The organism is Geodermatophilus sp. SYSU D00779, assembly GCF_054050595.1.
The window spans coordinates 1-97,002 of record NZ_JBJGZQ010000022.1; the positions used below are offsets into that span (position 1 = coordinate 1).

Genomic DNA, 97,002 nt, shown 5'->3' on the forward strand with positions numbered 1-97,002 from the left:
ACGGACCCAGGGACGCGACCCCGGCGCCCCCCGTCCGGACCCCACCGGTCCGGACGGCGGGCGCCGTCGTGTGCCGTCAGGTCAGGGGGACGCCGACGCGGGAGAGGTCGTCGGCGAGGTGCGCGGTGTCGTTGAACCGGCGGACGCTGCAGCGGTCCCCGGCGAGGACCACCTGCGACAGCGAGGCGTTGCGACCGGTCAGGAAGGCGAACGGCGGCGCGCCCGTGGCCAGGGCGAGGGCCTGGGCGACGACCCCGCCGTGCGTGAAGACGGCGACCCGCTCGCCCGGGTGCGCGGCTCCGATCCGCTGCAGCGCGGCGCGGACCCGGGCGGTGAGGGACGCCGCCGGCTCCGCGCCGGGGATGAGGTCCCAGCGCTGCTCGGCCACGACCCGCGCGGCCACCGGGTCCCCCTGGGCCAGGCGCTGCAGGACCAGCCCGTCCTCCCACTCGCCGAGGTGCAGCTCGCGCAGGTCGGGCTCGACCCGGGGCAGGAGGCCGGTGGCCTCGAGCAGCGGCTGCGCGGTCTCCAGCGTGCGGCGCAGCGTCGACACGTAGACGGCGTCGACGCCGACGTCGCGCAGCCGCCGTCCCACCGCCTCCGCCTGCGTGCGGCCGAGCGGCGACAGCGGCGGGTCGCCCTGCCCGTCCTCGAGCCGCGCGTGGGGGTGGTCGGGGTGCGCGGGCACGACCTCGCCGTGGCGGACGAGGAGCACGTCGGTGCTGGGGTCGCGGTGCTCTGCGGGCACCGGGTCATCCTGCCCGGACGGCCGCACCGGCGCTCCTCGATTCCCCCGACACCGGACGGCCACCCCTCCTCCCACGCCGGGCCTGCCAGGCGTGGGAGGAGGGGTGGTCCTCCCTCACGGGGCGCTGGCGTGCCGCTCGGCCTGGGCGGTCAGCTCGGCGCCCAGCGCCACGGGGGACCAGTCCTCCTGCAGCGCCCGCCAGACCAGCTCGGCCTGCGTCTCGGGGGCCAGGCCGCCGATCGGCTGGTCGCGGTCGAGGTTGGTCGGGAAGGCGTAGCCCTCGGCCGAGGCGGCGACGACGTTGCGCAGGGTCCGCTCGTTCCCGCCGGCCGCCTTCCAGGCGCGCAGCACCGGGTGGAGCGCGCGGCACATCGCCGTCCGGTCGACGGACTCCATCGCCCGGCCGAACGCCGAGGAGACCTGCAGCAGGTTGGCCATGCGCCGCACGTCGGCCGACCGGTTGGTGCCCGCGCCGTGGAACAGCGCCGGGTTGAAGAACGCCGCGTCGCCCTTGCGCAGCGGCAGCTGGACGAAGTGCGCGTCGAAGTACGCGGTGAACTCCGGCCGGTGGAAGGCGACGTACCCGGGGGCGTACTTCTGCGAGTGCGGCAGGTACATCGTCGGCCCGGTCTCCACCGGCATGTCGCAGTGGGCGACCGCCCCCTGCAGGGTCATGACGGGGGAGAGCCGGTGCACGTGGGCGGGGTAGGCCAGCGCCTGCTCCTCGGACATGAAGCCGAGGTGGTAGTCGCGGTGGGCGACCTGGGCCCTGCCGCCGGGGTTGACCACGTTGACCTGGCTCGTGAGCTGGTAGCCCCGACCCAGCCAGGCCTCGGAGACCAGGGCGATCACGTCGTTGGCGTAGTAGGCGGCGAAGGCCTCCGGGTCGCGGACGGCGAACTTGTCCAGCGCGCCCCACACCCGGTCGTTGGCGCCGGGCGTGGCGAAGTGGTCGCCGCCGACGACGCCGGCCGCCTTCTGCTCGTCGATCATCGCCTGGAAGACGGCGGTGGCCCGGTCGACCACGGAGGTGTCGGGGAAGGCGCCGGCGAAGACGACGATCCCCGGGCCGTTCGCGAGCGCGCGGGCCAGCTCGGCCTGCACGTCCCGGCGTCCCTCGGGGGTGGTGACGGAGTCGCGCAGCCGCGACCCGTAGACCAGGACGTTCTCCCGGACCTCGTCGGCGTGCGGGTAGTCGGCCAGGTCGGTGGTCGTCTCGACCACCGCGCGGAAGTCCTCGAGGCGGCAGTCCTCCGCGGTGAACCAGCCGGGAGCGGTGCGGGCGGTGGCCGGTGCGGCCATGGCGTCGTCCTTCCTGTGCGGGGTGGGGATGCCGTCGAGCGTGACGGGCCGGTGCGGGGCCCACAAGGCCGCCGATCCCTCAAGAACCCCTCACCCGGCGGGCCTCAGAACTCCTCCCAGACGTCGGGGTACTGCCCGTTGACCCGGGTGCCGTCGGCGAGCGCGGCGATGCCGGCCAGGTCCTCGTCGGACAGCGCGAAGCCGAAGACGTCGAGGTTCTCGACCAGCCGGCCGCGGGAGGACGCCTTGGGGAAGGTCACCAGCCCCTGCTGCACGTGCCAGCGCAGCACCACCTGCGCCGGGGTCCGCCCGTGCCGGCGGCCGATCTCGGCGAGCACCGGCTGCCGCAGCAGCTCCCCACCGTTGGCCAGCGGCGACCAGGACTCGGTGACGATCCCGCGACGGGCGTCGTCGGCGCGCTGCGCGAGCTGCGGCTCCCGCGGGTGGCACTCGATCTGGTTGACCGCCGGCACCGTCGAGGAGGCGGCGGCGAGCCGGTCGAGGTGCTCGGGCAGGAAGTTGGACACCCCGATGGCCCGGGTCAACCCCTCGGCCAGCAGCTCCTCCATCGCCAGCCACGACTCGACGTAGCGGTCGAGCCGGGGGAGCGGCCAGTGGATGAGGTAGAGGTCGACGTGGTCGAGCCCGAGCCGGTCCAGGCTCGACCGCAGCGCCTGCTTCGCCGAGTCGTGCCCCTGCTCCCGGCCGCGCAGCTTGGTGGAGACGAACACCTCCTCGCGCGGGAGGCCCGAGTCGGCGATGGCCTGCCCGACCCCGCGCTCGTTCTCGTAGCTGGCGGCGGTGTCGACGAAGCGGTAGCCGACCTCCAGCGCCTCGCCGACGATCCGCCGCGTCTCCTCGTCGGGGAGCCGGGCGGTGCCCAGCCCCAGCTGGGGGATCGCGACACCGTTGTTCAGCAGGACGTCCGGGACCGTGGCCATGCCGCCAGCCTCGTGAGCGGCCGAGCGTCGCGTCAACCCCTCGCAGATCCCTCAAGGACCCCTCACACTGTCGCCGTGCCGCACCCCTACCCGATCCGCGAGATCGCCCGTCAGGCCGGTCTGTCCGAGGCGACCGTCGACCGCGTCCTCAACCGGCGCGGCGGGGTGCGGCAGAGCACCGTGCAGGAGGTGCACCGCGCCATCGCCGACCTGGACCGGCAGCGCTCGCAGGTGCGGCTGACCGGGCGGACGTTCTTCCTCGACCTGGTGGTCGACGCGCCCGACCGGTTCTCCGCCGCGGTCCGGGCGGCCCTGGAGTCGCAGCTGCCGCTGGTCCGGCCGGCGACGTTCCGGGCGCGGTTCCACCTGGCCGACGCCCCTCCCGTTCCCCAGCTGGCGGCCACGCTCGACGGGATCGCGCGGCGCGGGTCGCAGGGCGTCGTCCTGAAGGCCCCCGACTCCCCGCTGGTCGTCGGTGCGGTCGAGCGGCTGGCCGAGGCCGGGATCCCCGTGGTCACGCTGGTCACCGACCTGCCGACCAGCCGCCGGGTCGCCTACGTCGGCCTGGACAACCGGGCGGCGGGGGCCACCGCGGCGTACCTGCTGGACCAGTGGCTGCCCGACGACGCCGCCGTCCTCGTCACCCGCGGGACCGGCACCTTCCGCGGCGAGGACGACCGGGAGATGGGCTTCCGGGCGACCACCCGGTCGCTGCGCCCCGGCCGGCGACAGGTCGACCTGGTGGACGCGACCGGGGAGGACGACGTGCTGCGCGGGCTGGTCCGGGACGCCCTCGCCGCCGACCCGGGCATCGCCGGCGTCTACTCGATGTACGCCGCCGGCGGCAACGCCGCGACCGTCGCGGCCTTCGCCGACGCCGGGCGGGCCTGCCGCGCGTTCGTCGCCCACGACCTGGACGCCGAGAACCTCGCGCTGCTGCGGGCGGGGCGGCTGTCCGCGGTGCTGCACCACGACCTCGCCCTGGACCTGCGCCGCGCCTGCCACGTGGTCATGCAGGCCCACGGCGCGCTGCCGGGCACCCCGCGGTCCTGGCACTCGGGGGTCCAGGTGGTCACGCCGTACAACGTCCCCGCCGAGGCCCTGAGGGCTTCTTGAGGGCCCTCCGTCGTTGACCTGCCCCTCGCGGAGCCCGGAACCTGGACCGACGCGGACCGGACGGGGCGCAGCGGAGTGGAGGAGGGCGTCGTGGGGCTGGACGTCGGGGTCATCGGGGTCGGCATGATCGGCCAGGAGCACGTCCGCCGGCTCGACGGCGGCCCCGGGGCCAGCCGGGTGGTGGCGGTGGCCGACGCGGACGCCGAGCGCGCCGCGGCCGTGGCCGCGCAGCTGCCGGCCGCCAAGGCCCTGCCCAGCGGCGAGGAGCTGATCGCGTCCGACGCGGTCGACGCCGTCGTCGTCACCTCCTGGGGGCCGACCCACGAGCCGTACGTGCTGGCCTCCATCGCCGCCGGCAAGCCGGTGTTCTGCGAGAAGCCGCTGGCTCCCACGCAGGAGGCCTGCCGGCGGATCGTGGAGGCGGAGGTCGCTGCCGGCCGCCGCCTGGTCCAGGTCGGCTTCAACCGCCGCTACGACCCCGCGCACCGGGCCCTCAAGCGGGCCGTGGACGACGGCGCGATCGGCGCGCCGCTGCTCGTGCACTGCGCGCACCGCAACGCCTCGGTGCCGCCGCACTACACCCGCGACATGTCGATCGCCGACACCGCGATCCACGAGATCGACGAGCTGCGCTGGCTGCTCGGGACCGAGATCGCCGCCGTGCAGGTCCTGACGCCGCGCAAGAGCAGTCGCGGCGGCGAGCTGCAGGACCCGCTGCTGGTGCTGTTCGAGATGGCCGACGGCGTGCTCGTCGACGTCGAGGTGTCGGTCAACGTCCACTACGGCTACGAGATCCGCTGCGAGGTGTCCGGGGAGACCGGCACCGTCGAGCTGGCCGAGCCCGCGCCGGTGACCATCCGCCGCGAGGGCACGGTCGCCGGGCTGGTCCCGGGCGACTGGCGGGAGCGCTTCGCCCTCTCCTACGACGTCGAGCTGCGCGAGTGGGTCGACGCCGTCGCCGGCGGGCGGCCGCCGCAGGGGCCCAGCGCCTGGGACGGCCACGTCGCGCAGGTCGTCTCCGATGCGGCGCTGCAGTCCCTGCGCACCGGGAGCCGCGTGGCGGTGGAGCTCCCCGAGCAGCCGGCCCTGTACCGGTGACGACGGACGCGACCGGGCCGCTGCGGATCGGGGTGCTCGGGGCCGCCCGCATCGCCGAGCGGGCCATCGCCGCCCCCGCGCGGGCCACCGGCAACCGGCTGGTCGCGATCGCCGCCCGGGACCGCACCCGGGCCGAGGAGTTCGCCCGCACGCACGGCGTCGAGCGCGTGCTGCCCTCGTACGCGGACGTCCTCGCCGACCCGGAGGTGGAGGTCGTCTACGACCCGCTGCCCAACGCGCTGCACGGCCCGTGGAACCTGGCCGCGATCGAGGCCGGCAAGCACGTGCTGTCCGAGAAGCCGTTCGCCTCCAACGCGGAGGAGGCCGTCGACGTCCGCGACGCCGCCCGGCGCGCGGGCGTCACGGTCGTGGAGGGGTTCCACCACCTCCACCACCCGGTGATGCGCCGCATGCTGGAGCTGGTGGACACCGGGGAGCTCGGCGACGTCGTCGCCGTCGAGGCCACCATCGCCATGCTCCCGCCGGACGACGGCGACCCCCGCTGGTCGCTCGAGCTCGCCGGCGGCGCGCTCATGGACCTCGGCTGCTACGGCCTGCACGCCCTGCGCAGCCTGGCGCCGTGGACCGGCGGGGAACCGGAGCCGGACGCCGCGCGGGCCGGCGAGCGCGCCGGGGCCCCGGGCGTCGACGAGTGGCTCGACGCCGACCTGCACTTCCCATCCGGGGCGACCGCGACGGTGCGCTGCAGCATGGTGCACCCGGAGCGGGACTTCTCGCTGCGCATCGTCGGCACCCGCGGGGAGGCGACGGCGCCGGCGTTCGTCGAGCCGCACCGGGACGACCGCGTGCTCGTGCGCACCCCCGCCGGAGAGCGAACCGAGCACCTGGGCACCCGGTCGTCGTACACCTACCAGCTGGAGGCGTTCGCGGCCGCGTTGCGGGGCGGCCCACCGGTCCTGACCGGTCCCGACGACGCGGTCGCGACCATGACGCTGATCGACCGGTGCTACCGGCTGGCCGGGCTGCCGCCTCGGCCCCGCGCGGCGGGTGAGCCGCACCGGGCCGGGGTGTGACCCGCCGCTACAGCTTGTCGGCGGCGGCCTGCAGGTTCTCGGCGGCGAGGGTCAGGCCCTCCAGGCGGTCGTACGCGGCGTCCTCGTGCTCGATGTTGACCGCCATGTCCGGGTCGACCTCGGCCAGCGCGCGCAGGAACTCGGTCCACCAGTCGACGTCGTGGCCCACACCGACGGCGACGAACCGCCACGCCGGGTCCTCCGGCCACGCGCTGCACCAGGAGCCGTAGCCGGTCGGGACCCTGCCCGGGGCGTCGGCGGGTACCCGCGTGAACGAGGTGTCGAGGACGCCGCGGATGCCGACCCCCGGGGTGATCATCGCGTCCTTGGCCGCCGCGTGGAACACCAGCGGACCGAGGTCGCGGATGCAGGCGACGACGTCCATGCCCTGCCACATGAGGTGCGAGGGGTCCATCTCGGCGCCGACGTTGGTCGCACCGATGGTGTCGACCAGTCGGCGCAGGGTCACCGGCGAGAACACCAGGTTGTGCGGGTGCATCTCGATGGCCACCCGGACGTCGTGGGCGCGGGCGAGGGCGTCGATCTCCGTCCAGAACTCCGCGGCCACGCCCCACTGGTAGTCCAGGACGTCCAGGTAGACGCCGTCCCACGGGTTGACCACCCAGGACGGGTACCTCGCGCCGGGGTCCGAGCCGGGCGTGCCCGACATCGTCACGACGTTGCGCACGCCCAGCAGCCCGGCGAGCTCGATGGTGCGGCGCAGGTCGTCGGCGTGCTTGGGGCCGACGCCGGGCAGCGGGTTGAGCGGGTTGCCGTTGCAGTTGAGCCCGGTCAGCTCCATCCCGCGGGCGGCGAAGGTCTCCAGGTAGTCCCGCCGGGCCCGCTCGGAGGACAGCAGCAGGTCGACGTGGCAGTGCGGTGAGGGGATGAAGCCGCCGGTGTTGACCTCGACGGAGGTCAGGCCGTCGGCCTGGAGCACGTCGAGGGCCTCGGCCAGCGGACGGTCGTGCAGGCAGGCGGTGTAGGCGCCCAGCTTGAGGGACATCGGGGATCGGCCTCCGGTCGGCGGGGTCAGTGGGTGGGGATGCCGACAGCGGCGCCGTCGGACCGCACGACGGCCCGGAGGCCCTCACCGAGGACGGTGTCCACCTGGCGGTACGCGGCGGCGGAGCTGCGGCCGGCCATCTCGGGGCCGACCACCGCCACGGACAGGGGCTGCTGGGACATGGCCGTCCTCCCGGGACACGGAGCTCGATGGGGCGGGGGATCCCCGCCGGCGTGGCACGCTGCGCGCGGTGGTCGGCTCGCCCGACGGCGCTTGAAGCGCTTCAATAATGGATGGCGTCGATCACAGCAGCGGACCGTGGTGGTGTCAAGGGAGCGGGGTGGTCCGACCTGAGCAGCGAGGAGCAGGTGCGTCGTCCCCGGCTGCAGGACGTCGCCACCGAGGCGGGGGTCTCGCCGGCGACGGTGTCCCTCGTGCTGCGCGGCTCCCCGGGGCCGAGCAGCGGAACCCGCGAGCGCGTGCTGGACGCCGCGGCCCGGCTGGGGTACCGGCCCGACCGCGCCGCGAGCCTGCTGGCCCGCAGGCGCAGCCGGCTGATCGGCGTCGTGATGGACGTCCGCAGCACGTTCCACGCCCGACTGGTCGAGGACGTCCACGAGGCGGCCGAGGAGCACGGGTACGACCTGGTCCTGAGCACGGTCACCCGCACCCGGGACGAGGGACGGGCAGTGGAGACGCTGCTCGACTCGCGGTGCGAGGCCCTGGTCCTGCTGGGGCCGAACGCGCCCGCCGCCCGGCTGAGCGCGCTGGCCCGGCAGCTGCCGGTGGTCGCCGTCGGGCGCCCGGTGTCGGCCGACGGCGTCGACGTCGTCCGGGCTGCCGACGACGAGGGTGTGGCGCAGGCCGTGGAGCACCTGGCCGGTCTCGGGCACCGGCGCATCGCCCACGTCGACGGCGGTCGCGGACCGATCGCCACCGCGCGGCGGCGCGGCTACGAGCGGGCGATGCGCCGCCGGGGACTGGGGGAGCACCTGCAGGTCGTGGGCGGGGACCCGGGGGAGGAGTCGGGCGCCCGCGCGGCGCGCACCCTGCTCGGGTCGGACGTCCGCCCGACGGCGGTGGTCACCTACAACGACGCCTCCGCGGTGGGCCTGCTCGACGCCCTGCTGCGCCGCGGGGTCGACGTGCCGGGGGAGGTCTCCGTCGTCGGCTACGACGACAGCCCGCTCTCCCGGCTGGCCCACATCGACCTGACCACCGTCAGCCAGGACTCCGCGCAGCTGACCCGGCTGGCGGTCGCGGCGGTGGTCGAGCGGCTGGACGGGGGTCGCACGGAGCAGCGCGAGGTGGTCGTCCCCCCGCACCTCGTCGTCCGGGGGACGACGGGTCCGCCGACCTCGTCCTGACCGCCCCTTGACGGTGACGCGCACCACCCGTCACCCTGGCGTTTGAAGCGCTTCAAAGCGCCCGGCGCGCCGGCACCGTCGCGCCGTCCTGGCCACCTCACGCGACCGCGGAGACCGACATGACCACCGCCCCGACCGCGATGGAGTACGACCCCTTCAGCCCGGAGTTCCAGGCCGACCCGTACCCCGTGTACCGGTGGATGCGGGAGGAGGCGCCGGTCTTCTACAGCGAGAAGTGGAACTGGTGGGCGCTGTCCCGGTTCGAGGACGTCCGGGCTGCCGCCACCGATGCGGACACCTTCCTCAGCTACGAGGGCATCGACATCGACGACACCGCCAAGGACCAGAGCGGCCCCGGGTTCCTGCCCGACATCGACAACCCCCGCCACGACCAGGTGCGTGCGGTCATCCAGCCGCACTTCCTGCCGCGTCGCATCGCCGAGAAGGAGGGAGCCGTCCGCGACGTCGTCCGCCGGCTCGTGGCGCGGTGGCGGGACCGGGGCGCGGTCGACCTCGCCCAGGAGCTGGCCTGGCCGATGCCCAACGAGGTCTTCTTCACCGTGCTCGGGCTGCCGAGTGCGGAGGAGGAGGGCCGCGCACAGCTCGACCGCTGGGTGCACGAGCTCAAGGACCGCCGTCCCGACGACCCCCGGCTCACCCCGGTCGCCCGGGCCGCCACCGAGGGCATCCAGCGCTACTTCGTCGGCCTGCTCGAGGACCGGCGCGCGCACCCGCGGGACGACGTCGTCAGCGCCCTCGTGCGGGCGGAGATCGACGGCCGGCCGTTCGCCGACGAACACCTCACGCCGGCGTCGGAGGTCCTCGGACTGATGATGGTGCTCTTCCTCGGCGGGGTGGAGAGCACCGCGGGGCTGACCGGCTCCCTGTTCAAGCTGCTCGCCGAGAACCCCGACCAGCGGGAGCTGCTCCGCCGGGACCCGTCGCTGATCCCGGACGCCGTCGAGGAGACCATCCGCCACTCGAGCCCGCTGCAGCTGGTCGGCCGGACCACCTCGCGGGAGGTCACCCTGCACGGGGTGACCATCCCCGAGGGTGGCCGGGTGGTGTTGGTCTACGGCGCGGCCAACCGCGACGAGCGCCAGTTCCCCGACCCCGACCGCTTCGGCGTGACCCGGGGGCGGATGCGGCACCTCGGCTTCGGAGAGGGCCGGCACGGGTGCCTCGGCGCTCCGCTCGCCCGGCTCGAGGCCAAGGTCGCCCTGGAGGAGGCGCTCCCGGTGCTGGGCGACTACACGCTCGCCGGGTCGCCGAGGCGCTACAAGACCACGCCGAACATGTACGTCTGGGACCGCCTGCCGCTGTCCTTCGCCGTCTCCCCGGGGGCCCGGCGGGGGAACGGCCACCCGGCGCACGTGGAGACCGTGCAGCACCGGACGACGTCGGTGACGGTGGTGGCCAGCGAGTTCGAGGCCGACGTCCGCGTCGAGGACAAGCGCCAGGTGGCCGACGGAGTGGTCACCCTGGCGCTGAGACGGCTCGACGACACCCCCCTGCCGCCGTGGGAGCCGGGCGCGCACGTCGACCTGCTGCTCGACGACCCCGCACTGGAGGGGGCCCCCACCCGGCAGTACTCGCTGTGCGGGGACCCGGCCGACCACCACGTGTGGCGGGTGGGCGTCCTGCGGGAACCGGAGAGCCGGGGCACCTCCTCCCACGTCCACGAGCGGCTGCGGCCCGGGGACGTGGTGCGGGTGCGCGGGCCGCGCAACAACTTCCCGCTGGTCGACTCGCCCCGCTACCTGTTCATCGCCGGCGGCATCGGCATCACGCCGATCCTGCCGATGATCCGCGCCGCGGAGGCCGCCGGCGCGGACTGGCGGCTCGTCTACGGCGGCCGGCGGCGGGCCTCGATGGCCTTCCTCGACGAGCTGGCGGAGTACGGCGACCGGGTGACCGTCCGCCCGCAGGACGAGACCGGGTTGCTCGACCTCGACGGGCTGCTGGGCACGCCGCAGGCGGGCACCCGCGTGTACTGCTGCGGCCCGGAGCCGCTGCTGGCCGCCGTCGAGCAGCGGTGCGCCGCCTGGCCGGCCGGTGCGTTGCACGTCGAGCGGTTCGCGGCCAGGCCGTTGACCGAGCCGGTGCGGTCGGAGGCGTTCGAGGTCGTCCTCGAGCAGAGCGAGCTGACCCTCACCGTGCCGCCGGACCGCTCGATCCTGTCGGTCGTCGAGGAGGCCGGGATCGGGGTGCTGTCCTCCTGCACGGAGGGCACGTGCGGCACCTGCGAGACCGCCGTCCTCGCAGGCAGGCCCGACCACCGGGACTCGGTCCTCAGCGACGAGGAGAGGGAGGCGAACGACTGCATGATGATCTGCGTCTCCCGCGCCCGGGACGACCGCCTGGTCCTGGATCTGTAGTCGGCCCTGTCACCGCCCAGCGCGGCCACTTCCGCGGGGACGGCCGCTTCAGCGAGGCGGGGCGGTGGTGCTCCGGACGACGAGCCGGGGCGGGACCACGAGCTCGCGCTGCGCGACGGGGACCCCGTCCAGCCGGTCGAGGGCCCGCCGCACGGCGAGCGCGGTCAGCCGCTCGACGTCCTGGGCGACGGAGGTGAGGTCGACGGACGACAGCCGGGCGATCCGGCTGTCGTCGTACCCGACCACGCTCACGTCCCCGGGCACGGTGCGCCCCGCCCGGCGGAGGACGTCGAGCAGGCCCAGGGCACACCGGTCGTTGAAGACCGTGACCGCACCGGGCAGGGGCCCGGCCAGGAGGGTGCGCGCCGCGGCGGCGCCGTCGTCCTCGGTGAGCCCGCCGGGCAGGACGCGTGGGGTGAGGCCGTGCCGGCGGACTGCCTCGCGGTAGCCCCGCCGACGCTCGGCGGCGCCCGGTGCCCGACCGCCGTCGACGTGCACCACGTTCCGGTGGCCGAGCCCGACCAGGTGGTCCAGCGCCAGGTGCAGGCCCTCGTCGTCGGCGGTCCGGACGACGTCGACCGCGGCGGACCGCACGGACCGGGCGACGACCACCACGGGCAGGCGGGTGGCGAGGTCGGTCAGGTGCGCGGTGGGCGACGAGGGCCCGAGCAGCACCAGCGCCTCGCAGCGGTCCCGCAGCAGGCTGTCCACCGCTCGCTGCTCGCCGCGTCCCGGCGTGACGGCGCTCAGCGCCAGCTCGTACCCGGCCTTCTCGGCGACGTCGTAGAGCCCGGCCAGCAGGTCGCCGTGGAAGGCGTGCTGGACCCCGAAGACGACGCCGAGCAGCCGGCTGCGCGAGCTGCGCAGCAGGCGGGCGCGGCTGTCGGGTCGGTAGCCGATCGCGTCCGCGGCCCGGCGCACCCGCTCCCGCGTCGCGGCGCTTGCTCCGGGTGCGTCGCGCATGACGATCGACACGAGGGCGGTGGAGACGCCGGCGCGGGCGGCGACGTCGGCCAGTGTCGGCCTCCGGTCGGGGCCCGTCTGCGTCACCGGTCGAGCGTAGCCCGACGGCTAGAACGTTATAGCCGCCTTCCCTTGACGGGGCAGGATGACCGGCAGCACCCTGATGTCGGCCTAGAACGTTCTAGAGAAGGAGTCGGCATGACGAACGGGACCGTGGGGGTGGCCCTGGTCGGGTCGGGCCGGATGGGCGCCTTCCACGCGGAGACGCTCGCCCTGCGGCTCCCGCACGCGCGCCTGGCCGCCGTGGCCGACCCCGCACCGGGTGCCGCTGAACGGCTGACCGGCGCGCTCGGTGCCGGCCGGGCGTACACCGACGTGGCGCAGCTGTGGGACGACCCCGACGTCGACGCGGTCGTCATCGCCGCGCCGGCCCGGTCGCACGCCGACCTGGTGGTGGCCGCCGCGGGCGCCGGGAGGCACGTCTTCTGCGAGAAGCCGATGGCGGTCACCCTCCCGGACGCCGACCGCGCGATCGACGCGGCCCGCGCCGCGGGCGTGGTCCTGCAGGTCGGGTTCAACCGCCGGTTCGCCGCCGACTGGCGGGGCGCCCGCGCGCTGCTGGACGCCGGCACGCTGGGCACCCCGCGGCTGCTGCGTTCGCTCACCCGCGACCCCGGCGGCTTCGACCCCGCGCGCGTGCTGCCGGACACGATCTTCCTCGAGACGCTCATCCACGACTTCGACACCCTGCGCTTCCTGCACCCCGGCGCCGAGGCGGTCGAGGTGTACGCCGCGGCCGACGCGCTGGTCGAACCGGGCTGGCGGGACCGCGGCCTGCTGGACACCGCGGTGGTCACGGTCCGCTTCGACGACGGCGCGATGGCGGTGGCCGAGGCGTGCTTCGAGGCGTCCTACGGCTACGACGTCCGCGGCGAGGTGCTCGGCTCCGGCGGCATGGCGACCATGGGCGACGGGAGGCGCACCGGCCTGGCCTTCTCCGGGCCCGCCGGCCGGCTGGTCGAGACGGTCCGGGGCGACCAGGAGCTGTTCCCCGGCGCGTACACCGCCGAGCTGGCCGCCTTCGTCGAGGCCGTCCGCGCCGGTACCCCGGCCCCGGTGACCGGGGAGGACGCCCGCGCCGCGCTGGCCATCGCGCTCGCGGCCGCGGAGTCGGTGCGCACCGGCCGCCCGGTGCGGATCGACGAGGTGCAGAAGTGACGTACCGCCTGGCCGCCTCGGCGGAGATGCTCTTCCTCGACCTGCCGTTCGCCGAGCGGGTGCGGCGGATCGCCGACCTCGGCTTCGAGGTCGAGATCTGGGACTGGACGGCGAAGGACGTCGACGGGCTGGCCGCCAGCGGCGCGACCTTCTCCTCGATGACCGGCTACGTCACCGGCACCCTGGCCGACCCCGACGGCGCCGCGGAGCTGCTGCGCACGGCCGAGCAGTCCCTCGCCGTCGCCGAGCGGCTGGACTGCCCGCGGCTGAACGTGCACGGGACCGGCCTCGACGGCCGGGGCCTGCCCGTCGTCCCCACCGAGGTGGTGACCCCGGCGATGTGGCTCGCCGCCGCCCGCACGCTGGAGCGGCTGGCCGCGCTGGGGGAGCGGGCCGGGCGGGTCTTCACCCTGGAGAACCTCAACACCGCCGTCGACCACCCGGGCACGCCGTTCGCCCGCGCCGCCGACACGATCGCGCTGGTGGAGGCGGTGGGCAGCCCGCACCTGCGGCTCAACCTCGACCTGTACCACGCCCAGATCGGCGAGGGGAACCTGGTCGAGCTGGTGCAGCGGGCGCTGCCGCTGGTGGGGGAGGTCCAGGTGGCCGACGTCCCCGGCCGGTGCGAGCCGGGCACGGGCGAGATCTCCCACTCGGCGGTCGCCGCCGCCCTGGCGCGGCTCGGCTACGACGGCGTCGTCGCCCTGGAGGGCTGGGCGTCGGGCGACTCGGCCGTGGCGCTCGACCGCTTCCGCGCCGCGTACACCCCGGCCACCGCTACCCCGGCCGCCTGACCCCGCCGCCTTCGGCCCCGGTCAGGCGCTGCCGGCCTCTCGCGGGGTGCTGGGGATGGCCGCCTCTGCAGCTGGTGCAGGGGGAGCGGCCGGAGGCGTGTCCCGGGGCAGGATCGCCGGCGGTCGCACCGGGACGGTGCGGTCGGCGTCCGCCTCCTGCCGCGCCGTGTCGAGGGCGATGATCCGGTTGCCGCGGTTGTGGGACAGCCACAGCGCGCGGGCCCACGTGTAGATGGCGCCGAGCCGGTTGCCCCAGCCGACCAGGTACAGCACGTGGATGAAGATCCACATGACGTAGGCCGGGAAGCCGGTCACCTTCACCCCGAAGGCGTCGGCGACCGCCGAGCGGTAGCCGATCGTGGCCATGGTGCCCTTGTCGAAGTACGTGAACGGCGGCGTCTGCCGGCCGGCGAGCCGGTCCTTGATGACCCGGGCGACGTACTTGCCCTCCTGGATGGCCGGCTGGGCCACCCCGGGGAGCTTGTCGAGCGAGGCCATGTCGCCGATCGCGAAGACCTCGGGATGGCCGGGCACGGTGCAGTCGGGACCCACCGGGATCCGGCCGGCCCGGTCGGTCTCGACGCCGGCCTCCTCGGCGAGCAGCCGGGCCAGCGGGGACGCCTGGACCCCGGCGGCCCAGATGCGGGTGCGCGTGCGGATCGTCTCCCGCCCGTCCGGTCCCTCGACCGTGATGGACTCGTGGTCCATGTCGACGGCCAGGGTGTTCAGCCGCACCTCCACACCCATCTCCTCCAGGCGCCGCTGGGTGTAGGCCTGGAGCTTGGGCGCGAAGGGGGGCAGGACGGCCCCGGCCCCCTCCAGCAGGATGATCCGCGCCTGGCGCGTGTCCGCGGAGCGGTAGTCCCGCGGCAGGACCGTGTGGGCCAGCTCCGCGATCTGCCCGACGAGCTCGACGCCCGTCGGCCCGGCCCCGACCACCACGAACGTCAGCCACTCCGCCCGCTCGGCGGGGTCGGTGGCGATCTCGGCCATCTCGAACTTGGCCAGGATCCCGTCGCGCAGGTACCGGGCGTCCTCGATGGTCTTCATGCCCGGCGCGTACTCGGCGAGCTGGTCCTTGCCGAAGTAGGAGTGCGTCGCCCCGGCCGCGACGACGAGGGTGTCGTACGGCAGGTCGAGCTCCCGTCCGTCCGGTGCCCGCGCGACGACCACCCGGCGGTCCAGGTCGAGGTCCTGCACGTCGGCCAGCAGCACGCGGGCGTTGCGCTCCCGCTTGACCACGCTGCGCAGCGCCGGCGCGATGAGCCCCGGGGGCAGGATGCCCGTCGCCACCTGGTACAGCAGCGGTTGGAAGAGGTGGTGGTTGGCCCGGTCGACCAGTGTCACGTCGACGTCGGCGCCGTCGAGCGCGCGGGTGACGTTGAGCCCGGCGAAGCCGCCCCCCACGACGACGACCCGGTGCCTCCCGGTCGTGTGTGCTCCCATGGCGCCACCCCCTCGTGCCGGGCCGGTGGGGGCCTCGGGACCCTCCTCGGCCGCCGGCTCGTCGTGTCCCGCGGTGGACCCCGGCGGGTGTTCCCCCCGGCGGCGGACCGGCCCGGAGTCTAGGGCGTCGGCCCCCCGGCCAGCACCCGGCGGCGACCGGAGCCTCCAGGCGCGCGCGGACCGCGCGGTCCGGATCGCCTCTCGACTAAGTCCTAATGTCCTGACATAGTCGTGGTGACGTTCGCCACGGACGTTCGCCACGGACGTCCGCCACGCCGGCTCACCTGCCACCCACGGAGGGTCCGCCATGCCGCTGGTCCGCATCGACGTCGTCGAGGGACGCCGCACCGCCGCTGAGCTGCGCCTCCTCGCCGACACCGTCCAGGAGGTCGTGCTGGACGCCTTCGCCGCGCCGCCCGGGGACCGCTACCAGGTGGTCACCGAGCACCGTCCAGGACAGCTCATCTGCGAGGACACCGGACTGGGCATCGAGCGCACCGACGACCTCGTGGTCCTGCAGGTGTTCCAGCAGGGGCGCTCCGAGGAGCAGAAGCGGGCCCTGTACGCGGGCCTGGCGCGGCGGCTCGAGGAGGCCACCGGACTGGCGCCCAGCGACCTGGTCGTCTCCGTCGCCACGAACACCCGCGAGGACTGGTCCTTCGGTCTGGGACGGGCCCAGTTCCTCGAGGGCGACCTCTGACAGAGGACCCCGTCCTCCCCACCCCTCGCAGGCTCGCGGCGGTGCCCCGCCGGGGGCCGCCCTCCCGTTCCCGCCGTCCCGTCCCCTCGGAGGAGCACGTGTCTGCACGGACGCCGTCGAGCGCGCCGACGTCCGGCACCGTCCCCGGGGGCGGCGTCCGCTCAGCCGACGTCCCCCCGGGACAGCGGCCCGGCGCCCTGTCCGGCCGGCGACCGCCGGGCGATGCGCAGGCGCTGTCCCGCCGTCACGGCGGCGCGCCGCGCCCGGGAGGGGTCGGCGGCCCGCCGCACCGGCGACCGGTCGACCGCGCCGATCTCGTCCACCATCCGGTCGATGGTCGCCAGCAGGGTCGAGTTGAGCTCCCAGAGACCGGAGTGGCTGCGCGGGTCGCCGATCAGCAGGTCCTGCATCAGCGCCCGTCCGCTGCGCAGCGCCTCCAGGGCCCCGGCCAGCCGGTCGGCTCCGGTGCCGTCCCGGACTGCTCCGCCGTCCCGGGCACCCTCGGCGTCGTCGCGCGCCTCGGTGACCAGCACGCGACCGAACTCGCGGACCACGGTGCCCATGCGTTCGAGGAGGCTCGCCACGGTGCGGCGGACGATGTCGGCGTACCCGGGGTCCTCCTCGACGCCGGTGCGTTCCCGCGTGGCGTCGTCGATCGCCCGGAACAGGGTGCGCAGCGACACGGAGGCGTGCTCGAGGGCGTCCAGGCCGGTCCGCGTCCCCCCGCCCACCGGTGGGACCCGCAGAGCGCGGACGTTGAGCCGGCGGCTCTCCTCGGCGTGGGCCAGCGCCCGGTCGACCCGCGGGGCGTGCCGGTTGAGCCGGCGGGCGTCCTCCAGCCAGCGGGTCGACTGCTCCGGCGTCACGGGGCCGGCGCGCAGAGTCGACGCCGCGTCGTGCAGGAGGCGCGCGATCTCGTCGGCGAACCTCTCCAGGGCCTGCGTCGCGTACCGGGTCTGCACCGCCGGCGGGAAGACCACGTTGACCAGCACGCCGACGGCCGCCCCGATGAGCGTCTCGACCACGCGGCCGGCGCCGACGGACTCCGTGCCCGACGCGCCGAGCACCAGCATGGCGCTGATCGGGACCTCCACCAGGTGCGGACCCAGGCGGAGCAGCTGACCGACCAGGATCGACGCCGCGACCAGCGCCGCCAGGCTCCACCAGGTCAGCCCGACGACGGCGGCGAACAGCACCGCCAGGGCCACTCCGGACACGACGCTCAGCACCCGCTGGACACCGTTGACCAGGGTGCTGCTCAGCGTGGCCTGCACCACCAGCAGGGCGGTGAGCGCGGCGATCAGGGGCGGCGGGGTGTGCAGCCCGGCCGCCTGTGCGACGAGGAAGGCGGCGACCGTCGCCCCCGTCATGCGGGCCGCACGGAAGGCGGCCGTGCGGCCCCGCCCGCGGACCAGGAGGACCAGTGCGGCGGCGCGGCCTCGGACGGGTCGCCCGACCCGTCGGCGCCAGGGAGTCACCGGTCCATCCTCGGTGGTGCAGGGGGCTGCGGCGCCCCGGCTCGCCGCGGGGGAACCGCGCCGCACGGGCAGCCGGGGGTCGGGCCGTGACCGCCCCGGGACCGCGCCGCGGGGCGCCCGACCGGCGGGCCTGGATCCTGACCACGCTGCGGACCGTCGGCTTCCTGTCCGTCGCCGACCTGGCCCGGCAGCTCAGGGTCTCCCAGATGACGATCCGGCGGGACCTGCACGACCTGCAGACGACCGGCCGCGTGCGGCTGGTCCACGGCGGGGCCAGCCTCGCTCCGCGCGAACTGCGGCGGGCCGCGTTCCCGGAGGCCGAGCACACCGAGGACCAGGAGCGGGTCGCGCAGCACGCCGCCGGCCTGGTCGGCAGCCGGGACACCGTCGCCGTCGACGCTGGCCCGATGGGCGTGGCGATCGCCCGGGCCCTGCCGGGGCCCTTCACCGGCTGCGTGATCACCCACTCGATGCCCGCGCTGGCGTTCCTCACCCGGGAGCGCGCGGGGCGGGTGGTCGCGCTGGGCGGCGAGTACCTCCCGGCCCGTTCGGCCTTCGTGGGGCCGACGACGGAGACCGCGCTCGCCCAGCTGCGGGCACGGACCTTCTTCGTGTCGCCGGCCGCCGTCGACTCCCGCGGCCTGTACGCGCAGTCGCCGGCGGAGGCCAGCGTGCAGCGCCGGCTCATGGAGATCGCCGACGACGTCGTCCTCGTCGTCACCCACGAGGTGTTCGGGACCTCCGCGCCGGCACTCACCGGGGCGCTGGACCGGCTGACGGCGGTGGTCTGCGACCGCCGGCCACCCGCCGGGCTCGAGGCCGCGCTGGAACGGGTGGGGGTGGTCGCTCATGTCGTCGGCTCCTGAGCGCTCGGGCCCGACCACCACTCGTCGCCGGGTCCTCTTCCGGCGTCGCGCGCCCTGAACCGGGATGTGCGACATGCACCCGCGAATGTGCGATCCCGAACACGCACGCGTCTTGCAACCCGCCATTCTGCCCGCTTAGCGTCGCCGATCGAAGAACGGCGGGAACTGGGCGTGCCACCGCTCTGTCAGTCATTCCGCATCCCAGGCCGTATCCGGCCTGATCCCGAGAAGAGGCGCCAATGTCGGCGATGCACTCCTCCCACGGCGGCCACTCCGGCGGGACGTCCGCCGGTGCGCAGCGCTCACCTGCGAACAACCGTTTCCTCATCAAGCTGACCGTCATCTCCACGCTCGGCGGCCTGCTGTTCGGCTACGACACCGGGGTCATCTCCGGTGCCCTGCTGTACATGGGCGAGGACCTGAACCTGACCCCGCTCAGCGAGGCGGTCGTGGTCAGCTCCCTGCTGTTCCCGGGGGCCGCGTTCGGTGCCCTCCTCGGCGGCAAGCTCGCCGACGCCCTCGGCCGCAAGGGCAGCCTGCTGGTCTGCGCGGGGCTGTTCCTGTTCGGTGCGCTGATCTGCGCGATCGCGCCCAACGTGGTGGTCATGACCATCGGCCGGATCCTGCTCGGCTTCGGCGTCGGTGCCGCCGCGGTGACCTGCCCGCTCTACCTGGCCGAGATGGCGCCCGTCGACCGGCGGGGGCGCATGGTGACGATCAACGAGCTGATGATCGTGACCGGCCAGTTCCTCGCCTTCGCCATGAACGCGCTGCTGGACGCGATCATCCACGACCCGCACGTCTGGCGGTGGATGCTCGGCGTCGCGACGGTCCCCGCGGTGGCCCTGTTCGTCGGGATGTTCTTCCTCCCGGACTCGCCCCGCTGGTACGCCGTGCGCGGGCGGCTCGACCAGAGCCGGCGCGTCCTCGAGCTCGGCCGTGCCCCGGCGGAGGCGGCCGAGGAGTACACCATCATCGCCTCGCACGCCCAGCGTGACGTCAGCGAGGACAAGGGCGCGGCCATGCGCGACCTGCGGGCCTACCCGTGGATGCGCCGGATCCTGTGGATCGGCTGCGGCCTGGCCACCATCCAGCAGGCGACCGGCATCAACACGGTGAACTACTACGCGCCGACCATCCTCGAGTCGACCGGCCTCGGGGCGAGCGCATCGCTGATCCTGACCATCACCGTCGGGGTCGTGGCGATCATCGGGACCATCCTGGGCATCGTCCTCATCGGGCGGCACAACCGCCGACCGCTGCTGCTCACCGGGTTCACGGGGGTCGCGGCCGGGCACGCCGTCCTCGCCCTGTCGTTCCTGCTCCCCGAGTCGGCGTTCCGGAGCTATCTGATCCTGGCGGCGATGCTGCTGGTCGTCTTCTTCGTGCAAACGTTCATCGGCACGCTGGTGTGGCTGCTGCTCTCCGAGATCTTCCCGATGACGATCCGGGGCTTCGCGATGGGGATCGCGGTGTTCGTGCTCTGGACGGTGAACGCGGCGATCTCCTTCGCGTTCCCGCCGCTGGTCGCCGCGCTGGGCGCGACCCCGACCTTCGGGCTCTTCGCGCTGATCAACGTCGGTTCGTGGCTCTTCGCCAAGAAGTTCGCCCCCGAGACCCGCGGCCGCACGCTCGAGGAGCTCGAGGACGACTTCCGGACGCACGACGCCGCGCACCTCGTCCACGAGGCCCCGGCCGGCGTCCGGGGCGGCTGAGCACCCCGGCCCCGCCGGCGCCCGCCACCCCCGGTCCTCCCCGGGGGTGGCGGGCGCCGGCGCGTCCGGGGCCGGTCAGACCACCCGGGGGAAGGGGCGGACGACGAGCCGCTCCTCCACCGACCGGCCGTCGAGCACCAGCCGCGCGCGCCAGACGCCGGAGCTCTGCAGCGGCGTGACGGGGTCGCCGGCCACCATCCGCCGGAAGGCCTCCCTGGCCTCCTCGGGTGTCGGGTGGGCCTCCCACCGCGGCGTCCGCTGCAGCGGGCCCAGGCACTCGATGCGGTGCGGGTGCCGGGCGTCGTCCGGAGGCGGCACCGGCTCCTCCGGGACGACGGCGGACAGCCGTGGCCGTCCCAGGACGTACTTGCCGTTGCGCCGGACGCCGAGCCAGTCGTAGGTGCCGGTGGCCAGCTCGGCCCACAGCACCTCCGGCTTCCGGCACTGCTCGAGGACCGGGTACAGCTGCTGGCCGAGCTCCACCTGGGGGTGCGACCGCTGGTCCGCCATGGCTCTCCCTCCAGACACGATCATGGCGCGGTGACCACCCCGGGAGCCCGGACGGTGGTCACCGCGCCATGATCGCGGTGCGGTGCGTGGACTAGGCGTTCTGCGGGAAGCCGAGGTTCAGGCCGCCGTGGCTGGGGTCGAGCCAGCGGCTGGTGATGACCTTGCCCCGGGTGAAGAAGTGCACGCCCTCGGCCCCGTGGGCGTGCGTGTCGCCGAAGAGGCTGTTCTTCCAGCCGCCGAAGGAGTAGTAGGCCATCGGCACCGGGATGGGCACGTTGATGCCGATCATCCCGACCTGCACCTCGTGCTGGAACCGCCGGGCGGCGCCGCCGTCGTTGGTGAAGATGGCGGTGCCGTTGCCGTACTCGTTGCGGTTGATCAACTCGACGGCGTGCTCGTAGGTGTCCACCCGCAGCACCGAGAGCACCGGGCCGAAGATCTCGTCCCGGTAGACGCTCATGCCCGGTTCGACGTGGTCGATCAGGGTCGGACCGAGCCAGAACCCGTCCTCGGCACCGTCGGGCTGCACCCGGCGGCCGTCGACGACGAGCTTGGCGCCCTCCTCCTCACCGGCGGCGACGTAGGACTCGACCCGGTCGCGGTGCCGCTTGCTGATCAGCGGGCCCATGTCGCAGCCCTTGCGACCGTCGCCGGTGCGCAGGGTGTGGGTCCGCTCGGCGATGCGGGCGACCAGGTCGTCGCCCACCCCGCCGACGGCGACCACCGCGCTGATCGCCATGCACCGCTCGCCGGCCGAGCCGAACCCGGAGTTCACCGCGGCGTCGGCGGCGAGGTCCAGGTCGGCGTCGGGCAGCACGACCATGTGGTTCTTCGCCCCGCCCAGGGCCTGCACCCGCTTGCCGGCCCTCGTGCCGGTCTCGTAGACGTACTGGGCGATCGCGGTGGACCCGACGAAGGACACCGACTGGATGTCGGGGTGCTCCAGCAGCCGGTCGACGGCGACCTTGTCGCCCTGGACGACGTTGAAGACGCCGTCGGGCAGCCCGGCCTCCTTCCACAGCTCGGCCATCCACAGCGACGCCGAGGGGTCCTGCTCGCTGGGCTTGAGGACGACGGTGTTGCCGGTGGCGATCGCGATGGGGAAGAACCACATCGGCACCATCGCCGGGAAGTTGAACGGGCTGATGATCGCGACCGGCCCGAGCGGCTGGCGCACCGAGTGCACGTCGACGTTGGTCGAGGCGTTCTCGGTGAACCCGCCGCGGACCAGCGAGGGCACGCCGCAGGCGTACTCCACGACCTCCTGGCCGCGGGAGACCTCGCCGAGGGCGTCGTCGAGGACCTTGCCGTGCTCGGCGGTGATGATCGCGGCCAGCTCGGGCTTGCGGGCGTTGAGCAGCTCGCGGAAGCGGAACAGCACCGCGGTGCGCTTGGCCAGCGAGGTGTCGCGCCAGCCCGGGAAGGCGGCCGAGGCGGCGGCGACCGCGGTGTCGACCTCCTCGACGCTGGCCAGCGCGACCTCGCCGATGACCTCACCGGTCGCCGAGTCGGTCACCTCTCCGGTGCGGCCACTGGCGCCCTCGCGGCGGGCGCCCTCGATCCAGTGCGGGATGTGCGGGGGCATGGTGGGCCTCTCTCAGGGGGCGGTGTCGTCGGGCACCGGGGTCTGCGGGAAGTTCGGCCGCGAGGTGCCGGCGTCGGGTCCGGCCGCGTCGGCGTCGGGGAGCGTCCCGGCGGGGAAGTGCTTGCCGACGAGCCGGCGGATCGCGTCGAGCATGCGGATGCCGGACTCGCGGGCCTGGTCGTCCCAGCCGAAGACGCAGGTGGTCAGGACGCCGTCGAAGCCGATCCCCGCCAGCGCCGCGAACGTCGCGTCGGCGTCCACGTCGCCGCGCCCGAGCTCCATGTGCTGGTGGACGCGGGTGGTGTTGCCCGGCGGGTTGGTGATGTAGCGGAGCCCGTCGGAGGCCCGGTGGTCCATCGAGTCGGCCACGTGCACGTGGGTGAGCAGCTCGCCGGCGTCCGCGATGATCCCGGCCGCGTCGTCGCCCTGGTGGAACGTGTGCGGCATGCAGTACAGGAAGGACACGCACGGGGAGTCGATGCCGCGGATCATGTCGAGCGCCGGCAGGCCGAGCTCGATGAAGTCGTCCGGGTGCGGTTCGAGCGCGAGCTTGACGCCCTCCCGCTCGAACACCGGCAGCAGTTCCTCCATCGACCGCCAGAACATCGCCTCGGCGAGCTCCGGTGCCTCGGGGCGGCCGTTGAACTCGGAGTTCATCGTGTCCACGCCGAGCTCGACGCAGATCTCGATCGCCCGCTTCCAGTACCGGACGGCGGCCTGGCGCTCCACCTCGCCCGGGCCCGACCAGCGCATGACCGGCAGCAGCGAGGTGACGCCCACGCCGGCGTCGGCCAGCCGGGACCTGAACGCCCGGACGGTGGCGGTGTCCACCCGCGGGTGCTTGAAGAACGGGATGAAGTCCTCGCGGGGCGAGAGCTCGATCCACTCGTAACCCATGCCGGCGACGACGTCGGGCAGCTCCAGCAGCGGGACGGTGCGCAGCATCTGCGGGTCGAGGGCGATCCTCATGACCGCGTACCCCCGCGCTCCTCCAGCCGGACCTCGGTGCGCCGGCCGGAGCGCAGCGCCTCCACGCCGGCGGCGCACACCGCCTGGGCGGCGTACCCGTCCCAGGCGCCCGGGCCGTCGACCTCGCCGCGGCGGGCGGCGTCCACCCAGCGCTGCAGCTCGATGTCGTAGGCCCGGCCGAAGCGCTGCCGGAAGTCCGGGGCGATGCCGGTCGACCGGGTCGCCCCCGCCTGCCCGCCGGACGTGCGCACCAGCCCGGCGTCCAGGCCGATCATCGCGCTGCCGTCCTCGCCGACCACCTCGGTGCGCACCTCGTAGCCCACGCCGGTGCTGACGAAGCACTCGACGTCGACCATCCGGCCGCCGGTGGTCTCGAACAGCACCAGCAGCGGGTCGGACTGGCCGGCCACGGCGTGCCGGGTCGCCCGCGGCCGCAGCACGGTCACCGCGGTGATCTCCTCGTCGAGGAGGAACCGGGCGACGTCGACCTCGTGCACCACCGAGTCGTTGACCATCATCTCGCTGGTGAAGTGCGGCGGGACGGCGGCGTTGCGGTGGGCGCAGTGCACGACCAGCGGCTCGCCGAGACCGCCGGCGTCGATCAGCGCCTTGAGCTCCGCGTACTCGGGGTCGAAGCGGCGCATGAAGCCGACCTGGACCAGCCGGCGGCCGGTGCGGGCGGTGTACTCGTCCTCGGCCCGCACGACGGCGAGCGAGCTGGCCGCCTCCATGGTCAGCGGCTTCTCGCACAGCACCGGCTTGCCCCGCTCGATGCAGGCGAGCACCTGCTCCTCGTGGAACTGGCCGGGAGTGGCGATCAGGACGGCGTCGACGTCGTCGTCGGCGATGGCGGCCAGCGGGTCGCCGATCACCCGGCAGCCGGGCACGGTGGCGGCCACGTGCTCGGCCTTCTCCGTGTAGGCGTCGCTGACCGCGACGACCTGCCCGCCGGAGATGCGGCTGTGAAGGCGGGCGACGTGGTCGGCGCCCATCATCCCGACGCCCAGGACGGCGACCCGCAGGTCGCGGGCGGGGACGTCGGCGAGGTCCGGGAGCGCCCCGGCGCGGGTCTCGGCGGTGGTCACGCCCGGTCCTCCTCAGGGGTGGCGGTCTTGGGGGCACCGATCTGCAGCGACGGGAAACCGCAGCTGCCGATGTAGCGGTGGGTGCGCTGGGCGATGGGGAAGGGCACGTCCGGCGGGCACGGGTACAGGTCGTGCTCGACGATCGCGAAGACGTCGAGCCCGTGCGCCTCGATCGCCTCGAACAGCGGCGGGTAGGCCGGGACGCCGTTCGGCGGCTCGGTCATCGCGCCCATCGGCACCGCGGCCGCCCAGGTGATGTCCTCGGCCAGGACGCGGTCGATGACGGCCGGGTCGACCTGCTTGAGGTGCAGGTAGCCGATCCGCTCGGGGTACTTGTCGATCAGCTCGAGGTTGTCGCCGCGGTAGTAGCTGACGTGCCCGGTGTCCAGGCACAGCGGCACGTACTGCGGGTCGGTGTCGGCCAGGAACCGCTCGATGTCGCGCTGCCAGCCCACGTGCGTCTCCGCGTGCGGGTGGAAGGCGATCGACAGGCCGTACTCCTCCTGCACCGCCCGGCCCAGCCGGGTCACCCCCGTCGTCTTGGCCTCCCACTGCTCGGGGGTGAGGTCGCGGGACTCGACGTCGGCGCCGGTCTTCTGGTCGCGGAAGGTGTCGGGGATGACCACCACGTGGGTGCCGCCCATGGCCTGGGTCAGCGCGGCGACGTCCTTGACCTGGCTCCACACCGCGTCCCAGGAGTCGGGGCGGTGCAGGTGCTCGAACACGGTGCCGGCGGACACCTGCAGGCCCCGGGCGGCCAGCTCGTCGGACAGCCGTGCTGCGTCGGTGGGCAGGTAGCCGTAGGGGCCGAGCTCGATCCACTCGTAGCCGCAGGCGCTGACCTCGTCGAGGAACCGCTGCCACGGCACCTGGGCCGGGTCGTCGGGGAACCAGACGCCCCAGGAGTCGGGTGCCGACCCGACCCTGATCCGGCTGGGCTGCCGGCTGGTCTGGTCGGCAGCCGCGGCGTTCTGCACGGTCATCTCTTCTCTCTTCCGGAGGGGGGCGGGCGGATCAGGACGGGGAGGTGCCGCGCTCGGACGGCGCGAGGTAGGCGGGCCGCTGGACGGCCTTCCAGCGGTCGTAGACCGCGCGGGCGTCCTGGGTGCTCTGCAGCGTGGACACCTCGCCGACCGGCACGTCCCACCAGGACTCGCTGGAGGGGGCGTCGACCAGCGGGTCGGTCTCGACGTGCACGACCGTCGTCCGGTCGCTGGCCTTGGCCTTGCGCAGCGCGGCCTCGAAGCTCGGCCCGTCCTGGGCGACGAGTACGTCGACGCCGAGGCTGGCGGCGTTGGCGGCGAGGTCGACCGGCAGCACGTCGCCGTCGAGCCGGCCGGACGCCGAGCGGTAGCGGTAGCGGGTGCCGAAGCGCTGGGACCCCAGCTGCTCGGACAGCGCGCCGATCGAGGCGAAGCCGTGGTTCTGCACCAGGACGACGACGATCTTGACGCCCTCCTGGACGGCGGTGACCAGCTCGGTCGGCATCATCAGGTAGGAGCCGTCGCCGATCATCACGAAGACGTCGCGGTCGGGGCTGGCCATCCGGATGCCGATGCCGCCGGGGATCTCGTAGCCCATGCAGGAGTAGCCGTACTCGACGTGGTAGCCCTTGCGGTCGCGGACCCGCCACATCTTGTGCAGGTCGCCGGGCATCGACCCGGCGGCGCAGACGACGACGTCCCGCGGGGCGGAGACCTCGTTGACGATGCCGATGACCTCGTTCTGCGTGAGCCGGCCGCCCTCGCCGGCGCTGGGCACCTCGGGGTGGTAGGCGGCCTCGACGGTGGCCTCCCACGCCGCGGCGAGCTCCGCGGTGCGGCTGCGGTACGCGTCGTCGACCGACCAGCCGGCCAGCGCCTCGGTCAGCGCGGTCAGCGTCTCCCGGGCGTCGGCCTGGATGCCGACGCCGGCGTGCTTGACGGCGTCCAGCGAGCCGATGTTGACGTTGACGAACCGCACCCCGGGGTCGTTGAAGGCGGTGTGCGAGGCGGTGGTGAAGTCCTGGTAGCGGGTGCCGATCCCGATGACGACGTCGGCCTCGCGGGCCAGGGCGTTGGCCGCCGTCGTCCCGGTGGAGCCGATGGCGCCCACCGACTGCGGGTGGTCGTAGGGCAGGGCGCCCTTGCCGGCCTGGGTCTGCCCGACCGGGATGCCGGTGGCGCTGACGAACGCGTCCAGCGCCGAGGAAGCCTGCGAGTAGATGACCCCGCCGCCGGCGACGACCAGCGGGCGGCGCGCGGAGCGGATCACCTCGACGGCCCGCTCCAGGGCGGCCCGCTCGGGCAGCGGCCGCCCCACGTGCCAGGTGCGCTCGGCGAACAGCTCGACCGGCCAGTCGAAGGCCTCGGCCTGCACGTCCTGCGGGAAGCAGAGGGTGACCGCGCCGGTCTCGGCCGGGTCGGTGAGCACCCGCATCGCGCCGAGCAGCGCGCCGGGCAGCTGCTCGGGCCGCCAGATGCGGTCGAAGTAGCGCGACACCGGCCGGAAGGCGTCGTTGACGGTCACGTCGCCGCTGTCGGGCCGTTCCAGCTCCTGCAGCAGCGGGCCGGCCGAGCGGGTCGCGAAGGTGTCGGCCGGCAGCAGCAGCACCGGCAGCCGGTTGATGGTCGCCAGCGCGGCGCCGGTGAGCATGTTGGTCGAGCCGGGGCCGACGCTCGTGGAGACCGCCCAGGTCTGCAGCCGGTCCCTGGCCCGGGCGTAGGCGACGGCGGTGTGCACGACGGCCTGCTCGTTGCGGCCCAGCACGTAGGGGAGGGCACCGGGCTCGTCGATCTCGGCCTGCAGCAGCGCCTGGCCCAGCCCGGCGACGTTGCCGTGCCCGAAGATGCCGAAGCAGCCGGCGAACAGCCGCTGCCGCTGCCCGTCGCGCTCGGTGTACTGCTGCGCCAGGAAGCGGACGACGGCCTGGGAGACGGTCAGCCGCACGGTCTCGGTGCGTGCCGGGGGCGGGTACTCGCTCACGGTCGGGGGGCTCCGTTCTCGTCGGTGCCGGTGGGGGCGTGCAGGGGGAGGCGGGGGTCGACCGGCTCGTCGGCCCAGGTGCCGCGGATCCAGGTGTGCGCGGGGTCGTCGACGATCCGCCAGGCGCGCTCGTCCCCGGGGCCGGCCATGACGTTGAGGTAGTAGAGGTCGTGACCCGGGGCGGCGATCGACGGGCCGTGCCAGCCGTGGGGGATGAGCACCACGTCACCGTCGCGCACCTCGGCCAGCACGTCGATCGGGCGGTCGGGGGTGCCGTAGACCCGCTGGTAGGCCAGGCCCGGCTGGCCCTCCGGCCCGGGGGCGACCTCGAAGTAGTAGATCTCCTCGAGCTCGCTCTCCACCTCGCTCGTCTCGTCGTGCTTGTGCGGGGGGTAGGACGACCAGTTGCCGCCCGGGGTGATCACCTCGCAGGCGATGATCGAGTCGGCCTCGAAGACACCGGCCGTGGCGAAGTTGTTGACCTGCCGGCTGCACCGGCCGGCGCCGCGCAGCTCGACCGGCACGTCGGCGGCCGGGCCGTAGCGCACCGGCAGCCGCCGGCGGGCGCGGGCGCCGCACAGGGCGAACCGCCCCCCACCGCGGCTGGACAGGGTCGCCGAGGCCCCGAGCGGGAGGTAGGCGAAGTCGGTCGGCCCGGCGAAGACGCCGCTGCGCCCGGCGAGGGTGAGCACCTCGTCGTCGCAGGTCACGGTCAGGCCGCCCTCCAGCGGGACGACGAGGACCTCGTCGGGGCCGGTGTCCAGGTCGTGGCTGCCGCCGGCGGGCAGCTCGAGCACCCGGAGGCTCGAGTGCCCCCACCCGGCGGACTCCGGGGTCACCTCGAGGGCGTACGGGCCCGCAGCGGCGGTACCGGCGGGCAGGTGCTGCGACGCAGTGGTCGCGGTCATCAGCTGCTCCTGGTGAGAGGCGCGGGTGGCCCTCCTGCAGGGGCCCGCCGCGAGCCTGCGAGCGGTGGGGGCAGGAGGGCCCTTCTTCAGTGGACGAGGGACACCGCGGTGTCCACGGCGGAGGCGACGTCGTCGTCCGGCGGGTAGAGGAGGGTGCGGCCGACGACCAGGCCGCGCACCGCCGGCAGGGCGAGGGCGGCGCGCCACTGCGCGTAGGTCTCCTCGGGCCGGCGGGAGGGGTCCCCGCCGAGCAGCAGCGTGGGCAGGGTCGTGGCGTCCATGACCCGCTCCATCTCCGCGACGACCGGCAGCTTGAGCCAGGTGTAGGCCGAGGTGGCGCCCAGGCCCTGCGCGATGTGCACCGACTTGATGACCGCGTCCGGGCTCAGGTCGTTGGTGACCCGGCCGTCCACCCGCCGGGACAGGAACGGCTCGAGCATCGCGACGACGCCGGCGCGGGCCAGGTCGGTGACCGCGCGTCCGGCGGTCTCGAGCATCCGCACCGTGCCGGGGTCGTCGAGGTCGATCCGGTTGAGCATCTTGGCGGCGTCGAAGCGGGCCTCGACCACGCCGGCGACGTCGTAGCCGGTCATCCGGTCGTCGAGCTCGAAGCTGGCGCCGGCCAGGCCGCCGCGGTTCATCGAGGCCACGACGACCTTGTCCTCGAGCGCGCCGAGCAGCAGCAGGTCCTCGGCGATGTCGGCGGTGGCCAGCAGGCCGTCCACGCCCGGGCGGGCCAGTGCGGTGCGCAGCCGGTCGAGCATCTCGGTGCGGCTGTTCATCGCCGAGGGCCGGCCCTGGGCCGACAGTGCCCCGCGGGCCGGGTGGTCGGCGGCGACCAGCATGAGCCGGCCGTCCTCGGGCAGGAAGGCCGGCCGCCGGCGGCGGGCGGCCAGCGCCCGGCGGATGGCCTGCGGGTCCCGGCTGCGCAGCTCGGTGACCTCGGCGTAGGTGGTGCACACCGGGCGGGGACCGCGGGTGTCGGGGGCGGGGGCCTCGGTGGGGGACAGTGCGGTGTCAGACACGGGTGCCCTCCAGGGACGCGGTGACGTGCTGCTCGATCTCGGCGGCGGTGGGCATCGCGGTGGAGCACTCCAGCCGGGAGGCGACGATCGCCCCGGCGGCGTTGGCGTTGCGCAGCAGCTGCTCCAGCGGCAGCCCGGCGAGCAGGCCGTGCGCGAGCGAGCCGCCGAACGCGTCGCCCGCGCCGAGGCCGTTGACCACCTCGACCGGGGTGGGCGGGACGACGACCCGCTCCGTGCGCGTCCTGCCGAGGACGCCGCGCGGGCCCTGCTTGACGATGGCGAGCTCCACCCCGGCGTCGAGCAGCGCGTCGGCGGCGCGGTCGGGGTCGGTCTCGCCGACGGCGACCTCGCACTCCTCGCGGTTGCCGACGGCGACGGTCACGTGGGGGAGGGCCGCCCGTACCTCGGCGGTGGCCTCCTCCGGCGAGGCCCAGAACATCGGCCGGTAGTCGAGGTCGAGCACGGTGTGCCGGCGGCGACCCCGGGCCTCCCACGCCGCGTGGTGGGCCGACCGGCTGGGCTCCTCGGACAGCCCGGTGACCGTCGTCCAGAACAGCCCGGCGTCGCGGATGGCCCCGAGGTCGAGGTCCTCCGGGCGGATCTGCAGGTCCGGCGCGACGGGCCGGCGGTAGAAGTACAGCGGGAAGTCGTCCGGCGGGAAGATCTCGCAGAAGGTGACCGGCGTGGGGTGCGCGGGGTCGACCACCACGAACCGGTCGTCGACGCCGAGGTCGCGCAGCGCCCGGCGGACGAAACGGCCGAACGGGTCGTCGCCCACCCCGGTCACGAGGGCGCTGGAGTGGCCGAGCCGGGCCGCGGCGACCGCGACGTTCGCCGCGCTGCCCCCGAGGAACTTCCCGAACGTCTCGACGTCCTCCAGCCCGACGCCGACCTGCAGCGGGTAGACATCCACCCCGCTGCGGCCCATCACCACCATCTCCAGGGTGTCTGCCACGGTGCTCCGTCCCCCTGCTCGTCGTCCGCCTGCCCCTGGGACTGTGCTCCGCGACACAGCAACGTGTCAAGACTTTGTAAGGACATAAAGCCAACAGGACGTCCGGTTGTCGGTCGCCCCCCGATGAGGTGAGGACAACAGGACGTGCAGAGGTGCGATCATCGGTCCGCGGAGCTGCCGAGTCGCCGGCCGAGCCCCGTGGCGCCGCACCGGAGGAGGGCCCCGTGCTGATGGTCGACCTGGACCGATCCAGTCCCACGCCGCTGTACTTCCAGCTGGCCCAGGCCATCGAGGGCGCCATCGCGGGGGGCGACCTGCCGGCCGGCTCCCGCCTGGAGAACGAGGTCCTGCTGGCCCAGCGCTACGGGTTGTCGCGGCCCACCGTGCGACGGGCGGTGCAGGAGCTGGTCGACAAGGGGCTCGTGGTCCGCAAGCGCGGGGTGGGCACCCAGGTGATCCAGCCGCACGTGCGCCGCTCCGTGGAGCTGACCAGCCTCTACGACGACCTCTCCCGGTCCGGGGAGGCGCCGACCACGGAGGTGCTGTCCCTGGAGCGGATCGCGGCCCCGGCCGACGTGGCCGAGGAGCTCGACGTGGCCGAGGGCGACGAGATCGTCGTCGTGCGGCGGCTGCGCCGTTCGCGCGGGGAGCCGCTGGCGCTGCTCGCCAACCACCTGCCGGGCCGGTTCGAGCCGACCGTCGAGGAGCTGACCGAGCGCGGGCTCTACCAGTACCTGCGGGCCCAGGGCGTGCACCTGCGGGTGGCCCACCAGCGCATCGGCGCGCGGCTGGCCCGGGCCGAGGAGGCCCGGCTGCTCGAGGAGCCGCCGCGGTCGGCGCTGCTGACCATGCAGCGCACCGCCTTCGACGACCAGGGCGTGGCCGTCGAGTACGGCCGGCACGTCTACCGCGCCTCGCGCTACGACTTCGAGACCACGCTCGTCGGCCGCTGACGCGACCCTGCCCGTGCAGCGGCGTTTCGGCACGACCTGTGCCGCGATGGCGCCGGGGGGAGCCGTGGTGACGGCCACATCTGCCGACTCGTGGTGGGGACACTCACAGCGGAGCGGCGAGAATTGCCAAGGCATCCGGCCGACCATGGGAGAGGAGACACCCACCGATCCCACGGAGACCGTCATGCAGGGCACCGCCTTCGCCATCGCCGCCACCACGCCGGACCTCGGGTTCCTGGCCTCGCTGCGCCGCCGCCGGGACGAGCGGCGCGCTCGCCGCGCCCTGGAGCGCGAGCTCGCCGACTACGCCACCGTCAGCGACCGGGACGACCTCGCCGCCCTGATCGCCGGCCGCGGGGACGCCGACAGCGCCACCGCCGACGTCCTCGTCCGCCAGGCCCGGCGCGACCTCTTCCGCGCCTCCTGAAGCCCGGCCCCCTCCCGGAGGGGGCCCTCCCTCAGCTGAAGGGGTTCTCGCCGGCCTCGATGCGGGCGGCGAACTCACGCAGCGCCGCCGGGTCCGGGGTTCCGCCCGCCTCCCGGATGGCGGCGTCCAGCGCGGCGAGGACCTCGTCCGCCGCCCGGCCGGCCATCGCGTCGCCGATGCCGGCCAGCGTGGGCGCCACCCGCTCGCTGAGCAGCTCCCTGCGCCGGGGCACGGGTGGCTGCAGGTGGTGGAGCAGCTCCTCCTGGAGGCCGCGTCTCGCCCGCCGCGTCACGTCCGGTCTCCTCCGCACACAGGGGGAGCCCGCCCGGTGGGGCCCGGGGCGGGCCGCCGTCAGTGCACACCGGTCCGACCGGCGCAGGCAACCCCGCGCCGGCTCGTCCGGACCCCCGCCACGCCGCCGGGTCGGCCGGTGACGAACGCCCGTCCGTGCGCCGGCGCCCGTCGTCCACCGACCGGTCCGGCCCCGGGACGACGAGCCAGGACCGCCCACCGGCGTGACACCATCGACCGTTATCCCCAACTCACCGGCTGACCTCGCCGGATCCGGAGGAGCCGCACCGGCGCAGGGGGAGGGTCAGCTCGCCGCGAGTCGGGCGCACTCCGGGCAGGGCGACGCCGAGCCCAGACCGCGCCGCCCCGCCCAGCTGCCCTGGACGACGGCGACCGGGGCCCCGCAGACGGCCACCCACGGCGGTGGCCCGTCGGCGGCCGCCCGCGGGACGGCGTGGGCGAGCTCGCTCTCCTGGTCCCGGCCGGCCGCGTGCTGGGGGCTCGTCATGCGTCCAGCATGGGCGCCGGCCCCGCAACGCGGTCGACGGGGGCCGGGCGCCCGCGCCAGGCTGCTGTCCGTGCAGCACCGCATCCCCGTGGCGCCGGGCGTCGAGCTGTGGGCCGAGGAGCGCGGCGACCCGGCCGCTCCGCCGCTGCTGCTCGTGATGGGCGCCAACGCCAGCGGCCTGGTCTGGCCCGAGGCGCTGGTCGACCGCCTGGCGCGGCAGCACCGGGTGGTCCGGTACGACCACCGCGACACCGGCCGCTCCACCCGCGCGTACGCGGTCGCGCCGTACGCGGTCCGGGACCTCGCCACCGACGCCGTCCGCCTGCTCGACGGGCTCGGCATCGACCGGGCGCACGTCGTCGGCATGTCGATGGGCGGCACGCTCGTGCAGCTGCTGCTGCTGGACCACCCCGACCGGCTGCGCAGCGCCACCGTCCTCGCCACGTCCGCGCTCGGCAGCGGACTGGCCGACGTGGCGGGGGACAGCGACCTGCCCGGCCCCGCTCCGCACGTCCTCGGGTACTGGGCCTCGATGGGGGAGGAGCGCGACCCCGAGGCCGAGCTCGCCTGGCGGGTGGAGCACTGGCGGCTGCTCAACGGGGACGGCGTCCCCTTCGACCCCGCCGAGTTCCGCGCGCTCGAGGAGCGCGTGGTCGCGCACAGCGGCAGCGCCCGCAGCCCCGTCGCGCACGCCCTCGCCGACCCGGCCGGGCTCGACCGCGGGGCCGAGCTGGCCGCCGTCCGGGTGCCCACCCTGGTCGTCGAGGCGCCCGAGGACCCGGTCAACCCGCCGCCGCATGCCGCCCACCTGGCCGCGGTCATCGGCTCGGCGCGCCTGGTGACGATCCCCGGGATGGGCCACGCGCTGCCCGCCGCGGTGGTGGAGCCGCTGGCCGGTGCGATCGCCGCCCACACTGCCGCCGTCGACGCGCAGGACGGGCCGCGACTCCCTTGATCGGCCCCGTCCCCGGGAGCAGGCTGTGAGCCACACCACACAGGAACGGGACAGCCGCCAGGAGGTCGTCGTGGAAGCACGCGTCGGGGACCGGATCGTCGTCCACTCCACCCACCAGGGAGAGCCCGAGCGCACCGGCAGGGTGCTCGAGGTCCGCGGGGAGGGGGGAGGGCCGCCCTACGTCGTCCGGTGGGACCCCGACGGGCACACCGGCGTCTTCTACCCGGCGGGCACCTGCGCCGTCGTCCCCGAGCCGGCGAACGGCTGAGCGGCGTGGCCAAGGAGACCGTCGCCGCACCCGGCCCGCGGCCGGCCGACAAGGTCCGGAACGTGGCCCTGGTGGGCCACGCGGCCGCGGGCAAGACAACTCTCGCCGAGGCGCTGCTGGTCGCCAGCGGCGCGCTGACCCGTGCCGGCCGGGTCGAGGACGGCACCGCCTGCCTCGACAGCGAGGAGGTGGAGGTCCGCCAGCAGCGCTCGGTGTCGCTCGGCGTGGCCACCGTCGAGCACGACGGGCACCGCATCACCCTGCTGGACACCCCCGGCTCCCCGGACTTCGTCGGGGAGCTGCGGGCCGGGCTGCGCGCGGCCGACGCCGCGCTGTTCGTCGTCTCCGCGGTGAACGGCGTCGACGCGGGCACCGTGCAGCTGTGGGAGGAGTGCGCGGCGGTCGGCATGCCGCGCGCGGTGGTCGTCACCCAGCTGGACCGCGCCCGCGCCGACGTCGAGGAGACCGTCCGGCTGTGCCAGACGATGCTCGGCGCGGGGGTCTACCCGGTCCACCTCGTCGACCGCGGTCCGGACGGCAGCGTCTCCGGGCTGGTCAACCTGCTGCAACCCGGTGCCGAGGCCCCGGACGCCGACCGTCTGCGCAGCGAGCTGATCGAGGGCATCATCGGCGAGAGCGAGGACGAGGCGCTGATGGAGCGCTACCTCGCCGGCGACGAGCTGGTCCAGGGCGACCTGATGAACGACCTGGAGACCGCGGTCGCGCGCGGCCACTTCCACCCCGTGCTCTGCGCGGCCCCGCTGCAGGGCATCGGCATGGACTCGCTGCTCTACCTGCTGGTCAACGGCTTCCCGTGCCCGATGGAGCACGGCTGCCCGCCGGTGACCCGCCCCGACGGCTCGCCGGCGCCCCCGCTGTCCTGCGACCCCGACGGCCCGCTGGTCGCCGAGGTGGTCAAGACGACGACCGACCCCTACCTCGGCCGGGTCTCCCTGGTCCGCGTCTTCTCCGGCACCCTGCGCCCGGACACCGCGGTGCACGTCTCCGGGCACGGCATGGCCGACCGCGGGCACCCCGACCACGACGTGGACGAGCGGATCGGCGCGGTGAGCTCGCCGCTGGGCGCGACCCTCCGCCCGGTCGCCGCCTGCCCGGCCGGCGACATCTGCGCCGTCGCCCGGCTCACCGCGGCCGAGACCGGGGACACCCTCTCCTCGCCCGAGGACCCGCGCCTGGTCCCCGCGTGGGACCTGCCCACGCCCCAGCTGCCGGTCGCCGTCGAGGCGGCGTCCCGGGCCGACGAGGACCGGCTGGCCACCGCCCTGGCCCGGCTGGTCGCCGAGGACCCGACGGTCCGCCTCGAGCGCCGTCCCGACACCGGGCAGCTGCTGCTGTGGTGCGTCGGGGAGGCGCACGCGGAGGTGCTGCTGGAACGGCTGCGCACCCGGCACGGCGTCGCGGTGAACACCGTCCCGGTGCGGGTGCCGATGGTGGAGACCCTGGCCGGGTCGGCGCGGGTCACCGGCCGGCTGGTCAAGCAGTCCGGCGGGCACGGCCAGTACGCCATCGTGGTCGTCGAGGCGGAGCCGGGCGAGCCGGGCACCGGCATCGTGTTCGAGCAGCGCATCGTCGGCGGCACGGTGCCCAGCCAGTACCACGGCAGCGTGGAGAAGGGCGTCCGCGCGCAGGCGGAGAAGGGCGTCAACGGCGACCGGCCGATCGTCGACGCCCGCTTCACCCTCGTCGACGGCAAGGCGCACTCCGTGGACTCCTCGGACGCGGCGTTCCAGGCCGCCGGCGCGCTCGCCGTCCGCGAGGCCGCGGCCGCCGCGGGCACCCGGGTGCTCGAGCCCTGGTGCGAGGTGGAGGTCGTGGTGCCCGGGGAGTACGTCGGTGCGGTGATGAGCGACCTGTCCGGACGGCGGGCGCGGGTCACCGGCAGCGACGCCGACCCCGAGCGCGACCGGACGACGGTGCGCGCCGAGATCCCCGAGGTCGAGCTGCTCGGCTACGCGGGGGCGCTGCGCTCGGTCTCCCACGGCACCGGCAGCTTCGCCCGGCGTCCGCTGGGGTACGAGCCGGCGCCCGCGTCGCTCACCGCCGTGCCCGCCTAGCGGCCCCCGTCCGGAGGCTCGCCGCGAGCCTGCGAGCGGGGCAGGGGACGGGGGTCCTTCGACTAGCCTCGGGGGCCGGTGTCCAGCGGGTGCGGAGGTGTCGTGACGTCGTCGAACGGGCCGTCGGCCGCCGCCTCGGCCCGGACGGGGGCGAGCGTGCCGGCCCTGCCCGACCGCAACGTGCTGCCCGACCGGGTGTGGACGGTGCCCAACGCGCTGTCGGTGCTGCGGCTGCTCGGCGTCCCGCTGTTCCTCTGGCTGCTGCTGGGGCCGCACGCCGACGGCTGGGCCGTGGTCGTGCTCATGGTCGCCGGCGCCACCGACTGGCTCGACGGCAAGCTGGCCCGCTCCCTCGGGCAGTCCAGCCGGCTGGGCGCGCTGCTCGACCCGGCCGCCGACCGGCTCTACATCGTCGCCACGCTGGTCGCCTTCGTGCTGCGCGACGTCGTCCCGCTGTGGGTGGTCGCCGTCCTGGTCGGCCGCGAGCTGGTGCTGGGGCTGGCGCTGCTGCTGCTGCGCGCCCACGGCTACCCGCCGCTGCAGGTGCACTACCTGGGCAAGGCGGCCACCTTCATCCTGCTCTACGCCTTCCCGCTGCTGCTGCTCGCCGACGGCGAGGGCCCGGTCGCGGCCGTGCTCCAGCCGGTCGCCTGGGCGCTGACCGTGTGGGGCGGGGCGCTGTACGTGCTGGCCGGCGTCTTCTACGTCGTCCAGGTCGCCGGGCTGGTCCGCGCCGAGCGGGCGGCCCCGTGACGACGGTGCAGCGCGGCGGCGGGCCGCGCTCGCTGGGCGCCTCGCTGCTCGACCAGGTGCTGGCCGAGACCCTGGACCCCGCCTACGCCCGGGCCGCGCGGGCCCGCGAGGCCCACGCCGCGGGGGAGGAGGTCCCGCCGTCCCGGCGGCGCCGCGGGCAGCTCGCCGTCGCCCTCGTGCTGGCCCTCGCCGGGCTGCTGGCCGCGGTCACCTTCGAGCAGGCCGCCGCCGGCGCGCAGGGCCGCGAGGAGGTGCGCTCGGCGCTGGTCTCCGAGATCGAGGGGGAGTCCGAGACCACCGACCGGCTCGCCGCCGACCTCGAGTCGCTGCGCGTCGACGTCGCCGCCGCCCGGGACGACGCGCTGGCCGCCACCGCCGTCGGGCAGCGGGTCCGCGACCGGGTCCAGGACGCCGAGCTGGCCGCCGGGGCGCTGCCGGTCAGCGGCCCCGGCCTGCGGGTCACCCTCGCCGACGCCGGGCCCGACGCCGACGAGGACCCGGTCGGCGGGACGACGGAGGCCGACCCCCGCGGCCAGGTGCGCGACGGCGACCTGCAACTGGTGGTCAACGCGCTGTGGGCGTCCGGCGCCGAGGCGGTCGGCATCAACGGCCAGCGGCTGGGCCCGACGACGGCGATCCGCTTCGCCGGCGAGGCGGTCCTGGTCGACTTCCGGCCGGTCACCAACCCCTACCTGGTCAGCGCCGTCGGCGACCCCGCGACCCTGCGCAGCCGCTTCCTGGCCAGCCCCGAGGTCAACGCCCTGGCCGTCATCTCCGAGACCTACGGTCTGCGCTTCGAGTTCGCCCAGGAGGACGAGCTGTCCCTTCCCGCCGGGAGCCCGCCCGAGCTCCGTTCCGCCGTCCCGGTGTCCGAGGTGCCGCCCGCCGTGCCCACCGACGACGCGGCGCCCGAGCCCACGCCGGGGGGCTGACCGTGATCCCGATCCTCGGCCTGGCCGTCGGCATCGTGCTCGGCCTGGTGTTCGACCCCACCGTGCCGCTGTGGCTGCAGCCCTACCTGCCGATCGCCGTGGTCGCCGCCCTCGACGCGGTCTTCGGGGGCTTCCGCGCCCGCCTCGACGGGATCTTCGACGCCAAGGTGTTCGTCATCTCGTTCGTGTCCAACGTCGTGGTCGCCGCGCTCGTGGTGTTCCTCGGCGACCAGCTCGGCGTGGGCGCGCAGCTGTCCACCGCGGTGGTCGTCGTCCTCGGCATCCGCATCTTCGGCAACGCCGCGGCCATCCGCCGGCACGTGTTCCGGGCATGAGCGACCAGCCGCGCCCCGAGCCCGACCGGCGTCCGGAGGACGACGTCCACCCCGGGGACGACGCCCCCGACCTGGACGCCGACCTGGACACCTCCGAGCAGGACGCCCCCGTGCAGGACGCCCCCGCGCCCGCCGCGGACGCCGGCGACCGGCCCGCGCCGCCCCCGGAGCTGGCGCAGCAGCGCCCCGGGAGGCCGCGGCGCCGGCGGGACCCGCTGGCCGCGGCGCTCATCGGGGTCCTCACCCTGCTGCTCGGCTTCGCCTTCGCCGTCCAGGTGCGCACCACGGGGACGGGGGAGGACTACTCGACCCTCCGCGAGGAGGACCTCGTCCGCATCCTCGACGACCTCGACGCCCGCGAGGACCGGCTGCGCGAGCAGATCGCCGACCAGCGCACGGCGCTGCGGGAGCTCACCAACGACGACAGCCAGTCCGAGGCCGCCCTGCAGGAGGCCCAGGAGCGCGCCGAGGCCCTCGGCATCCTCAACGGCACCGTCGCCGCCCAGGGCCCGGGACTGGTCATGACCATCCGGGACCCCGAGGGCCGGGTGCGGGTCGCCGACCTGCTCGACGCCGTCCAGGAGCTGCGCGGCGCCGGCGCGGAGACGATGCAGATCGACGGCGTCCGCGTCGGGGTGTCGACGGCGGTCACCGGCGAGCCCGGCGCGCTGCGGATCGACGGCGTCGAGGTCGACAGCCCCTACGAGATCCGGGTCATCGGCTCGGCGCAGGACCTGGAGACGGCGATGAACATCCCCGGCGGCGTCGTCGACCGGGTCGGCCGGCAGGGCGGCAGCGTCGACATCGAGCAGTCCGGGACCGTCGTCGTGGACGCGTTGCGGCAGCTCGACCGCCCTCAATACGCTCGCCCCGACACCGACGACGGCGGATGACGCCGCGCCGCCCGCACCACCGCACCCGACCTCACCGACGAGGAGCCGCCGCATGACCACGCCCGACGACCGCCGCTACACCGAGCAGCACGAGTGGGCGCTGCTGCAGCCGGGTGGGGGCGAGGGCGCCGTCGTGCGGGTCGGCATCACCGACCACGCCCAGGACGCCCTGGGTGACATCGTCTTCGTGCAGCTGCCCGAGGTCGGCGCCGAGGTCGCGCCCGGCGCCCCCATGGGCGAGGTGGAGTCGACCAAGTCGGTCTCCGACGTCTACGCGCCGGTCACCGGCGTCGTGACCGCGGTCAACGAGGCCCTCACCAGCGCCCCCGAGACCATCAACGCCGACCCCTACGGGGCCGGCTGGCTCGTCGAGATCAGCGTCGCCGGGGACGGCGGCGACCCCACCGCGGACCTGATGGACGCCGCCGCCTACCAGGCGCTGGTCGAGGCGAGCTGACCGGCGCTCCGGGCCACGGCAGCGGTCCCCCCGGCCCCGGCGGCGATCACTATGCTGCCGATCGGGGCGCCGCGGAGGCCGCTGAGCGACCGCTGAGCCTCACCCTGTACGTTCGGTTGACCCTCGGGTCGGCCGCTGGTTCCATGACCCACGGCCCGCCGTGCTCGACGCGGCGACCGACCCGCGACGGGCTGTCCGGCCCGTCGTCCGCCGGCCGCCCGCGGCCAGACCCCAGGTCCGCGGCGGTGCCACCCCTGCACCGGAGGAGACAGACGTGCACTGCACTCGTTGTGGCCACAACAACCCCGAGGGCAGTCGCTTCTGCGCGCAGTGCGGCGCGGCGCTGTCCCAGGAGCGGATCGGCGAGTCCACCAGCGTCATCCCCAAGGTGGGTGGCGAGGACTCCGCGGAGACCCCCGAGGTCACCGAGGCCGACGCCCACGCCGGCGCGGTCGAGTCGCTGCCCGCGGGCTCGGCGCTGCTGGTCGTCAAGCGCGGCCCGAACGCCGGCAGCCGCTTCCTGCTCGACCAGGACGTCACCACCGCGGGCCGGCACCCCGACAGCGACATCTTCCTCGACGACGTCACCGTCAGCCGCCGGCACGTGGAGTTCCACCGTGAGGGCGGCGGCTTCTCGGTGCACGACGTCGGCAGCCTCAACGGCACCTACGTCAACCGCGAGCCGGTCGACGTCGCGACGCTGGCCGGGGGCGACGAGGTGCAGATCGGCAAGTTCCGCCTCGTCTACCTGACCGGTCCGCGCACGGGCGAGCCCGCCGGCGCGTGACCGGGCTCGCGAGGTCACGCATGTGCGCAGCACCACCGGGCACGAGCGCGACGAGCGCCGGCGAGGAGCGCTCGTGACCCGGCGCGCAGCCGGGGGGACGGCGCCGACGGCACGGACGGCGGCGTGACCGCGGTGCCCTCGCGTGCCGACGCATCCGGGGAGCCCGACGGCCGGCACACGCCGCGCCTCACCATCGGCGAGGTGCTGACCGTCCTCCGGGAGGACTTCCCCGACGTCACGATCAGCAAGATCCGCTACCTCGAGTCCGAGGACCTGGTGCACCCGCAGCGCACGCCGTCGGGCTACCGGAAGTTCTCCTCGGCCGACGTGGCCCGGCTGCGGTACGTGCTGGCCGCCCAGCGCGACCAGTACCTGCCGCTGCGGGTCATCAAGGAGCACCTCGCGGCGCTCGACCGGGGCGAGCCGCTGCCCGGCAGCGCGCCGCCGGCCGCGCCGCCGCCGGAGGAGGAGGCGGACACCAGCAGCCTGACCAGCGAGCAGTTCGCCCGGGCGTCCGGCCTGGAGGCCGGGCAGCTGGCCGACTGCGTGCAGTTCGGGCTGCTGACCCCCGACGCCGACGGCCGGCACCCGGCGACCGACCTGCCGATCGCGCGGGCGGCGGCGGGGCTGGCCCGGCACGGCATCGAGCCGCGGCACCTGCGCGTCTACCAGAACGGCGCCGAGCGGGAGGCCGGGCTGGTCGAGCAGCTGGTCGCGCCGGTGCTGCGGGCGCGCTCCGAGGAGGCCCGCAACCGGGCCACCGAGAAGCTGCGGGAGCTGGCCGCCCTCTCCGCGCAGCTGCACGGTGCGCTGCTGGAGGCGCGCCTGCGGGATCTCCTGCGCCCCTGACTCGGGCGTACCGTGGTCGGGGTCGGGACCCGAGTCCACGGCCCCGGCGCCGCACCGTCGTCCACCAGCCGCCCGTACCGATCCACCGCCCGTCCTCGGGCCGCAGCTGAGGGAGCCCCACCGTGCAGGAACTCAGAGTCGTCGGTGTCCGGGTCGAGCTGCCCGGGAACCAGCCGATCCTGCTGCTCAAGGAGACGCAGGGCGAGCGGTACCTGCCCATCTGGATCGGTGCGGTCGAGGCGGCGGCGATCGCCTTCGAGCAGCAGGGTGTGCGCCCGGCCCGGCCGATGACGCACGACCTGCTCAAGGACGTCGTCCGCGCGCTCGGTGCGACGCTCGAGGCGGTCAACATCACCGAGATGCGCGACGGCATCTACATCGCCGAGCTGGTCTTCGGCGACGACCGGGTGGTCAGCGCCCGCCCGTCGGACGCCGTCGCCCTCGCCGTCCGCACCGGCGCCCCGATCTACGGCGCCGAGGACCTGCTCGACGAGGTCGGGATCGAGATCCCCGACGAGCAGGAGGACGAGGTCGAGAAGTTCCGCGAGTTCCTCGACCAGATCTCCCCGGAGGACTTCGGCGCCGGTTCCGGCTCGGGCGGCAGCGGCCCCGCCTGAACGAGGGTTCCCTCGCCCCACCGCTCGCCGGCTCGCGGGGGGGCCCTGCGACGTGGCCGGCGGGACCGGGGCGTGTGACTGCTGTGACGGCCGGGGCACGTGCGGTGAGTTCCCGCGGTCGGAGGCGTGCCCGGGGTCAAGGAACGGCTCCGGTGCGCCGATACCCCTCCGATGGGTGAGTGGCGCGACACGCCGCCCCCCTCAGTTGACCCGCCCCAGGGCCCGGCTTACGGTCGGCGAACAACAGCGGTGTGACACCGGCAACCCGACGCGGCAGCCGATTGCAGCGACCCGAGTGACGGTCAGCACCGCGGGGGACCGCGGCGTCAGCTGCGGGAGCAGAGGAGGACGCTGACGTGAGCGACCAGAGCAAGGGCTCCCAGGGTCAGCTCTTCAGCGACGCTGCCGTGGGCGCGCCGTCCTACGACGAGGTCGACAGCGACCTCGTGGGGTACCGCGGCCCGACGGCGTGTGCCGCTGCCGGCATCACCTACAGGCAGCTCGACTACTGGGCCCGTACCGGCCTGGTCGCCCCGTCGGTGCGCAGCGCCACCGGCTCGGGCACCCAGCGGCTGTACTCCTTCCGCGACATCCTGGTGCTCAAGGTGGTCAAGCGGCTGCTGGACACCGGCGTCTCGCTGCAGAACATCCGCAAGGCCGTCGACCACCTGCGCAACCGCGGCATCAAGGACCTCGCCAACGTCACGCTGTTCTCCGACGGCGCCACCGTCTACGAGTGCACCTCCGCCGAGGAGGTCGTCGACCTGCTCGCCGGCGGCCAGGGCGTCTTCGGCATCGCCGTCTCCGGTGCGCTGCGCGAGCTCTCCGGCGAGCTGGCCGAGCTGCCCGCCGAGCGCATCGACGGCGCTCCGCTGCACGCTGCGGACGACGAGCTCGCCGCCCGCCGCCGCCGCCGCGCCGCGGTGTAGGGGCGAGCAGCCCTCGCGCACCTCCGGACGACACCGGGGTATCGCCGGAACCCGGTCACCCGGGCGGGTGGGGTCGGCGATCTCGCTGCCTCCTCTCCCGCTGGTAGCGTCGTGGTAATGGCGGACCGTGCCCCTGAGCCCCTGCCCGCACTCGCCGCGCTGGACCCCGCCGGGTCCTTCGCCGCCCGGCACATCGGCCCGCGCCCCGACGAGACGCAGGCGATGCTCGCTGCTGTCGGTCACCCGACGCTGGAGTCCCTCGTCGACGCCTGCGTGCCCGAGGGGGTCCGCGACCGGACGCCGCTGGACCTGCCGCCGGCCGCCGACGAGGCGACCGTGCTGCGGCTGCTGCGCGAACGCGCCGAGGCCAACGACGTCTACACCTCGATGATCGGTCTGGGCTACTCCGGCACGGTCACCCCGGCGGTCATCCAGCGGACCATCCTGGAAAACCCGGCCTGGTACACCGCCTACACGCCCTACCAGCCCGAGATCAGCCAGGGCCGGCTCGAGGCGCTGATCAACTTCCAGACGGTGGTCGCCGACCTCACCGGTCTGCCGGTGGCCGGTGCCTCCATGCTCGACGAGGCGACCGCCGCCGCCGAGGCGATGACCCTCGTCCGCCGTGCCGGCCGGGCCAGGGCCGACGCGGTGTTCGTCGTCGACGAGGACACCCTGCCGCAGACCCTGGCCGTCCTGCGCACCCGCGCCGAGCCGCTCGGCATCCACCTGCACGTCGCCGACCTCTCCGCCGGCTGGCCCACCGACCTGCCCGGGGCCGGGGCGTTCGGGGTGCTGCTGTCCTACCCGGGGGCCAGCGGTGCCGTCCGCGACCACCGGGCGCTGGCCGCGGCCGCGCACGAGGCCGGCGCCGCGGTCGTCGTCGCCGCCGACCTGCTGGCGCTGACGCTGCTGGAGGCGCCGGGGGAGTGGGGCGCCGACGTCGCCTGCGGCAGCTCGCAGCGCTTCGGCGTCCCCATGGGGTACGGCGGGCCGCACGCCGGCTACCTCTCCGTGCGCGAGGGCCTGGCCCGGCAGCTGCCCGGCCGGCTGGTCGGCGTCTCGGTCGACGCCGACGGCGACGTCGCCTACCGGCTGGCCCTGCAGACCCGCGAGCAGCACATCCGCCGGGAGAAGGCCACCAGCAACATCTGCACCGCGCAGGTGCTGCTCGCCGTCATGGCCGGCGCCTACGCCGTCTACCACGGCGCGGAGGGCCTGACCGCGATCGCCGCCCGCGTGCACCGCAGCGCGCAGACCCTGGCCGGCTGGCTGCGCGCCGGGGGCGTGGACGTCGTCCACGACCGCTTCTTCGACACCGTGCACGCCCGGGTGCCCGGCCGGGCCGCCGAGGTCGTCGCCGCCGCGGCCGAGCGGCGGGTCAACCTGCGGCTGGTGGACGCCGACACCGTCGGCGTCGCCTGCGACGAGACGACCACCGTGGGGATCCTGCGCGCGGTCGCCGAGGCCTTCGGGGTGCCGGCGGACAGCACCGGCGAGGGCAGGGCGGTGCTGACCGACGGCGGCGCCGACGCGCTGCCGGCCGAGCTGCGCCGCCGCACCCCGTTCCTCACCCACCCGGTCTTCTCCGCGCACCGCTCGGAGACCGCGCTGCTGCGCTACCTGCGTTCGCTGGCGGACAAGGACCTCGCGCTGGACCGCACGATGATCCCGCTGGGGTCCTGCACGATGAAGCTCAACTCCGCGGTGGAGATGGCCGCGATCACCTGGCCGGAGTTCGCCCAGCTGCACCCGTTCGCCCCGGCCGAGCAGGCCCGCGGCTACCGGCAGCTGATCGACGAGCTGTGCACCGCGCTGGCCGAGGTCACCGGTTACGCCGCGGTCAGCGTGCAGCCCAACGCCGGCTCGCAGGGTGAGTTCGCCGGGCTGCTGGCCATCCGCGGCTACCACGCCTCCCGCGGCGAGGCGCACCGCGACGTCTGCCTCATCCCGTCCTCGGCGCACGGCACCAACGCCGCCAGCGCCGTCATGGCCGGCATGCGGGTCGTCGTCGTGGCCTGCGACGAGGCCGGGAACGTCGACGTCGCCGACCTGCACGCGAAGGTCGACCAGCACGCCGAGCGGCTGGCCGCGATCATGATCACCTACCCGTCGACGCACGGGGTGTTCGAGGCCGACATCCAGGAGATCTGCGGCGCGGTGCACGACGCCGGCGGGCAGGTCTACGTCGACGGCGCCAACCTCAACGCGATGGTCGGCCTGGCCAAGCCCGGCCGGTTCGGCTCCGACGTCAGCCACCTCAACCTGCACAAGACCTTCTGCATCCCGCACGGCGGCGGCGGCCCCGGCGTCGGGCCGATCGGCGTCCGGGAGCACCTGGTGCCGTTCCTGCCCGGCCACCCGCTGGTCGACACGGGCACGCAGGGCCCGGCGGTCTCGGCCGCGCCGTGGGGGTCGGCCGGCATCCTGCCGATCTCCTGGGCCTACCTGCGGCTGATGGGCCCCGACGGGCTGCTGCGGGCCACCGAGCACGCCGTCCTGGCCGCGAACTACGTCGCCGCGCGGCTGCGGGAGCACTACCCGGTGCTCTACACCGGCGCCGACGGGCTGGTCGCGCACGAGTGCATCCTCGACATCCGGCCGCTGACCAAGGCCACCGGCATCACCAACGACGACATCGCCAAGCGGCTCATCGACTTCGGCTTCCACGCCCCGACGATGAGCTTCCCCGTCGCCGGCACGCTGATGGTCGAGCCGACCGAGAGCGAGGACAAGGGCGAGCTCGACCGCTTCGTCGACGCGATGGTCGCCATCCGCGCCGAGATCGGGAAGGTCGCCACCGGCCAGTACGACCGCTCCGACAACCCGCTGCGCAACGCCCCGCACACCCTCGCGATGGTGGCGGGGGAGTGGGATCGGCCGTACCCGCGCGAGACCGCCGTCTACCCGGTGCCGGGGCTGCGCGGCCGCGGCTACCTCGCCCCGGTGCGGCGGATCGACCAGGCCTACGGCGACCGCAACCTGGTCTGCTCCTGCCCCTCGCCGGAGGCCTTCGCCGAGCCCGAGCCGGCGCCGGGGCCGGCGGCCCGCGTCCCCGACCGCAGCCAGGGCGCACCGGACGACCTGGGGACGGCGGCCGATGCCGTCCCCGCCGGCGCCCAGGCCTGACGACGGCTGTTCCCGCGAGGGGATCGCAGCGCGTCCGGCGAGCGAGGAGCGGACCGGAGCGCAGAGCCAGGCCCTGGAGGGGTCCTGACGGTCCCACGCCGCGGGGGGGGGGGGCGCCCCCCCCCCCCCCGCCCCCCCCCCCCCCCCCCCCCCCCCCCCCCCCCGCCGCCGTGGCTCCAGCGCAGAGGCCGACGAGGCGGCCGCGGAGAGCGACGACGACCGTCCCGAGCGGGCCGGCCGCAACGGACGCACCACCAGCGACGACGACGTCAAGGGCGTCACCGGGTCCACCCGGCTCGAGGCCAAGCGCCAGCGCCGCCGCGACGGCCGGGACAACGGCCGCCGCCGGGCGCCGATCCTCACCGAGGCCGAGTTCCTCGCCCGCCGCGAGGCCGTCGACCGCAAGATGGTCATCCGCCAGCGCGGCGAGCGCACGCAGATCGCCGTCCTCGAGGACGACGTGCTCGTCGAGCACTACGTGACCCAGGCGCAGGCGACGTCCTTCGCCGGCAACGTCTACCTCGGCCGGGTGCAGAACGTGCTGCCCAGCATGGAGGCGGCGTTCGTCGACATCGGCAAGGGCCGCAACGCCGTCCTGTACGCCGGTGAGGTCAACTGGGACGCCGCCGGGCTGACCGGCAAGCAGCGCTCCATCGAGCAGGCGCTGAAGTCCGGCGACAAGGTGCTGGTGCAGGTCACCAAGGACCCGATCGGCCACAAGGGCGCCCGGCTCACCCAGCAGGTCAACCTGCCCGGCCGGTTCCTGGTCTACGTGCCCGGTGGCTCGATGACCGGCATCAGCCGCAAGCTGCCCGACACCGAGCGGCAGCGGCTCAAGGACGTCCTCAAGAAGATCGTCCCCGAGGACGCCGGCGTGATCATCCGCACCGCCGCCGAGGGGGCCTCGGAGGAGGAGCTCACCCGCGACGTCGCCCGGCTGCAGGCGCAGTGGGAGGTCATCCAGACCAAGGCGTCCTCGTCGAACAACGCGCCGACGCTGCTCTACGGCGAGCCCGACCTGGCCATCCGGGTCATCCGCGACGTCTTCAACGAGGACTTCAAGGAGCTCGTCGTCCAGGGCGACGACGCCTGGGACACCGTCGAGGCCTACGTCGCGCACGTCTCCCCGGAGCTGACCGGCCGGCTGACCCGCTTCACCGGCGAGGGCGACGTCTTCCGCGACCTGCGCATCGACGAGCAGCTGGCCAAGGCGCTCGACCGCAAGGTCTGGCTGCCCTCCGGCGGCTCGCTGGTCATCGACCGCACCGAGGCGATGACCGTGGTCGACGTCAACACCGGCAAGTTCACCGGCTCCGGCGGCAACCTCGAGCAGACCGTCACGCGCAACAACATGGAGGCGGCCGAGGAGATCGTCCGCCAGCTCCGGCTGCGCGACATCGGCGGCATCATCGTCATCGACTTCATCGACATGGTCCTCGAGAGCAACCGCGACCTGGTGCTGCGGCGGCTCACCGAGTGCCTGGGCCGCGACCGCACCAAGCACCAGGTCGCCGAGGTCACCTCGCTGGGCCTGGTGCAGATGACCCGCAAGCGGGTCGGGCAGGGCCTGCTCGAGGTCTTCTCGGAGCCGTGCGAGCACTGCCGCGGCCGGGGCGTCATCGTCAGCACCGACCCGGTGGACGACAAGCGCCGCAGCGGCGGGAGCGCCGGTGGCGGCAACGGCCGGCGGGACCAGCAGCGCGGTGGCGGCAGGGACAACGGTGCCCGCGACGACGCCAAGGACGCCGCGCCGGCCGAGACCGTGGCCGTCGGCGCCGAGGCGCCGGCCGCGGGCGGCCCGGACGGCGACGGCGAGGGTCAGCGCTCCGGCGGCGGCCGGCGCAACCGCGGCCGCCGCAACCGCAGCCAGTCCGGTGAGGAGCGCGCGGCCGAGGACGCCGCGGTGCTCACCGCCGCAGGCGGGCCCGCCGAGGACGCTGTGGGCGCCGACGCCGGGACACCGGACGCCGGGACACCGGACGCCGAGGCCCCGGACGACGCGGTGGCCGCGGTCGAGCCGGACCAGCCCGACGCCGTGACCCCGGAGGCGGCGCCCGGGCCCGTCGCCGAGGAGCCGGCCGCGCAGCCCGCTGCGGGGTCGGCCGCCGAGGGGATCGCGCAGCCCGTTGCCGAGCCGGCCCCGGTGGAGTCCGCTCGGGCACCGGCGCCCGCGGACCAGGCGCTCGCCGAGCCGTCGCCGGCCGAGCCGGAGGACCGGACCGGGGCGGAGGGGGCCGACGACGAGGCCGTGCCCGCCGGCGCCGGCCCGGACGACCCCGGCCCGATGGACGCCGAGCCCCCCGCGGAGCCGGCGCCCGCCGGCACGCCGTCGTCCGCGGGCACGGCGGGGGAGTCCCAGCCGCCGGTGGCCGACGACGGCAGCGGGACCGCCACGCCGGTCACCCGTCCGCGCCGCCGCCGGGCGGCCAGCCGCCCGGCCGGCCCGCCGGCCTCCTGAGGTCCCTGCGGGCCCGCCGGGGCGGCTGAGGGCGAGGGGGTCCTCCCCCTTCCCCCGTTCGACCGGGCCGTCGCGGCTCGGGTACGCTGGTCGGGTTGCACCGCCCCGGCGGGGCACCGCACGGTGCCGCCTGGGAGGCGGGCAACCCGTCCAGCACCCGGCGCCCGACGTCCGGGCGCACGCAGGACACGACAGAGGCGATCGAGGAGTTCAGTGGTGTACGCAGTCGTGAAGGCCGGTGGCCGGCAGCACAAGGTGGCCGTGGGCGACCGGTTCACGGTCAACCGTCTCGTGGGTGAGGCGGGCGACACCGTCACCCTCCCGGCCCTGCTCCTGGTCGACGGCGACACCGTCACCAGCGACGCGGAGACGCTGGCCGGGGTGACCGTGACCGGCGAGATCGTCGGCCACGGCAAGGGCCCGAAGATCCGCATCCACAAGTTCAAGAACAAGACCGGCTACCACAAGCGTCAGGGGCACCGTCAGCCCCTCACCGACGTCGTGGTCCGCGACATCACGAAGGGCTGACGCCGACATGGCACACAAGAAGGGCGCCTCGTCCTCCCGCAACGGCCGCGACTCGAACGCGCAGCGCCTCGGCGTCAAGCGCTTCGGGGGTCAGGTCGTGAAGGCAGGCGAGATCATCGTGCGCCAGCGCGGTACCCACTTCCACCCGGGCCTGGGCGTCGGCCGCGGCGGCGACGACACGCTGTTCGCGCTGCAGCCCGGTGCCGTGACCTTCGGCACGCGGCGGGGACGCAAGGTCGTCTCCATCTCCGCGGTCGAGGCCTGAGCACTCGAACGATCCGCTTCACGAGCGCACGGGCCGCGGCCCGTGCGCTCGTGGCGTCTCGGGACAGCTGACACATGGCCGCTTTCGTCGACCGCGTGGTCGTGCACGTCGCCGCCGGCAACGGCGGGCACGGCGTCGCCTCGATCCACCGCGAGAAGTTCAAGCCGCTCGGCGGCCCCGACGGGGGCAACGGCGGCAACGGCGGGGACGTCGTCCTCGAGGTCGACCCCAACGTGCACACGCTGCTGGACTTCCACCACCACCCGCACCAGAAGGCCGGCAACGGCCGCCCGGGTGCGGGCAGCAACCGACACGGCGCCCGCGGCGAGGACCGCGTGCTGCGGGTCCCCCCGGGCACCGTGGTGAGCACCCCCGACGGCCGGGTCGTCGCCGACCTGGTCGGCGCCGGCACCCGCGTCGTCCTCGCCCACGGCGGCAAGGGCGGCCTCGGCAACGCCGCGCTGGCCAACCCCCGGCGCAAGGCCCCCGGCTTCGCGCTGCTCGGCGAGCCGGGGGAGACCCTCGACGCCGTCATCGAGCTCAAGAGCATCGCCGACGTCGGCCTGGTCGGCTTCCCGTCGGCAGGCAAGTCCTCGCTGATCGCGGCCATGTCCGCCGCGCGACCCAAGATCGCCGACTACCCCTTCACCACGCTGGTGCCCAACCTCGGCGTGGTCCGGGCCGGCGACACCGTCTTCACGATGGCCGACGTGCCCGGGCTGATCCCCGGTGCCTCCGAGGGCCGCGGGCTGGGCCTGGAGTTCCTCCGGCACATCGAGCGCTGCGCGGTGCTGGTGCACGTCGTCGACATGGCCACGATGGAGCCCGGCCGCGATCCGGAGAGCGACATCGAGGCGCTGCGGCACGAGCTGGCGCAGTACCGGGAGGACCTCGTCGACCGGCTGCGGGTCGCCGTCCTCAACAAGATCGACGTGCCCGACGCGCGGGAGCTGGTCGACCTGGTCCGCGAGCCGCTGGAGGCGCGCGGCCTGGAGGTCTTCCCGGTGAGCGCGGCGACCGGCGAGGGGCTGCGCGAGCTCGGCTTCGCCCTGGCCCGCGCGGTCGAGGAGCACCGCGCCGCGCTGCCCGAGCCCGAGCCGGTGCGGGTGACCCTCACCCCGCGGGCGGTGGACGACAGCGGCTTCAGCGTCGAGCGCGACCCGGACGACGAGGGCGCGTTCACCGTGCGCGGCGTCAAGCCCGAGCGCTGGGTGCGCCAGACCGACTTCACCAACGACGAGGCCGTGGGCTTCCTCGCCGACCGCCTCAACCGGCTCGGCGTCGAGGACGCCCTGCAGGAGGCCGGCGCGCAGGAGGGCGACACCATCGTCATCGGCGACGTCGCCTTCGACTTCGTGCCGACGCTGCCGGCCGGCACGCTGAGCGCCGAGGAGACCGCGGGGCTCGGCGGGCGGGGCACCGACTCCCGCATCGACGCGCCGCACCGGGTGCGCGCCGAGGAGCGACTGGCGGCCAAGCGGGCCCGCCGGGTGCCCTACGAGCTCACCGAGACCTGGACCGACGACGACCTGCCCGAGGACGACGAGTGAACCTGCGCGCGGAGATCGCCGGTGCGCGGCGGGTCGTGGTCAAGGTCGGCTCCTCGTCGCTGACCAGCCTGCCCGGTGGGCTGGACGAGCAGCGGCTGACCGCCCTGGTCGACGTCCTCGGCGCGGTGCACGCGCAGGGCCGCGAGGTCGTCCTCGTCTCCTCGGGGGCCATCGCCGCCGGCCTCGCCCCGCTCGGGGTCGTCGGCCGGCCGCGGGACCTCGCCACCGCGCAGGCCGCCGCCAGCGTCGGCCAGCTGCGGCTGGTGCAGACCTACGCCGACGCCTTCGCCCGGCACGACGTCACCGTCGGCCAGGTGCTGCTGACCGCCGACGACCTCACCCGGCGCAGCCACTACCGCAACGCCCAGCGCACGCTGGAGCGGCTGCTGACGCTCGGCGTGCTGCCGATCGTCAACGAGAACGACACGGTGGCCACCGAGGAGATCCGGTTCGGCGACAACGACCGGCTGGCCGCGCTCGTCGCGCACGTCGCCCGGGCCGACGCGCTGCTGCTGTTCAGCGACGTCGACGGCGTCTACGACGGCGACCCGCGGCAGGGCCCGGCGCAGCTGATCGACACCGTGCGCGACCCCGCGGACCTCGGCGAGGTCACCCTCGGCACCGCCCGCCGCAACGGTGTGGGCACCGGGGGGATGGCCACCAAGGTCGAGGCCGCGCTGATCGCCGCGCACGCCGGCGTCCCCGTCGTCGTCACCTCGACCGCCCAGGCCGCCGCCGCGCTGGCCGGGGAGGCGGTGGGCACCCGCTTCGCCGTCATGGGGCCGCGGCCCCGCGCCCGCCAGTTCTGGCTGCGCTTCGCCACCCGCCCGCGCGGCCGGCTGCACCTCGACGCGGGTGCGGTCCGGGCGCTCCGCGAGCGCGGCGCCTCGCTGCTGCCGGCCGGCATCACCGACGTGGCGGGGGAGTTCCTCGCCGACGACCCCGTGGAGCTGGTCGGCCCCGACGGCGTCGTGGTGGCCCGCGGCCTGGTCGCCTACGACGCCCGGGAGCTGCCGCCGCTGCTGGGCCGCAAGACCAGCGAGCTGGACCCGGAGTACCAGCGGGAGATCGTGCACCGCGACGAGATGGTGCTGGTGAGGCGCCCGTCCCTGGGCTGAGAGACTGGCCTGCGTGACGATCCGTCCCATCCGCGAGCTCGGTGACCCGGTCCTCCGCACACCCGCCGACGAGGTGCGCAGCTTCGACAAGGAGCTGGCCGCGCTCGTGCGCGACCTGGAGGACACCGTCGCCGACCCCGGCCGTGCCGGTGTCGCCGCGCCGCAGATCGGCGTCGGGCTGCGCGCCTTCTCCTACAACGTCGACGGACGCATCGGGCACGTGGTCAACCCGCGGATCGTCGAGCTGTCCGAGGAGACCCAGGACGGCGACGAGGGCTGCCTGTCCATCCCCGGCCTGTGGGCGCCCACGGTGCGGGCGATGCACGCCGTCGTCGAGGGGTTCGACGTGCACGGCGAGCCGATCCGGCTGGAGGGCACCGGTCTCATGGCCCGCGCGCTGCAGCACGAGGTCGACCACCTCGACGGCAAGGTCTTCCTCGACCGGCTCACCGGAGAGGCGCGCAAGGCCGCGCTCCGGGCGCTGCGCGACCGCGGCTGACCTGGCCGTACGGTGGCCGCCGTGACCGACCTCGCCACCCGCGCCCGCACCCTCCTCGACCTGCACACCGCCCCGGAGATCCTGGTCCTCGCCAACGTGTGGGACGTCGTCTCCGCCCAGGTGGTGGCCGCCACCGACGGCGTGCGTGCCCTGGCCACCGCCAGCCACGGCATCGCCGCGACGTTCGGCTACGAGGACGGCGAGAACATCCCGCTCGACCTGCACCTGGACATGGTCGGCCGGATCACCGCCGCCGTGGACCTGCCGGTGAGCATGGACATGGAGGCCGGCTACGGGGACCCCGGCGAGACCGCGCGCCGCGCCATCGGGCTCGGCGTCGTCGGCGGCAACCTCGAGGACCAGATGAAGCCGCTGGACGAGGCCGTCGCCGCCGTCGAGGCGGTGCTGCGGGCCGGCCGGGACGCCGGGATCGACTTCGTCCTCAACGCCCGCACCGACACCTTCGTCCGCGCCGCCGAGGGCGCCGACCGCGGCGAGCTCGTCGCCGAGGCGATCCGCCGCGGCCGCGCCTACCTCGAGGCCGGCGCGCCGGTCGTCTTCGTCCCGCGCCTGGTCGACCGCGACGAGATCGCCGCCGTCGTCGAGGGCCTCGGCCGCAACAAGCTGACGCTGATCAGCGTGCCCGGCGCCTCGCTGCCGGCCCGCGAGATGCAGGAGCTCGGCGTGGCCCGCGTCTCCACCGGCCCCTTCACCCAGCGGGTCGCGCTGACCGCGCTGCAGGACGCCGCGGCCGAGATGGTCGCGGGCGGCACGCTCCCCGCGGGCACCCGCGCGCTGAACTGAGCCTCACGTAAGCTTGGCCAAGCAGACCTGGCCAAGCTGATCGGCCTGCTCTACCGTGGGGGCATGACCCACGTCAACGTGCAGGAGGCCAAGACGCGGCTGTCCCAGCTGCTCGCGGCCGCCGAGCGTGGCGAGGAGGTCGTCATCGCACGGGGCGGCCGGCCGGTGGCACGTCTCGTGCCGGTCGACGAGCCTGCACCCCGCCCCGTCGGCTTCGTGGCGGGTTCTGTCCCCGAGACCTTCTTCGAGCCGCTGTCGGACGACGAACTGGCCCGGTGGGAGTGACCACGCTCCTGCTCGACACCCACGCCCTGCTGTGGGTCCTGCTGGATCCGGTACGCATCCCCGCGCAGACCCTCGCGACCGTACGGGCGCCGGACACCACCGTGTACGTCTCCGCGGCCAGTGCCTGGGAGATCGCCACGAAGCACAGGCTGGGCAAGCTGCAGGGCGCTGCCGCGGTGGTCAGCGGTTACCGGGAGCACCTCACCAGGCTGCGGGCGGAGGAGTTGCCGATCACCGGGCACCACGCGCTCACCGCCGGCACCTTCCAGTGGTCCCACCGCGACCCGTTCGACCGGGTGATCGTCGCTCAGGCGCTGCTGGAGTCCCTGACCGTCGTCACGAGTGACGCTGCGCTCACGGAGTTCCCCGCCATCCGCACTCTCTGGTGAGCCGGGGGGTGCGACCCGGAGCATCGGTCCCAGGCTGGCCGCCGGTCATGCCGGATTCCTCGGCGAGCCGTCGCGGTGGCCCGGTGCTGCCACAAGTCGGTAGGCGCCCTCGCCGGAGAGCCGGTCGACCGTGGCGCTGCGGCCGGTGACCAGCAGCAGCAGGTCGCCGGTCGTGCCCTCGACCGGGGCCCCCGCGCCGAGGACGAGGTCGCCGTCGGTGGCGACCAGCCGCAGGCCGGCCAGCCGTCGGCGGGCGTGGAACGGGAAGCCCATCTCCCACGCCCGCCGGGACGCGACCGCCGCGGGGAGCGGCGGCACCGGCCGGTCGCGGCCGAGCGGCACGGTGATGTCCTGCCCGTGCACCAGGACGTCGATGAGCGGCTCCACGGGGGAGATGAACGGGGCCGTGCGCCGCGAGCCGACCATCGCGCGCAGCCGCCGGGAGCACTCCTCGGGCGGGAGCGGGACGGCGCGCAGTGCGGCGTCGCGGATCATCCGGTCGAAGCTGCCGCGCGCGCGGACCGCCCCGACCAGCGCCTCCCGGAGTCCCATGTGCGCCTGGGTGAGGTGGACGGCGACGTCGCCCACCCGCCAGGCGTCGCACAGCGACGGCGCGGTCCACTCGGCGGGCGAGAGGTCGTCGAGCAGGTCGGCCAGGCTCGACCGCTCCGCGTCGATGGTCCGCCAGATGTCGTCGAGGTCCATGACCCCTCCACCGGTCGTACGATGTTCTGACCATTCCGTCAGATCATCTGACCATCGTCAAGGGGTGCTGTGACCGATCCGGCAGGGGAGCGGCAGAACCTGGGGCTGCTCTGCTTCTACCCGTACCGGGCTCTGGAGGCGCGGCTGCTGGTGGCGCTGGCCGCTGCGGGGTTCGACGACATCACCACCGCGCAGGGCCGCATCGTCGCGCGGATCGCACCGGGGGGCACGCGACTGACCGCGCTGGCCGAGCAGGCGCTCGTGACCAAGCAGACGGCCGGCCACCTGGTCGACCAGCTCGAGCGCGCCGGCTACGTCCGCCGGGTGCCCGACCCCACCGACGCACGGGCGCGGCTGGTGCAGATGGCCGAGCGCGGCCGGCAGGTGGTCGCGGTGGCCCGCCGGGTCGAGGCGGAGGTGGAGGCCGAGTGGGCGGCCCACCTGGGGGAGGAGGTCGCCGCCCAGCTGCGTGCGGCGCTCGAGCGGCTGCGCGAGGTCACCGACCCCTACCGCTGACCGCTCAGCGGGCGGCGCAGGCCGCGCAGGTGCCGAAGACCTCGAGCTGGTGCTGCACGTCGGCGAACCCGTGCTCGGCGGCCACCTTCGCCGCCCAGCGTTCGACCGGCGGGTCGGCCACCTCGACGGTGCGTCCGCACGAGCGGCACACCAGGTGGTGGTGGTGCACCGGCGAGCAGCGCCGGTAGGCGGCCTCGCCCTCGTTGCGGAGCACGTCGACCAGGCCGTCGTCCACCAGGGCCTGCAGCGCCCGGTAGACCGTCGCGAGACCGACGGCGTCGCCGCGCTCGCGCAGCAGCGCGTGCAGGTCCTGGGCGGTGCGGAAGCCCTCCTGGTCGTCGAGCAGGGCCAGGACGGCGCTGCGCTGCCGGGTCTGCCGGCGGGGACCCTCGGTCACGGCACCTCCTCGCCGGCGCTCGTCGTCGTCGTGCCCGACGGTGCGGTACCCATGGGTGACCTCGCGAGCTCGGTCACGCACGTCCCCCCGTCCCCGCAGGCGGCGCCGCGTGCTCGCCGTGCTCGTCGTAGTGCACGCCCGCGCCGGTGCGGTGCGGGGCGTGCAGGTGGCCGTCGTGGTCGTAGTCGACGTGGTCGCCGTGCGGCACCGCCGGGTGACCGCAGCCGGCGCCGTGCTCGTGCGGGTGGGCGGCGTGCACCTCGGCGCGGCGCCGGTGCCGGCGGCGGGCGGTCGCCTCGCGCAGCGCGACCGCCGCCGTGGCGAGCAGGAACAGCGCGATCGCCAGCAGCACGATCGTGCCGCCGGACGGGGTGCCGGTGTAGTAGGAGGCGGTCGTGCCGGCGACGCTGGTGACCAGGCCGATGGCGCAGGCCAGGTACACCGTCTGGCGGAAGCTGCGGGCCAGCTGCTGGGCGACCGCGCTCGGCACGATCATCAGCGCGCTGATCAGGAGCAGGCCCACCACCCGCATGGACAGGACGACGGTCGCCGCGACCAGGGCGGCGAGCACGACGTTGAGCGCCAGGACCGGCAGGCCCACCGCACGGGCGTACTCCTCGTCGTCGCTGACCGCGTACAGCCGGCTGCCGAGCAGCCACACGACGCCGAGCACGACGACGGTGATGACGCCGAAGACCGCGACGTCGGCGGTCGTCGTGGTGGTGATGGCGCCGAACAGGTAGGCCTCGAGGTTCGTGGCCTGACCGCGGGGGGCGAGGCTGAGCAGGACGACGCCGCCGGCGATGCCGCCGTAGAACAGGACGGCGAGGGCGACGTCGCCGCTGGTGCGGCCGCGGGCGCGGACCAGCTCGATGAGGACCGCGCCCAGCACGGCGGCCACGAGCGCCGTCCCGACCGGGGCGGTCGAGGTGAGGACGCCGATCGCGACGCCGGTGAGCGCCACGTGCCCCAGGCCGTCGCCGAGCAGCGAGAGCCGGCGCTGCACGAGGAAGACCCCGACCGCCGGCGCGACCAGGCCGACCATCAGCGAGGCCAGCAGCGCCCGCTGCATGAAGTCGTACTCGAGGACCTCCACGTCACCGCCCTCCGTCCGTGGTCACCCGGGGCTGGTCCTGGCGGTACCCCCGCGAGGGTGGCAGGCCCGTGCCCTCGGGGTGGTGGTGCCCGCCGGCGCCGGCGTCGGCCGCGGCCCCGGTCAGCGGGCCGTCGTAGGCGATCCGGCCGTGGTCGACGACGACCGCGCGGGTGAGGACGCCGGCCAGCGCGGCGGTCTCGTGCGTGACCACCAGCAGGGTCGTGCCGGTGGCCGACACGTCGGCCAGGACGGCGGCCAGGGCGTCCTGGCTCGCGGCGTCCACCCCGGCGGTGGGCTCGTCCATGACCAGCAGCTCCGGCTCGGCGGCCAGGGCGCGGGCGACGAGCACCCGGCGCTGCTGCCCGCCGGAGAGCGAGGCGACCGGGTCGCCGAGCCGGTCGGCCAGCCCGACGGCGGCGACGGCGTCCTGCACCGCGGCGCGGTCGGCCGGGCGCAGCCGGCCGAAGGGGCCCAGGCGGGCCAGCCGGCCGACGCCGACGACCTCGCGCACCGTCGCCGGGACCGCGCCGCTGACCGTGTGCCGCTGCGGCACGTAGCCGATCCGGCCCCGCTCGCGCGGCCGCCCGACCGGGGCGCCGAGCACCTCCACCTCACCCCCGAGCACGGTGGCCAGCCCCAGCAGCCCGCGCGCGAGGGTGGTCTTGCCCGACCCGTTGGAGCCGAGGACGGCGACCGCCTCGCCGTCGGCCACGGTGAGGTCGACGCCCTGGACGACGGCGACGTCGCCGTAGCCGATGCGGGCGTCCCGCAGCCGGACGGCGCTCATGAGCAGGACTGCCCCTCCTGCAGGGTGGCCAGGTTGGCCCGCATGACCTCGAGGTAGTCGCTGCCGGCCGACTCGTCGGTCAGCCCCTCGATCGGGTCGAGGACGGCGGTCCGCACGCCTGCCTCGCTCGCGACGGTCTCGGCGACGGCCGGGTCGACGAGGGTCTCGGTGTAGACGGTGGTGATGCCGCGCTCCCGGACCAGCTCGGCGATCTCGGCCTGGGCGGCCGGGCTGGGCTCGGCGGACGGGCTCAGCCCGCTGATGCCGACCACCTCGAGACCGTACCGGTCGCCGAGGTAGCCGAAGGCGTCGTGGCCGGTGACCAGGGTGCCCACCGAGCAGCCGGACAGGCCGGCCTGCATCTCGGCGTCGAGCGCCTCGAGGTCGGCGCGCAGCGCGGCCGCGTTCTGCTCGTAGGTCGCCGCGCCGTCGGGGTCGGCCTCGGTCAGCCGGTCGGCCAGCGCGTCGCCGACGGAGGCGAGGCGCACCGGGTCCAGCCAGAAGTGCGGGTCGACCGCGCCGTCCTCGTGGGCGTGCTCCTCGGCGGTCTCGCCCTCGTGGGCGTCCTCCTCGGCGGTCGGTACGAGGTCGGCGGCCTGGCCGGCGTCCCACGCCGTGTCGGCGGCCTCGTTCTGCGCGGCCTCGTCGAGCGCCGGCTGGAAGCCGTCGAGGTAGACGAGCAGGTCGGCGTCGGCGACCGCGGCGACGTCCTGCGGCGCGAGCTCGAGGTCGTGGGCCTCGGCGCCGGGCGGGGTCAGCGAGGAGACGTCGACCCGGTCGCCGCCGACACGCTGCGCCGCCCACTCCAGCGGGTAGAAGCCCGCGACGACGGTGAGCCCGTCCCCGCCGGTGCTGCCCGCGGTCGCGTCGTCGCCCCCGCACCCGGCCAGCGCCAGAGCGGCGGCCGAGGCGGTGGCTGCGGTCACGGCGCGCGCCGTCCACGTGTTCATGGGAATCATTCTCACATATGCGCCGCCGCGCGAGCCGGCCGGAGGCCCTCGCCCGCCCGCGTAGGCTCGCGGACGTGTCCGACGTCTCCGGCCTGCCGCTGATCGGGGCCGCGGCGCTGCGCGCCCGCGCCGCCGCCCGGGTGCTGCGCACCCTGCCCACCGACACCAAGGACGCCGCGCTGCGTGCCATGGCCGACGCGCTGGTCGAGCGCGCCGACGAGGTGCTCGCCGCCAACGCCGCCGACGTGGCGGCCGCCGCGGCCGACGGCACCCCGGCCTCGGTCCTCGACCGGCTGCGGCTCGACGCCGGCCGCATCGCCGGCGTGGCCGACGCGCTGCGCCAGCTGGTCGCGCTGCCCGACCCGGTCGGCGACGTCGTCCGCGGGTCGACGCTGCCCAACGGGCTGCAGCTGCGCCAGGTCCGGGTGCCCCTCGGCGTGGTCGGCATCGTCTACGAGGCCCGGCCCAACGTGACCGTCGACGCCGCGGGCCTGTGCCTCAAGAGCGGCAACGCGGCGCTGCTGCGCGGCTCGGCCTCGGCGTTCCGGACCAACACCGCACTCGTCGCCGTCCTCACCGAGGCGGCGGAGAAGGCCGGGCTGCCGGCCGGCTCGGTCGAGCTGCTGCCCGCCGACCGCGCCTCGGTGGGCGAGCTGCTGAACGCCCGCGGCCTGGTCGACGTGGTGATCCCGCGCGGCGGGGCATCGCTGATCCAGCGCGTGGTGCGCGAGGCGCGGGTGCCGGTCATCGAGACCGGCGAGGGCAACTGCCACGTCTACGTCGACGCCTCGGCCGACCCCGCGACCGCCGAGGCCATCGTGCTCAACGCCAAGACCCACCGGGTGAGCGTCTGCAACGCCGCCGAGACGCTGCTGGTGCACCGCGACGTCGCGTTCCTGCCCCGGCTGCTGTCCGCGCTGGCCGACGCCGGCGTGACGCTGCACGGGGACGACCGCGCACAGGCCGCCCACGACGCCGTCGTCCCCGCGACCGACGAGGACTGGGCCACCGAGTACCTGTCGATGGACATGGCCGTGCGCGTGGTCGACGACCTCACCGACGCGCTGGACCACATCGAGCGCTGGGGCAGCGGGCACTCCGAGGCGATCGTCGCTGACTCCGCGCGCGCCATCGCCGACTTCACCGCCGGGGTGGACGCCGCCGCGGTGCTGGTCAACGCCTCGACCCGGTTCACCGACGGCGGGGAGTTCGGCTTCGGCGCCGAGATCGGCATCTCCACGCAGAAGCTGCACGCCCGCGGTCCGCTGGGACTGCCGGAGCTGACCTCCACGACCTACGTCGTCACCGGCAGCGGTCACACCCGCCGCTGACCGGCCCCGCCGCTGACAGGAGCCGCATGCCCCGCCCGCCGTCGCAGTCCCCGCAGTTCTCCTCGGTCAGCGACGTCGGCAAGCGGCTGGCGACGGCCGGCTACCTGCCCGACGCGCAGATCGCGACGACGGTCTTCCTCGCCGACCGGCTGGGCAAGCCGCTGCTGGTCGAGGGGCCGGCCGGCACCGGCAAGACCGAGCTGGCCAAGGCGCTGGCGACGGCCACCGGGGCGGAGCTGATCCGGCTGCAGTGCTACGAGGGCCTCGACGAGGCGCGGGCCCTCTACGAGTGGAACTACAAGAAGCAGCTGCTGCGCATCCAGGCGTCGCAGGGCACCGACGGCGCGGACTGGAGCACCGTCCACGACGACATCTTCGGTGAGGAGTTCCTGCTCTCCCGCCCGCTGCTGACCGCGATCCGGCGCACCGAGCCGACCGTGCTGCTGATCGACGAGACCGACAAGGCCGACGTCGAGGTCGAGGGCCTGCTGCTGGAGGTGCTCAGCGACTTCCAGGTGACGATCCCCGAGCTCGGCACGGTGACCGCGGCGCGCCGGCCGATGGTGGTGCTGACCTCCAACGCCACGCGCGAGTTGTCCGAGGCGCTCAAGCGGCGCTGCCTGTACCTGGCGCTGGACTACCCGTCGGCCGAGCGCGAGCGGGAGATCGTGCTGTCGCGGGTGCCCGACCTCGCTCCGGGCCTGGCCGAGCAGCTGGTGCGCACCGTGCGGGCGCTGCGCGCGCTGGAGCTGAAGAAGTCGCCATCGATCTCCGAGACCCTCGATTGGGCGCAGACGCTGCTCGAGCTGGGCCTGGACACCCTCGACGGGGAGGCCGTGCGGTCGACCCTCGGCGTGGTGCTCAAGCACGCCAGCGACCAGGACCGGGCCGCGGCCGAGCTGCGGCTGAACTGATGTCGGCCCCGGCTCCCGGGTCCGGCGGGCTCGCCGGGCACCTCGACGGCTTCGTCCGCGCGGTGCGCGACGCCGGCATCCCGGTCGGCATCAGCCAGGCCGTCGACGCCGCCGAGATCCTCACCGTGGTCGACCTGCTCGACCGCGAGCAGCTGCGGCACGGGCTGGCGGCGGTGCTGCTGCAGCGGGCGGCGCAGCGGCCCGCCTACGACGTGCTGTTCGACCTGTGGTGGCCGCTGTCCGACCGGCCGCCCGCGACCGACGACGAGCCCGGCGGGGAGCCGGGGGAGTCCGGGGAGTCGACCCTCGACCTGCCCGACGGCGCGGACCTGGCGGAGCTCATGCGCGAGGAGCTGTCCCGGCTGCTGCTCGACGGCGACGAGGAGGCGCTGCGCCGCTTCGCCCGCGAGGCGGTCGACCAGCTGGGCCGCACGGCGCCGTCGCCGTCGGGCCAGTCCTTCTTCAGCTACCGGGTGATGCGGGCGCTCTCACCGGACACCCTGGTCGCCCGGCTGCTGGCCGGCCTGCTCGGGGACGCCGAACGCGGTGGGCTCGCCGAGCAGGTGGCCCGTCAGACGGTGCGCGAGCGGCTGGCCGCCTTCCGGGCCGCGGTGGAGGCCGAGGTCCGGCGGCGGACGGCGGCCGAGCGCGGCCGGGACAAGGTGGCGAAGAACGCGGTCCGCCCGCTGGCCGACCAGGTCGACTTCCTGCGCGCCCAGGCCGCGGACCTCGCCGAGCTGCGCCGGACGGTCGCCCCGCTGGCGCGGCGGCTGGCCGTGCGGCTCTCGGCGCGCCGGCGGCTGGGCCGGGAGGGCCGGCTGGACTTCCGCAAGACCGTCCGGGCGTCGCTGGGCACCGGCGGCGTGCCGGTGGTGACCCACCACCGGCCGCGGAAGGTGCACAAGCCCGAGCTGGTGGTGCTCTGCGACGTCAGCGGCTCGGTGGCGGGCTTCAGCCACTTCACCCTGATGCTGACCCAGGCGCTGCGCGAGCACTTCTCCGGTGTGCGGGCGTTCGCCTTCGTCGACTCCACCGACGAGGTGACCCGCTTCTTCCGCCCCGGTGCGGACGTCGCCGACGCGGTCGCCCGGATCGGGCGGGAGGCCGACGTCGTCGGCTTCGACGGGCACAGCGACTACGGGACGGCGTTCGAGGTCTTCGCCGAGCGGTGGCCCTCGGCGGTCGGGCCGAAGACGTCGCTGCTCGTGCTCGGGGACGGCCGCACCAACTACCGCCCGCCGGGCCTGCCGGTGCTGGCCGACCTGGTCCGCCGCTCCCGCTCCGCGCACTGGCTCAACCCCGAGCCGCGCCGGCTGTGGGGCAGCGGCGACTCCGCGGCCGACCGCTACGGCGAGGTGGTCGACATGGTCGAGTGCCGCAACGCCGCCCAGCTCGCGGACTTCGTCACCACGCTCTAGGTGTACCTGGCCGGGACCCGTCGGACCCGGTGGGTGCCGGGCGGGGAGGCCCCGTGCCGCTGTCCGGGGTCGGTCCTCGCGGGCCGGCCCCGGACGGCCCGGATACGCTCGATCGGTGGCAGGTCGGCGGGTCGGGGTGATGGGCGGGACGTTCGACCCCATCCACCACGGGCACCTCGTGGCGGCGAGCGAGGTGGCGGTCCTCTTCGGTCTGGACGAGGTGGTCTTCGTGCCCACCGGCCAGCCGTGGCAGAAGAGCGATCGCGACGTGGCGCCGGCCGAGGACCGGTACCTCATGACCGTCATCGCCACCGCCTCCAACCCGCGGTTCTCGGTGAGCCGGGTGGACGTCGACCGCGGTGGCCCCACCTACACGATCGACACGCTCAGCGACCTGCAGCGGCAGCGGCCCGACGACGAGCTGTTCTTCATCACCGGCGCCGACGCCCTGTCGCAGATCCTCAGCTGGCGCGACAGCGACCGCTGCTTCGAGCTCGCGCACTTCATCGGCGTCACCCGCCCCGGCTTCGACCTGGGCGCGTCCCACCTGCCGGAGGGAGCGGTCAGCCTGGTCGAGGTGCCGGCGCTGGCGATCAGCTCCAGCGACTGCCGCGACCGGGTCGGCCGCGGGATGCCGGTCTGGTACCTGGTCCCCGACGGCGTCGTGCAGTACATCGAGAAGCGCGGCCTGTACCGGTCGGGCGCCGATGCCCGTGCCCTCGCACGCGAGGGCATCGCGCCTCGCCGCGTCCCCGGCGACGACCCCCCGTCCGGGGACCGCCCGACCTACGACCGGCCACCCGCGACGGCTTCCCGGACCGAGGGCACGCCTCCCGAACCACCGACCACCGATCTCCAGGAGGTACCCCGATGACCGCCTCGACCGAGGCGCGGGAGACCGCACTGCTGGCCGCGCAGGCCGCCGCCGACAAGCTGGCGACCGACGTCGCGATCGTCGACGTCAGCGAGCGGCTGGCCATCACCGACGCCTTCGTGCTGGCGTCGGCTCCCAACGAGCGCCAGGTGCAGGCGATCGTCGACGAGGTGGAGGAGCGCCTGCGGCAGCACGGCGTCAAGCCGGTGCGCCGGGAGGGCGTGGCCGAGGCGCGCTGGGTGCTGCTCGACTTCGTCGACGTCGTCGTCCACGTGCAGCACGCCGAGGAGCGCGCCTACTACGCCCTCGAGCGGCTCTGGAAGGACTGCCCGACGATCCCGTTCGTCGACCGCGCCACACCGCAGGGCGACGGGGCGGCGACCGGCACCGCGACGCTGTCGGCCGACGACGTCGACCCGGCCAGCGCCGACCCGACCCCGCTGGCGCCCGAGCCGGCGGACGGGGGCGCGGCGGACGGGGGAACGGCGGACGGCGGTCCGCTCGAGGACGGGGGCCCGTCCGCGCCGGAGACGGCCGGCCGGTGAGCGACGTCCAGGCGCTGCCCGTGCCGCGGCTGGTCCTCTGGCGGCACGGGCGCACCGAGTGGAACGCCGTGGGCCGCTTCCAGGGGCAGCTGGACCCGCCGCTGGACGAGGTGGGCCGCCGCCAGGCGCTGCGGGCCGCTCCGCACGTGGCCGCGCCCATGCCGGAGGGCACGATCGTCGTCTCCAGCGACCTCGGCCGGGCCGCCGAGACCGCGGTGGCGCTCACCGACGTGCTGGGGGTGCCGCTGCGGCTGGAGCCCCGGCTGCGTGAGGTCGGCATGGGCTCCTGGGAGGGACTCACCCGCGAGGAGGTCGCCGAGCGCCACCCCGACCAGTACGCCGACTGGCTGGCCGGGCGGCCCATCGTGGGCCGCGGCGGTGAGGAGGCCGCTGACGTGCCGGCGCGGGCGCTGGCCGCGCTGCGCGACCTGCCCGAGGCCCCGGCGGCCGTCCTCGTCACCCACGGCGGGACCTCCGCGCGCCTGATCGAGGCGCTGCTCGGACTGGGCCCCGAGCACCACCGGGTGCTGGGCCCCCTGGCCAACTGCGCCTGGAGCGAGCTGGCCGAGCAGCGCGGCCGGTGGCGGCTGCTGCGGCACAACACCACGGCACCCGAACTGGCCGACGGCCCGGTTCCGCCGCCGCAGCCGGCCGGGCGTCGCCCGGACGCCGGCGCCAGCCCCGAGGAGGGGGCGCCGGGCCCTCCGCAGGACGCCGACGCACTGTGATCCCCGCCGTGGCCGGTCGGACGCGGGAGGGCGCGGGCTAGCCTCGCCGGGTGTCCGTCGCCGTGGTCACCGACTCCTCGGCGTACCTGCCTGCCCGCCTGCTGGAGCAGTACGCGGTCGAGGTCGTCCCGCTCTACGTCGTCATGGCCGGTCACTCGGGCCGCGAGGGCGACGACATCGGCCCGGCGGACGTCGCCCGCGCGCTCGGCGTCCGGGGCCAGCGCGTCTCGACCTCCCGGCCGACGCCCGGCGACTTCGTCGCCGCCTACCGCCGGCGCCTGGACTCCGGGGCCGACCGCATCGTCTCGGTCCACCTCTCCGCGGAGCTCTCCGGCACGGTGGACGCCGCCCGGCTGGCCGCCGCCCAGGTCGGGGAGCACATCGTGACCGTCGTCGACTCCCGCTCCGCGGCGATGGGCAACGGGTTCGCGGTGCTCGCCGCGGCCCGGTCGGCGGCGCGCGGCGAGGACATGGCAACCGTGGCCGCGGCCGCCCGGGACACCGCCGCCGCCACCCGCACCCTGTTCGCCGTCGACACCCTCGAGCACCTGCGCCGGGGTGGGCGCATCGGGCACGCCGCCTCGATGATCGGCACCGCGCTGTCGGTCAAGCCGGTCCTGCACGTCGCCGACGGCCGGGTGGTGCCGCTGGAGAAGGTGCGCACGACGGCCCGGGCCCTCGTCCGCCTCGTCCAGCGCGGGGTGGAGGCCGCTGCGGACAGGCCGGTGATGGTGGCCGTCCACCACCTGGCCGCACCGGAGCGGGCCGAGCGGCTGGCCGCCGACCTCGAGGATCGGCTGCCCGACCTGCGCGAGCTCTACGTGAGCGAGCTCGGCGCGGCGATCGGCGCGCACGTGGGGCCAGGGGCGGTGGGTCTGGTCGTGGCACCGGCGGTGCCCGCGCAGCCGTCCGACGTCGCGGACCGTCCGCGGGAGGCGGGGGACCGGTAGCGGGCACGGGCGGAGCACCGGCCCAGCGTGCCCCTCCGGGCGCCAGGCCGGCCCTCGCGGTCCACAGCGGCCGCGGCTGTCCACAGTCCCGCGGCGGCCCGCCTGACGGGGCCGCAGCTCCCTAGCGTCGCGCCGGTGCGCCTCCCTCCCCGCCGCAGCGACGACGCCGACCTGATCCGGCAACGGCTGCGGGCCCTGCTGCATGAGAGCCGCCCACCCGGCTGGGTACCCGACGACGACCCCGATCCCGACCCCGGGCCGGAGCAGTTCCCCACCACGGCGGCGGAGGACGGGCTGCCGGCCGGCGTCGGGCGGCACCGCGTGCCGGGCAGCGCCGTCCGGCTGGCCCCCGGCCGCCGCGCCGCCTGGTCGCTGTGGGTCGCCGGTCTGCTCGCCGCGCTCCTCGTGGTCGGCGGCACGTGGCTGGACCGTCCGCAGGTGCAGCCGGCGCCCGTCGAGCCGGCTCCGGCCGGGCCACCCGCGGGGGAGGAGCCCGCCGCGACGCCGTCGGTGGGGGTGGCGGCCGGGTCGGCGGCCACGGTCGTCGTCTCGGTCGTGGGCTCGGTGGCCCGCCCGGGGCTGGTCACCCTGCCCGAGGGCGCGCGGGTGGCCGACGCGGTGGCGGCCGCCGGTGGCCTGCTGCCGGACACCGACCCGGCCTCGGTCAACCTCGCCGCGGTCGTCTCCGACGGCCAGCAGGTGGCGGTCGGCGTCCCCGGAGCGGGGGTGGCCGGCGGCGCTGCCGACGGCTCGGGCGCAGCCGGCGGGGGTGGGCCGGTCGACCTCAACACCGCCACCGCCGCCGACCTCGACGCGCTCCCGGGCATCGGCCCGGTGCTGGCCCAGCGGATCGTCGAGCACCGGGAGCGCAACGGGCGCTTCCGCAGCGTGGAGCAGCTCGACGACGTCCCCGGCATCGGCCCGGCCACCTACGCCGAGCTCGCCGAGCTGGTGACCGTGTGAGCACGGCCCGGGAGCGCTGGTCGTGGCTCGACCTGCGGCTCGCACCCGCGGCGGCGACGGTCTGGGCCACCACCCTGCTCGCCCCGCTCCTGCCCGTCCCGGTGCTGGCCGGCGCGGTGCCGGTGGCCGCCCTGACCGCGGTCGCGGTGGCCCGTCGCAGCCGGTCGCCGGCGGCGGTCGTGCTGCTGGGCGTCCTGGCCGCGCTGGCCGTCACCGCGGCGACCGCGGCGGTGCGGGAGGCGGCGCGGGAGAGCTCACCGCTGGCCGGGGTGGCCGAGGGACGGCGGACGCTCGAGCTGGTCGTGGAGCTCGACGGCGACCCGACCGCGGTGCGCGGGGTGGGGCCACCGCGCGTCATCGTCGAGGCCACCGTCACCGCGCTGGAGGACGGCGGCACGCGCACCCGGCTGGACGACGCCGTGGTGCTCTTCGGCACCGCCGACGAGTGGCGCGGACTGCTGCCGGGCCAGGTGGTCCGGGTCCGCGCCGCGGTCGCCCCGGCCGCCGCCGAGGAGGGCGTGGTGGCGCAGCTGTCGGCCCGGGCGCCGCCGGTGCCGGTCGGGGAGCCGTCGGCGGTACAGCGGGCCGCCGGGGGGCTGCGGGAGGGGCTGCGCGAGGCCGCCGTCCGGGTCCTCGGACCGCAGCCGGGCGGGCTCCTGCCGGGCCTGGTCGTCGGGGACACGCAGGCGATGGACCCGGTGCTCGTCGAGGACTTCCGGCGGGCCGGGCTGGCGCACCTGACGGCGGTGTCGGGTGCGAACGTGGCGATCGTGCTGGCCGGGGTGCTCGCGCCGCTGCGGCGCCGGGCGGTCGACCGGCGGGTGCAGGCGCTCGTGGCGGTGGTCGCGCTGGCCGGGTTCGTGGTGCTGGCCCGGCCCAGCGCCAGCGTGGTCCGGGCCGCGGCGATGGGCGCGGTGACGCTGCTGGCGCTGGCCACCGGGCGCTCCCGCGCGGCGCTGCCGGCCCTCGGGGCAGCCGTCGTCGTGCTGCTGCTGCTCGATCCCGGCCTGGCCCGGGACGCCGGCTTCGCGCTCTCGGTCGCGGCCACCGCGGCCATCGTGCTGCTGGCGCCGGGCTGGTCCCGCCGCCTGCGCCACCGCGGCTGGCCGCCGCTCCTCGCCGACGCGGTCGCGGTCGCCGCGGCCGCGGGGCTGGCGACCGCGCCGCTGGTGGCGGGGCTCTCCGGGCTGGTGAGCCCGGTGTCGCTGCCGGCCAACCTGCTCGCCGCGCCGGCCGTCGCCCCGGCGACCGTGCTCGGCCTGCTGGCCGCGGTCACGCTCCCGGTCGTGCCGCCGCTGGGCGAGGCGCTGGTCTGGCTGTCCGGGTGGCCGGTGCGGTGGCTGGTGGTCGTGGCCCAGCGCGCGGCGGCGCTGCCCGACGGTGCGACCGGCTGGCCGGCCGGCACCCGTGGCGCGGTGCTCCTGACGGTCCTGCTCCTGGCGCTGGGCTGGCTGCTGTGGCGTTTCCCGCGGGCCCGGCCGCTGGCGCTCGCGGCGCTCCTCGGCGTCGTGGTGCTCGGGTGGCCGTTGCGGCAGGTCGCCCGCGGGTGGCCGCCCGAGCGGACGGTCCTCGTCGCCTGCGACGTCGGCCAGGGCGACGCGCTGGTGGTGCCGACCGCGCCGGGGGAGGGCCTGCTGGTGGACGCCGGGCCCGACGTCGGTCCGGTCGACCACTGCCTGGACCGGCTGGGCATCGACACGCTGCCCCTGGTGCTCGTCACGCACCTCGACGCCGACCACGCCGGGGGCCTGGCCGGGGCGCTGTCCGGGCGGGACGTCGGCGTCGTCGCCACCGGCACGCTCTCCCCGGCCGAGGACCGGGCCGCCGCCCTGGACGCGGCGGCGCGGCGGGCCGGTGCCGAACGCGCCGTCCTGGTCCCCGGCGACCGGAGGACGGTGGGGACGGCGACCGTCGAGGTGCTCGCCCCGCCGCCGGAGGTCGCCACCGCCGCGGTGCCGGCCAACGACCTCTCGCTGGTGGTCCGGGTGACCCAGCGCGGGATCCGGGTGCTGCTCACCGGCGACCTGAGCGGCGCGATGGAGGCGCGGATCGTCGCTCGCCGGGTCGACCTGCGCGCCGACGTGCTCAAGGTGCCGCACCACGGCAGCGCCGACGCCGACCGCGGCTTCTTCAGCGCCACCGGGGCACGCGTCGCGTTCATCTCGGTGGGCGCGGACAACACCTACGGCCACCCGACGGCGCGGGTGCTGTCCTGGCTGGCGCAGCAGGGGACACGGGTGCACCGCACCGACCGGGAGGGCGACCTGGCCGTGGTCGGCGGTGCCGGCGCGTGGGGCGTGGCGGTCCGCGGGACGAGCACCGGTGCCACTGCGACCGGGCGGTCCGGTGCGGTGGGGGAGCCGCACGCCGGGACGGCCGACGGTCGGCCGGGACCCCGCGCGGGACGGCGGGAGCGTCGGTCCCGCGTGACACCATGCCGGTGTGGCCGCAGCACCCCCCGCACCGACCTCCCGCCTGCGCGCCGTGGTGGGGGAGGAGGAGCTGCTGCGCGCGCGCGCCGTCTCCGCCGTGCGGGCCGCCGTGCTCGAGCGCCACCCCGACGCCGAGCTGCACGACCTGCCGGCGCAGGGCCTGCCGGTGGGCCAGCTGGCCGACGTCCTGGCGCCCTCGCTGTTCGGCACGCACCGGCTGGTCGTCGTCACCGGGGTGCACGAGGCCGCTGCCGCGCTCGCCGACGCGCTCACCGGCTACGCGAAGGACCCGGACCCGGACCTGACGCTGGTGATCGTGCACTCCGGGGGCAAGCGCAACGAGGCCCTGGTCAAGGCGTTCACCGCCGCGGGTGCGGCCGTCGACGACTGCCCGAAGGTCAGCTCGGTGGGCGACCGGATCGCCTTCGTGCGCAACGAGGTGCGCTCGGCCGGCGGCCGGATCACCCCGGACGCCGCCTCGGCGCTGGTCGAGGCGGTCGGCGCGGACCTGCGGCAGTTGTCGTCCGCCGCCACGCAGCTGGTCTCCGACTTCGGCGGCACGGTCGACGCCGACGCGGTCGCCCGCTTCCACCGCGGCCAGGCCGAGGTCACCGGCTTCACCGTCGCCGAGCGGGTGCTCGTCGGCGACCGGCAGGGCTCCCTGGAGATGTTGCGCTGGGCGCTGCAGCGCGGTGTCGCGCACGTCCTCATCGCCGACGCGATCGCCGACGGCGTGCGGACGGCGGCCCGGGTCTCCTCGGTGCGCAGCTCCAACCCCGGCGACCTGGCCCGCACGCTGAAGATGCCGCCGTGGAAGGTCAAGCGGGCGCAGTCGCAGGCGCGCGGCTGGAGCATCGACGGCCTGCAGCAGGCGATCGGCGTGGCCGCCGAGCTCAACGCCGACGTCAAGGGCGCGGCGGCCAGCGCGGACTACGCGCTGGAGCGGGCGATCCGGCGGATCGTCGCCATCCGCCGGGACACCGGCCGCGGCGTCCGCGGCTGAGAGAGGACCCCCGACCCGCACCGTGGAAGGACCCCGTCCTCCTCGCTCCCCGGGGGAGGACCCCTGCCCCCACCGCGCGCAGGCTCGCGGCGGGACCCTGCAGGGAGCGTGAGCCTCGGGACGGGGCCGGCGCAGGGACCGTGCCGGCGGGCCACGGTCCCGGGAACGCGACGAGCCCCCGTCCCGCAGGGGAGGGGGCTCGTCGGACGGTCGCGCGGACGCGACCGGAGGTCAGCTGGAGAGGCCGGACAGCTGCTTGGCCATGCCCGACTTGCGGTTCGCGGCCTGGTTCTTGTGGATGACGCCCTTGCTGGCGGCCTTGTCCAGCGCCTTGCTGGCGGTCTGCAGCGCGGTCGTCGCGGCCGCGGCGTCCCCGGTGGCAGCGGCCTCCCGGAAGCGGCGGACGGCCGTCTTCAGGGCGGACTTGACGGCAACGTTGCGCTGACGCGCCTTCTCGTTGGTCTTGTTCCGCTTGATCTGGGACTTGATGTTCGCCACGCGTGAGCCTCGGGGGTGTCTCGGAGGGGGGTACTTCTGGACAGTGCGTCCGGACGGCGTGCGTCAGCGGACCGGTCTGCCAAGATACCAGCGTCGTCCGCCCGGCCCCAACCCGCGGTCGGTCCGACCGAGCAGGTCACGACGACCGAGCCAGGCCGGCGTCCACCCGCCGCCGTGCCCAGGCGAGGGCGGCATCGTGGAACCGACGCTGGAAGTCCCGCACGGTCGGCAACCCGGGCGGTGGCCGCTGTCGCATCGCCTGGGCCCACGTCCCGGTCAGCGCGAGCAGCAGGTCGGTCACGTCCGCGGGGTCGGCTCCCGCCACGACCGGGGAGTCCGCCACCAGCAGCTCCGGGTCCACGCCCCCGTGTACGGCGGGGTCGAGGGCGAACAGCACGGTGTCCACCCAGGCTGCGCCGCAGGCCGCCCACGGCCAGTCGACGACGAACACGGCGCCGTCCGCGGTGACCAGCAGGTTGTCGGCGCGCACGTCGAGGTGGACGAGCGTCCCCCCGGACAGCCCGCCCGACCCCGCCAACCGGCTGGTCGCGTCGGCCAGCCAGTCCAGGTTCCGGCGCTCCCAGGGGTCGAGATCCGCCGGCGGCTGGTCGGCCAGCGTCCTCCACGCGGCCAGCTGACCGCCGAGCCGGTCGGGGACGGACGGCAGCCCCGGCACCGGGCACGGGGTGCCCGTCCGGGCGAGGTCGGTGAGGACCGGCACGATCCGCGCCGCGCCCGCCGGTGTCCACGGCAGGGCCGGCGGCGCCCCGTCCACCGCGTCGAAGAGCAGCGCCACCCACACCTCGCCGTCGACGTCCCGCTCGGCCCACCACCGCAGACGCGGCGCGGGGAGGCCCGGCGGCAGTGCCGCGGCGACCCCGGCCTCGGTCCGGAGCAGATCGGGGGTGTCCGGGTTCAGCGGCGTGCCGACCGCCTTGAGGAAGGCCCGCGTCCCGTCGGCGCAGGTCAGCACGGCCGCCGTCCCAGGGGAGAAGCCCCCGGTGCAGCCGGTCACGGTGGCCACGGGCGAGCCGAGCGCCGCCTCGACGTCCGCGCGCAGCACTGCGGGCAGGTCCGGGTACGGCAGGCGCGGGCTGCCCGCAGGGGTCATGGCAGCACTGTCGACGTACGCCGCCTCGTGGGCAATCGCCTCACCCGCCCCGGTGCCGTGGGACGATGGGGGCACTGTGACGACTCCCGCCTCCACCGACCCGGCCCGCATCCGGAACTTCTGCATCATCGCCCACATCGACCACGGCAAGTCGACGCTGGCCGACCGGATGCTCGAGGTCACCGGGATCATCGAGGCGCGGCAGATGCGTGCCCAGTACCTCGACCGGATGGACATCGAGCGCGAACGCGGCATCACCATCAAGGCGCAGAACGTGCGCCTGCCGTGGCAGGTCGGGGACACCGAGTACGTCCTCGACATGATCGACACCCCCGGCCACGTCGACTTCACCTACGAGGTGTCCCGGTCGCTGGCCGCCTGCGAGGGTGCCGTGCTGCTGGTCGACGCCGCCCAGGGGATCGAGGCCCAGACGCTGGCCAACCTCTACCTGGCGCTGGAGAACGACCTCACGATCATCCCGGTCCTCAACAAGATCGACCTGCCGGCCGCCCAGCCCGAGAAGTACGCCGCCGAGCTCGCGCACATCATCGGCTGCGACCCCTCCGACGTCCTGCGGGTCAGCGGCAAGACCGGGGAGGGCGTGCCCGAGCTGCTCGACGCGATCGTGGCCCAGATCCCCGCGCCCGAGGGCGACGCCGAGGCCCCGGCCCGGGCGATGATCTTCGACAGCGTCTACGACATCTACCGCGGCGTCATCACCTACGTGCGGGTCGTCGACGGGCGGATCGCCAGCCGTGAGCGGATCAAGATGATGTCGACCGGCGCCACCCACGAGCTGCTCGAGATCGGCGTCATCTCCCCCGAGCCCAAGCCGGTCGACGGCCTGGGCGTGGGCGAGGTCGGCTACTTCATCACCGGCGTGAAGGACGTCCGCCAGTCCCGCGTCGGTGACACCGTCACGCTGCAGCAGCGCCCGGCTGCCGAGCCGATCGGCGGCTACAGCGACCCCAAGCCGATGGTCTACTCCGGCCTCTACCCGATCGACGGCAGCGAGTACCCGCTGCTGCGCGAGGCGCTGGACAAGCTGCTGCTCAACGACGCCGCGCTGACCTACGAGCCGGAGACCTCCGCGGCGCTGGGCTTCGGGTTCCGGGTCGGCTTCCTCGGCCTGCTGCACCTGGAGATCGTCCGCGAGCGCCTGGAGCGCGAGGCCGGCATCAGCCTCATCTCCACCGCGCCGAACGTCGTCTACCGGGTGGTCATGGAGGACGGCTCGGAGATCACCGTGACCAACCCGAGCGACTGGCCCGAGGGCAAGATCGACCGGGTCTACGAGCCCATCGTCAACGCGACGATCATCGCGCCCAGCGACTACACCGGCGCGATCATGGAGCTCTGCCAGAGCCGCCGCGGTCAGCTCGGCGGCATGGACTACCTGAGCGAGTCCCGGGTGGAGCTGCGGTACACCCTGCCCCTCGGCGAGATCATCTTCGACTTCTTCGACGCGCTGAAGTCGCGCACCCGCGGCTACGCCAGCCTCGACTACGCCGAGGCCGGCGAGCAGGAGGCGAAGCTGGTCAAGGTCGACATCCTGCTGCAGGGCGAGCCCGTCGACGCGTTCAGCGCGATCGTGCACAAGGACAAGGCCTACAGCTACGGCGTCATGATGGCCGGCAAGCTGCGCGAGCTCATCCCGCGGCAGCAGTTCGAGGTGCCCATCCAGGCCGCCGTCGGCTCCCGGGTCATCGCCCGCGAGACGGTCCGCGCCATCCGCAAGGACGTCCTCGCCAAGTGCTACGGCGGTGACATCACCCGCAAGCGGAAGCTGCTGGAGAAGCAGAAGGAGGGCAAGAAGCGGATGAAGATGGTCGGCCGCGTCGAGGTCCCCCAGGAGGCCTTCGTGGCCGCGCTCTCCACCAGCGAGCCGTCCGCCTCCTCCGCCAAGAAGTGAGCCCCGGCCGGATCGAGGCGGTCTGCGTCTCCGGCTCCGACCTGCTGCCGCTGCCTGGCCGGCGACCGGGCCGCAGCGGCATCGACAAGCGGCCGGTCGCCGGGCGGGTCGCCGTCCACCCGCTCGGGCTGGACGGCGACGTGCAGGTCAACCGGAAGTACCACGGCGGCGAGGGGCAGGCGGTCTACGCCTACGCCCAGGAGGACGCCGACTGGTGGGCCGCCGAGCTGGACCGCGAGCTGCCGGCCGGCCGGTTCGGGGAGAACCTGCGGACGACGGGCCTGGACCTCACCGGCGCGGTGCTCGGTGAACGCTGGCGGGTCGGGACGGCGCTGTTCGAGGTGACCGCCTGCCGCATCCCGTGCGCCAACTTCGAGCGGTTCTGGGGCGTGCCGCAGCTGGTCAGGCGGTTCACCGCCCGCGGGGCCAGCGGCGCCTACCTGCGGGTCCTCGAGACCGGCGACGTGGGCGCCGGTGACGCCGTCGAGGTGGTCTCCCGGCCCGACCACGGCGTCACCGTCGGCCTGCTGTTCCGGGCGACGACGACCCAGCGGCGCCGGCTGCCCGAGATCGCGCCGGCCCTCGCACACCTGCCGCTCAGGGACCAGCCGAAGCTCGCGGCCCGGATCGAGAAGCGGCTCGGCGCCACGGCCTGACCGGACCCCCGCCTCGACGGCGGGCCCCGTCCACGGTGGCGGGGAGCGGCCCGCAGGTCACCGACCGCTGGGCGACTCCTTCCGCTGCCCCGGCCTCCGCCCCACCATCGGGGGCGTCGGACAGGGCGGCTCCGGGAGGTACGGATGGCACGAGCACAGTCCCCCTCCGGTGTACCGGTGCAGCGACGCGGGTCCCCGGACGTCGACGTCCTCGTCGTGGGCGCGGGCCCGACCGGCCTCACGCTCGCCTGCGACCTGTGCCGCCGCGGCCTGGCCGTCCGGGTGGTCGAGCGGCTGCCGCAGCCCGAGGTCAAGTCGCGCGGCAAGGGCGTGCAGCCACGCACCCTCGAGGTCCTCGACGACCTCGGCGTCGTCGACCGGGTGCTGGAGGCCGGGTGGTCCCGCGACCTGCGCGTGCGCTGGTACGTCCGGCGGGAGCTGCTCGTCGACATGCACCTGCCCGGGCGGGACCCGCTGCCCGACGTCCCCCACCCCGACCTCGTCCTGATCCCGCAGTGGCGCACCGAGCAGATCCTGCGGGAGCGCCTGTCAGAGCTGGGCGGGACGGTCGAGTGGGGCCGCGAGCTGGTGGGCCTGGAGCAGGAGGAGGACGGCGTCCTCGCCCGCGTGGCGACGTCCCCCGGCGGTGCCGTGGAGACGATCCGGGCCGCCTGGGTGGTGGGCTGCGACGGTGGCCACAGCCGGGTCCGGGACCTGCTGGGGCTGGCGCTGGAGGGGGAGTCGCGCGAGGAGCGCTTCTTGTTCGGCGACGTGGAGATCGAGGGGCTGGAGCCGGCCGACAGCGGGTTCGCGTGGTTCGACGGCGGGGACTACCTCGCGGCCAGCCCGTTCCGTGGCCTGCGCTCGTGGCAGGTGCAGGCCAGCCTGCCGCCGGCGGCCGACGGGACGGGGCAGCCGGAGTCGCTGGAGCTGCTGCAGCGGCTGTTCACCGAGCGCAGCGGGCTGTCGCACGTCCGCCTCTCCCACCCCACCTGGCTCTCCACCTGGCACAGCAACGTGCGGATGGTCGACCGCTACCGGGTGGGCCGGGTGCTGGTGGCCGGCGACGCCGCGCACCTGCACAGCCCGGTCGGCGGCCAGGGGATGAACACCGGCGTCCAGGACGCCTACAACCTGGGTTGGAAGCTGGGGCTGGTGGTCCGGGGCCGCGCGTCCGACCGCCTCCTCGACACCTACGAGGAGGAACGCCGCCCGATCGCGCGGGCCGTCCTCAGCGGCAGTGACCTCGGGTACCGCGCGGTCTTCGGTGCCGACCCGGTCACCACCTTCCTGCGCGAGCACGTCCTGACCCCCGCGCTGCGGATCCCGGCCGTGCAGCGGGCCATCCTGGGGGGCGTCAGCGAGCTGGACCTGGACTACCGGGACAGCTCCCTCGCCGAGGACCACCGCACCCCGGTGACCGCGACCCGGTGGCGCCCCGGTCGCGACGACGAGCGCGCCGACGCGGTGGACCGGGTCCGGTTCGCCCGAGGCGTCCACGCAGGGGACCGGGCCCCCGACGGCACGGTCCAGGACGCGGCCACGGGGCAGGCCACGCGGCTGTTCGACGCCTTCCGCGGCCCGCACTCCACCGTGCTGCTCTTCGACGGCGAGGCCCGCACGGACGACGGCTACACCGCGCTCGCGGGGATCGCCGACCGCGTCGAGCGGCTCTTCGGCGCCGACGTCCGCCCCTGGGTGGTGGTGTGGGGACGGCGGTCGCCCGCCGGGCTGGCCGGGCGGCGGGTGCTCCTCGACCCAGACGGCGAGACGCACCGGCGCTACGGCGCGACCGCCGAGGCCCTGTACCTGGTCCGCCCGGACGGTTACGTCGGCCTGCGTGCACAGCCGGCCTCGGAGGAGGTCCTCGTGCGGTACCTCGGACGGGTCCTGGAGCGTGTGAGGGCCGACCGTCGGCCGGCGCCCACCTCTCCGGCGGGGAGCGCGCGGTGAGGGCGGCGACCTCCCTCGAAAGGGTCGCGGAGTGGGCCTGGGCCCGGCACCACAACGTCCTGAGCTGGTACGTCCGCCCGCTGTTCCTGCTCCCGCTGGCGTGGTCGGCCCACCGGCGCAGTCCGGCGGGGATCGCGGTCACCCTGGTCGCCCTGGCCACGAGCATGGCCTGGTTCCCGGCTCCTGCCCGGATGGACCCGCGCGTCGCCGAGTTCCTCCGCTTCGAGCGCGAGTGGCTGGGCGGGGACTGGACCGGGGGCAAGGTGCTGCTGACGGGTCTCGTGCCGCTGAGCCTGAGCGCGTACTGCCTCGCCTTCTGGCGTCGCTCCCCGGGCTGGGGGCTGGCCCTGCTGAACGCGATGGCCGCCGGCAAGGTGCTGTGGGGCGTGGTCTCGGGCAGGGGCACCGGCTGGGCGATGCTGGCGCCCGCCGGCGCGGGGCTCGCGGTCGGTGACGTGGTCCTCGTCGTCGCCGTCCGGTCCCTGCGGCGCCGTCCCGCACCCGGGGGCGCCGCCGCGTCGGCGGGGTGACCGCCGAGACCCCTGTCGAGGACGCCGCGGGCCGGTGCCGGCTGCTCAGTGCAGCCACGGTGCGAAGGACAGCCCGACGACGAGCCCCTCGGGCGACTGCAGACGGGCGACCGTCTGGCCCCACGGCTCGGTCCGGGCCCCGTGGAGCAGCCGGTGGCCGGCGGCCGCCAGTTCCGCCGCGCCGTCGGCCACCGCAGCCGGGTCGGCGAGCTCGAACTCGATGCTGGCCTGCGGCACGGGCCGGTCGGCCGGCCACGCGGCAGTCCCGAAGCAGGCCTGGGCCGCCTCGGTGAGGGGCCAGACGCCGAAGTGCTTGCTGCCGCCGATGCGCTCGCTGGCGAAGTACTCGCCCTCGAGGCGTTCGAGTGGCAGCCCGAGGGCGTCCACGTACAGGCGCCGGCTCTCCACCGGGTCGGGCGCGACGACGCTGACGCTGGCGACGAAGAGGACCTCCACGCGGGCACCGTCCCACCGGGGGGTGACAGGGCGGCCCTCCTGCCGGGCCCCGCCGCGAGCCGGCGACGGCGGGCAGGAGGTCCTCCTTCAGGCGGCCGGCGATCGGGTGAGCTCGGCGCGCAGGGCGCCCGGGTCCACGCCGCGCTCCCGCAGCACCTCCAGTGCGGTGCCCCCGCTGCGCAGCAGGCCCAGCACGATGTGCCCGTCGGTGATGGTCCTCGCGCGCATCGCCAGCGCCTCGCGCAGCGAGAGCTCGAGGACCTTCTTGGCCCCGGCCGTGAACGGGATGTGCGCAGGGCTGCTGCGCCGGCGGCGGCGGGGCGCGTCCAGGGCGCCGGGGCCGAAGGTGGCCTCGGCGACGTCCCGGACGGCGTCCAGGTCGATGCCCAGGGTCCGCAGCGCCTCGGCGTCCAGGTCCTCACCGCCGAGGTGGGCGGCGACCGCCTCGGCCACCCCGTCGTGGTCGAGCCCGTGCCGGCGCAGGACGGCCGTCGTCGGGGTGTCCAGCCGCAGCTGGGCGAGCAGCAGGTGCTCGGCGCCGATGTGGTCGTGCCGGAGGACGCGGGCCTCCTCCTGGGCCAGGACGACGACCTCGCGGGCGTCGGACGTGAAGCGTTCGAACACGGTCAGTCCCTCCGCCGGAGCGGCCCGCGGCCGCCTGCGTGCTTCTTGTGCACCGCCTGCCTCGTGACGCCGAGCAGCTGGGCGATCTGCTCCCACGTCCAGCCCTGGTCGCGGGCGTTCTCCACCTGCAGGGCCTCCAGCCGCTCGACGAGGGTCCGCAGCGCGCGGACCGCCCTCAGCCCGACCGCGGGGTCGCGGCTGCTGGCGGCGGAGGCCACCTGTGCCGTGTCGGCCATGCGTCAACTGTGGTTGACATCGGGGGTGGTGTCAACCGTCGTTGACGCGGCGGGGTGTCAGTGCACCTGGTGGTGGGTGACCGTGCGTTCGCGGTCGACCAGCCAGCGGTCGTCCTCCGGGTAGAAGACGGCGGTCGAGACGTCGTCGCCGGCGAAGGCGCGGACGGCGTCCAGCGAGGTCCAGAAGCTGAGGGTGACCACCTCGGTGCGGCCGTCGTCGAGGTCCCGGGTGAGCAGGTGGGCCTCGAGGTTGCCCGGGGTGGCGCGGTACTCCGCGATGCCGGTCTCCCGGACGTAGGCCACGTAGGCGTCGCGGTCCTCGGTGCGGACCCAGCCGCGCCAGGTGCGGGCGATCATCGGCCACCCTCCTCGAGGGCTCAGGCCACGGCTGCCTCGTCGCCGCCGGTCAGCCGCAGCAGGTCGGCGTAGGTGAGGGACACCATCGTGTGGTGGTCGCCGCCGCCTGCCCAGAGGAGCGGGTGCGCCGCGAGGTCGACGTCCACGAGCGCGCGCAGCCGGGCGGGGTGGCCGGTCGGCGCCACCCCGCCGACCTCCTGGCCGGTGGCCGCGAGGACGAACTCCGGGGTGGCCCGCCGCACCCGCTCCGCGCCGACGAGCGTCGCCACCTTCCTCGTGTCCACCCGGTGCGCACCGCTGGCCAGGACGAGCAGCGGCGCGCCGTCGGCGTCGAACACGAGGCTGTTGGCGATGGCGCCCACCTCGCAGCCGAGCGCCTCGGCCGCGGCGGCCGCCGTCGGGACCGGCCGGTCGAGGCGGCGCACCTCGGCGTCCACCCCGGCCTCGCGGAGCGCGGCGACCACCCGGTCGACCGGGCTCACGGTGCTCACTGGTTCGCTTCCGCGGGGCGCTCCGCTCCTCGCTCGTTCCTCGCTGCGATGCTCACGCCCCTGTCCGCTCACGGCAGCGTGAAGACGATCTTCCCCGCCGTCCGGCCCTCGAGCATGCGCTCGAAGCCCTCGCGCGCCTGCGTCAGCGGCAGTTCGACGTCGATGACCGGGCGCACGCCGGTGGCCGTGCACATCCGCATGAGCGCCTCGAGCTCCTCACGGGTGCCCATCGTCGAGCCGATGACCGACAGCTGGGTGAAGAAGACCCGGTTCAGCTCGGCACCGGGGTTGGGGCCGGTGGTCGCGCCGGAGATGACGATGACGCCGCCGGGCTTGAGCGACTTGACGCTGTGGCTCCAGGTCGCCTCGCCGACGGTCTCCATCACACCGTCCACCCGCTCGGGCAGCCGGGCGCCGGTCTCGAACGCCTGGTCCGCACCGAGGTCGAGGGCGCCCTGCCGCTTCTCCTCGCTGCGGCCGGTCACCCACACGCGGAAGCCGGCGGCCTTGCCGAGCACGACCAGCGCGGTGGCGACGCCGCCGCTGGCGCCCTGCACGAGGACGGTCTGGCCCGGCCGCAGCCCGGACTTCACGAAGAGCATCCGGTAGGCGGTCAGCCAGGCGGTGGGCAGGCACGCGGCCTCGGCGAGGGAGAGCTCGGCCGGCTTGGGCAGCACGTTGCGCCGCGGGACGGCGACCCGCTCGGCCATCGTGCCCTGGTACAGCTCCGAGAAGAGCGTGCGCTTGGGGTCGAGCGTCTCGTCCCCGATCCAGTTCGGGCTCGCGACGACGCCGTGCACGACGACCTCGTCGCCGTTCTCGTCGAGCCCGGCCGCGTCGGTGCCCAGGATCATCGGCATCCGCTCCTGCGGCAGCCCGACCCCGCGCAGGCTGAACAGGTCGTGGTGGTTCAGCGAGACGGCCTTGACCTGCACCGTCGTCCAGCCGTCGGGCACCTCCGGCTCGGGGCGCTCACCGACCTCCAGCACGGAGAGCGGGTCCTTCGGGGCGGGCGTCGAGACGAAGGCAGCGAGCATGCACGGACGCTAACGGAGCGGCTCCGGGGCAGCGACGCGGGGAGCGGCGGTCGCGGTTGCCAGGTCAGCCGCCGGGATAGAGGTCGGGCATGCCACGACAGTTCCCGGGTCAGGCGGAGGACCAGGGGTCGGACCGCCCGCTGCACGCCGAGGAGTGGACGGAGGCGGCCGGACGCCCTCTCCGCGCCCTCGTGTCGGGCGCCGCCCGGCCCGGCCGGCCCGAGGTCCTGCTGGTGCCGGGGCTCGGCTCGGTCGGGTACATGGTCGAGCTGCTGCACGCCTGCGGCGGCTGGACCCGCACGCGGCTGCTGGACCTCCCCGGGTTTGGCAACCAGGAGACGGCCGACCTGCCGGCCGACCTGGGCTCCCTCACCGAGACGCTGGTGGCCGCCCTGCCCGCGGTGCCGGCTGTCGTCGTCGGGCACTCCACCGGGACGCAGGTGGCCATGCGGGCGGCGCTGGCCGCCTCCGGGCGGGTGGGCGCGCTCGTGCTCGTCGGCCCCACCTTCGAGCCGGCCGCCCGCCGGGCGCCGGTCCTCCTGGCGCGCCACGTGCGGACGTCGGCCTTCGAGCCACCGGGGCAGCTGCGCTACACGCTGCCGGACTACCTGCGGGGAGGGCGGCGGTTCCGCGAGTACGTGCGTTCGGCGCTGGCCGACCGGCCCGAGGACCACATCGGGCGCATCGAGGTCCCCGTCCTGGTGGCGCGGGGACGGCACGACCACTTCGCGTCGCAGCGGTGGGTCGAGGACCTCGCGGGAGCCGCCGTGCAGGGGCGGGCCCGCACCCTGCCGGGTGCCCACGCGGTGCCCTACAACCACCCCGGCGCGGTGGCCCTGCTCGCCGGGGAGGCCGCGGCCGGCCTGGGCGGCTGACGCGTCGGCGACGTCAGGCCGCGTCCGCAGGGGTGGGCAGACCTGCCGCGCTCCGGGACCATCCGAGGTCCAGGCCCCGCCGACGGGAGACGGCGATGACCGTGCCGACGCCTCCGCAGCCCCCGCTCGTCGACGCCCGCAACGCCGAGATGGCCAGCGCCTGGAACGGCGAGGAGGGCGAGGACTGGGCGGCGCGGGCCGACCGCTTCGACGCGGCCTCGGCGGCCTTCGACGCAGGCCTGCTCGAGGCGGCCGGGATCGGCGCGGCCGACCGGGTGCTCGACGTCGGCTGCGGCGCGGGCATCTCGACCCGCGCGGCCGCGCGGGCGGCGCCCGACGGGCACGTCACCGGGATCGACCTGTCCGGACCGCTGCTGGCCGAGGCCCGCCGGCGCAGTGCCGCCGCGGGGCTGACCACCACGACGTTCGTCCAGGGGGACGCCCAGGTGCACCCCTTCGGGTCCGCGTCGTTCGACGTCGCCGTCAGCCGGTTCGGGGCGATGTTCTTCGGCGACCCGGTCGCGGCGTTCACCAACCTCGCCCGGGCGCTGCGGCCCGGTGGGCGGCTGGCGATGCTGTCGTGGCAGCCGCTGGCCCGCAACGAGTGGCTGCTCGTGCTCCGCCGGACCCTCGCGGCCGGCCGCCCGTTGCCCGAGCCGCCGGGCGGTTCCCCCGGGCCGTTCGGCCTGTCCGACCCCGACCACGTCCGCCGGGTCCTGGCCGCCGCTGGGTTCGGGTCGGTCCACCTCGCCGGGGTGCCGGGGGTGGTCCGGCTGGGTGCGGACGCCGAGGACGCGTTCGACTTCGTCAGCGGGCTGGGTCCGACCCGGGGGCTCCTCGGCGGGCTGGACGACGACGCCCGGCGGGCCGCTCTCGACGAGCTGCGGGCCGCCCTGGCGGAGCACGCGACACCGGACGGGGTCCTGCTGGGTGCGGCCGCCTGGCTGACCACCGCCCGGCGGTGGTGAGCGGTCGGCTGGGAGAGCTACGTCGGCCGAGTGAGCAGTTGTCGTCGGCGACACGCACGGACACGCCGGGCAGGACGAGCGCAACCGCCCGCTCGCGGTACCGCTCGCGGCGTCATCGCACGACCACCACGTGCTCCCCGCGCGGGACGAACTCGCCGACCACCGGGGCGCCGGGCACCTCGCCGCCCAGCAGCAGCCCACCGGAGGTCTGCGCGTCGGCCAGGAGCAGCGCCTCGTCCTCGGACACGGCCGACAGGTCGGTGTGCGGCCGCACCCAGTCGAGGTTGCGCCGGGTGCCCCCGGAGACGAACCCCTCGGCCAGCGCCTCCCGCGCCCCGCTGAGGTACGGGACGGCGGCGGCGTCGACGACCGCGGTGACCCCGCTGGCCCGGGCCATCTTGTAGAGGTGGCCGAGCAGGCCGAAGCCGGTGACGTCGGTGCCGGCGCGGATCCCGGCGGCCACCGCGGCCCGGCCGGCGTCGCGGTTGAGCGTGGTCATCGCCGCGACCGCCTCCTCGGACACCTCGCCGGTGGCCTTCATCCTGTTGTTGAGGACGCCGATCCCGAGGGGCTTGGTCAGCGACAGCGGCGTCCCGGCGACCGCGGCGGAGTTGGTGATGACCCGGTCGACGTCCACGACGCCGGTCACCGCCATGCCGTACTTGGGCTCGGGGTCGTCGATGGAGTGCCCGCCGCCGACGTGGCAGCCGGCCTCCTGCGCGGCCTCCAGCCCACCCCGCAGCACCTCCGCGGCGAGCTCGGCGGGCAGCACGTCGCGCGGCCAGCCCAGCAGGTTCACCGCGACGACGGGCGTGCCGCCCATGGCGTAGACGTCGGAGAGCGCGTTGGTCGCCGCGATCCGGCCGAAGGTGTACGCGTCGTCGACGACCGGGGTGAAGAAGTCGGTCGTGAGGACCAGCCCCTGCCCGCCCGCGATCCGGACGACGGCCGCGTCGTCGCCGTCGTCCAGGCCGATGACCAGCTCCGCGGCCGGGTCGACCGGGCCGGCCGCGGTCAGGCCGGCCACCACGGCCTCCAGCTCGCCCGGCGGGATCTTGCAGGCGCACCCGCCGCCGTGCGCGTACCGGGTCAGCCGGACCTTCTCCTGCGCGGTCGTCACGGCTCCACCGTAGGCTGGCCGGCGGAGGCGTCAGGGCGCCTGGTGGCCCCCGCGGCCTCTAAAGCCGACGTGGCCGAGCACCTCGGTCAGGCGGGTTCGATTCCCGTCCGCCTCCGCCACTCCTCCCGCCCCGCGGGCCGCCGTCCTCCCGGACGGCGGCCCGCCGGAGACCTCTCCGGTCGGACAGTCGCGCACAACCGGTTGGAGGCCTACCGTTCTCCCGGGGTGTGAGCTGGACCACACCCCGTGCCCGGCGGCGCCCGCGGGAGGGCGTCGCTCCCGAGTCGAGGGAGGCCCGCATGACCGCACCACCGGAACCGGTCGGCACCGTCCACGTCGTCGACCCCTCGCCGCTGAACTGGCTGTTCATCACCTGGAACACCATGGAGGAGCCGATCCGCGTCGACGAGGCCGGTCGCGTCGTGTACGCGCTGGCCGAGTCCTCGGAGTGGCTCGACGACCGCACGCTGGAGCTGAGGCTGCGGCGCGGCGTGCGGTTCCAGGACGGCGAGCACCTCACCGCGCACAACGTGAAGCAGAACTTCGACGAGATGCAGCGCTGGGCCGCTCCGCACCCACCGGGGACGTGGCTCAACTTCCCCGCACCCGAGTCGACCGCCGAGGTCGTCGACGACCACACCGTGCGTTTCCACCTCCCCGGCCCCGACGGGCTGGCCATCGGCAAGTTCCGCGGCTTCCACGTCGCCAGCTCGGCCTTCTGGAACGGCAAGGACGCGCCCGGCTTCGGCTACAAGAAGTTCGGGTCCGGTGAGGGCCACTGGTAGGTGATCGACGAACCGGGTCCGTGGGGCACCGGTCCGTTCACCCTGGTCCAGGGTGCCTCGTCGATCACCACCCGTGCCGCGATCATGAGCGCCGAGCCGTTCCGCGCCTCGTGGCTCATCGAGAGCGAGCAGCGCGATCCGCAGGTCGTGCTGGAGGCCAACCTCGACCACTGGAACCGCGCCGAGCGCGGCCCGCGCATCGAGCGGGCCGTCTTCCGCAACGACCTCACCCCCGACGAGGCGCTGCGGCTGGTGTGCGACACCGCCGGTGAGGTCGACATCGTCACCGAGGTCTCGCCGGCCGACGCCCGCCGCGTCGAGGAGTCGCAGCACGCCCGCCTCGTCGTCTCCGACGCCAACCGCGTGCTGGTCGGTGTCCTCAACCGCGACAGCAACGCCCCGCTGCACGACGTCGACGTCCGCCGGGCGCTCAACCTCGCCGTCGACCGCCGGGCCGTCGCCGACCAGGGCCTGGGCGGGTACGCGACCGTCTGGCCGGCCATGACGCCCGAGTGGTGCAGCGGGCACCCGACCGGCCTGGAGCCCTATCCGCACGACCCGGCGCGGGCGCGCGAGCTGTTCGGCCGCTCCGGCTGGCCGGCCCGCCGGCCGCTGCGGATCGCCGTGCCCGAGGGCTTCGCCGGCATCGGCCACCTGCTGGCCGCGCAGTTCCGGTCCGCGCTGGACGTGCTGGTCGAGGTGACGGTGATCCCGGCCGACCAGGTGCTCGCCGGCTCCCGGGCGCTGGTGGAGAAGAAGCTGCCCCAGCACTGGGACGTGCTGGTGCACGCCTGGTTCGACCTGTCGTCGGAGGCGCCGCCGGCCGCGGTGCACCGGGAGTTCTTCGGGCTGGACGGTGCCTTCCGCGCCGGCCCGCCGGACGAGGGCTTCGACGCGCTCTTCGACGAGATGAGGGTGCAGCTCGACGGCGAGCGGCTGGTCGAGGTCGCCGAGCGGATCGACCGCTACGTGCACGACCAGGCGCTGGCGCTGTTCCTCTGCACCCCGCAGGCGCTGTACGCCGTGAACGAGCACGTCTCCTTCGCGCCGTACAAGACCACCTTCGAGCTGGCCGAGGTCACCGTCGACGACCAGCACTGGTCGGCGTCCGGGGGCGGGGCCGAGCTGGGGGACCGCGCCGTGCCCCGCCCGTCGACGGGCAAGCCGGGCTTCTCCGGGGCCTCGGGCAACGCCTGCTGAGCACCTCCGCCGGGGCGGACGGGTGCACGCCCGCCGCCCCGGCCTGCTCTCGACCTACGCTCGGCGCCGATGAGCTCCCAGTCGACAGGCACCGACGCGCGGCGGCGCGTGCCCCGCACCGACACGCTGCTGGCCGATCCGCAGCTCGCCGCCGCCGCCGACCGGCTGGGCCGCGGCCTGGTCAAGGCCGCCGTCCAGGACGTCCAGCAGCGGGTCCGCACCGGCGCGCTCGCCCCCGCCGACGCCGTCCCCGCCGTCCTGGCCGCACTGCCGACGACGGCCGGCAGCCTGCGCCCGGTGCTCAACGCGACCGGCGTCCTCGTGCACACCAACCTGGGCCGCGCGCCGCTGTCGCCGGCCGCGGTGGAGGCGGTCGTCGCCGCCAGTGGTACCACCGACGTCGAGCTCGACCTGACCACCGGCCGGCGCGGTCCGCGGGGGGAGGCGGCGCTGACCGCGCTGGTCGACGCCGTCCCGGCCGCGGAGGCGGCGCTCGTGGTCAACAACTGCGCCGCGGCACTGGCGCTGGTGGCCACCGCGCTCGGCGGGGAGCTGGTCATCGCCCGCGGCGAGCTGGTCGAGATCGGCGACGGCTTCCGCATCCCCGAGCTGCTCGAGGCCACCGGGGCCCGGCTCCGCGAGGTGGGGACGACGAACCGCGTCGCGCTCGACGACTACCGCCGCGCCCTCTCCGAGCACACCGGCGCGGTGCTCAAGGTGCACCCGTCGAACTTCGTCGTCCGCGGGTTCACACGGGCGGTGCCGGTGGCCGAGCTCGCCGCGGGGCTGGCCGGCAGCGGGGTCCCGCTCGTGGCCGACGTCGGCTCCGGCCTGCTGCGCCCGCACCCGGTGCTGCCCGAGGAGCCGGACCTGCAGACCACCCTCGCCGACGGCGCCGACCTCGTGCTGGCCAGCGGCGACAAGCTGCTCGGCGGGCCGCAGGCAGGGCTGGTGCTCGGCCGCACCGACCTCGTGCAGCGGCTGCGGCGGCACCCGCTCTACCGGGCGTTCCGCGTCGACAAGACGACGCTGGCCGCGCTGGAGGCCACGCTGCGCGGCCCGCAACCGCCGGTGCAGCAGATGCTCGCCGCGGACGTCGACGACCTGCGCCGCCGCGCCGCCGCGCTCGCCGCCCGGCTGACGGCGGCCGGGCTGGACGCGGTCGCGGTGGAGTCCGAGGCCCGCGTCGGCGGGGGAGGGGCGCCGGAGCACCCGCTGCCCAGCGCCGCGGTGTCGCTGCCCGCGGAGTTCGCGGTGCCGCTGCGCACCGGCACGCCCCCCGTGGTCGGGTACGTGGCGGGCGACCGCACCCTGCTCGACGTGCGCAGCCTGCCCCCGGCGGACGACGAGACGCTGGCGACCGCGGTGCTGGAGGTGGCCCGCCGGTGGACGTGACCGCTCCCGGCACGTCCGGGATGGACGTCATCGCGACCGCCGGCCACGTCGACCACGGCAAGTCGACGCTGGTCCGCGCGCTCACCGGCATGGAGCCCGACCGGTGGGAGGAGGAGCGCCGCCGCGGGCTGACCATCGACCTCGGCTTCGCCTGGACGACGCTGCCCTCAGGCCGCCGGCTCGCGGTCGTCGACGTGCCCGGCCACGAGCGATTCGTGGGCAACATGCTCGCCGGGGTCGGCTCGGTGCCCGCCGCGCTGGTCGTGGTCGCGGCGGACGACGGGTGGTCGGCGCAGACCGCCGAGCACGTCGCCGTCCTCGACGCCCTCGGCGTGCGGCACGCGCTGCTCGCCGTCACCAAGGCCGACCTCGCCGACCCCGCGCCGGTGCTCGCCGACGTCCGGGAGCGGCTGGCCGCCACGTCGATGGGGAACGGGCCGATGGGCGAGGTCCCGGGGGTCGCGGTCAGCGCCGCCACCGGCGCGGGCGTGCCCGACGTCGTCGCCGCGCTCGAGTCGCTGCTCGCCGGGCTGCCCGCGCCGGACCGGGAGGCGCCGGTGCGGCTGTGGATCGACCGGGCCTTCCCGGTCAGGGGCGCCGGCACGGTGGTCACCGGCACGCTCGCCGCGGGGCGCGTCGCCACCGGGGACCGGTTGCAGCTCGGCGGCCGGGAGGTCGGCGTCCGCGGCGTGCACTCGCTGGGGCAGCCGGTCGAGCGGGCCGAGGCCACCGCCCGGGTGGCGCTCAACCTCCGCGGCATCGCCGTCGAGGAGCTCTCCCGCGGCGACGCCCTGCTCACGCCAGGGGCGTTCCGCTCGACCGCCGAGCTCGACGTCACCCTGGCCCGGGGTGGGTGGGCTGCTGGGGACGACGCCCGGCTGCCCGCCGAGGTCGTCGTGCACGTCGGCTCGGCCGCGGTCGGCGCGCGGCTGCGCCCGCTGGAGGGGACGGCGGTGCGGCTGCGGCTGACCACGCCGCTGCCGCTGCGGGTCGGCGACCGGCTGCTGCTGCGCGACCCCGGCGCCCGCCGCGTGTCCGGCGCCGACGTCCGGGACGTCGACCCGCCAGAGCTGCGCCGCCGGGGAGCCGCGCGCCGGCGCGCCGAGGAGCTGGCCGCCCAGCCCGTCGGCGCAGCCGGGGCCGCCGCCGAGCTGGCCCGTCGCCGGTTCGTCCGGGTCGCCGACTTCACCGCGATGGGCTGGCCGGTGCCCGAGCAGGCGACGGCGGTGGGGCCCTGGCTGCTCGCGCCCGGGCTGGTCGACGAGCTGGCCACGGCCCTGCCCGGGATCGTCGCCCGCTACCGCAAGCTGCGCCCGCTCGAGCCGGGCCCGCCGGTGGCCGTCGCCCGCCGGGCGCTGGAGCTGCCCGACGACGACCTGGTGCCGGCCGTCGTCCGCGAGCCGCTGGCCCTGCGCGAGGGCCGGGTGGTTGCCGCGGTCGCCGGCCTGCCCGCCCGGGTGCAGCAGGCGGTCGACCGGATCCGGGCGGCGCTGGCCGCCGACCCGTTCGCCGCGCCGGACGCCGACCAGCTCCGCGCCGCCGGGCTGGGGCCGCGCGAGCTGGCCGCGGCCGTGCGCGACGGGCAGCTGGTCAGGATCGCCGACGGCGTCTACCTCGCCCCCGGGACCGCCGAGCAGGCGCGCGCCCGGCTCGCCGCCGTCCCCGCGCCGTTCACGCTCAGCCAGGCCCGCTCGGCGTGGGGGACCAGCCGGCGGGTCGCCGTCCCGCTGATGGAGTGGCTGGACGCGCGCGGCGTCACCGAGCGGCTGCCCGACAACACCCGCCGGCTGCGGTGACGACGGCCCCTGCGGGGGCAGGGGGTTCTCTTTCAGGCGCCGGCCTGGCGCAGGAACACCTCCCGTTCGTCGCTGGAGTCCGCAGCGGGGACGGGGGAGGTGTCGACACCCTCGACCGTGTCCTCCAGCCGCACGGGCTCGGGGAGGTGGCGGAAACGCTCGCGCTCGTCGGGCTCGGTCATGGCCGGAGGGTCCTCCTGCCGGGGGGCCGGGGCAAGGACACACCCGGGGAACGCCGAGAGTGCGCGCTCGGTGACCTACCGTGATGCGGTGATCGATTTCAGCAACGGTTCCGTCTTCAAGCTCAACCCCGCCTCCCCGCAGGACCTCGGCCCCGAGGTGGCGCCGCTGCTCGTCCCGGGCGAGCAGGTCGTCGCCTGCTTCAAGGCGGTGCGGGACTTCGTCGTCTTCACCGACAAGCGGCTGATCGCCGTCAACGTCCAGGGCATGACCGGCCGCAAGAAGGACTTCACCTCGCTGCCGTACAGCAAGGTGCAGGCCTTCTCGATCGAGACCGCGGGCACCTTCGACCTCGACGCCGAGCTCGACCTGTGGTTCAGCGGGCTGGGCAAGGTCCGGCTGGAGTTCAAGGGCAACGCCGACATCCGCGGCCTCGGGCAGATGATCGCGGGGTACGTGCTCTGAGGTCCTCCCCGCGGACGCTCGCCCCCTGCCCACGGTGCGGGGCAGGGGTAGAGCGTCCGCGGGGATCAGTCGGCCGCGGGCACCCAGCGGGCCGGGCGCTTCTCCCGGAACGCCGCGATGCCCTCCTGGCCCTCCTCGCCGGCGAAGAAGCGCGCCGAGAGCTCCAGCAGCTCCTCCGCCGAGCCGCGCAGCCCGCCGGCGCGCAGCAGCCGCTTGGTCTCGGCGAGCGCCCCCGGCGCCCCGGCGGCGAGGGCGGTCACCTGGGCGGCCACGGCGGTGTCGACCTCGTCGTCGGGCACGCAGAGGTCCACCAGGCCGCCGGCGGCCGCGGTCGCCGCGTCGAACACCTCGCCGGTCAGCATCAGCCGGTGCGCGGTGTGCGGCAGCATCCGCGGCAGGACGACGGCGGAGATGACCGCCGGCACGATGCCCAGCCGCACCTCGGAGAAGGCGAAGGTCGCCGAGGCCGCGGCGACGACGACGTCGCAGGCGGCCGCCAGCCCCAGTCCACCGGCCCGCGCGGGCCCCCGGAGGACGGCGACCACCGGCTTGGGCGAGCGCCACACCGTCTGCAGCAGCTCCGGCAGCTCGCGCACCCCCTGGTCGCCGGCCGCGCCGCCGGCCGCCTCGGTGAGGTCCATCCCCGAGCAGAAGACCCGGCCGGTGTGGTCGAGCACGACCACCCGCACCGCGTCGTCGGCCAGCGTGTCGGCCAGCGCGGTGCGCAGCTGTGCGCGCATGGCACGGGAGAGCGCGTTGCGGTTGGCGGGGGAGTCCAGGGTGAGGGTCGCGACCCCCCGGGACGTCGAGACCTGCAGCACGGTGTCGTCGCTCACGTCCGGCATCCTGCCCGGAGCGGCACACTGGACTCAGATGAACACCGTCCTGCCGCTGCTCGAGGCCCCGCCGCGGACCCTGCAGCTCCCCGACAGCGCCCGCGAGGGGCTCGCCCGCACGCCCTTCGGGCTGTACGTGCACGTGCCCTTCTGCGCGACCCGCTGCGGCTACTGCGACTTCAACACCTACACCTCCGACGAGCTGGGTCCCGGCGCCAACCGCAGCGAGTACGCCGGCACCGCGATCGCCGAGCTCCGCCAGGCCGCCGAGACCCTGGGCCCGGACCTGCCGACGGTCTCCACCGTCTTCGTCGGCGGCGGCACGCCCACGCTGCTGGCCGCCGACGACCTGGCGGCCGTCCTCGCCGCTGCCCGTGAGCTGTTCCCGTTCGCCGACGACGTCGAGGTCACCACCGAGGCCAACCCCGAGACCGTGACCCCGGCGTCCCTCGCCACCCTGCGCGCGGCAGGCTTCACGCGGGTCAGCCTCGGCATGCAGTCCGCGGCCGAGCACGTGCTCGCCGTCCTCGACCGGCGGCACACCCCCGGCCGCGCCGTCGAGGCCGCCCACGAGGCCCGCGCGGCCGGCTTCGAGCACGTCAACCTGGACCTGATCTACGGGACGCCGGGGGAGACCGACGCCGACTGGGCCGCCTCGCTCGACGCCGTCCTCGCCGCCCCGGTGGACCACGTCAGCGCCTACGCCCTCATCGTCGAGGAGGGCACCCGCCTGGCCCGCCGCATCGACCGCGGCGAGCTGCCCGTGCCCGACGACGACGTCCTCGCCGACCGCTACGAGCAGGCCGACGCCACCCTGCGCGCCGCCGGCTTCGAGTGGTACGAGGTCTCCAACTGGGCCCGCGGCGAGGCCGCCCGCTGCCGGCACAACGAGCTGTACTGGGCCAACGCCAACTGGTGGGGCGTCGGACCCGGCGCGCACAGCCACGTCGGCGGGCTGCGCTGGTGGAACGTCAAGCACCCGGCCGCGTACGCCGGCCGGCTGCTGCGGGGGGAGAGCCCGGTGCAGGACACCGAGCTGCTCGACGACGACGACCGCGCGCTGGAGACCGTGATGCTCGGCCTGCGGCTGCGCGAGGGGCTGCCGCTGACCGCGCTGTCGGAGGTCGGCCGGGCCCGCGCCGCCGACGCCGTGGTCCGCGGGCTGCTCGAGCCGGCCGCGCACGCCTCCGGTCGCGCCGTCCTCACCGACCGCGGTCGCCTGCTCGCCGACGCCCTGGTGCGCGACCTGACCGACTGAACCGGCCCCTCGCAGGGTCCCGCCGCCGGCCCCGTCCCGAGACTCGCCGTGGGCTCGCGAACGGTGAGGGGGACGGGGTCCTCGTCCGGTGGGGGGCAGGGAGGTCCTCGGTCAGGCGCGGGGCTCCGCCGCCACCGCCGCCAGCCGCGGCAGGACCACGTCCCGCCAGCCGGGGCCCATGCGGTCGAGCGCGTGGCGGTCCCGCTTCTGCCCGACACATCCGCGCCGACGGCTGACAGATGTCAGAGGGAGGTCGCGACGTCCTGCACTACTGCCGGTGGGGCCCTGACCAGCAGGCTCGCCGCGTGCTCCCCGACGCCCTCGCCCTCACCGACCTGACCGTCCGCCACGGCGACGTGCTCGCCGTCGACGGCCTCGACCTGCACATCGGCCGCGGCGAGACCGTCGCGCTGCTCGGCCCCAACGGCGCGGGCAAGTCCACCACCGTGAGCGCCGTCCTCGGGCTGCTGCACCCCGACGCGGGCACCGTCCGGGTGCTCGGTCGCGCCCCGGCCGACGCCGTCCGCGCGGGCTGCGTCGGCGCGATGCTCCAGCACGGCGGCCTGCCCGGCGAGGCGCGCGTCGGCGAGGTGCTGCACCTGGTCCGCCGGAGCTACGGGCGGGCCGGGCGGGCGGGAGCATGGCCGCTCGACGACCTGGTCGCCACCACCGGCACCGGCGGGCTGCTCGGCCGCCACGTCGACGCGCTCTCCGGAGGCCAGCGGCAGCGGGTGCTGCTGGCGCTCGCGCTGGCCGGTCAGCCGCCGCTGCTGCTGCTCGACGAACCGACCTCGGCCATGGACGTCGAGGGCCGCCGCGCCTTCTGGACGACCATGCGCGACCTCGCCGCCCGCGGCACCACCGTCGTCTTCGCCACCCACCACCTCGAGGAGGCCGACGCGGTCGCCGACCGGGTCGTGGTCATGGCCGGGGGCCGGGTGGTCGCCGACGGGCCCTCGGCGGCGGTCCGCTCGGCCGTCGCCGGGCGCACCGTCCGCTTCTCGGCCCCCGACGGCGCGACCTTCGACCGCGTGCCCGGCGTCACCGGCGCCACCCGGCTGGGCGGCACGGTCGCCCTGGCCACCGCCGACGTCGAGGCCACGCTGCGCGCGCTGCTCGCCGACGGGGTCGCGCTGACCGACCTCGAGGTCCGCGGCGCCAGCCTCGAGGACGCCGTCCTGTCCCTGGTGGGAGGCGTGCGGTGAGCCCGCTGTTCGTCTTCCAGCTGCGCCGGGTGGCGCGCAACCGGCAGTTCCTCTTCTTCACCGTGCTGCTGCCGGCGCTCTTCACGGTCTTCTTCACCCAGGCCTTCGCCGGGACGCCGGGCGGCGTCAGCCCCGAGCAGGCCGCCGCCACGATGGTCGCGATGATGTCCTACGGCGCGATCGGCGCGGCCCTGGGCGCCACCGTCCGGCTCTCGTTCGACCGGGCGTCGGGCTGGCTGCGGCAACTGCGCGTCACGCCGGTGCCGCAGACCTCCGTGGTGGCCGTCGACGTCGCCGTCGGCATGCTGCTGACCCTGCCGCCGCTGGTCGTCGTCGCGCTGACCGGCCGGTTCGTGGGCGGCGTGCGGTTGGCACCCGGCGAGTGGGCCGGCCTGGTCGGCGTGCTGTGGCTGGGCTCGGCGGTGTTCGTCGCGCTCGGCCTGCTGCTCGGCTGGGCGCTCGAGGAGAAGGCCGCCGGCGGGGCGGTCGGCATCGTCGGGACGGTGCTGGCCGCGCTCGGCGGGCTGTGGGTGCCGGTCGAGGTGTTCCCCTCCGGCCTGCGCGCGCTGGCGCACGGCCTGCCCTCGTACTGGTACGCCGAGACCGGCCGTGCCGCCGCCGGGGGAGCGCTGCCGCCCGCGCCGGCCGTCGCCGCGCTGGTCGGGTTCGCCGCCCTGTTCGGCGCGCTGGCCGTGCTGGTGGCGCGGCGTCGGCCGCTGGCCGCCGTCGCGGGCTGATCCGGCTACGGTCGGCCCCCGTGGACCCCCGCCCCCGCTGGTACCGCGTCGGCTGGGCGCTGCCCTGGCTGCTGTTCCAGTTCTTCCCGGCCGCCGACCTGGTGACCACCGACCGGCCGCTCGCCGTCCGGCTGGTCGCCGGCGCCGGCCTGCTGGTGTTCACCGTCGTCTACCTCGACGTCTTCCGCCGGGCGTTCGGCGGCTGCTGGAGCGGTCCGGTGCTCGGCCGGCTGGTCGTCGTCGCCGCCCTCGGCGTCGCGCTCGCCTTCTGGATGGGGCCGTCGTGGGGCGGGCTGCTGATCTACGTGTCGGCGGCCGCGGCGGCGGCGCTGCCGGAGCGGTGGGTCTGGCCGGCTGTGTCCGCGGTGGCCGCCGCCTGCGCGGCGGTGGTGTTCGAGGTCGGCGAGCCCGGGATGCTCATCCTCCCGGTGATGTGCCTGCTCACCGCCTTCGCGCTGCGCGGCACCCGGCACCTGATCTCGGTGAACGCCGAGCTCGCCGAGGCGCGGGAGGAGCTGGCGCGCAACGCCGTCGCCGAGGAGCGGCTGCGCTTCGCCCGCGACCTGCACGACCTGCTCGGCCACAGCCTGTCGCTCATCGCCCTCAAGAGCGAGCTGGCCGGCCGCCTCGCCGAGGCCGACCCCGCGCGGGCGCGGGCGGAGATGGCCGACGTCGAGGCCGCGGCCCGCCGGGCGCTGGCCGAGGTCCGGGACGCGGTCAGCGGCTACCGGCAGGTCAGCTGCGGCCAGGCGCTGGCCGAGGCCCGCGCGGCGCTGTCGGGTGCCGGCATCGCCGTCCGGCTGCCGGCCCGGGTGCCGACGCTGCCGGGCCCGGTCGACGCGGCCCTGGGCTGGGTGGTCCGCGAGGCGACGACGAACGTGCTGCGGCACAGCGGCGCCCGCGCGGTGACCGTCACGCTCACCGAGGACGGCGCCGAGGCGGTGCTGACCGTCACCGACGACGGCCGCGGTCCGGCCGACGACACCGAGCCCGGCTCCGGCCTCCCCGGCCTGGCCGAGCGGGTGGGCGCGCTGGGCGGGACGCTCACCGGCGGCGCCGGGCGGGACGGCGGCTACGAGCTGCGCGCGGTCCTGCCGCTGACGCCGGTGCCCGCGGAGGCGGCGCGGTGATCCGGGTGCTCGTCGCCGAGGACCAGTCGATGGTCCGCGGCGCGCTCCGGGCGCTGCTGGAGCTGGAGGAGGACATCACCGTCGTCGCGGAGGTCGGCCGCGGCGACGAGGTGCTCGCGGCGGCGCGGGAGCACCTGCCCGACGTCGCGCTGCTCGACATCGAGATGCCGGGCCAGGACGGGATCGAGGCCGCGCGCGAGCTGGCCGCGCAGCTGCCGGGCGTGCGCGCCGTCGTCCTCACCACCTTCGGCCGGCCGGGCTTCCTGCGCCGTGCCATGGAGGTCGGCGCGGCCGGGTTCCTGGTGAAGGACGCACCCGTCGCCGAGCTGGCCCGCGCCATCCGCGCGGTCGTCGCCGGGGAGCGGGTGATCGACCGGGATCTCGCCGCCGCGGCGCTGGCGCTCGGCGCCACGCCGCTGTCCACCCGCGAGGCCGACGTGCTGCGCGAGGCCGCCGACGGGGCGACCGTCGCCGACATCGCCCGCCGGCTGTTCCTCTCCGAGGGGACGGTGCGCAACTACCTGTCCTCGGCCATCGGCAAGACCGGCGCGCGCACCCGCGTGGAGGCCGCCCGGGTGGCCGCCGACAAGGGCTGGCTCTGACGCAGGACCGCCTCCCCCCGCCTGCCGGCCCCGTCCCGGGTCCCGCCCTGAGCCTGCGGAGGGTGGGGAGGACGGGGTCCTCCTACTGCTGGAGGTCGGGCAGCGGGCGCTGGGCGGGGATCGCCGCGGTCGTGGGGCCGGTCTGCTCGGCCGGGATCAGGGTGTCGAGGTCGAGGACCCGCACGTGGATCACGTTGCGCTGCTGCAGCGCGGCCCGCAGCGCGCGGTGCAGGCCGTCCTCGAGGTAGAGCTCGCCCCTCCACTGGACGGCGTGCGGGAACAGGTCGCCGTAGAAGGTGGAGTCGTCGGCGAGCAGGGTGTCCAGGGCCAGCTCGCGCTTGGTGGTGGTGAGGGTGTCCAGCCGGATCTGCCGCGGGGGGATCATCGCCCAGTCCCGTGTCGACAGCCCGTGGTCGGGATAGGGCCGGCCGTTCCGGACCGCCTTGAAGATCAGGGGACCGACCTCCGCTCTGCGCTGCCCCGCTGCGGGCACTGGACCGCCGCCCACCCTAACGGGGGCCGTCCGCGGACGGCGCCGCCCGCCCTCGTCGGCTCCGGGACGCCGAGGGCCGTCCCGACGTATGCTGATCTGGCACTCTGTCCGTGCGAGTGCCAGCGCCCGCGACCCGTCGTCCGGGCGCCGGGGGCTCCGGGAGGAGCGCCGCCCGACGCGTCGACCGGTACGGGGAGGTGTCACCGTGGCGCACGACGAACGCCGCCTGCAGGTCCTGCGGGCCATCGTCCAGGACTACGTCTCGACCAACGACCCGGTGGGCAGCAAGGCCCTCGCCGAGCGGCACGACCTGGGCGTCTCGCCGGCCACCATCCGCAACGACATGGCCGTGCTCGAGGAGCAGGGCTACATCACCCAGCCGCACACCAGCGCCGGCCGGGTGCCCACCGACAAGGGCTACCGGCTCTTCGTCGACCGGCTCTCGGCGGTCAAGCCGCTGTCGGTCGCGGAGAGGCGGGCGATCGAGCGCTTCCTCGACGGCGCGGTCGACCTGCACGACATCCTCAGCCGCACCGTGCGGCTGCTGGCCCAGCTGACCCACCAGGTCGCCGTCGTGCAGTACCCGACGCTCTCGCGCAGCGCCGTGCGCCACCTCGAGGTGGTGCAGGTGGCCACCGCCCGGGTGCTGCTGGTGCTGATCACCGACACCGGCCGGGTGGAGCAGCGGCTGGTCGACTGCCCGGTGGACGTCGACCGCGACGACGTCGCCGAGCTGCGCACGCTGCTCAACCAGACCTTCGCCGGGGCCAAGCTCGCCGACGCCGCCGCCCTGGTGCCCGACCTGCTGGAGACCGCGCCGCCGAATCTCCGCCGGCTGGTCGCCGCCATCGGCGCGGTCCTGGTCGAGACGCTGGTGGAGCCGGGGGACGACCGCCTGGTCGTCGGGGGGACGGCGAACCTCGCGCGGGTCGCGGTCGACTTCCCCGGCAGCCTGCGCCCGCTGCTGGAGGCGTTGGAAGAACAGGTCGTCGTCCTGCGGTTGATCAGCGAGGTGGACACCGGGGGAGCCGTGCTCGTGCGGATCGGCGAGGAGAACGCCCACGAGGCGCTCTCCGGTGCGTCGGTCGTCTCCGTGGGGTATGGCTCGGGTGACCGCGCCCTCGGCGGGCTGGGCATCGTCGGCCCCACCCGCATGGACTACCCGACCAACATGGCCGCGGTGCGTGCCGTGGCCCGCTACGTCGGCCAGATCCTGGCCGAGAGCTGAGGTAAGAGACTTCTCGATGGCAACCGACTACTACGGCGTGCTGGGCCTGGCCCGCGGAGCCTCCGACAACGACATCAAGAAGGCCTATCGGCGGCTGGCCCGGGACCTGCACCCGGACGTCAACCCCGACCCGGAGGCCAAGGAGCGCTTCCAGGAGGTCAGCCGCGCCTACCAGGCCCTGACCGACCCGGAGAAGCGCCGCATCGTCGACCTCGGCGGCGACCCGTTCGACAACGGCGCGGGAGCCGGGGCCGGCGGGTTCGGCGGAGCCGGCTTCGGCGGGCTCGGCGACATCATGGACGCCTTCTTCGGCGGCGGGGCCACCACGCGGGGTCCGCGCAGCCGGGTCCGCGCCGGCGGTGACGCGCTCATCCGTCTGGACCTCGACCTCGACGAGACGGTGTTCGGCACCACCAAGGACATCACCGTCGACACCGCCGTCCTCTGCGACGCGTGCACCGGCGCCGGCACCGCGCCCGGCACCCACCCGACCACCTGCACCACCTGCTCGGGTCGCGGCGAGGTGCAGAGCGTGCAGCGCTCCTTCCTCGGCCAGGTCGTGGCCACCCGCCCCTGCCCGACCTGCGCCGGCACCGGGCAGGTCATCCCCGAGCCCTGTGCCAAGTGCGGTGGCGACGGGCGGGTGCGGGCCCGGCGGACCATCCCGGTCAAGGTCCCGGCCGGCGTCGAGGACGGCATGCGCATCCGGCTCACCGGCCACGGCGAGGTCGGTCCCGGCGGTGGGCCCGCCGGCGACCTGTACGTGGAGATCGCCGAGCGGCCGCACGACGTCTTCACCCGGGACGGCGAGGACCTGCACTGCCGGGTCACCCTGCCGATGACCGCCGCCGCGCTCGGCACCACCCTCACCCTCGAGACCCTCGACGGCCAGGAGGAGGTCGACATCCGGCCGGGCACCCAGTCGGGCAGCGTGCTCACCCTGCGTGCCAAGGGCGCTCCGCGGCTGCGCGCCACCGGCCGCGGCAACCTGATGGTGCACGTGGAGGTCGAGACGCCGACCCGCCTGGACGCCGAGCAGGAGAAGCTGCTGCGCGAGCTGGCCTCCCTGCGCGGCGAGGACCGCCCGGCGGCCGCCGGCGCCGAGGGCCACGGCGGGCTCTTCTCCCGGCTGTTCAAGTGAGTTCCGTCCCCACCGACGACCGGCTGCCCGAGCTTGACGGGGCACCCCTGTTCCTGCTCGACGAGCTGCCCGACACCGCCGACCTGCTGGTCGACGGCGCCGAGGGCCGGCACGCCGTCGACGTGCTGCGGCTGACGCCGGGCGAGCGGGTGCGGGTCGGTGACGGGCGCGGCACCGTCGCCGAGGGCGAGGTGGTCGCGGCCGGGCCGCAGGGGCTGCAGGTGCAGGTCTCGGCCCGCCACGAGGTGCCGCCGCCGGCCCTGGAGCTGGTGCTCGTGCAGGCGCTGCCGAAGGGCGAGCGCGGTCCGCTGGCCGTCGAGCTGGCCACCGAGCTCGGCGTCGACCGGATCGTGCCGTGGGCGGCCTCCCGCTGCGTGACGCGCTGGCGGGAGGACCGCGCGGCCAAGGGCGTCGCCAAGTGGCGCGCGGCCGCGCGGGCGGCCAGCAAGCAGTCCCGCCGTCCACGCGTGCCCGAGGTGACCGACGTGCTGACCACCCGCCAGGTGTGCGGGGCGCTGGCCGACGTCGACCTGGCGCTGGTGCTGCACGAGCAGGCCCGCCACCCGATGGCGCGCGTCGACCTGCCGCGGTCGGGCTCGATCGCGGTCATCGTCGGTCCCGAGGGCGGGCTCAGCGACGGCGAGGTGGTCGCGCTGACCGCCGCCGGCGCCCGCCCCGTGCGGCTCGGCCCGGAGGTGCTGCGCACCTCGACGGCCGGCGCCGCCGCCCTCGCCGCGCTCTCGGCCCGCACCCGCTGGGCGTGACGGCACCTCCCCGATGATCGGGTGAGGTGATCGTCGCGGGGGGGGGGGGGGGGGGCGGGGGGGGGGGGGGGGCCGCGGGGGGGGGGGGGGCGGGGGGGGGGGGGGGGGGGGGGGCGCGGTGTGGCGCGT

At 75.5% G+C, this 97,002-nt stretch carries 100 protein-coding genes, 1 tRNA gene and 1 pseudogene; 65 read left to right on the forward strand and 37 right to left on the reverse strand.

Annotated features, from left to right (window positions below):
• Positions 1–76: 76 nt before the first annotated feature.
• The 3 genes from ACI79G_RS17245 to ACI79G_RS17255 form a co-directional block, all read right to left on the reverse strand.
• A complete protein-coding gene (locus ACI79G_RS17245) occupies positions 77–748 on the reverse strand; it encodes a histidine phosphatase family protein (RefSeq protein WP_456882342.1) in 672 nt (223 codons plus the stop codon).
• Positions 749–862: 114 nt separating this feature from the next.
• Positions 863–2,050: a phytanoyl-CoA dioxygenase family protein gene (locus ACI79G_RS17250; RefSeq protein WP_456882343.1), complete on the reverse strand. Its 1,188-nt coding sequence runs from the start codon at positions 2,048–2,050 to the stop codon at positions 863–865.
• A gap of 104 nt (positions 2,051–2,154) precedes the next feature.
• Complete coding sequence (locus ACI79G_RS17255; protein WP_456882344.1) at positions 2,155–2,991, reverse strand: aldo/keto reductase; 837 nt, start codon at positions 2,989–2,991, stop codon at positions 2,155–2,157.
• A 75-nt stretch (positions 2,992–3,066) separates the two neighbouring features.
• Between ACI79G_RS17255 and ACI79G_RS17260 the strand changes: the two genes are divergently transcribed.
• The 3 genes from ACI79G_RS17260 (at position 3,067) to ACI79G_RS17270 (ending at position 6,239) form a co-directional block, all read left to right on the forward strand.
• Positions 3,067–4,107 (forward strand): LacI family DNA-binding transcriptional regulator, encoded by a 1,041-nt coding sequence (locus tag ACI79G_RS17260; protein WP_456882345.1) that lies wholly within the window; start codon positions 3,067–3,069, stop codon positions 4,105–4,107.
• A gap of 90 nt (positions 4,108–4,197) precedes the next feature.
• Positions 4,198–5,205, forward strand: a complete 1,008-nt coding sequence (locus ACI79G_RS17265) for a Gfo/Idh/MocA family oxidoreductase (protein ID WP_456882346.1) — start codon at positions 4,198–4,200, stop codon at positions 5,203–5,205.
• A complete protein-coding gene (locus tag ACI79G_RS17270) occupies positions 5,202–6,239 on the forward strand; it encodes a Gfo/Idh/MocA family protein (protein ID WP_456882347.1) in 1,038 nt (345 codons plus the stop codon). The genes ACI79G_RS17265 and ACI79G_RS17270 overlap by 4 nt, the downstream gene beginning before the upstream one ends.
• A 7-nt stretch (positions 6,240–6,246) precedes the next feature.
• Here the strand turns inward: ACI79G_RS17270 and ACI79G_RS17275 are convergent, their stop codons facing one another.
• Positions 6,247–7,245, reverse strand: coding sequence for a sugar phosphate isomerase/epimerase family protein (locus ACI79G_RS17275; RefSeq protein WP_456882348.1), 999 nt, complete (start codon positions 7,243–7,245; stop codon positions 6,247–6,249).
• 26 nt (positions 7,246–7,271) lie between these two features.
• Positions 7,272–7,427: a hypothetical protein gene (locus tag ACI79G_RS17280; RefSeq protein ID WP_456882349.1), complete on the reverse strand. Its 156-nt coding sequence runs from the start codon at positions 7,425–7,427 to the stop codon at positions 7,272–7,274.
• 186 nt (positions 7,428–7,613) lie between these two features.
• On the opposite strand from ACI79G_RS17280, the gene ACI79G_RS17285 reads away from it, so the two are divergent.
• Both ACI79G_RS17285 and ACI79G_RS17290 read left to right on the forward strand, forming a co-directional pair.
• Positions 7,614–8,612, forward strand: coding sequence for a LacI family DNA-binding transcriptional regulator (locus tag ACI79G_RS17285; RefSeq protein ID WP_456882350.1), 999 nt, complete (start codon positions 7,614–7,616; stop codon positions 8,610–8,612).
• A gap of 119 nt (positions 8,613–8,731) precedes the next feature.
• The gene (locus ACI79G_RS17290; protein ID WP_456882351.1) at positions 8,732–10,990 is read left to right on the forward strand and encodes a cytochrome P450/oxidoreductase; all 2,259 of its coding nucleotides are present in this window, start codon (positions 8,732–8,734) and stop codon (positions 10,988–10,990) included.
• Positions 10,991–11,038: 48 nt separating this feature from the next.
• Here the strand turns inward: ACI79G_RS17290 and ACI79G_RS17295 are convergent, their stop codons facing one another.
• Positions 11,039–12,040, reverse strand: a complete 1,002-nt coding sequence (locus tag ACI79G_RS17295) for a LacI family DNA-binding transcriptional regulator (RefSeq protein WP_456882352.1) — start codon at positions 12,038–12,040, stop codon at positions 11,039–11,041.
• A 111-nt stretch (positions 12,041–12,151) separates the two neighbouring features.
• Between ACI79G_RS17295 and ACI79G_RS17300 the strand changes: the two genes are divergently transcribed.
• Entirely contained in the window at positions 12,152–13,171 is a 1,020-nt protein-coding gene (locus ACI79G_RS17300; protein ID WP_456882353.1) for a Gfo/Idh/MocA family oxidoreductase, read from the forward strand.
• Positions 13,168–13,965, forward strand: a complete 798-nt coding sequence (locus tag ACI79G_RS17305) for a TIM barrel protein (RefSeq protein WP_456882354.1) — start codon at positions 13,168–13,170, stop codon at positions 13,963–13,965. The genes ACI79G_RS17300 and ACI79G_RS17305 overlap by 4 nt, the downstream gene beginning before the upstream one ends.
• A 21-nt stretch (positions 13,966–13,986) precedes the next feature.
• Here the strand turns inward: ACI79G_RS17305 and ACI79G_RS17310 are convergent, their stop codons facing one another.
• Positions 13,987–15,411, reverse strand: a complete 1,425-nt coding sequence (locus ACI79G_RS17310; RefSeq protein WP_456882355.1) for an NAD(P)/FAD-dependent oxidoreductase — start codon at positions 15,409–15,411, stop codon at positions 13,987–13,989.
• A 307-nt stretch (positions 15,412–15,718) separates the two neighbouring features.
• Between ACI79G_RS17310 and ACI79G_RS17315 the strand changes: the two genes are divergently transcribed.
• Positions 15,719–16,111: a tautomerase family protein gene (locus ACI79G_RS17315; protein WP_456882356.1), complete on the forward strand. Its 393-nt coding sequence runs from the start codon at positions 15,719–15,721 to the stop codon at positions 16,109–16,111.
• 161 nt (positions 16,112–16,272) lie between these two features.
• Here ACI79G_RS17315 and ACI79G_RS17320 read toward each other — a convergent pair whose 3' ends face one another.
• Entirely contained in the window at positions 16,273–17,481 is a 1,209-nt protein-coding gene (locus ACI79G_RS17320) for an FUSC family protein (RefSeq protein WP_456882357.1), read from the reverse strand.
• 194 nt (positions 17,482–17,675) lie between these two features.
• Here ACI79G_RS17320 and ACI79G_RS17325 point away from each other — a divergent pair, with 194 nt between their 5' ends.
• Both ACI79G_RS17325 and ACI79G_RS17330 read left to right on the forward strand, forming a co-directional pair.
• The gene (locus ACI79G_RS17325; protein ID WP_456882358.1) at positions 17,676–18,455 is read left to right on the forward strand and encodes a DeoR/GlpR family DNA-binding transcription regulator; all 780 of its coding nucleotides are present in this window, start codon (positions 17,676–17,678) and stop codon (positions 18,453–18,455) included.
• Between the two features lie 248 nt (positions 18,456–18,703).
• Positions 18,704–20,170 (forward strand): sugar porter family MFS transporter, encoded by a 1,467-nt coding sequence (locus ACI79G_RS17330; protein WP_456882359.1) that lies wholly within the window; start codon positions 18,704–18,706, stop codon positions 20,168–20,170.
• Positions 20,171–20,245: 75 nt separating this feature from the next.
• Here the strand turns inward: ACI79G_RS17330 and ACI79G_RS17335 are convergent, their stop codons facing one another.
• The 9 genes from ACI79G_RS17335 to iolC all read right to left on the reverse strand — a co-directional run bounded on the left by ACI79G_RS17335 (position 20,246) and on the right by iolC (position 30,171).
• Complete coding sequence (locus tag ACI79G_RS17335) at positions 20,246–20,680, reverse strand: hypothetical protein (RefSeq protein WP_456882360.1); 435 nt, start codon at positions 20,678–20,680, stop codon at positions 20,246–20,248.
• Between the two features lie 91 nt (positions 20,681–20,771).
• Positions 20,772–22,265, reverse strand: coding sequence for a CoA-acylating methylmalonate-semialdehyde dehydrogenase (locus tag ACI79G_RS17340; RefSeq protein WP_456882361.1), 1,494 nt, complete (start codon positions 22,263–22,265; stop codon positions 20,772–20,774).
• A 12-nt stretch (positions 22,266–22,277) separates the two neighbouring features.
• Entirely contained in the window at positions 22,278–23,234 is a 957-nt protein-coding gene (locus ACI79G_RS17345; RefSeq protein ID WP_456882362.1) for a sugar phosphate isomerase/epimerase family protein, read from the reverse strand.
• Complete coding sequence (locus ACI79G_RS17350; RefSeq protein WP_456882363.1) at positions 23,231–24,319, reverse strand: Gfo/Idh/MocA family protein; 1,089 nt, start codon at positions 24,317–24,319, stop codon at positions 23,231–23,233. Before ACI79G_RS17350 ends, ACI79G_RS17345 begins: the two co-directional genes overlap by 4 nt.
• Complete coding sequence (locus tag ACI79G_RS17355) at positions 24,316–25,302, reverse strand: sugar phosphate isomerase/epimerase family protein (RefSeq protein ID WP_456882364.1); 987 nt, start codon at positions 25,300–25,302, stop codon at positions 24,316–24,318. Before ACI79G_RS17355 ends, ACI79G_RS17350 begins: the two co-directional genes overlap by 4 nt.
• 31 nt (positions 25,303–25,333) lie before the next feature.
• Positions 25,334–27,283: a 3D-(3,5/4)-trihydroxycyclohexane-1,2-dione acylhydrolase (decyclizing) gene (gene iolD, locus ACI79G_RS17360; protein WP_456882365.1), complete on the reverse strand. Its 1,950-nt coding sequence runs from the start codon at positions 27,281–27,283 to the stop codon at positions 25,334–25,336.
• Positions 27,280–28,191 carry a 5-deoxy-glucuronate isomerase gene (gene iolB, locus ACI79G_RS17365; RefSeq protein WP_456882366.1) on the reverse strand — a complete coding sequence of 304 codons (912 nt, stop codon included), beginning with the start codon at positions 28,189–28,191 and terminating at the stop codon, positions 27,280–27,282. The genes iolD and iolB overlap by 4 nt, the downstream gene beginning before the upstream one ends.
• An 86-nt stretch (positions 28,192–28,277) precedes the next feature.
• Positions 28,278–29,216 (reverse strand): class I fructose-bisphosphate aldolase, encoded by a 939-nt coding sequence (locus tag ACI79G_RS17370; RefSeq protein ID WP_456882367.1) that lies wholly within the window; start codon positions 29,214–29,216, stop codon positions 28,278–28,280.
• Complete coding sequence (iolC, locus tag ACI79G_RS17375) at positions 29,209–30,171, reverse strand: 5-dehydro-2-deoxygluconokinase (protein ID WP_456882368.1); 963 nt, start codon at positions 30,169–30,171, stop codon at positions 29,209–29,211. Before iolC ends, ACI79G_RS17370 begins: the two co-directional genes overlap by 8 nt.
• Before the next feature lie 230 nt (positions 30,172–30,401).
• On the opposite strand from iolC, the gene ACI79G_RS17380 reads away from it, so the two are divergent.
• Together ACI79G_RS17380 and ACI79G_RS17385 are read left to right on the forward strand one after the other, a co-directional pair.
• Complete coding sequence (locus ACI79G_RS17380; RefSeq protein WP_456882428.1) at positions 30,402–31,124, forward strand: GntR family transcriptional regulator; 723 nt, start codon at positions 30,402–30,404, stop codon at positions 31,122–31,124.
• A 184-nt stretch (positions 31,125–31,308) separates the two neighbouring features.
• Positions 31,309–31,551: a hypothetical protein gene (locus ACI79G_RS17385; protein ID WP_456882369.1), complete on the forward strand. Its 243-nt coding sequence runs from the start codon at positions 31,309–31,311 to the stop codon at positions 31,549–31,551.
• Positions 31,552–31,582: 31 nt separating this feature from the next.
• Here the strand turns inward: ACI79G_RS17385 and ACI79G_RS17390 are convergent, their stop codons facing one another.
• Positions 31,583–31,843 carry a hypothetical protein gene (locus ACI79G_RS17390; RefSeq protein WP_456882370.1) on the reverse strand — a complete coding sequence of 87 codons (261 nt, stop codon included), beginning with the start codon at positions 31,841–31,843 and terminating at the stop codon, positions 31,583–31,585.
• Positions 31,844–32,146: 303 nt separating this feature from the next.
• The gene (locus ACI79G_RS17395) at positions 32,147–32,350 is read right to left on the reverse strand and encodes a hypothetical protein (protein WP_456882371.1); all 204 of its coding nucleotides are present in this window, start codon (positions 32,348–32,350) and stop codon (positions 32,147–32,149) included.
• A gap of 70 nt (positions 32,351–32,420) precedes the next feature.
• On the opposite strand from ACI79G_RS17395, the gene ACI79G_RS17400 reads away from it, so the two are divergent.
• The 22 genes from ACI79G_RS17400 to ACI79G_RS17505 all read left to right on the forward strand — a co-directional run bounded on the left by ACI79G_RS17400 (position 32,421) and on the right by ACI79G_RS17505 (position 53,225).
• Positions 32,421–33,305 (forward strand): alpha/beta fold hydrolase, encoded by an 885-nt coding sequence (locus ACI79G_RS17400; RefSeq protein ID WP_456882372.1) that lies wholly within the window; start codon positions 32,421–32,423, stop codon positions 33,303–33,305.
• A gap of 70 nt (positions 33,306–33,375) precedes the next feature.
• Complete coding sequence (locus tag ACI79G_RS17405) at positions 33,376–33,573, forward strand: DUF1918 domain-containing protein (protein WP_091214221.1); 198 nt, start codon at positions 33,376–33,378, stop codon at positions 33,571–33,573.
• Positions 33,574–33,578: 5 nt separating this feature from the next.
• Positions 33,579–35,648: an elongation factor G-like protein EF-G2 gene (locus tag ACI79G_RS17410; protein ID WP_456882373.1), complete on the forward strand. Its 2,070-nt coding sequence runs from the start codon at positions 33,579–33,581 to the stop codon at positions 35,646–35,648.
• Between the two features lie 102 nt (positions 35,649–35,750).
• The gene (locus tag ACI79G_RS17415; protein WP_456882374.1) at positions 35,751–36,401 is read left to right on the forward strand and encodes a CDP-alcohol phosphatidyltransferase family protein; all 651 of its coding nucleotides are present in this window, start codon (positions 35,751–35,753) and stop codon (positions 36,399–36,401) included.
• Positions 36,398–37,333 (forward strand): DUF881 domain-containing protein, encoded by a 936-nt coding sequence (locus tag ACI79G_RS17420; RefSeq protein WP_456882375.1) that lies wholly within the window; start codon positions 36,398–36,400, stop codon positions 37,331–37,333. Before ACI79G_RS17415 ends, ACI79G_RS17420 begins: the two co-directional genes overlap by 4 nt.
• 2 nt (positions 37,334–37,335) lie before the next feature.
• Positions 37,336–37,668, forward strand: a complete 333-nt coding sequence (locus tag ACI79G_RS17425) for a small basic family protein (RefSeq protein ID WP_091214231.1) — start codon at positions 37,336–37,338, stop codon at positions 37,666–37,668.
• Positions 37,665–38,561 carry a DUF881 domain-containing protein gene (locus tag ACI79G_RS17430; RefSeq protein WP_456882376.1) on the forward strand — a complete coding sequence of 299 codons (897 nt, stop codon included), beginning with the start codon at positions 37,665–37,667 and terminating at the stop codon, positions 38,559–38,561. The genes ACI79G_RS17425 and ACI79G_RS17430 overlap by 4 nt, the downstream gene beginning before the upstream one ends.
• Before the next feature lie 52 nt (positions 38,562–38,613).
• A complete protein-coding gene (gcvH, locus tag ACI79G_RS17435; RefSeq protein ID WP_456882377.1) occupies positions 38,614–39,018 on the forward strand; it encodes a glycine cleavage system protein GcvH in 405 nt (134 codons plus the stop codon).
• 274 nt (positions 39,019–39,292) lie between these two features.
• Positions 39,293–39,805: an oxoglutarate dehydrogenase inhibitor Odhl gene (gene odhI / locus ACI79G_RS17440; protein ID WP_012948792.1), complete on the forward strand. Its 513-nt coding sequence runs from the start codon at positions 39,293–39,295 to the stop codon at positions 39,803–39,805.
• Between the two features lie 123 nt (positions 39,806–39,928).
• Positions 39,929–40,654, forward strand: coding sequence for a transcriptional regulator FtsR (ftsR, locus tag ACI79G_RS17445; protein ID WP_456882378.1), 726 nt, complete (start codon positions 39,929–39,931; stop codon positions 40,652–40,654).
• Positions 40,655–40,776: 122 nt separating this feature from the next.
• Positions 40,777–41,271, forward strand: coding sequence for a bifunctional nuclease family protein (locus tag ACI79G_RS17450; RefSeq protein WP_091214238.1), 495 nt, complete (start codon positions 40,777–40,779; stop codon positions 41,269–41,271).
• Positions 41,272–41,627: 356 nt separating this feature from the next.
• A complete protein-coding gene (locus tag ACI79G_RS17455; RefSeq protein ID WP_100498333.1) occupies positions 41,628–42,200 on the forward strand; it encodes a MerR family transcriptional regulator in 573 nt (190 codons plus the stop codon).
• Between the two features lie 117 nt (positions 42,201–42,317).
• On the forward strand, positions 42,318–45,329 hold the full coding sequence (gene gcvP, locus ACI79G_RS17460) for an aminomethyl-transferring glycine dehydrogenase (protein ID WP_456882379.1): 3,012 nt from the start codon (positions 42,318–42,320) through the stop codon (positions 45,327–45,329).
• Between the two features lie 406 nt (positions 45,330–45,735).
• Entirely contained in the window at positions 45,736–47,787 is a 2,052-nt protein-coding gene (locus ACI79G_RS17465) for an Rne/Rng family ribonuclease (protein WP_456882380.1), read from the forward strand.
• A gap of 216 nt (positions 47,788–48,003) precedes the next feature.
• The gene (rplU, locus tag ACI79G_RS17470) at positions 48,004–48,315 is read left to right on the forward strand and encodes a 50S ribosomal protein L21 (RefSeq protein WP_072911969.1); all 312 of its coding nucleotides are present in this window, start codon (positions 48,004–48,006) and stop codon (positions 48,313–48,315) included.
• A 7-nt stretch (positions 48,316–48,322) separates the two neighbouring features.
• A complete protein-coding gene (rpmA, locus tag ACI79G_RS17475; protein ID WP_091220018.1) occupies positions 48,323–48,580 on the forward strand; it encodes a 50S ribosomal protein L27 in 258 nt (85 codons plus the stop codon).
• A gap of 74 nt (positions 48,581–48,654) precedes the next feature.
• Positions 48,655–50,130 carry a GTPase ObgE gene (gene obgE / locus ACI79G_RS17480; RefSeq protein WP_456882381.1) on the forward strand — a complete coding sequence of 492 codons (1,476 nt, stop codon included), beginning with the start codon at positions 48,655–48,657 and terminating at the stop codon, positions 50,128–50,130.
• Complete coding sequence (proB, locus tag ACI79G_RS17485; protein ID WP_456882382.1) at positions 50,127–51,248, forward strand: glutamate 5-kinase; 1,122 nt, start codon at positions 50,127–50,129, stop codon at positions 51,246–51,248. Before obgE ends, proB begins: the two co-directional genes overlap by 4 nt.
• Positions 51,249–51,261: 13 nt before the next feature.
• On the forward strand, positions 51,262–51,747 hold the full coding sequence (def, locus tag ACI79G_RS17490) for a peptide deformylase (RefSeq protein WP_091220024.1): 486 nt from the start codon (positions 51,262–51,264) through the stop codon (positions 51,745–51,747).
• 21 nt (positions 51,748–51,768) lie between these two features.
• Positions 51,769–52,551, forward strand: coding sequence for an isocitrate lyase/PEP mutase family protein (locus ACI79G_RS17495; protein WP_456882383.1), 783 nt, complete (start codon positions 51,769–51,771; stop codon positions 52,549–52,551).
• Positions 52,552–52,614: 63 nt separating this feature from the next.
• A complete protein-coding gene (locus ACI79G_RS17500) occupies positions 52,615–52,836 on the forward strand; it encodes a type II toxin-antitoxin system Phd/YefM family antitoxin (protein ID WP_091220030.1) in 222 nt (73 codons plus the stop codon).
• The gene (locus ACI79G_RS17505; protein WP_456882384.1) at positions 52,833–53,225 is read left to right on the forward strand and encodes a type II toxin-antitoxin system VapC family toxin; all 393 of its coding nucleotides are present in this window, start codon (positions 52,833–52,835) and stop codon (positions 53,223–53,225) included. Before ACI79G_RS17500 ends, ACI79G_RS17505 begins: the two co-directional genes overlap by 4 nt.
• A gap of 45 nt (positions 53,226–53,270) precedes the next feature.
• Here ACI79G_RS17505 and ACI79G_RS17510 read toward each other — a convergent pair whose 3' ends face one another.
• Positions 53,271–53,930, reverse strand: coding sequence for a maleylpyruvate isomerase family mycothiol-dependent enzyme (locus tag ACI79G_RS17510; RefSeq protein ID WP_456882385.1), 660 nt, complete (start codon positions 53,928–53,930; stop codon positions 53,271–53,273).
• Between the two features lie 69 nt (positions 53,931–53,999).
• Between ACI79G_RS17510 and ACI79G_RS17515 the strand changes: the two genes are divergently transcribed.
• Positions 54,000–54,446 (forward strand): MarR family winged helix-turn-helix transcriptional regulator, encoded by a 447-nt coding sequence (locus tag ACI79G_RS17515; protein ID WP_456882386.1) that lies wholly within the window; start codon positions 54,000–54,002, stop codon positions 54,444–54,446.
• A gap of 4 nt (positions 54,447–54,450) precedes the next feature.
• Here ACI79G_RS17515 and ACI79G_RS17520 read toward each other — a convergent pair whose 3' ends face one another.
• The 4 genes from ACI79G_RS17520 to ACI79G_RS17535 all read right to left on the reverse strand — a co-directional run bounded on the left by ACI79G_RS17520 (position 54,451) and on the right by ACI79G_RS17535 (position 57,676).
• Positions 54,451–54,843, reverse strand: coding sequence for a Fur family transcriptional regulator (locus ACI79G_RS17520; RefSeq protein ID WP_091220040.1), 393 nt, complete (start codon positions 54,841–54,843; stop codon positions 54,451–54,453).
• Between the two features lie 73 nt (positions 54,844–54,916).
• Positions 54,917–55,939: a metal ABC transporter permease gene (locus tag ACI79G_RS17525; RefSeq protein ID WP_456882387.1), complete on the reverse strand. Its 1,023-nt coding sequence runs from the start codon at positions 55,937–55,939 to the stop codon at positions 54,917–54,919.
• Position 55,940: 1 nt separating this feature from the next.
• On the reverse strand, positions 55,941–56,726 hold the full coding sequence (locus ACI79G_RS17530; protein WP_456882388.1) for a metal ABC transporter ATP-binding protein: 786 nt from the start codon (positions 56,724–56,726) through the stop codon (positions 55,941–55,943).
• Positions 56,723–57,676 carry a metal ABC transporter solute-binding protein, Zn/Mn family gene (locus tag ACI79G_RS17535; protein ID WP_456882389.1) on the reverse strand — a complete coding sequence of 318 codons (954 nt, stop codon included), beginning with the start codon at positions 57,674–57,676 and terminating at the stop codon, positions 56,723–56,725. Before ACI79G_RS17535 ends, ACI79G_RS17530 begins: the two co-directional genes overlap by 4 nt.
• A gap of 74 nt (positions 57,677–57,750) precedes the next feature.
• Between ACI79G_RS17535 and ACI79G_RS17540 the strand changes: the two genes are divergently transcribed.
• The 8 genes from ACI79G_RS17540 (at position 57,751) to ACI79G_RS17575 (ending at position 65,399) form a co-directional block, all read left to right on the forward strand.
• Positions 57,751–59,007 carry a glutamate-5-semialdehyde dehydrogenase gene (locus tag ACI79G_RS17540; protein ID WP_456882390.1) on the forward strand — a complete coding sequence of 419 codons (1,257 nt, stop codon included), beginning with the start codon at positions 57,751–57,753 and terminating at the stop codon, positions 59,005–59,007.
• 26 nt (positions 59,008–59,033) lie between these two features.
• Positions 59,034–59,921, forward strand: a complete 888-nt coding sequence (locus ACI79G_RS17545) for an AAA family ATPase (RefSeq protein WP_456882391.1) — start codon at positions 59,034–59,036, stop codon at positions 59,919–59,921.
• Positions 59,921–61,339, forward strand: a complete 1,419-nt coding sequence (locus ACI79G_RS17550; RefSeq protein WP_456882392.1) for a vWA domain-containing protein — start codon at positions 59,921–59,923, stop codon at positions 61,337–61,339. Before ACI79G_RS17545 ends, ACI79G_RS17550 begins: the two co-directional genes overlap by 1 nt.
• 115 nt (positions 61,340–61,454) lie before the next feature.
• Complete coding sequence (gene nadD, locus ACI79G_RS17555; RefSeq protein ID WP_456882393.1) at positions 61,455–62,213, forward strand: nicotinate-nucleotide adenylyltransferase; 759 nt, start codon at positions 61,455–61,457, stop codon at positions 62,211–62,213.
• Complete coding sequence (rsfS, locus tag ACI79G_RS17560; RefSeq protein ID WP_456882394.1) at positions 62,210–62,758, forward strand: ribosome silencing factor; 549 nt, start codon at positions 62,210–62,212, stop codon at positions 62,756–62,758. Before nadD ends, rsfS begins: the two co-directional genes overlap by 4 nt.
• Positions 62,755–63,486, forward strand: a complete 732-nt coding sequence (locus ACI79G_RS17565) for a histidine phosphatase family protein (protein ID WP_456882395.1) — start codon at positions 62,755–62,757, stop codon at positions 63,484–63,486. Before rsfS ends, ACI79G_RS17565 begins: the two co-directional genes overlap by 4 nt.
• A gap of 50 nt (positions 63,487–63,536) precedes the next feature.
• Positions 63,537–64,436, forward strand: coding sequence for a DegV family protein (locus tag ACI79G_RS17570; RefSeq protein ID WP_456882396.1), 900 nt, complete (start codon positions 63,537–63,539; stop codon positions 64,434–64,436).
• 135 nt (positions 64,437–64,571) lie between these two features.
• A complete protein-coding gene (locus ACI79G_RS17575) occupies positions 64,572–65,399 on the forward strand; it encodes a ComEA family DNA-binding protein (RefSeq protein WP_456882397.1) in 828 nt (275 codons plus the stop codon).
• Between the two features lie 254 nt (positions 65,400–65,653).
• On the opposite strand, the gene ACI79G_RS17580 is transcribed toward ACI79G_RS17575, so the two are convergent.
• On the reverse strand, positions 65,654–66,136 hold the full coding sequence (locus tag ACI79G_RS17580) for a hypothetical protein (protein WP_456882398.1): 483 nt from the start codon (positions 66,134–66,136) through the stop codon (positions 65,654–65,656).
• On the opposite strand from ACI79G_RS17580, the pseudogene ACI79G_RS17585 reads away from it, so the two are divergent.
• Both ACI79G_RS17585 and holA read left to right on the forward strand, forming a co-directional pair.
• A pseudogene (locus ACI79G_RS17585) lies at positions 66,089–67,507 on the forward strand (ComEC/Rec2 family competence protein); the annotation flags it as partial. The gene ACI79G_RS17580 and the pseudogene ACI79G_RS17585 overlap by 48 nt on opposite strands.
• 334 nt (positions 67,508–67,841) lie before the next feature.
• Positions 67,842–68,834 carry a DNA polymerase III subunit delta gene (holA, locus tag ACI79G_RS17590; protein ID WP_456882399.1) on the forward strand — a complete coding sequence of 331 codons (993 nt, stop codon included), beginning with the start codon at positions 67,842–67,844 and terminating at the stop codon, positions 68,832–68,834.
• Between the two features lie 231 nt (positions 68,835–69,065).
• On the opposite strand, the gene rpsT is transcribed toward holA, so the two are convergent.
• Both rpsT and ACI79G_RS17600 read right to left on the reverse strand, forming a co-directional pair.
• Complete coding sequence (gene rpsT, locus ACI79G_RS17595) at positions 69,066–69,332, reverse strand: 30S ribosomal protein S20 (RefSeq protein ID WP_456882400.1); 267 nt, start codon at positions 69,330–69,332, stop codon at positions 69,066–69,068.
• Between the two features lie 136 nt (positions 69,333–69,468).
• The gene (locus ACI79G_RS17600) at positions 69,469–70,443 is read right to left on the reverse strand and encodes a phosphotransferase family protein (protein ID WP_456882401.1); all 975 of its coding nucleotides are present in this window, start codon (positions 70,441–70,443) and stop codon (positions 69,469–69,471) included.
• 76 nt (positions 70,444–70,519) lie between these two features.
• Between ACI79G_RS17600 and lepA the strand changes: the two genes are divergently transcribed.
• From lepA to ACI79G_RS17620, 4 genes are all read left to right on the forward strand, one after another.
• On the forward strand, positions 70,520–72,355 hold the full coding sequence (gene lepA, locus ACI79G_RS17605; protein WP_456882402.1) for a translation elongation factor 4: 1,836 nt from the start codon (positions 70,520–70,522) through the stop codon (positions 72,353–72,355).
• The gene (locus ACI79G_RS17610; protein ID WP_456882403.1) at positions 72,352–73,011 is read left to right on the forward strand and encodes an MOSC domain-containing protein; all 660 of its coding nucleotides are present in this window, start codon (positions 72,352–72,354) and stop codon (positions 73,009–73,011) included. Before lepA ends, ACI79G_RS17610 begins: the two co-directional genes overlap by 4 nt.
• Positions 73,012–73,188: 177 nt before the next feature.
• A complete protein-coding gene (locus ACI79G_RS17615) occupies positions 73,189–74,964 on the forward strand; it encodes an FAD-dependent monooxygenase (protein ID WP_456882404.1) in 1,776 nt (591 codons plus the stop codon).
• The gene (locus tag ACI79G_RS17620) at positions 74,961–75,494 is read left to right on the forward strand and encodes a hypothetical protein (protein ID WP_456882405.1); all 534 of its coding nucleotides are present in this window, start codon (positions 74,961–74,963) and stop codon (positions 75,492–75,494) included. The genes ACI79G_RS17615 and ACI79G_RS17620 overlap by 4 nt, the downstream gene beginning before the upstream one ends.
• Before the next feature lie 45 nt (positions 75,495–75,539).
• On the opposite strand, the gene ACI79G_RS17625 is transcribed toward ACI79G_RS17620, so the two are convergent.
• From ACI79G_RS17625 to ACI79G_RS17650, 6 genes are all read right to left on the reverse strand, one after another.
• On the reverse strand, positions 75,540–75,950 hold the full coding sequence (locus ACI79G_RS17625; protein WP_456882406.1) for a VOC family protein: 411 nt from the start codon (positions 75,948–75,950) through the stop codon (positions 75,540–75,542).
• Between the two features lie 87 nt (positions 75,951–76,037).
• A complete protein-coding gene (locus tag ACI79G_RS17630) occupies positions 76,038–76,574 on the reverse strand; it encodes a Clp protease N-terminal domain-containing protein (protein ID WP_456882407.1) in 537 nt (178 codons plus the stop codon).
• 2 nt (positions 76,575–76,576) lie between these two features.
• Positions 76,577–76,810: a helix-turn-helix domain-containing protein gene (locus ACI79G_RS17635; RefSeq protein WP_446759440.1), complete on the reverse strand. Its 234-nt coding sequence runs from the start codon at positions 76,808–76,810 to the stop codon at positions 76,577–76,579.
• 57 nt (positions 76,811–76,867) lie between these two features.
• Entirely contained in the window at positions 76,868–77,167 is a 300-nt protein-coding gene (locus ACI79G_RS17640) for an antibiotic biosynthesis monooxygenase (protein WP_456882408.1), read from the reverse strand.
• Between the two features lie 20 nt (positions 77,168–77,187).
• Positions 77,188–77,658: a YbaK/EbsC family protein gene (locus ACI79G_RS17645; protein WP_456882409.1), complete on the reverse strand. Its 471-nt coding sequence runs from the start codon at positions 77,656–77,658 to the stop codon at positions 77,188–77,190.
• 68 nt (positions 77,659–77,726) lie between these two features.
• Positions 77,727–78,695 (reverse strand): zinc-binding dehydrogenase, encoded by a 969-nt coding sequence (locus ACI79G_RS17650; RefSeq protein ID WP_091220089.1) that lies wholly within the window; start codon positions 78,693–78,695, stop codon positions 77,727–77,729.
• Between the two features lie 89 nt (positions 78,696–78,784).
• Here ACI79G_RS17650 and ACI79G_RS17655 point away from each other — a divergent pair, with 89 nt between their 5' ends.
• Together ACI79G_RS17655 and ACI79G_RS17660 are read left to right on the forward strand one after the other, a co-directional pair.
• Positions 78,785–79,570, forward strand: coding sequence for an alpha/beta fold hydrolase (locus tag ACI79G_RS17655; protein ID WP_456882410.1), 786 nt, complete (start codon positions 78,785–78,787; stop codon positions 79,568–79,570).
• Between the two features lie 95 nt (positions 79,571–79,665).
• Positions 79,666–80,538 (forward strand): class I SAM-dependent methyltransferase, encoded by an 873-nt coding sequence (locus ACI79G_RS17660; protein ID WP_456882411.1) that lies wholly within the window; start codon positions 79,666–79,668, stop codon positions 80,536–80,538.
• Between the two features lie 112 nt (positions 80,539–80,650).
• Here ACI79G_RS17660 and selD read toward each other — a convergent pair whose 3' ends face one another.
• Positions 80,651–81,658 carry a selenide, water dikinase SelD gene (gene selD, locus ACI79G_RS17665; RefSeq protein ID WP_456882412.1) on the reverse strand — a complete coding sequence of 336 codons (1,008 nt, stop codon included), beginning with the start codon at positions 81,656–81,658 and terminating at the stop codon, positions 80,651–80,653.
• A gap of 23 nt (positions 81,659–81,681) precedes the next feature.
• On the opposite strand from selD, the gene ACI79G_RS17670 reads away from it, so the two are divergent.
• From ACI79G_RS17670 to selB, 5 genes are all read left to right on the forward strand, one after another.
• A tRNA-OTHER gene (locus tag ACI79G_RS17670) sits at positions 81,682–81,777 on the forward strand.
• Between the two features lie 180 nt (positions 81,778–81,957).
• Positions 81,958–82,443, forward strand: coding sequence for an ABC transporter substrate-binding protein (locus ACI79G_RS17675; RefSeq protein WP_456882413.1), 486 nt, complete (start codon positions 81,958–81,960; stop codon positions 82,441–82,443).
• Positions 82,444–83,643, forward strand: coding sequence for an ABC transporter substrate-binding protein (locus tag ACI79G_RS17680; protein WP_456882414.1), 1,200 nt, complete (start codon positions 82,444–82,446; stop codon positions 83,641–83,643).
• Between the two features lie 69 nt (positions 83,644–83,712).
• On the forward strand, positions 83,713–85,038 hold the full coding sequence (selA, locus tag ACI79G_RS17685) for an L-seryl-tRNA(Sec) selenium transferase (RefSeq protein WP_456882415.1): 1,326 nt from the start codon (positions 83,713–83,715) through the stop codon (positions 85,036–85,038).
• Positions 85,029–86,834 (forward strand): selenocysteine-specific translation elongation factor, encoded by a 1,806-nt coding sequence (selB, locus tag ACI79G_RS17690; RefSeq protein ID WP_456882416.1) that lies wholly within the window; start codon positions 85,029–85,031, stop codon positions 86,832–86,834. The genes selA and selB overlap by 10 nt, the downstream gene beginning before the upstream one ends.
• Before the next feature lie 32 nt (positions 86,835–86,866).
• Here the strand turns inward: selB and ACI79G_RS17695 are convergent, their stop codons facing one another.
• Positions 86,867–87,016, reverse strand: a complete 150-nt coding sequence (locus ACI79G_RS17695; RefSeq protein ID WP_175479582.1) for a hypothetical protein — start codon at positions 87,014–87,016, stop codon at positions 86,867–86,869.
• A gap of 88 nt (positions 87,017–87,104) precedes the next feature.
• Between ACI79G_RS17695 and ACI79G_RS17700 the strand changes: the two genes are divergently transcribed.
• Positions 87,105–87,479 (forward strand): PH domain-containing protein, encoded by a 375-nt coding sequence (locus ACI79G_RS17700; RefSeq protein ID WP_456882417.1) that lies wholly within the window; start codon positions 87,105–87,107, stop codon positions 87,477–87,479.
• 65 nt (positions 87,480–87,544) lie between these two features.
• On the opposite strand, the gene ACI79G_RS17705 is transcribed toward ACI79G_RS17700, so the two are convergent.
• Positions 87,545–88,315 carry an enoyl-CoA hydratase-related protein gene (locus ACI79G_RS17705; RefSeq protein WP_456882418.1) on the reverse strand — a complete coding sequence of 257 codons (771 nt, stop codon included), beginning with the start codon at positions 88,313–88,315 and terminating at the stop codon, positions 87,545–87,547.
• A gap of 37 nt (positions 88,316–88,352) precedes the next feature.
• Here ACI79G_RS17705 and hemW point away from each other — a divergent pair, with 37 nt between their 5' ends.
• From hemW to ACI79G_RS17730, 5 genes are all read left to right on the forward strand, one after another.
• The gene (hemW, locus tag ACI79G_RS17710; protein ID WP_456882419.1) at positions 88,353–89,573 is read left to right on the forward strand and encodes a radical SAM family heme chaperone HemW; all 1,221 of its coding nucleotides are present in this window, start codon (positions 88,353–88,355) and stop codon (positions 89,571–89,573) included.
• A 305-nt stretch (positions 89,574–89,878) separates the two neighbouring features.
• Positions 89,879–90,778 (forward strand): ABC transporter ATP-binding protein, encoded by a 900-nt coding sequence (locus tag ACI79G_RS17715; RefSeq protein WP_456882420.1) that lies wholly within the window; start codon positions 89,879–89,881, stop codon positions 90,776–90,778.
• Entirely contained in the window at positions 90,775–91,515 is a 741-nt protein-coding gene (locus tag ACI79G_RS17720; protein WP_456882421.1) for an ABC transporter permease, read from the forward strand. Before ACI79G_RS17715 ends, ACI79G_RS17720 begins: the two co-directional genes overlap by 4 nt.
• A 20-nt stretch (positions 91,516–91,535) precedes the next feature.
• Positions 91,536–92,645: a sensor histidine kinase gene (locus ACI79G_RS17725; protein WP_456882422.1), complete on the forward strand. Its 1,110-nt coding sequence runs from the start codon at positions 91,536–91,538 to the stop codon at positions 92,643–92,645.
• Positions 92,642–93,247, forward strand: coding sequence for a response regulator transcription factor (locus ACI79G_RS17730; RefSeq protein WP_456882423.1), 606 nt, complete (start codon positions 92,642–92,644; stop codon positions 93,245–93,247). Before ACI79G_RS17725 ends, ACI79G_RS17730 begins: the two co-directional genes overlap by 4 nt.
• Positions 93,248–93,329: 82 nt before the next feature.
• On the opposite strand, the gene ACI79G_RS17735 is transcribed toward ACI79G_RS17730, so the two are convergent.
• Positions 93,330–93,986, reverse strand: coding sequence for a type II toxin-antitoxin system VapB family antitoxin (locus ACI79G_RS17735; protein WP_456882424.1), 657 nt, complete (start codon positions 93,984–93,986; stop codon positions 93,330–93,332).
• Between ACI79G_RS17735 and hrcA the strand changes: the two genes are divergently transcribed.
• Genes hrcA through ACI79G_RS17750 form a run of 3 tightly spaced genes read left to right on the forward strand, consistent with a single transcriptional unit; the run spans position 93,946 to position 96,873 of the window.
• Positions 93,946–94,968: a heat-inducible transcriptional repressor HrcA gene (gene hrcA / locus ACI79G_RS17740; protein ID WP_456882425.1), complete on the forward strand. Its 1,023-nt coding sequence runs from the start codon at positions 93,946–93,948 to the stop codon at positions 94,966–94,968. The two genes, ACI79G_RS17735 and hrcA, sit on opposite strands and share 41 nt — an antisense overlap.
• A gap of 16 nt (positions 94,969–94,984) precedes the next feature.
• Complete coding sequence (dnaJ, locus tag ACI79G_RS17745; protein WP_456882426.1) at positions 94,985–96,109, forward strand: molecular chaperone DnaJ; 1,125 nt, start codon at positions 94,985–94,987, stop codon at positions 96,107–96,109.
• The gene (locus ACI79G_RS17750) at positions 96,106–96,873 is read left to right on the forward strand and encodes a 16S rRNA (uracil(1498)-N(3))-methyltransferase (protein ID WP_456882427.1); all 768 of its coding nucleotides are present in this window, start codon (positions 96,106–96,108) and stop codon (positions 96,871–96,873) included. Before dnaJ ends, ACI79G_RS17750 begins: the two co-directional genes overlap by 4 nt.
• Positions 96,874–97,002 lie beyond the last annotated feature (129 nt).

What these genes read in the sequence shown, in the direction of transcription:
- ACI79G_RS17250 (WP_456882343.1), bottom strand. Translation starts at nt 2,050, where the DNA reads ATGGCCGCACCGGCCACCGCCCGCACCGCTCCCGGCTGGTTCACCGCG.
- ACI79G_RS17255 (WP_456882344.1), bottom strand. Translation starts at nt 2,991, where the DNA reads ATGGCCACGGTCCCGGACGTCCTGCTGAACAACGGTGTCGCGATCCCC.
- ACI79G_RS17275 (WP_456882348.1), bottom strand. Translation starts at nt 7,245, where the DNA reads ATGTCCCTCAAGCTGGGCGCCTACACCGCCTGCCTGCACGACCGTCCG.
- ACI79G_RS17280 (WP_456882349.1), bottom strand. Translation starts at nt 7,427, where the DNA reads ATGTCCCAGCAGCCCCTGTCCGTGGCGGTGGTCGGCCCCGAGATGGCC.
- ACI79G_RS17290 (WP_456882351.1), top strand. Translation starts at nt 8,732, where the DNA reads ATGACCACCGCCCCGACCGCGATGGAGTACGACCCCTTCAGCCCGGAG.
- ACI79G_RS17300 (WP_456882353.1), top strand. Translation starts at nt 12,152, where the DNA reads ATGACGAACGGGACCGTGGGGGTGGCCCTGGTCGGGTCGGGCCGGATG.
- ACI79G_RS17310 (WP_456882355.1), bottom strand. Translation starts at nt 15,411, where the DNA reads ATGGGAGCACACACGACCGGGAGGCACCGGGTCGTCGTCGTGGGGGGC.
- ACI79G_RS17315 (WP_456882356.1), top strand. Translation starts at nt 15,719, where the DNA reads ATGCCGCTGGTCCGCATCGACGTCGTCGAGGGACGCCGCACCGCCGCT.
- ACI79G_RS17320 (WP_456882357.1), bottom strand. Translation starts at nt 17,481, where the DNA reads ATGACGGGGGCGACGGTCGCCGCCTTCCTCGTCGCACAGGCGGCCGGG.
- ACI79G_RS17330 (WP_456882359.1), top strand. Translation starts at nt 18,704, where the DNA reads ATGCACTCCTCCCACGGCGGCCACTCCGGCGGGACGTCCGCCGGTGCG.
- ACI79G_RS17335 (WP_456882360.1), bottom strand. Translation starts at nt 20,680, where the DNA reads ATGGCGGACCAGCGGTCGCACCCCCAGGTGGAGCTCGGCCAGCAGCTG.
- ACI79G_RS17340 (WP_456882361.1), bottom strand. Translation starts at nt 22,265, where the DNA reads ATGCCCCCGCACATCCCGCACTGGATCGAGGGCGCCCGCCGCGAGGGC.
- ACI79G_RS17345 (WP_456882362.1), bottom strand. Translation starts at nt 23,234, where the DNA reads ATGAGGATCGCCCTCGACCCGCAGATGCTGCGCACCGTCCCGCTGCTG.
- ACI79G_RS17355 (WP_456882364.1), bottom strand. Translation starts at nt 25,302, where the DNA reads ATGACCGTGCAGAACGCCGCGGCTGCCGACCAGACCAGCCGGCAGCCC.
- iolB (WP_456882366.1), bottom strand. Translation starts at nt 28,191, where the DNA reads ATGACCGCGACCACTGCGTCGCAGCACCTGCCCGCCGGTACCGCCGCT.
- ACI79G_RS17380 (WP_456882428.1), top strand. Translation starts at nt 30,402, where the DNA reads ATGGTCGACCTGGACCGATCCAGTCCCACGCCGCTGTACTTCCAGCTG.
- ACI79G_RS17385 (WP_456882369.1), top strand. Translation starts at nt 31,309, where the DNA reads ATGCAGGGCACCGCCTTCGCCATCGCCGCCACCACGCCGGACCTCGGG.
- ACI79G_RS17395 (WP_456882371.1), bottom strand. Translation starts at nt 32,350, where the DNA reads ATGACGAGCCCCCAGCACGCGGCCGGCCGGGACCAGGAGAGCGAGCTC.
- ACI79G_RS17430 (WP_456882376.1), top strand. Translation starts at nt 37,665, where the DNA reads ATGAGCGACCAGCCGCGCCCCGAGCCCGACCGGCGTCCGGAGGACGAC.
- gcvH (WP_456882377.1), top strand. Translation starts at nt 38,614, where the DNA reads ATGACCACGCCCGACGACCGCCGCTACACCGAGCAGCACGAGTGGGCG.
- gcvP (WP_456882379.1), top strand. Translation starts at nt 42,318, where the DNA reads ATGGCGGACCGTGCCCCTGAGCCCCTGCCCGCACTCGCCGCGCTGGAC.
- ACI79G_RS17465 (WP_456882380.1), top strand. Translation starts at nt 45,736, where the DNA reads ATGGTCATCCGCCAGCGCGGCGAGCGCACGCAGATCGCCGTCCTCGAG.
- rpmA (WP_091220018.1), top strand. Translation starts at nt 48,323, where the DNA reads ATGGCACACAAGAAGGGCGCCTCGTCCTCCCGCAACGGCCGCGACTCG.
- obgE (WP_456882381.1), top strand. Translation starts at nt 48,655, where the DNA reads ATGGCCGCTTTCGTCGACCGCGTGGTCGTGCACGTCGCCGCCGGCAAC.
- ACI79G_RS17500 (WP_091220030.1), top strand. Translation starts at nt 52,615, where the DNA reads ATGACCCACGTCAACGTGCAGGAGGCCAAGACGCGGCTGTCCCAGCTG.
- ACI79G_RS17510 (WP_456882385.1), bottom strand. Translation starts at nt 53,930, where the DNA reads ATGGACCTCGACGACATCTGGCGGACCATCGACGCGGAGCGGTCGAGC.
- ACI79G_RS17530 (WP_456882388.1), bottom strand. Translation starts at nt 56,726, where the DNA reads ATGAGCGCCGTCCGGCTGCGGGACGCCCGCATCGGCTACGGCGACGTC.
- ACI79G_RS17535 (WP_456882389.1), bottom strand. Translation starts at nt 57,676, where the DNA reads ATGAACACGTGGACGGCGCGCGCCGTGACCGCAGCCACCGCCTCGGCC.
- ACI79G_RS17545 (WP_456882391.1), top strand. Translation starts at nt 59,034, where the DNA reads ATGCCCCGCCCGCCGTCGCAGTCCCCGCAGTTCTCCTCGGTCAGCGAC.
- ACI79G_RS17550 (WP_456882392.1), top strand. Translation starts at nt 59,921, where the DNA reads ATGTCGGCCCCGGCTCCCGGGTCCGGCGGGCTCGCCGGGCACCTCGAC.
- rsfS (WP_456882394.1), top strand. Translation starts at nt 62,210, where the DNA reads ATGACCGCCTCGACCGAGGCGCGGGAGACCGCACTGCTGGCCGCGCAG.
- ACI79G_RS17600 (WP_456882401.1), bottom strand. Translation starts at nt 70,443, where the DNA reads ATGACCCCTGCGGGCAGCCCGCGCCTGCCGTACCCGGACCTGCCCGCA.
- ACI79G_RS17635 (WP_446759440.1), bottom strand. Translation starts at nt 76,810, where the DNA reads ATGGCCGACACGGCACAGGTGGCCTCCGCCGCCAGCAGCCGCGACCCC.
- ACI79G_RS17640 (WP_456882408.1), bottom strand. Translation starts at nt 77,167, where the DNA reads ATGATCGCCCGCACCTGGCGCGGCTGGGTCCGCACCGAGGACCGCGAC.
- ACI79G_RS17650 (WP_091220089.1), bottom strand. Translation starts at nt 78,695, where the DNA reads ATGCTCGCTGCCTTCGTCTCGACGCCCGCCCCGAAGGACCCGCTCTCC.
- ACI79G_RS17655 (WP_456882410.1), top strand. Translation starts at nt 78,785, where the DNA reads ATGCCACGACAGTTCCCGGGTCAGGCGGAGGACCAGGGGTCGGACCGC.
- ACI79G_RS17660 (WP_456882411.1), top strand. Translation starts at nt 79,666, where the DNA reads ATGACCGTGCCGACGCCTCCGCAGCCCCCGCTCGTCGACGCCCGCAAC.
- ACI79G_RS17675 (WP_456882413.1), top strand. Translation starts at nt 81,958, where the DNA reads ATGACCGCACCACCGGAACCGGTCGGCACCGTCCACGTCGTCGACCCC.
- selA (WP_456882415.1), top strand. Translation starts at nt 83,713, where the DNA reads ATGAGCTCCCAGTCGACAGGCACCGACGCGCGGCGGCGCGTGCCCCGC.
- ACI79G_RS17695 (WP_175479582.1), bottom strand. Translation starts at nt 87,016, where the DNA reads ATGACCGAGCCCGACGAGCGCGAGCGTTTCCGCCACCTCCCCGAGCCC.
- hemW (WP_456882419.1), top strand. Translation starts at nt 88,353, where the DNA reads ATGAACACCGTCCTGCCGCTGCTCGAGGCCCCGCCGCGGACCCTGCAG.
- ACI79G_RS17735 (WP_456882424.1), bottom strand. Translation starts at nt 93,986, where the DNA reads ATGGCCCGCAGGACCTGCAGGCGGCGTTCGTCGTGCGCCACGGTGACA.
- dnaJ (WP_456882426.1), top strand. Translation starts at nt 94,985, where the DNA reads ATGGCAACCGACTACTACGGCGTGCTGGGCCTGGCCCGCGGAGCCTCC.